Source organism: Nocardia yamanashiensis NBRC 100130 (genome assembly GCF_001613325.1).
Lineage (GTDB): Bacteria > Actinomycetota > Actinomycetes > Mycobacteriales > Mycobacteriaceae > Nocardia > Nocardia yamanashiensis.
In genome coordinates this window covers 460,142-573,215 of sequence record NZ_BDCD01000002.1, presented here as the reverse complement: position 1 = coordinate 573,215, position 113,074 = coordinate 460,142, and the positions used below count along the sequence as shown (strand labels likewise).

The window sequence follows — 113,074 nt, the reverse complement described above, 5'->3', positions numbered from 1 at the left end:
GTGGTCGCGGAGTGGAAGTCCGGGCGTGAGGCTGCGCGGGCAGTTCGGGTGGCGGCCGCGGAATCGCGCGCCGAGAGTCACGTCACGCCTTCAGGGCGGGACGGAACCAGTTGGTGGCGGAGGCTTTTCGGGCGCACCTCCTGAGATCCCGATGGACCTCCCCCTCGTCATTCCCACACCCCCGTCATCCCCGCACCTCCCCTCGTCATCCCGGCGTGCCCCTTCTCGTCATCCCGGCCGGCGATCAGGGAATCGCGCGGAGCCAGACGTCGGCTTCCCGCGCGGTGCGCAGGCGGATGACGGTGAGGTGGGGGTAGTCGGGGAGGCGGGATTCGGTGTCGGCGCGGCGGGTGGCGTGCTGGGACCAGGCCCAGCGCATGGGGTGGTCGGGTTCGAGCCAGTTGCGGGCGGATTCGCGGTTGCCGTTCCAGAGTTCGGCGCGGGTCAGGGTGCGGGTGACCGAGCGGCGGATGACTCGGGGCATGACGGTGGAACGGGGGAAGTCCAGCCAGACGAAGGTGTCGGCGCGGGACCAGAGGAGGCCGCCGAGGGTGCGGAAGTACTGGTCTTCGGTGACCCAGGCGTCGGTGCGGGAGAAAGCGTCTACTTCGGCTTCGAATTCGGGGCGTTTGACCCAGCCGGGGCCGTGGTGCAGGGCGTCGAGTTCGTAGCGTGGAAGGTGCAGGCGGGCGGAGAGTTTCGTGGCCAGGGTGGTTTTGCCGGCGCCGGAGATGCCGGAGACCAGGATGCGGCGCATGGGGGTCATCGCGGAGGCAGATGGTGAGCCAGGAGGATGGCGAGCTGGGGGCGGGCGTCGTCGAAGGGGCGGCTGGATTTCAGGGCCCGGCTCTGCACGATCACGCCTTCGATGACCGAGACCAGCAGGCCCGCCAAGGCGCGAGCCGAGTCTGTCGGGACCCCTGCGGCGATCAGGCCGTCGGCCAGCCGCGTGGTCCATTCGGCGAAGGCCTGACCGGCGGCGGACTGGACGGTGGGATCGAGTTCGTCGAGGGCGGCGGCCATCATGAACGATCCGGCCCGGTAGTCGCTGGCTTCCAGCTCGTTGCGCCAGAAGGCGAACAGGTCGGTCAGCCACTTGTCCGGATCGGGTGCGGCGGCCAGGGCGTCGGCCAAGCGGCTGAGGTGGTTGTACACCAACCGCGACACGATTTTCGCGGCCGTCTCGATCAACTCCCCCTTGCCCGCGGGGAAGTGCTGATACAGCGAATTACGGGAGGCATTGCTGCGTTTGAGCAGCTCACTCAGGCCGGCGGCATGCACGCCGTGTTCCTGCACCGCGGCAATGGTGCTCGAGATCAGCCGAGCGCGGGGTCCTGCGGTCAAAAATCCTCCAGCCCTTGTGTGAACCGATCGGTCCATGTTAGACGTTAACCCTGTGAACCGATCGGTTCACACACGAGAGGAAGCCATGCCCGCGACCATCGCCACCGCAGCCCCGGTCACGCACGCCGCCATCCTCGGCCTGGGCGCCTACCGCCCGCGCCGGGTGGTGCCCAATGCCGAGATCATCGACCGCATCGATTCCTCCGACGAGTGGATTCGCACCCGCTCCGGCATCGCCGCCCGCCGCTGGGCCGACGCCGACGAGACCATCGTGTCCATGAGCGTCGCCGCCTCCCGCGACGCGCTCACCGCGGCGGGCATCACCGCCGAACAGATCGACACCGTGGTGCTGGCCACCTCCTCGCAGATGGTGCTCGGGCCGTCCGCGGGCGCCGTGGTCGCCACCGAACTCGGCATGCACGACACCGCCGCCTTCGACGTGTCGGCCGGGTGCGCGGGCTTCTGCTACGCGCTCGGCGACGCGGCCGCGCTGGTGCGTTCCGGGCAGTCCCGGTACGTGCTGGTGATCGGCGTCGAGCGGCTCTCGGACCTGCTCGACACCTCGGACCGCACCTGCGCGTTCATCTTCGCCGACGGCGCGGGCGCGGTCGTGGTGGGACCGTCCGAGGAAGAGGGCATCGGGCCGGTGGCCTGGGGTTCGGACGGCAGCCAGACCGCGGCCATCAAGCAGGACAAGGACTTCCAGCAGTACTTCGCGGAGGTCGCCGAGGCCGAGCGCACCGGCGGCACCTCCGTGCGGCCCTACATCCGGATGAACGGCACCGCCGTATTCCGCTGGGCCGTCACGTTTTTGGAGAAGGCGTGCCGGGACGCGCTGGACAAGGCGGGTGTGAGCGTCGCCGACCTGGACGCCTTCGTGCCGCATCAGGCCAATATCCGCATCACCGAGGCGCTGGTGCGGGCACTGCACATGCCCGAGAACGTCGCTGTCGCAAAGGATATCGTCGAGACCGGCAATACCAGCGCCGCCTCCATCCCGATGGCCATGGAGGAGCTCATCCGCTCCGGCGGGGCCAAGCCGGGCGATACCGCGCTGCTGCTCGGTTTCGGCGCGGGCCTGGCCTACGCCGGACAGGTGGTGCGCCTGCCCGGCATCGCCTGAGAGTGATCGCTACTGGCGGTAAGTCGCCAGGAACCTGCCGATGCGCTCGATGATCGCTTCCAGATCATCGGCGTGCGGCAGGGTGACGATGCGGAAGTGGTCCGGGCGCGCCCAGTTGAACCCGGTGCCCTGCACGATGTGGATCTTCTCCTGCAACAGCAGGTCGAGCACGAACTTCTCGTCGTCGTGGATCGGGTAGACGTTCAGGTCGATGCGCGGGAAGGCGTACAGCGCGCCTTTGGGTTTCACGCACGAGATGCCGGGGATGGCATTGAGCGCCTCCCAGGTGCGGTCGCGCTGATCGAGCAGCCGGCCGCCGGGCGCGGTGAGATCGTAAATGCTCTGATGCCCGCCGAGCGCGGCCTGAATCGCCTGCTGCGCGGGCACATTCGCGCACAGGCGCAGGCCCGCGAGCATGGTGAGGCCCTCGAGATAGTTCTCGGCGTGCTCGGTCGGCCCGGACACCACCAGCCAGCCGCCGCGGAATCCCGCCGCGCGGTAGGACTTCGAGAGGCCGGAGAAGGTCAGGCAGATCAGGTCCGGGGCGAGGGCGGCCGTGGCGGTGTGAGTGAGGCCGTCGTAGAGGATCTTGTCGTAGATCTCGTCGGAGAAGACCACCAGATTGTGGCGGCGGGCCACCTCGAGGATGGCGCGCAGCACCTCGGGCGAATACACCGCGCCCGTCGGGTTGTTGGGGTTGATGATGACGATGGCCCGGGTCCGGTCGGTGATCTTGGACTCGATATCGGCCACGTCCGGGGCCCAGTCCGCGCCCTCGTCGCAGACGTAATGCACCGGGCGGCCGCCGTTCAGCGCGGTCGCGGCGGTCCAGAGCGGGAAGTCCGGCGAGGGCACCAGCACCTCGTCGCCGTTTTCCAGCAGCGCGGTCATGGCCATCATGATGAGTTCGGAGACGCCGTTGCCGAGGAACACCTCCTCCACGTCCACCTCGCCGACGCCGAGCGTCTGGTAGTACTGCACCACCGCGCGCCGCGCCGACAGCAGCCCCTTCGAGGAGGAGTAACCGCTCGACGCGGGCAGGTTGCGGACCATGTCCTGCAGGATCTCCGCGGGCGCCTCGAACCCGAACGGCAGCGGGTTGCCGGTGTTCAGCTTCACCACGTGATGCCCCTCGGCCTCCAGCCGTGCGGCATGCTCTGCGACCGGGCCACGAATCTCGTACGACACTCCCGCGAGCTTGCTCGACTGCTTGACCTGCATGGACATCCCCTTCCGGATACGTTGCCGCACACTCTACTTGGATTTCCCAAGAATGCACTTGGTTTTTCCAAGCAGAACGCTACAGTAGTCACATGCCGCGCCGCACCTACGACCACTACTGCGCCGTCAGCCGGGCCCTCGACGTCATCGGCGACCGCTGGAGCCTGCTGGTGGTCCGCGAATTGAGTTCCGGCCCACGCCGCTACAGCGACCTGTTCGCCGACCTCCCCGGCATCAGCACCGACATGCTCGCCACCCGCCTCAAGGAACTCGAACGCGACGGCATCCTCACCCGCCGCAAGGCCGGCCCGCGCGCCACCACCGCCGTCTACGAACTCACCGACACCGGTGCGGACCTGCGTCCCGTCCTGGACACCCTCTCCGCCTGGGGCACTCCCCTGCTCGGCGAACGCCGCAGCACCGACGCCGTGCGCGCCCACTGGTTCGCGCTCCCCCTCGGCCGCGCCCTCGCCGCATCCCACGGCCCCGGCGTCATCACCGTCCAGATCGGCGACACCGCCCTGCATTACGAGATCACCGACACCGGCATCACCCATCACGACGGCCCCGCCCCCACCCCCGACCACGAACTCCACCTCACCCTCGCCGAGGCCATCGAGATCGCCACCGGCGCCGGCCGGCTCGCCGACATCGCCGAACCCGCCTGATCCCGCCGCGCGGCTCCTCGTCTCCGGGACCCGCCGCGATGCCCCGACTTACCGGGGCATCCGCAGCGGCACAGCGTATTTCGCGGAATGCTGGTGAATACGCCGGATCGGCCGACGGGAGACGCCCATGCGCAAACACCTGCCCCTGCTGCAGGCGGCCGGGTTGCTCCTCGGCGCCGGGGTGCTCATCGCCATCAGCGTCCTGAGACTGCTCGCCCTGAACGAACCACTGGCCGGCGTCCTGTACCAGGCAGCCGACTTCGGCGGCCTGCACCCGTTCCTGACGACCACCCCCGCCGAAGGCGCGGCCCAAGTCGTCACGCCGACACCGGCATTGCCCGCGCACACCGCGGCGAAAACAGCCGGCGCAGTCCAGATCGCCGGAGACGAACCCGGCGTGTACGGCGCGTTCCGGGGCCAAGCGACCGGCAATGTGGACACCCTGGCCGCCTTCTACGCGGATCACCCGGCCGAACGCCAGGGCGTGGTGCACGCCTTCACCGGCGACGCGGGATTCCGATGGACCCGAAGCTGGGCACTCCGAGAGAAAGACCTGGCCGACTACCTCCACGAATTGACCCCCGCCCTCCTGCGATTCGACATCCGCGTCACCGACCACGAATTCCGCGACGGCAAGATCACCCCCTTCGAAACCGTCCTCCAGCGCGGCACAACAGTATTCATCGACGCTTACGGCGTCCCCCGGATCCGCGGCCGAAGCGGATCGCCACTGACGCTATCGACCTCGACCGCCCTACGCCCGGCCTACTCGGGCACCCCCTGGACCGATTTCGCCGCAGCCTCCGTCATCGCCATCACACCCACCCCCACCCGCCTCACCGCCCTCACCCTCATCGACCTCACCGGCGGTTCGCCTTTCGAACGTCCGCTGGGAACGAACGGCGAAAGCGACCGACCACCCTCGGTCACCGTCCGGCCGAGCGGACGCTGATCTCCCAAAGCGAGTAGCCGCCCTGGCGACCGAGCGTGCCGACATTCCCCGAAGCGGCCCGGCCGCATTTCGCGGCGTGCGAGAATTCGTGCCGGGTCGGTCGGAGGAGACGCTCATGGGCAAATACCTGCCCTGGCTGGGTTCGACAATTCTGGCGGTGGTCGCGCTGTCCATCGGCGTGACACCGTGGGTGCACGCGTGGCCGCGTTGGGCACTCATCGGTTTCGGTGCGCTGGTCCTGGCCGCCGTCCTGCTCACCTTCCCGTGGCCCACCGCCTCCGGACCGCGCCGGCTATTGGGCGGCAGCAAGCCTGTCACCATGAACCAGAAGGCGGGCAACAACTCTCGCATGGTGCAGGGCGGCGGAAACGTCCGGATCGAGGGCGGTATGGGAGATCAGAAATGACGACCGCTCGCCGTGGCCGATAAGAACCAGGAAGCGAGAGACAATTCGTTTCTCGTACAAGGCGACTCGGTTCATTTCCATCAACCGCAACCCTGGCGTTCGTCCTATACGTGGCTGATCGCCTTCGCCATACTCGTCGCGGCGGTGGTGCTCATCGTCATCGGCACGCGTGCACTCGGCGGATCCTCGGATGATGGCGATGTCCAAGTGGCTTATCAGGCAGCCGATTTCGGCGGCAAACATCCGTTCTTGCCGAACCCGCCAGCCGAGGCGGGTGCACAGCCGATCGCGTCCACACCGGCCTTCCCCGCGCCGACCGGGGGCAAATCAGCGGGTGGAATCCAGATCTCAGGTGGGGAACCCGGCGTCTACGGCGGGCTGCAGGACCAGACGACCGGTGGCACGGATGCCATCGTCGGCTTCTATGAAAACCATCCGCCCGAACGCCGCGCGCTCATCCGTACCCTCACAGCGGACCCGACCTTCGGATGGGCCGGGGGTGAGGCACTCTCGGAAGCCGACCTGCCGAACTATCTCCGCGGGCTGACCGCCGTGGTACTCCGTCTCGATATCCGGGTCACCGACCACGAATACCGAGATGGCAAGGTCACCGCGTTCGAAACCGTCTTGCAAAGGGGCACTTCGGTGCTCGTCGACACGCGGGGTGTGCCACGTCTGCGCAGCCTCAGCGGCTCGCCGCTGACCGTGTCGACTTCGATCGGAAGGGCACCCGAGTACACCGGGACCGCCTGGACCGGCTTTGATCCGGCTGCGATCATCATCATGGTTCGCGCACCCAACCCGTTGGCCGTCTTCACGCTCGTGGACATCGACGGCGGCAAGGCATTCGAGCGTCCGGCGGGCAGTTGCGGAACGAAAGACCGCGAAGCGAAGAGTGCCGTTCCCACTATGACCGGCAGCGCTTCGAGTCAGACGCCCTCCAGTACAGGTGCTCCGACGGTGCCAACCACTGCTGTAACACCGACCGCCCTCGATGTCTCCGGCACCTGGATTCTCGAATCGATGACGAATAACAGCGGCACCGGCACGGTAACCGTCGTCGACGGAGGCTTCCGCTTTCACAGCGACACCAGCGGTGGTGCAGCACCCTGGGAATGCCTGCTGCCCGGCCGCCCCGGACAGCAGACAACCATGACCTGCACCCTCGACACGACGGCGAACGGCAGCGCCATACACGCCGAATGGAAGGGCGAGGGCACCATTACCTCGATTCAGTGGGCGGGCCGAACCATGTTCCGATTCGACGGCATCACCGTTGCCGCCAACTCGCTGGCCGGAATGCCGATGACCCTGCGCCCGGCCTGACCCCGGGGAGAGAACGGAAAACGCTGATGAGTAGTGAAGTTCGTGAATTTCGCATCGATGTTCCGCAGTCCGAACTCGAGTATCTGCACGGGCGGCTCGATCGGGCGCGGTGGGCGGGGGCGCTGCCGGGGACGGGGTGGGAGCGGGGGGTGCCGGTGGATTATCTGCGGGAGCTGGCGGGGTATTGGCGGAGCGAATTCGATTGGCGGGGGCAGGAAGCGCGGTTGAACGGGTTTCCGCAGTATGTGACGGAGATCGATGGGCAGCATATTCATTTTCTGCATGTGCGGTCCACGCGGGCGGAGGCGCAGCCGCTGCTGATCACGCACGGGTATCCGAGTTCGGTGGCGGAGTTCTGGGAGTTGATTCCGCAGCTGATCGAGCCGCGGGAGGGGCCGGCGTTTCATGTGGTGGCGCCGTCGCTGCCGGGGTACGCGTTCTCGACACCGCTGGCGGGGTCGGGGTGGACGATGACGCGGACGGCGCGGGCCTGGGTGCAGTTGATGGCGCTGCTGGGGTACGAGCGGTACGGGGTGCACGGGGGCGATGTGGGGGCGGGGGTTTCGGGGGCCGTGGCGGGGCTGGACGGTGCGCATGTGACGGGGGTGCATGTGGTGACCGATCCGCTGACCGCGGCCAATACCGCCACCTTCCTGCCGGGGATGGCCGAGCGGCTCGATCCGGACGATCCGGTGGACAAGGTGATCCTCACGCGGATGGATCAGTTCCGGCGGGACGGTTCCGGCTATCTGGCGATTCAGAACACGCGGCCGCGGACCATCGGGTACGGGCTGGTGGATTCGCCGCTGCTGCAATTGGCATGGATCGCGGAGAAGTTCGAGGAATGGACGGATCTGCCGATCGACCGGGATCAGCTGCTGACCACGGTCAGCCTGTACTGGTTCACCGGGTCGGGGGCCAGCGCGGCGCACACGCTGTACGAGCAGGCGCATTCCGCCGATTGGGGTGCGGCGCCGGCCGTGCCGCAGGGGTTCGCGGTGTTCGGCGCGGACGAGACCGTGCGACGGGTGGTGCCCGCACCGCCCGACGCGCACTGGAGCGAGTTCGGGCAGGGGCTGCACTTTCCCGCCATGGAAGCGCCCGCCGAACTCGCCGGTGATCTGCGGGCCTTCTTCGGACCGCTGCGGTAGGCGACCCACCCCGCGGCCGAACCCGGAACCGGCCGGCATCCGTATTACTCTCGGGGGCGACAGCGTCTTCAGCTCTGCGCAACCCCGCTCCCGTACGGATTTCCGGAGGTCTGCCGATGAACCAGCTCGTCGCTCCACCGCTGCTCGCGGCCGATCCGGCACGGCAGCCGCTCGCGCCCGTGCCGTCCACCGGGCACATCTTCGACGTCACGCGCCGGCTCGGCACCGTCGACATGGACGAGAACCAGGGCCTGCGGATCGATGGCATCGCCCGGCACATCCAGGACGCCGGGGTCGATCACCTGGTGCACTGCGACGCACTGCAATCGCATCCGCACTGGATCGTGCGGCGCACGGTCATCGACGTGATCCGGCCGATCGCCTGGCCCGCCCAATTGCGTTTGCGCCGTTGGTGTTCGGGGATCTCCCCGCGCTGGTGCACCATGCGGGTGCGGATCGACGCCGACAACGGCGGGCTGGTCGAGACCGAAGGTTTCTGGATTCACATGAACAAGGAGACGATGAGCCCGTCGCGGGTGGCGGACGAGTTCTTCGAGCTCATGTGCACGACCACCGATGAGCGGCGGCTGCGCTGGAAGCAGTGGTTGAACGAACCCCTCCCGCTCGCCGCCGGTGTGCGATTCCCCTTGCGCCGCACCGATATCGACCACTTCGGTCATGTCACGAATACCGCCTACTGGCATGCCGTGCACGAGTTCACCGCCGACGCAACGGAGTTCACCGCGGGCCCGCACCGCTTCGTCCTCGAATACAACAAGCCCATCCGCTACGGGCAGCAGCTCGACATCCACACCGCCCGCACCTCCGATGCCGTGACGATGTGGTTCTCGGTCGAAGGTGACGTCCGCGCCGTAGCGCAGCTCCGCTCCACCGAATAGGGGATTCAGCGGCGCGGACACCCGACCAGGGCCACCGCATCACATTTCCCGGGCACCGGTGGCAGCGTCTCCGCGCGGCGGACCTGGGCATTCGCCCGGCGTCGGTAGCATCGGCCCGGACGTGCCGGGATCGATTCAGGAGGACTTGTGAGCAGCACCGACACCGCGGGCACCATTACGATGTCCGGTTCTGGGAGCGCCAGCGCCACGCCCGACCTCATGCGGGTGACGGTGTCGGTCGAGAGCCGCGCCGAGACGGTGGCCGCCGCTTATGCGCGGGCCGGGGAGCGTACGGAGGCGATCACCGCCGCGTTGCGCGCCGACGGGGTGCAGGGGCGCGATATCGGCACCAGCGGGCTGTCGGTGCGGACCGAGACGGTGTGGACGGATGGGAATCGCGAACGGGTGATCGGGTATCTGGCCAGTACGTCGCTGACGGTGACCTTGCGCGATATCGGGACCAGTGCGGCCAAATCCGACAGTGGGCCGGCGGCGATCATCGCGCATGCGGTGGACGCGGGCGGTGACGATGTGCGGCTGGGCGGGCTCACCCTCGCGGTCGCCGATGAGGCGGAACTGGTTGCCACCGCGCGGGATTCGGCGTGGGACGATGCCCTCGCCAAGGCCGAACGGTACGCCGCCCGCGCCGGCCGCTCCCTCGGCGCGGTGGTGGAGATCACCGAGAATGTGGGTGCGGCCCCGGTGAATCGGGAGATCGCGTTCGTCGCCAAATCGGCTCCCATGGGCGCGGCCCCGGTGCCGGTGGAGCTGGGCGAAAGTCAGCTCTCGGCGACGGTGCAGGTCACGTGGCGACTGAACTGAGACGGTTCGCGGCCCATCGGTCAGGCGGCCAGGTTTCGCAGCGCGGCTTCGGAATTCGAACCCGGTTCGGCCGCGTACATGTCCAGGCCGCAGCAGGCCGGGGCTTCCGGGAGCGAGACCAGTTCGGCGTGCAGGAGCAGTTCACCGGCATGCGGGTGGTGGAGGTGGGTGGTCCGCGAACGGGTGCGGGCCACCGGGTGTGACGACCACAGCCGCTCGAATTCGACACTGGAGGATCGCATTTCGGTGATGTGCGCGACGACCCTGGCATCGCCGCGATAGCGACCGAAGAGCACTCGCAGATGCGCGACATGGTCGTGGGCCGCCGATTCCCAGCCAGCACCGTACAACTCGCGGTACCGGTCGTCGGTGAACAGTAGGTGGGTGATGGTGCGCCGTTCCTCGGGCACGGCCGCGAAATCACCGAATACCGCTGCCGCCAGCGGATTCCACGCGATTACTTGGGTAAACCGCCCCAGCAGCACGGCCGGTGTCAGCACCATCGATTCCAGCAGATGCCGTACCCCCGCGCTCACCTCGGGCGTCGCCTCCGGATCGGGGCAATGCCGCGGGCGGCGAGCCAGCTGATGCAGATAGTCCAGCTCGTCGCCGTCCAACCGCAGCGCGGCACCGATCGCATCGAGCACCTCGTCCGAAACCTGTTCGCTCCGGCCCTGTTCCAGCCGCGTGTAATGGGCGATGCTCACCCCCGCGAGCCGCGCCAGCTCCTCGCGCCGCAGTCCCGCCACCCGCCGGGTCCGGCCGTAGTCCCGCAAGCCGACCTCGGCGGGCCGTAAGCGCGCCCGGCGTGAGGTGAGGAACCCGCTCAGCTCGGCCCGATCGTTCACACTCCGACCTTACGCCCGGCGCAAGGTGATCATGCCGTGCGTACCCAGCGCCCGGACCTGGCAGCCGGATCGCCGCCGCCGCAAGCTGATCTCGCCCATCCCCTCGACCAGGAGCGAAACCATGTCCCGGACCATCGGATTCATCGGCAGCGGAATGATCGGCGGCACCGTCGCCCGGCTGGCGGTGGCCGCCGGATACGACGTCGTGCTGAGCAATTCCCGCGATCCACGCACCCTCGACGACCTGGTCGCCGACCTTGGTCCCCGAGCCCGCGCCGCCACTGCGGCCGAAGCCGCGCGCACCGCCGATCTCGTCGTGGCGGCGATACCGCTGACCGCGTTCCGCACGCTGCCGGTGGCCGACCTCGCCGGGCGCATCGTGCTCGACACCGCCAACTACTACCCCGAACGCGACGGTCACCTGCCCGAACTCGACACCGCCGCACTGACTTCCAGCGCCCTGCTGCAACGCACGCTGCCCGGCTCGCGAGTGGTGAAGGCGTTCAACACCATCACCCCGCATCAGCTCGCCACCCTGGCCCGTCCCACGGACGCGCCCGACCGCAGCGCGCTTCCCCTCGCCGCCGACGATCCCGCCGCCCTGTTCGAGGTCACCGCCTTCCTCGACCGAATCGGTTACGACGCCGTCGAAGCCGGCCCGCTCGCCGACAGCTGGCGGATGGAACCCGGCACGCCCGCCTACGTCGAGCCCTACCTCGGGCCTATCCCCGCCGTCGATGTCGCCGAGTTCCTGACGTGGACCTACAACACCCCCGGCCTGGTCATCCCGCGGACCCGCCTACGCGATCTGCTCGACGGCGCGACCCGTCAGTGCCCGGCGGACACCCGCTTCCCGTCCGCGAACCAGCCGGTCGTCAAGCCTTGAAATAGACCATCTGATGTGTGGTGACCAGCAGCTCACCGTCGGCGCTCCACAGTTCACCCGCCTGATCGAAGTAGCCGCCGCCGAACCGCGTCGCCCGTGCACTCGCCAGCACCGGCCGATCCCCCTGTGCGGCAAGCAGTTCGGCATCGGCATGGAAGTAGACGGTCAGCGAAACGGTACTGGCGGGCACCATCCGGCCCAAGCGCACGAAGACGCGCGGGAAGAACGCATCGGACATGGCCGTCAGGCTCGCGAAGTCCAGCGCCCGCGCGGGCGCGTCACGAATCCACAGCGTGGTCTGTGACCCGGCGGCCTCCCCGGCCGCGATCGCATCCATCCCACCCTCGACGAACCGCATCTCGTAATTCCGCAACCAGGCGATGAACCCTTCCGGAACCTCCTGCACGGGGACCGACTCGGCGCACCCGACGTCCGGCGCCTCCCGCTCGGTAGCCGCCCAGCTGTCCCGCCGGGTACCGGTCACCACGGTGGCGGTCGCATTCGTCTCCGCCCCCTGCCGCAGCGTCAGCGTCCAATGCTGGGTGGCCCGATTGGTCCGCACCGGCTCGGCGAGGATCTCGAAATCACCCTCCGCGATCGGCCCCGCGAAGTTCACCGTCAGCGAGATCGGATCCCCCAGCCGCTCCGGATGATCCAGCACCGCCTGCAACAACGTCGCAGCCGTGATCCCCCCGAACGGCCCCACCATATTCCCGTAATCGGGCGTGGTCCGCCCCGCGAAAACACCGGGTGTCCCGGATTTCAGCGCGACAGCGGTATCGAAGGGATGCGTCGGAGCAGCGTCGGTCGCCATGACACACAAACTAGACACTGTTCAGACGACGCCCACGCCCACCCCCGCAACCAAAGCCCGACACCAGGTTCAGCACCCGCCCGCCGGCCCGCCGCCCAAGCTCGGACGGCTCCCGCCGGTACAGCAATTGCCGTCAGCGCTCGAGGAGAGCGATGCACTCCACGTGGTGGGTGGAGGGGAAGGCGTCGAATACGCGCAGCGTCGAGGGGGTGTAGCCGGCGGACTGGTAGAGGCCCAGGTCGCGGGCGAAAGAGGCCGGGTCGCAGCCGATGTGGACGATGCGGCGCGGGGCTCGTTCGGTCAGCGCGTTGATCACGTCTTTGCCCGCGCCCGCGCGCGGCGGGTCGAGGACGACGACATCCGGTGCGAGGGTGGGTTGTTCGGTGATCCAGCGTTCGACTCGCTCGGCGCGTAGTTCGACCTGTCGCATATCCCGGAGCGATGCCTTGCCGTCGGCTACGGCGGAGCGCGCGAATTCGACGCCGTGTACCTCACCGCCTGCGCCGACCTGGTCGCCCAAGCGGGCGGCGAAGACGCCGACGCCGCAGTAGAGGTCCCAGGCCAGGGCGCCGGGAGCCGCATCGGACCATTCCGCTACGACATCCGAATAGCGCTGCGCCGCACCGTAATGCGGCTGCCAGAAGCCGGTGGCGGACAGTTCCCAGCGGCGGCCGCCGACATACTGCACGGCACGGCCGTCACCTTCGACGATTCGTTCCGGGCGTTCGCTGTGCGCGGCCGCCCGGCGTGCGGCGGTGCTGCGTCGATCGCCACCGCGGCGGCCACCATTGCCGGCCCGGGCGTCAGCGTGGCCCGAACTGCCGCCGCGAGCCGAGCCACCATTGCGGCCTGTGCCGCCCGCGCGGCCGGAACCGCCGTACTGTCCGCGCCGATCACGGCCGCCACGACCACCCGCGAAATCCACTTCGGCGGGCGCGAGTTCGATCAGGTGCCGGGTGCCGTCGCCGTCGACGGCCACCACCAGTTCCGCGCCGGGCGTCCATTTCCGGTCGGCGATGCCGTCCATCGCGCCGGGCATGGGCTGTGGGCAGCGCAGGTCGGCGATCACGTCGGTGCTGCGGAAGGCGTGCACGCCCGCGCGGCCCTGGGCGTCGACGGCCAGGCGGACCCGGGAGCGCCAGCCGCCGAATTCGGCGGCGGGGCCGATCGATTCGACGGTGATCTCCGGCTCCCAGCCCGCGAGCCGCCGCAGTTGTTCGGCCACCACGGACGCCTTGAGCGCGCGCTGGGCCGCCGGGGTGGCGAAGGCGAAATCGCAGCAGCCCGCGCCGCCGGGTCCGGAGACCGGGCAGGTGGCGGGGATGCGGTCGGGCGACGCCTCCAGGACCTCGATGGCCTCGGCGCGGCAGAACGATCCGCCGCGATCCTCGGTCACCTGGGCGCGCACCAGTTCACCGGGCAGGCCGTGCCGCACGAACAGCACCCGGCCTTCGTGCCGGGCCACACAGAACCCGCCGTGCCCGGGCGCCCCGAGCCGGACCTCGAAAATCTCCCCGTACCAGTCGCTTCCGGACCGGCTCACCCTTCGTCTCCGAAACCACGCCGCACCGATCCGGGCGCGATCACCGAACGCGGCCGGGCGGCCCGGGCCGAGGAGCTCAGCTGCCACGGCACGCTGGTCACCATCACGCCGGGCTCGAACAGCAGCCGCCCCTTGAGCCGCAGCGCACTCTGGTTGTGCAGCAACTGCTCCCACCAGTGACCCACCACGTATTCGGGAATGAACACGGTGACGATGTCGCGCGGCGCGTCCTTGCGCAGCCGCTTCACATAATCCACCACCGGCTTGGTGATCTCGCGATACGGCGACTCGATCACCTTGAGCGGCACCGCGATATCGCTGCGCTCCCATTCCCGCACCAGCGCCCGGGTATCGGGCTCGTCCACGTTCACCGTGATGGCCTCGAGGGTGTCCGGCCGGGTGGCCCGCGCGTACGACAGCGCCCGCTTGGTCGGCAGATGCAGCTTCGAGACCAGCACGATGGAATGCGTCCGGCTGGGCAGCACACCGTCCCAATCGGTTTCGTCGAGCTCCCGCGCCACCGTGTCGTAATGCCGGTGGATCAGCTTCATCAGCACGAAGATCGCCAGCATGGTCACGATGGCGATCCACGCCCCGGCCAGGAACTTGGTGATCAGCACGATGACCAGCACGGTCGCCGTCATGGTCAGGCCGATGGCATTGATCACCCGGGACCGCTTCATCCGCGACCGCTGCGCCGGATCGGTCTCGGTGCGCAGCAGGCGCGTCCAATGCCGCAGCATGCCGGTCTGGCTCAGCACGAACGAGACGAACACGCCGACGATGTAGAGCTGGATGAGCTTGGTCACCTCGGCCCCGAACAGCACCACGAACGCGATGGCCGCCCCCGCCAGGAAGATGATGCCGTTGGAGAACGCCAGCCGGTCGCCGCGGGTGTGCAGCTGCCGCGGCAGGAACCGGTCCTGCGCCAGGATGGACCCGAGCACCGGGAACCCGTTGAAGGCGGTGTTGGCCGCCAGCACCAGGATCAGCGCGGTGACGATGGTGATGAAGTAGAACCCGAGCGGGAACCCGTCGAACACCGCGCCCGCGAGCTGCGCCACCAGCGTCTTCTGCTCGTAGCCGGCCGGCGCGCCGATCAGGTCGGCGGTGTTGTGGGCGTACACGATGCCCACCTTCTGGGTGAGCACGATCATGCCCATGAAAAGCGAGATGGCAATCGTGCCCAGCAGCAACAGCGTGGTGGCGGCATTGCGCGACTTCGGTTTCCGGAATGCGGGTACGCCATTGCTGATGGCTTCCACACCGGTCAGCGCGGCGCATCCGGAGGAGAACGCGCGAGCGATCAGGAATACGAAGGCGATACCGGCCAGATGCTCTTCCTCGGCCTTCAACCCGAATCCGTAGGACTCGGCGTGCACCTGCTCGCCCAGAATCCCGATACGGGTGAATCCCCACAGCAGCATGACGAACATGCCGATCATGAAGGCGTAGGTGGGAATCGCGAAGGCGGTGCCGGATTCGCGCACCCCGCGCAGATTGATTGCGGTGAGGATCACGATCGCCGCCACCGCGAACAAGACCTTGTGCGTCGAGACGAACGGCACGGCCGAGCCGATATTGGAGGCCGCCGAGGAAATCGACACCGCCACGGTCAGTACGTAATCCACCAGCAGCGCGCTGCCCACCGTGAGGCCCGCGGTGGGCCCGAGATTCTTGGTCGCCACCTCGTAGTCGCCGCCGCCGGAGGGGTAGGCGTGCACGTTCTGCCGGTAGCTGGCCACCACGACGGCCATGACCAGCGCCACCGCCACACCGACCCAGGGGGCATAGGCGTAAGCGGACAATCCGGACACCGAGAGCACCAGGAAGATTTCCTCGGGCGCGTACGCCACCGACGAGAGCGCGTCGGACGCGAAGACCGGGAGCGCGATTCGCTTCGGCAACAGGGTATGACCGAGCGAATCGCTACGGAATGGGCGGCCAACCAGCATGCGTTTGGCGGCCGTCGTCAACTTCGACACTCCTGCGAGCATAAGGCAGTGGTTGTCATGTCGCGTCCACGGCGCGGCGGGTTCGGTTTCCGGGTCGTAGGGTGGCCCGTGAGGGATGTGAGCTTTTTCCGATTGCGTTTGAAGCAAGACCGGAGGGGGAAAGTGCCTCGGGAAAAACTCGAGCGGTACGGTTGCCACCCGGACAAGAGCAACCAGACCGCACACCACGGTTTTCGGGAATGGGGTTCGCACGGTGTACGTAGTGATCATGGGGTGTGGTCGAGTGGGTTCCTCACTCGCGCGCGCCCTGGTCCGGATCGGCCACGAGGTCGCGGTGATCGACCAGAATTCGAGCGCCTTCTTGCGCCTGGGCCGAGATTTCCCGGGCCTGTGCATCACCGGCGTCGGATTCGACCGGGATGTGCTGACCCGCGCGGGCATCGAGAAGGCGGGGGCGTTCGCGGCGGTGTCCTCGGGCGACAACTCCAACATCATCTCGGCGCGGGTGGCGCGCGAGACCTTCGGCGTGGAACGCGTGGTGGCCCGCATCTACGACGCCAAGCGGGCCGCGGTGTACGAGCGGCTGGGCATCCCGACCATCGCGACAGTCCCCTGGACGACCGACCGATTCCTGCGCACGCTGGTGGCCGATCAGAGCACCACCACCTGGCGCGATCCCACCGGCACCGTGGCGGTCACCGAGCTGGTCCTGCACGAGGATTGGTACGGCCGCACCGTGCAGTCGCTGGAGAGCGCCATCGGTGCGCGCGTGGCCTTCCTGATCCGATTCGGGCAGGGCATGCTGCCGGGCGGCAAGACCATGCTGCAGGCCGACGACACCGTCTACATCGCAGCCACCTCCGGCAGCGTGGGCGAGGCCGTCGCCCTGGCCGGTAATCCGCCCGCGAGCGAGGACTGATCATGAAGGTAGCCATTGCGGGAGCCGGCGCGGTCGGCCGATCCATCGCCCAGGAGCTATTGCGCGGCGGGCATCAGGTGATGCTGCTCGAGCGCCGCCTCGACCACATCGACCCCACCATCGCCCCCACCGCGGTCTGGACCCACGCCGACGCCTGCGAGCTGGAAACCCTCGAAGAGGCCGGCCTGGAGACCTACGACGTGGTCATCGCCGCCACCGGCGACGACAAGGTGAACCTGGTCTTCAGCCTGCTCGCCAAGACCGAGTTCGGCGTCCAGCGGGTGGTGGCCCGCGTCAACGACCCCCGCAACGAATGGCTCTTCGATTCCTCGTGGGGCGTCGACGTGGCGGTCTCGACACCCCGTTTGCTCGCCTCCCTGGTCGAGGAAGCCGTCTCGGTCGGCGACCTGGTCCGCCTGATGACCCTGCGCCAGGGCCAGGCCAACCTGGTCGAGATCACCCTCCCCGGCGATACCCCCTTGGCGGGCAAGGCCGTTCGCACCCTCCGCCTCCCCCGCGACGCCGCCCTGGTCGCCATCCTCCGCGGCGGCCGAGTCATCGTCCCCCAGGGCGACGACCCCATCGAAGGCTCCGACGAACTCCTCTTCGTAGCCTCCGTCGAATCCGAAGACGACCTCCGTAAAGCCCTCGGCGTCAACGGCTTCGGCAGCACCATCCCCACCCCCGCCTGACCCGTCGAGTGGCACACCACCGCGGCGGAATCGGACAAATCCCCTCGCTGGTGTGCCACTCGACACGGACATACCGAAGGGCCGAGCGCACACCCCCGCGCTCGGCCCTTTTCGGGTGATTCGTTATGACGCCGCGCGCAATTCGGCCCGGAGGCGGTTGAGGGCGCGGTGCTGCATGACCCGGACCACGCCGGGGCTGGTGCCGATGGCTTCGGCGGTCTGGGCCGCGGTCCACCCCAGCACGATGCGCATGACCAGCACCTCGCGATGGGTCGGGGCGAGCACCTTCATGAGTTCCCGGGTCGCCTCACGGGTTTCGGTGGCCAGGGCCCGCTCTTCGGGGCCGGCCTCGGTGACCGGCGCGTCCGGGAATTCCGCGACCGGGTAGGCCGGGTGCAGCTGGGCCCGGCGGAACGCGTCGGCGACCTTGTTGGCCGAGATGCCGTACACGAACGCCAGGAACGACTTGCCCTGGTCCCGGTAGCGCGGGATGGCCTGGACGGTGGCCAGGCAGATCTCCTGGGCCACGTCGTCGGCGGTCACGTGCAGATGCCCGGCGCCGCTCATGCGGGCCGCGCAGTAGCGCCGCACGAGCGGGTAGACGATGCGCAGGATCTCCGAGACGGCGTCCCGGTCACCCCCCGCCGCCGGACCGATCAACTTCTCCAATTCCGCGGCCGCGCGCCGGGATTCCGACGTCGCCGCGGTCGTGCCTTTGGTTCCCCGCCCCGCCTGGTGTTGCCGGCGCGAGGCAATCGGTGCCACCGTCGCCCCGTGCCCCTCGCCACGGTCCTGCGACGTTGCCACTGCCTTGCCGTCGGTACCCACTCCGGATCCTTTCGCCGTTATCTGATGAAAAGATCGTCCGTCGAACCGGACCGGCGAAATAGGTACCCCAGGGGTGGGGTGAGACCCCCCTTCATCCCCCGGTGACCCCCGAAGGTGTTGCGCGAGGCGCGATTACCGCGATAAGTGGCTGGTCGCGGCTACTGCGCGGCGGATTCCCCGGCCTTGGCCGCACTCTTGGGCAGATGACCGGCTTTGCGCACGGCCCAAATCGTGATCAACAGCGCCACACCGGTGAGCGGCCAGCCCATGGCGATACGCGCCACGGCGAGCAGGCCGGTGCTGTCGGCCGCGTAGAGGTGGTTCTGCACCAGGTAGCGGGCTCCGAACACGACCGCCCACACCACGGTCGCCAGATCGTAGAGCCGCATGGCCCGGCGATCCGAACGCCATTCGGTGCCATGGCCGTTCAGCACGCCCCAGATGACGCCCGCCAGCGGCCAGCGCACCACCAGCGAGAGCAGGAAAGCGCCCGCGTAAACCAGGCTGGCGTAAATGCCGAAGAGGAAGAACCCCTTCGCCTCGCCCATCCGATAGGCGATGAGCGCGCACACGCCCACCCCGAGGAAGCCGGAGATGGCGGGTTGCACCGGGCCTTTGCGCACCAGTCGCCAGATCAGGATCGCGGTGGCGACGCCCAGCGCCGCCCATACGGCCGCGGTGAGCCCGCGCAGCGTATTGACCGGCACGAACACCAGCACCGGCAGCGAGGAGTAGATCAGGCCGCTGAATCCGCCCATCTGCTCGAGCAGGGTCTGCTCGATCTCCTCTTCGCGCTCCTCGTCGGCGGCCTCGCGATCCGCGTCCGGGTTCGCGGCGACCCGCTCCCAGGCGCCGAGTTCCTCGTTGAACGCGAGGACGGTCTCCTCGGCCGAGACCTGCTCGGCCCATGCCGTATCACTCGCCAGCTCGCCGGGGGCGCTCAGCTGATCATGGTCAGCGGGCCAGCGGCCCTCGTCGTTGCTGCTGGTGGGAATCGGCATGCCTCAGGAATTCTCACGAAGTTCGTAGTAGGGGTTGTAGATGACCTTGCCGCCGGCCCGCTGGCCGACGCGGCCGCGGACCAGGATACGACGTCCCGGCTCGATTCCCGGGATGCGACGCCGCCCGATCCAGACCAGCGCCACACTGTCGGTCCCGTCGAAGAACTCGGCCTCGACCTCCGCGCCCCCGGTCTTCGGGCACGCTTCCACGCTGCGCAATCTCCCCAGCATGGTGACTTCCTCACCGCGCCGGCATTCCGAGGCCCGGCAGGCGCCCGACGCCTCGGCGGTCTCGGCGAGCTCCTCGGCGTCCAGGCTGTCCAGGTCAGCGGTGAGCCGACGGCTCAGCCGCCGGAAATAACCTGAGGGGGTTGTGTCCTTCCCGCTGTGGGATGGCATCTCGCACGCTCTCCTGTAGAGCAGACGGCGTGGGTCTCACGTCGTTGGTTCCTTCCACACGCCTGGTGGGTGTTCCCACGCGACCGGCTGTGGCCGTACATCGCCACTGTAGATGGGACGGCCTGCCCTCGCCACGCGCGCCCGTCCCAGTACGCTCGGCGGGTGCCAGATCTTTCCCGTCCGGTGGTCGCCGTCGCCCTGCCCGGAACCGGTTCCGATGCTCATTTCGCCGGTAGAGCGTTCGGATCCGCTTGCGCCGCACTCGATCTCCCGCTCCACGCGGTCGACCCCGATCCGAGGCGCGTGATCGACAGCTATCGCACGGCACTCGATGTCGCCGCGCGCTCCGGGCCGATCCTGGTGGCGGGAATCTCACTCGGCGCGGCCGTCGCGGTCGAATGGGCCGCGCGCCGTCCGGAATCCGTTGTGGCCGTAGTGGCCGCCCTGCCCGCCTGGACCGGGGCCGACACCACCGGCTGCCCCGCCGCCCTGAGCGCCGCCGCCACGGCCTCCGCCCTGCGCGCCGAGGGTTTGGAAGCTGTCATCGACACCATGCGCGACTCCAGCCCCGCCTGGCTGGCCGAAGCCCTCACCCGCTCCTGGCGCTCGCAATGGCCGGACCTGCCCGCCGCCCTCGAAGAAGCCGCCGCCTACGCCTGGCCCGAGCCTGACCTGTTGTCCCAGGTCACCGCCCCGGTCTCGATCGTCGGCGCGACCGACGACCCCGTGCACCCGATCGCCGTGGCCGAGCAATGGACTTCGCTCATCCCCCACGCCGAACTCCACCGCATCACCCTCGACGAACTCGGCGCCGACCCCGCAGTCCTCGGCGACCGCGGCATCACTCCCCTGCTGCGAACCTCCCTGAGCCGCAACACCGCATCCTGAGAGCCACGACCAGGTTCGGCCGGGCAAACGACGAAGGGGCGCATCGCGGTGATCGCGATGCGCCCCTTCGTGTGGTGACTAGTTCTGACCCAGCTGCTGCATGGCCGAGCCCTCGGCGCCGCGGCGCGGCTGGTTGTCCTCCGGGTTGGGCAGCCCCTGGAACGGCTGCCCGCCCTGCATGGCGGCGAGCTGCTGCGCCATCGCCTGCTGCTGCGCGGCCAGCTGCTGCTGGTGCGCGGCGGCGAGCTGATCGGCCAGCTCCTGGGGTAGGACCACCGGCAGCGGTTCGCGCACGGGGAGAGGTTCGTCACCGCGGCGCACCACGGTCTCGCCCATGATGGCGCGCGCGGCGGCGACCAGCGGGCTGTTCTCACCGGCCGCGCCGGAGGGTCCGGCCGCGACCAGGCGGACCATCCAGCGATGGCCGTCCACGCCGATGAAGCGCAGGTCCGCGCCCTCGGTGACGGCGTGCAGCTCGCGACCCCACGGCCCGTTCGTCACCGACACCTGCGCGCCGTCCTTGCGCAGCGTCTCGGCGAGATCGGCTGCCACCGCCCGCCATTGGCCCGGCGATTTGGGAGCGGCGTAGGCGGCGACCGTGATTCGCCCGTGCTGGGTGGCCAGGTGCACCGCCTGCGGCGCGCCCTCGGGGGTCATCTCGACCTGCAGCTGCCCGCCCGGCGGCACCGGCACGATCACCGAGCCGAGGTCCAGCCGCTGATCCGCCACGGTCTCGAGCCGGTCGGCGACGTCCTCGTAGTCGTAGGGCCCGGTGCGGTCACCGGACGCGACCGGCGCCGGATCCCGGTCGTAGTCCGGCTTTTCGAACGAGTCGGTGTCGTACTCGTCCTCGTCCAGGTACTCCGCGTCGTCCTCGTACTCGTCGTACTCGGTGTACTCGTCGTCCCGGTGCGGCGCGTCGTCTCTGCCGCCCTTGTTCTTCTTGCGTCCGAACACCATCGTCATGCCTCCTTGCCGGTCACCTGACCCGCCGACGACCCCAGGCTGGCATGCCCGCCGCTGGAGCCGTAACCGCCCGCGCCCCGGGCGGTTTCGTCGAGCGTGTCGACCTCTGTGAAATCGACCAGTTCCACCTTCTGCACCAGCAATTGCGCGATGCGATCGCCGCGGCGCAGTTCGATGGGCGTACGGAGATCATGATTGATCAGGCACACCTTGATCTCACCGCGGTACCCGGCATCGACCGTGCCGGGGGTATTCACCACGGACAGACCGTGCTTGGCGGCCAGTCCGGAACGCGGATGGATCAATCCGACCGTGCCGAGCGGCAGGGCCACGGCGATGCCGGTGCCCACGAGCACGCGCTCGCCCGGTTCGATGATGACGTCCTCCGTCGTGCACAGGTCCACGCCCGCGTCGCCCTCGTGAGCGCGCGTCGGTACGGGGATGCCGGGATCGAGCCGCAGCAGGGGAATAGGTGGAATACCGGTCACGTACGCCGAGCCTACGCGTTCACCCCCGTATGCATTGACCTAGTCTGATGTCGTGTCCGACCAGCCCCCGCAGGTGACCATGGAACCTGATCAGCAGACCATCGCCCCCCTCTACACCGAGCGCCTCTGGGTGCCCCTGTGGTGGTGGCCGGTGGCCCTCGTCGTGACCGGTCTGCTGGCGGCCGAAATCCATATGGGCGCACCGGGAATCCGCGCCTGGCTGCCGTACGTGCTGCTGATCCCGATCCCCGTGTGGGTGCTGCTGTGGTTCTCGCGGCATCGGGTGGAAGTGGTGCGGGACGCCTCCGGCACCCCGGAATTGAAGGTGGACCGCGCGCATCTGCCGGCGACCTTCGTGTCGCGGGGGGCGGCGGTGCCGGCCAGTGCGAAGAGCGCGGCGCTGGGCCGCCAGCTCGATCCGGCCGCGTACGTCCAGCATCGTGCCTGGGTCGGGCCCCTGGTGCTGCTGGTGCTCGACGATCCGGATGATCCGACGCCGTACTGGCTGGTCAGTACGCGCCATCCGGAGAAGATCCTGTCCGCGCTCGGCAAATGACGCCGAGCGAGCGGTCTTGACCGCGCTCGGCGAACCGAGCGCGGGCTTGACCGTCTTTCCCGTTCCGGGCCGTGCAGCCTAGGCCGCGCAGTCCATGCAGATGAGCTGCCCGCCGGACTCGTCAGCGAGCCGGCTTCGGTGGTGCACCAGGAAACAGCTCGAGCAGGTGAACTCGTCGGCCTGCTTCGGGATGACCCGAACCGAGAGCACCTCCTCGGAAAGGTCCGCGCCGGGAAGCTCGAACGACTCCGCGGTATCGGATTCGTCGATATCCACGACGGCGGACGCGGCCTCGTTGCGACGAGCCTTCAGCTCCTCGAGCGAGTCCTCCGACACTTCGTCGGATTCACTGCGCCGCGGTGCGTCATAGTCGGTTGCCATGTCGTCTTCCCCTCGTCCTTACTCCGTATATCCCGGACCGGCGCTCCCGTGCCGACTCCCTCGGGAATCGGCCGGGGGTCGCCGCCCCGCCCGTGGTGTACGTCACGCGTACACCGGTCACCGATCGGGCGGATTTTCCTGATCCGCACCGGATCGCGCTCGGTCAACGCAGGACATGCCCTTGTTGTTCCCGAAATCGAACCCCCGATTCACCCGGGCTGTACGATCTGGGCCGCCAGACAATAGCGGACCCCAGCGCAAAAGTCGCAATCAAAACACACACGAGTCGAAACTGAGGGGCAATCGTCACACGTGAACGGGGCTATAGCGGCCCGGTTGTCCATAACGAGACCTGAGACGCCGCTCACTCACGATCCGGCAATGACCGGGCGCGCCGGTCCGCCGACCAGTGTCGATCTTGTCCGACGCACCGGCGCGGCCCGGACTCACCGGTGGCTTGCGCGCAGTGCCGCACCGGCTTTCGTAGAGTGTGCGTCGTGGTTTCACTGATCACCCAAGGCAACTCGTCCGATCCGAACGGCCGGCCGTTCCTCCGCCGCCGCTGGGAACCCTGGGCGGCGATGGTCGGCGTGGTCGCCCTGATCGGCGTTCTGGTGTGGTGGAAGGCGCTCACCACCACCGAGGGCGATCACGGTGCGATGGCCTGCAATTCGCCGAGCCCGGCCTCGAGCACCAGCAGCCCAGCCGCCGCGCCCGCCACCCTCGGCAACCGGTTCTCCCCCTCGCGGCTGCGGGATGTGGACCCGGCGGCGCTGTCACAGGCGCACGTGCGGGTGTTCAATGCCAACGGCCAGCGCGGTCAGGCCGCGCACGTGGCCTCGGAGCTGAGCGATCTCGGCTTCGCCAGCGCGCCGGACGTGCAGATCGGCAACGACCCGGTCTACGTCAACGGTGATCTGGAGTGCACGGGGCAGATCCGGTTCGGCGTGAGCGGACGGCCGGCCGCGGCCGCGGTGCAGCTGGTCGCGCCGTGCGCGGAGCTCATCGAGGACAAGCGCGAGGACAACACGGTGGATTTCGTGCTGGGGTCGCTGTTCCGCGATATCCGGCCGAGCACCGATGCCGAGGAGGTGCTGCGGGCGCTGAAGAATCCCGCGCCGGGCACCACGCCGGCCATCGATCCGAAGTTGCTGGAGGCGGCGCGGCACGCCAAGTGCTGACGCATCCGGCTTGAATCGGGGCGAAAATCGTTCCGGTACATATTGATACGACATCGCCGCGCCCCTTCCCGGGCGCGGCGATTCGTATACCCGGCTATCAGGGAATCGGGATAGGGGCGCTGACGCCCAGGCGGTCCAGCAGGCCGCTCAATTCGTCGGCGATGCCGGGGGCCGCGGCGACCACCAGTTCACCGTCCTGACCCGGGCTGGTCGGCGCGGGGAGGATGAGCCGCGCGCCCGCCTCGGCGGCGATCAGCGCACCGGCGGCCCAATCCCACAGGTTCAGGCCGTGCTCGTAGTGCGCGTCCACCCGGCCCTCGGCCACCATGCACAGATCCAGCGCCGCCGAACCCACCCGGCGGATATCGCGAATATGCGGCAGCAATTCCGCGACCAGCTGTCCCTGCCGGGTGCGGCGCGGGGTGGCGTAGGCGAAGCCGGTGGCCACCAGCGCCATGCTCACCGCGCCGACCTCGTTGCAGCGCAAGGCGATCGGCGCGCGGCCCGGTTCGCTGCGATGCGCGCCCTGGCCCAGTCCGGCGCTGTAGGTGACCCCGTGCGCGACATCGGCCACCGCGCCCGCCACCGAGCGCCCGCCGCGCACCGCGGCCACCGACACCGAGTACGCGGGGATGCCGTAGACGAAGTTGACCGTCCCGTCGATGGGGTCGACCACCCACTGCACGGCGTCGGGATCCTCCAGCAGGGTGCCGCCGTTCTCCTCCCCCACCACCTGCTCGTCCGGGCGCAATTCGGCGACCAGTTTGCGCACCAGCTGCTCGGTCTCGGTATCGACGATGGTGACCGGGTCGGTCGGGGTGCTCTTGGCTTGCACGGCGTCGATCTCCAGGGCGCCGGCCCCGAAGACCTCGGGCCGGCGGGCGCGCACGTGGGCGGCGGCGGTTTCCGCGAGATGCACCGCTACCCGCCGCAGTTCGGCGATATCGGTCTCCTCGGCGCTCGGCGTGGTGTTCGATGCGGTGAAAGTGAAATCGGATTCCGGCACGACATCCATCGCAGCACAGATCCGGCGTAGCGCGCATTAGGCTTGTCGTGCACGACACAGGTCAGGGTCGCAGAGAACCACCGGCAATACGGGAGAACGAGGAGTCGTCATGTCCGCTCGGGGGCACGCGTTCGGTATCGACATCGGTGGCAGCGGCGTCAAGGGCGCCGCGGTCGATCTGGCTACCGGCGAGTTGGTCCACGAGCGCATCAAGGTGCTCACCCCGCATCCGTCGACGCCGAACGCGGTGGCGGAAGCGGTGGCCAAGGTGGTGGCTCAAGCCGGATGGGACGGACCGGTCGGCATCACCATGCCGAGCGTCGTCATAGGCGGTTTGATCCGCACCGCCGCCAATATCGACAAGACCTGGATCGGAACCGACGCCCGCGCACTGTTCTCCACCGCGCTCGGCGGCCGCGAGGTCACCGTCCTCAATGACGCCGACGCCGCGGGACTCGCCGAGGACCGCTACGGCGCGGCAAAGGATCTCGATGGTTTGGTGGTGCTGCTCACCTTCGGCACCGGTATCGGATCGGCAGTGATGTACAACGGTGTGCTCATGCCCAACAGCGAACTCGGGCACATCGAGGTGGACGGCCGCGAGGCCGAGCACCGGGCCGCCGCGTCCGTCAAGGACCGGCTCGGCCTGACCTACCCGCAGTGGACCGAGGAGGTCTCCAAGGTGCTGGTCACCCTGGAAAACCTGTTCTGGCCGAACGTCTTCGTCGCCGGTGGCGGAATCAGCCGCGACTACCAGGAATGGATTCCGTTGCTCACCAACAGAACCCCCGTGGTGGCCGCCGATCTGAAGAACACCGCGGGCATCGTCGGAGCCGCCATGGCCGTGTCTGCCGGTATCGCGCCGTAAGCACACCGCTGCGATCGTTACAATGGAACAAGCCCGGCGGTAAGCCGGAAAACGACACCGGCACGAGAGCCGGTTTACCCCCCGACAGAAACCGCTCCGCCGGATGATCACTCTGGCGTGACGCCGCACGAGACCGTCACGAAAGGGCGTACGTGGTAGCCACGAATACCCGAGAGACCGCCGAATCGGCCGACGCCGCCGACTCAGCAGACACTACTGAAGCACGGCCGGTCAAGAAGGCTGCCGCCAAGAAAGCCCCGGCCAAGAAGGCCGCGGCGAAGAAGGTCGCGGCCAAGAAGGCCCCGGCCAAGAAGGCCGCCAAGGCCACCGCCGCCAAGAAGACGGCGGCGAAGAAGGCTGCGCCCAAGAAGGCCGGCGAGCCCGGCGTCGAGGGCGAAGTCGACGAGGTCATCGAGGACGACGAGTCGCTGGAACTCGACGACCTGGGTGATCTGGAAGTCGACGAGGACGACCTCGGCGAAGACGAGGAGATCGTCGACGAGGAGGACGACGCCGAAGAGGAGACCGCCGAGGCTCCCGCGGCGGGCGAGGAGGCCGAAGAGGCCGACGAGCCCTCCGAGAAGGACAAGGCCTCCGGCGATTTCGTCTGGGACGAAGAGGAATCCGAGGCGCTGCGCCAGGCCCGCAAGGACGCCGAGCTCACCGCTTCGGCCGACTCGGTCCGCGCCTACCTCAAGCAGATCGGCAAGGTCGCGCTGCTCAATGCCGAGGAGGAGGTCGAGCTCGCCAAGCGTATCGAGGCCGGCCTCTACGCCACGGAGAAGCTGCGCGAGTTCGCCGACAAGGGTGAGAAGCTGCCCGTGCAGGGCCGCCGCGACCTGCAGTGGATCATGCGCGACGGCAATCGCGCCAAGAACCATCTGCTGGAAGCCAACCTCCGCCTGGTGGTTTCGCTGGCCAAGCGCTACACCGGCCGCGGCATGGCGTTCCTGGACCTCATCCAGGAAGGCAATCTCGGTCTGATCCGCGCGGTCGAGAAGTTCGACTACACCAAGGGCTACAAGTTCTCGACCTACGCGACGTGGTGGATCCGTCAGGCCATCACCCGCGCCATGGCCGACCAGGCCCGCACCATCCGTATCCCGGTGCACATGGTCGAGGTCATCAACAAGCTCGGCCGCATCCAGCGCGAACTCCTCCAGGACCTGGGCCGTGAGCCCACCCCCGAAGAGCTCGCCAAGGAAATGGACATCACGCCCGAAAAGGTGCTGGAAATCCAGCAGTACGCGCGCGAGCCCATCTCCCTGGACCAGACCATCGGCGACGAAGGCGACTCCCAGCTCGGCGACTTCATCGAAGACTCCGAAGCGGTAGTCGCAGTAGACGCCGTCTCCTTCACCCTGCTCCAGGACCAACTCCAGTCCGTCCTGGAAACCCTCTCCGAACGCGAAGCCGGCGTAGTCCGCCTCCGCTTCGGCCTCACCGACGGCCAGCCCCGCACCCTGGACGAAATCGGCCAGGTCTACGGAGTAACCCGCGAACGCATCCGCCAGATCGAATCCAAGACCATGAGCAAACTGCGCCACCCCAGCCGCAGCCAGGTCTTGCGCGACTACCTCGACTAGGCAACCACGGGATTGGGCCACTGAGCTACAGCTCAGTGGCCCAATCCCGTGTCAGGCGCCGGTGCACAGCACTGTCAGTCCAAGATATCGGCGACAGCGTGCAGATCCCGCCATCGTCGCGGCACGATCAAGCCACAATCGCCGTGCCATCGAGACTACGGCCTGCCGAGTTCGATCCGCCGTTCCTCCAACAGGTCCATGCACTCATGAATACCGGGAGTCGGTTCCGACAAGTCCCCGCGCACAGCATGAATCGCCCATACCTTGCGTCCGTTGCGAATCTCATCGTTAGAAAGCGCACGCAATTCTGGTGACATACGTTGCCACAGGCGATGATTCAACTGTTCTCTCCTGTCGCCACGCTAGGCGCCCGCTGTTCCACGAGGGATTCCGTAAGGGCGGTGACGTGGTCCCACTCCGGCAGCGGAATCTGGGTGATCAACCCGCACCATCCGAAGCTGCATGGAAGGTAATCCGCCAGACGTCCGTCTGTGACGAGCTTTCTCAACGATTACGACATGGCGGTTCAACGACACGGTGGGCAGGGGCTGCAGGCTTCCGGGATTGGCTGATCGCTAATCATGTTCGCAGGGATCCCAGGGCGTCGTATCCGGCGGCGATTTGCAGTTCGGTGTAGTCCAGATGCGCCTTTGCGTTTTCGCGAGTCTTGATGTAGTTCCAGTCCGGAACATCGATCACGGTGTTGCCGCGCGCAGTGTACGGATCGATCAGCGCGGGCTCCGGTGCGAGGGCGGACTGTTCAATGTCGGGATCGGGGTGCTGGACCAGAGTGTCGGTCTGCGGGGTGGACTGCCGCTGGGGCGGTGGCCCCGTTGGCGGGCGGGAGGGGGATTCCCGTGCCGGGAATCAGACCGGTGTGCGGCGTCTGCCATCACCGGCGGCTTGCTCGGCGCGATGGCGGTTGCGGAACGAGTCTCGGTCCCCACTGCGGGCCTCGGCTGCGCGGTCGGGACAGTCATGGAACGGGGAGGCCGGCTGTCATTCGAACCAGGGAGTCAGAACTCTTCGGAATCAGCGTGCTCTGACGAGCACACCGGGTGTCGGCGTGGGAAGTCCGTGCGCAGCCTACAGTCGCTATCCGATCGCCTTGCGTGAATCGGACAGGTAGTCGAGATCCAGGCTTTCTGTAATCAGGTACCGCGATAGCGGAAAGTCATCGACCGCAGCGAGTTCGGCCGTGATCGAGCCGACGACGTGAGTAAGCTGCTTCGATGTTGCAGTCATTTCGCATTGGAGCGCCCAGGCTTCGGCGAGGTACTGCCATGCGAAATAGCGTTCGGTGGGACTTCGGCCTTCGTCTTCCAGATACTTTGCGTACCAGGCGATTTGGTCTCCGAGATCCGCAACCGTAGGTGGGACGAGGTCGTCTGGGCACGCCCCGATGTCCTCGGGGTCCGATGGCACGATGTCCGGTTCCAGGATGACGATCAGGGTCAATTCATAAGGAGACGCCGCCCAGTCTTCGCAGTGCACCCTGAACGAGTGAACCTTGATAAGTGCTCTCCCCATCGGCGACTGTTCTTTACGGGTCTTCGACCGTAGCGCATTTGTAAGAGGTTTCAGGCACTCGACAACGTCATCCGGATAGGCAAACCGACCAAATCGCCGGGCAACCGAGAATGCGAACTCGCGAATCTCCTGGTCAGTATTGACTCCCGCTGCACGTTCGTACGATACGAGCGCCGTCTTGGATACCGTGGTGATGCCGTCGAGATCGGCGAAGAAGTCGGGACCTAGTTGCGGAACACTGACGTACTGTGGCCGCTTCCCCGCCGCCGCCTCGCTCGCCTCACTGGAATTTTGCAAGCGTACTAACGGGGCAAGCTGGATGTGGGCGCGACCCGGCTGCGAAGCATCGCAGGTCTGGCTCACAACTACTGCACCGTACGTCGTCTCAATCTGTCGGGGTTCCCATGCCCAGTCGAAGACGAATGTCTTGGCGTCTCGGAAGACGTCGCCCTGGCGCCAATCACGGCACAGCTCACCAAGTACGGGGGCGAGGCCTTGTGGTGCGGGTTCCAAATCGCTTTCCTGTTCACGATGTCGAGCACGCATACTTTCGAAACCTCAAACGACTAGCGCTCGATCTCATTTTCCTGCGTATGCAGGGGTTCACGGATCGCATCCACTAGCCGCTCGGGGCCAAATGGGGCGCCCCAGGTCGGCCCCGCCGAACGTTCACGACGAAGACGATCGACAATGCTCAGGCCATTGGTCCCGACCTCAAGAAGGTGCGCACGAACCATCTCCGGTGTTGGCTGGGGCATTAAGGACTCGATATCGCGAACGATTGCCGAAAAAGAGCGGAGGCGTCGCGCGTTCGATTCATTCAGTCGACCGCCATTGGCCCACATGTGGACTGCACGTCTTGAAACACCGAACACCTTGCCCAACTGGTCCCACGTGAGTCCAGAGTGCGCCTTGATCCATGCGACCTCTTCCTGGTCACTCCTCGACTCGGTGTCCTTAACTGGTGGTGCGGCCGTTGGTTCGGCAATCGCTATAAGTTCACCGCGGTCAGTCGCCCCCACCATCACAAACGGCGTGACAAGGTCAAACTGGTCGCCGTTCGAAGTGGCACCCAATCCGCCGAGCATCAGGACGGCAGAAAGGAGAACGCCAGACCCTCGACCTGGTCGCCGGGGCGCGCCCGTGTCAATGAATACCGGGGGTTGAGTTAGGTGACTGAACTCGGTGTTGGTACCGAGCTCGCTAAGCCTGTGCTCAGTGACCACTTCATAGCCATTGAGAAGTCCTGGCGATGTTGTCATTTCGCCCCTCCAAAGGCCGTGAGGAACTCGTCAGTCACCGCCCAGCGGAAGAACTGATAACCCCTAAGTGCCAGAGCGCGAATGTCCTCAAATAAGGTACCGCCACTCTGCGAGCCGGGCGCGTACTCGCGGAAGGAGTCCATATCCAACAGCCACGTCGGGTAATCGTAGGCTGGACGGGCGACATCGACCCGGGCTCCAGCGGCAAGCAAACCCCACCTTGCAAGGAATGCCCCGCCGTCGGGGAATGCGTATTGAACCTCACTTAGTGCCGCGGAGAGCATGGCAACGCCAGGCTCCTGAGTAGTCGCGATACCCAGCACCTCGGGCCGAAGGAGTTCCGGCAGCCGCTTCAGGTGGTCGCGATCGGTCACCTGGTTGACGTAGCGGATTCCTAGCCGATCGATGTAGGGAACCTCGATCTGCCGGTTAAGTGCCAGCCACGCTTCATTGAGTCGCTGGGCGAAGTCGCTGCGGTTGTCGTAGCTCGTAGTGTCAATACTGAGGAAGGTCCCGGTGAAGCTGATCTGCCAGACGCGATCGCTGCTTGAAACACGCCAAATCCGCGTCGCGTTGGCGGTCTCGCTCACCCCTTCCGGAGTGATTACGACGGAGACGTCCCGACCGACCTCCATCACAGGGTATTGCTCGGCAAGTGCCGCAGCAACGCCGTGTGCCACCTCGTCCTCGTTGATCGTGAACCGCGTGAGGTGAGGGAAGCGGACCTGCGCGATTGTGCGCACAAGCGGCGCCGAAGACAGTGGAATGTTGCCGGGCTCTTGGGCGGCGAAGGGATGAGCATGTGTCGCCATGCTTCACACTCTAGTTCACGCGGCTGACAGAGGTGAAGAGAAGGGTGAAGTGATCATCCGTGTCATGCTCGCTTCTTGGGCATCCGGTCAATGACTGTGCACCAGGTAGGGGCGGGTGACCTACAGCCTGCAATGTGTCGACGGCCTCCCGACCTGCACATGCGTGATCAGCTGGTCCCGGTACGCGCTGCGTCAGCGCGCACAACCGGCTCGTCCCTGCTTTCGCCAGGAACGCCACGCCGTCAACGGCGTGCACCCCGTCCCGTCCGAATCAATTCCGGCGCGCGCATACCCGACATCATGCAGCCAAGCTGCCGCAACCAAGAGATCCGGATCGTCGACAACGCCAAGGCCACGCTCGGCCTGTCTCGCCACACCCTGAGCATGCTTCCAACGTCGAGGCAGTTCTTCGAGCCGCTCGCGGTATGCCAGACGCCCAGCTGCACAGGTCCGCGGTCATGGTGACGCCTCAAAACGCGTAGTAGCGAGCCGTCTGTTCGCTCGTCCGGATACCCCAGTCCAACATATCGGCGGGTGTCCCGCTCAGGTGTCACCTGGATTGACCAGGTAGCGGTACAGAGCACACCCCTCCCTAGTGCGCGACTATCTGGACTAAGCGTCAACCGAGATTGGGCCCCTGAGCAGCAGCTTCGGGGCCCAATTTCTGTTTTCTGGACGTGCACAACGCTCTCGCTAGTGACATGGGCGGACAAGCGATGACGCTTCGAGACGTGTGCCTGCTCCACAAGACACCTCACGCGGCTCGCCAGTTGCCCCACGCCGCACAGCTTGGCGCCGGGGGTTTGGCCGTGAACGACGAGCCCCTACACGAACAACGCAGGTGCCTGGATCCCCAACGCCCGCATCACTCGCTGTGCGGCCGCACGACCCGGTCCCCGTGTGGTGTTAATCTTGTCGCCCGTGATGATGTTGCCTTGCCAAATCTCGGCGTCTCGTTGCCAATCGATCTTAGTGGCCAAATCTATGTAACGAGCGCGGCGCCAATCCTCGTCCCGGTTCTTTTCGATCTCATAAGCGACATGCCCGATGACAACCAAACCCGTGGCCGTCATATTGACGTAGTGGCGTCGAAAATCGACTACCTGATTTGCTGGTCCGCCTGATTTTGGGAGCTCTACAATCGAGTTCCAGGGAGTCATCTGCGCTGTCAACAGCTCCATCATCGCCAAGGTACGTGCGACAAACGCATCCTGATCTTCAGTCGTGCCGATAACCTGTGCACTCCGACCCGGAATGCTGCTCTCCGCAAGAGCATAGTCATGAAAGAGCAACTCTTTGACCATGCCACGAACTTGATTCAGCAGAAACACAGAAGGGGAATTCTTCGACAGACTCTTCGAAGTCTCGTCAATCCTCCCCTGGAAGAGCTGCGCTCCGTCGACAATTTTTGTCAAGACACGGTTCAGAGGCTCCCGAGTATTGAAAGCCGCCAGCAGGCTCGCCGGAATCTGCTTGGTCTGTGCTGCGTCAGCAAAATCCTGATGAATCCGCGCGAGATCGGGCTCAACCACTATTACGACAGAAATACTGTCAGACAAGAAGTCCGAGCTGTCTGTCAAGGCATCTCGCCGCTTGGTGATCGCCATCAGACGGTGCTGTCCGTCAGTAATAGAAAACTGCGTGTCGTCACCGATTACCACGAATCCGACCGTAGTAGCGAAATTTCCGCGGGTGATATGAATAGCTGGAACCGATCGAACATTGAGAGTGACCGGTGGAAGTATGTAGTTCTCATCGTTGTCCGTCAGGTACTTAGTGATCACGCGAACGTGCCCGCTATCGACCGGACGATTGGTTGCCATTCGCGGATTGCCGCCCTTCTCCGCTGGCGCCGAAATCACATGCCTGATCAAGAACGCATAGGAGAACGCCGTAGTGAGCATCAGACGCCCACCCTGTCGGAAAACGACACATGTGAAGACACGACCACCCGACGCCGACGCAGCTTCGTTCGCTGCGGCCTGTGCCGCGGTCAACGAGTCATGCTGAGTAAGGCCCATCTCTGTCAAGAACATAAGATCTCTTCTCTAGCAGGTAATGAACGGGCACAGACTACGCCCCAACACGACTCCATACGTTCGCTTTAGCACGTAGCACGTTGTGAAAATATGGCCGACGTGGTTGGCGCCCATGATTTACGCTGCTCTAGCAGCCTTTGCACGATTGCGAGCCTTTGACGAATGTCATAGAAAGTACCAACTAGTCTCGATCAATTCACCCATCTGCGACAGGATTGACTACAAGGGAAGGTTCTCCAGCAAGGTCCGCGCAATGTCGGCGGCCCACCCACGTAAGTCGGCGCTCACACTTCCGTGCGCTAGCGTCGAGGCACCCGCTCCGCTGCCCCAAACGGCTGCAAGAAGGCTCAGTCAAAGATATCAGCGGGTGCCGCACTCGTCGGCTACCTCGTTCAGCGGGTACAACACAAAGCGCAGTCACCACTAGTGCGCGACCATCTGGATTAGTTCGACCCCGAGAATGGGCCGCAGAGCATCAGCTCCGCGGCCCATTCTCGTATCCGGCAAGGGATCGGCCGGTGAACGCTACCCGGCCCAGAAACCGATGAGATCCTTCTTCGCGGTAGTGGATTCACGGAACCACTCGACGATGGAATCGGCGTATCCGCCGTGGTCGTCGGTTCCGGCGGCGATGGTCTCCCACTCGGGCAGCTGTTCCGCGCAGCTCTCTTTGCTGATATGGCCCCACCCGTTGTCCTCGGTGGATGGGAATGGGTCCTTGCCACCCATATTGTCGGCCAGACTGAGGATTACGTCGGGAAGGCCGTCGTAACCGAACCAGAAACTCACCTCGCCTATGTCCGTGCTGATATCGCGGCAGATCAATTCCAATGCCGAAACGTAGGCATGGGCGTGATGCTCGTCGAAAGGACCGCCGGCGAAGATGGTCCGCAACGCTTGCGGATGCTGGGCGTCCTCGCAGTGGTAGCACTCCTCGCAGTCGGGTCCTTCGCAATCCGCAGGATCACACAGCTCGCAGCAGCCGTACTCCGGATCGTGATCGGGCAGGTCGGCCAGCAACCGGCTGAGGAATTCCTCGTTCTTGGAGCCGATGACGGCCTCGAGCTCGGCCAGATCGACAAGGTAGACGTTCAAGCAATGTGACGCGGCACGAATCGCAGCCAGCCACAACGACACTCAGGCTGACAGCGCCGCTCCGACCATCATGGTGCGAGATTCTCGATTGGCTGGTTCGGGCTGCGGGTGGGGTGGATTGTTGATTTGATTGGCAGCCAGCGTTATCGGTTCATGGGGAGGCGCGGGATGCGGGCGGTCGCGCGGGGTGTGGTCATGCTGTTGCTGGTGGGGGCGGTGCTGGCGTTTATCGGCGCGGGGATATCCGTCTTGATCGGGGTCGGGAAGGTGTTGCAGGACCCGGATGCGGAGCCGACCTGTGACAAGAAGACGATGCGGCCGGGGACCGAGTGCGTTCATTACAAGGCGAACAGCATGACGGAGGTCGGCAGTACCAGTTATGCGGAGGCGCTCGAGGAGCAGCGGGGCGTTCGGCGGGAAGGGGTCGAGTATTTGGAGGTCGCGGGCGCCATGGCCGGTGGGAGCGTGGTGGTGTTCGTGGGTGGCGCGTTCGTGCTGGGGGCGTTGGACGGGGAGCAGACCGGGGCGCGAGGGTTGAGGCGCGGGCGGCGGGTGTGGTCGGAGGCGAGCGGGTCGACGCGTTCTGGCGCAATGGGATTCGACGGTCGACGGGGGATGTCTCAGGAGCCGGAGGGTGGCGGGTCCTTCGTGGATATCGGCCGGACGTACGAGGCGCGGGGGGAGCTTTTCGCTGCGGAGGAGTGTTATCGACGGGGTGCGGTGTTGGGCGATACGGCTGCGATGGATCGGCTGGCGCGGCTACTGCACGATCGGGTCGCGGGGCAGAGTGCGTTTGTGCGGTGGCGGAATCGGGGGCGGAATCGGGTGGTGCTGGCCGAGGCCGAGATGTGGTTGCGGGAGGCGGCGGGGGCGGGGAATGCGCAGGCTATGGCCGCGTTGGGGGCGCTGCTCGAGGAGCAGGGGGCAGGTGTGGAGGCGGAGCGGTGGTATCGGCTGGCGATCAATGGCGGTGATGGCAGTGCCATGAACAATCTTGGGCTGCTGTTGTTTCGGCGTGGGGATCATGCCGGGGCCAGGCAGTGGTGGAATCGTGCGGCGGCGGCGGGAAGTGCTGCGGCGCTGCGGAATTTGAAGGCGCTGCCGGCGGGGACTCCCCTGCCCGCGCGGGCCGGTCCGGTTGTCGGGCCGACTCGGCCCGGCTCGATGCCGTCGGGTACCTATGCGGACCTGCTCAGGTTGGTGATGAACGATCGCGCCACTGCCGATCGCCTGATCGAGTACGAGAGACAGCTGACGCCGCAGGCCGGTCGGCCGGAGCTGATTCACCGAGCCATCGATCGACTACGGCACGACCGGAACCGGTAGCACCTTATCGGTCGGCTCGTGCGAGAGTTCGTGAGGGAGACTGGATTTCGCGGCCTGCGTGTTTGACGAATGCGTCGATCAAGCCCATCGATTCGTCGCCGCAGGCGTTCTTGGCTTGCGAGTCGCCGGCGCGGTGGATGGCGTGGGTGGCCTCCATGATCTTCTCGCCCAGCTCCTGAAGCCGGACGTCATTGGTCAGCAGGCGCACGCGGAGGAGAGCGCTGCGGGCTTCGGTGCGCTTCGCGTAGGACTCGACCCGGGTCGCCAGTTCGGCGTCGGGGTTGCCGTCCTGCATGCGGTGCCAGCGGTCGATCTCGGTGCGGCGGTACTCGACGGCGGCGTCGGCGAACGTGTTGTAGGCGTTCAGGCGGTCCTGGCGTAGCCGCTCGGCTACGGCGTGGTCCGCGGCTCGGTCCGCGGAGCTGCGTTGAAACAAGTAGGTGACTCCGGTGCCCAGTAACGTTCCGGCGATCGCGATCAATGCGGAAACATATGCGCTCACGAGGTACCACTGTATGGAAGAGTTTGCGGGACAGTCCATCTGAAGGTCCGGCCTGCTCATGCGCGTCGCGCGGGCGGGCAAAGGAGTTGCATTCTTCCGGCGTGATCGTCGAGGCTGTCGGGGTCGGGGTGGTATCGGGGAGGGGAATCATGGGTGATGCGGATGAGCAGGCATGGGAGGTGGCGAGTTCTGTTTGGGCTCGGCCGGTGCTGCTGAATACGTTGTCGACGGCGACTTTCATCGCGCTGGTGGTGGCGCAGTATTGGTGGTGGCACGATCATGGGCGGCCGTTCTCCTGGGTGTTGCTACTGGCCACGCCGGCGCTGGCGTTTCTGCCGTCGGGGCTCATCGTGAAATCGTTCCGCAAGCGGTGGACCGCGGAATGGGCTGCGGCGAACGGGTTCCGGTATCGCCGGGCGAGCGACTGGCCGGTGCCCGTGTGGGATTTCCCGCCGTTCAATATCGGGCGTGCCCGGCGTTTCCGGGTGCGGGATTGCATGGAAGGCAGAGCCGGTGGGTATCCGGCGAGCTTCTTCCATGTGACCTGGTTGCACAACAACCGGATCAATGTCAGTACGCACTATCGGAATGTCTTCGCCATCACACTGCCCGCGGCGCTACCCCGATTGACGATGGGGATCACCCTGGACAGCACCACCGGTGATCGCGTGGAATTCGAATCGGCGGACTTCAACGATCGATTCTCGGTGTATTGCTCGAAACCGGCTTTCGCACACGCGGTGCTGACGCCGCGCACGATTGACCAGCTCGTGCACCTCACCAAGTCGCACGGCAGCGCGGTGATGCTGACCAAGTTCGAGATCGTCGGGAACCTGCTGGTCGGGATTACGACGCTGGGGAATCGCCCGCATGAGATCGGCGGAGTTTTCGATGCGATGCGGGTGGTCGCGGACGGCATCCCGCGATTCGTCTGGACCGACTACGGAACCCTCACGCCGGACAGCACTCTCGCCTTCCAGCCGGAAAGGAATATCGCATGAGCACCACCGTCCTCGTCATAGCGGTCGTCGTCATCGCGCTGATCGCGGTGCTGTGGTATTTCGCCGCGTACAACGATTTCGTGCGGCTGCGGAATCTGATCACCGAATCCTGGAACCAGGTCGATGTCGAATTGCAGCGCCGCCACGAACTGGTGCCGAATCTGGTGGCCACGGTCGAGCGAGCCGCCGCATTCGAACGCGGAACTCTGGAAGCCGTGACGAATGCGCGCAATCACGCCCGTTCTCTCGCCACCTTGAACCGGGCCGACACCGAAATCACCGGCGTAGCAACGGCGGAGAACGCACTGACCGCAGCCTTGTCCCAACTGTCAGCTCTCGCGGAGCAATACCCGGCGCTGCGCACGGTGCAGAACTATGCCGCATTGCAGCAGGAACTGAGCGATATCGAGGATCGGATCGCCGCTTCCAGGCGGCTCTACAATGCGAACGTCCGAGCGTTGAACACGAAGATCCAGTCGATCCCCGCCGCCATAGTGGCTACGCTGCACCATGTCTCGCCCGAACAGTATTTCGAGATCAGCAGCCCCGAGGCTCGGTCGGCGGTGTCGGTCGATCAGCTGTTCAGAGCACATCCGGATCGGTAAGAACCAATACACCGGCAGCCCTGGGGATTTCGGATTCGGCTCGCCCGTAGCGAGCCGAATCCGCAGGCTTCACCAGCCCGAGCCGGACCCACCCGATCCGGTGTTGGCCAGGATGGTGCCGATGATCATCTGCGCGATACCGGCGACAGAGCCTACATATTCCACGGTGTTCCTCCGACATTCTCATCGCCGGTTGTCCGGCGTAGCGGGAATCTAACCCGGCAAACATGTGGAATGTGCACATTTCATCGAAGACGCTGGTCATCAGCTATCAGCCAGTCATCCATCTCGGTTGCCGGAACCGGCCCGGACGGCCGCACCGCCTGACTACCATCAAGGTCGATTTCGCTCGCGATGTCGGATGACCCAGGAGGTCAGGCAATGTTCGGTACGAGATATGCGCTGGTCGCGGTCGCGGCAGCCGCGATCGCGACCCTGTGTTCGAGCCCGGCGAGCGCCGCCCCCGAAGACGAGTTCATCACCCTGAACTCCGCGGTCACCTCCACGTCGGAGGGATTGCAGGCCACCGGCACCTACCGCTGCGAGGCCGGCATCGGCTACCTCGACGTCTCCGCCCAGATGGAAACCAGCGGCAGCGGCACCATCGCACTCACCAGCTACCCGCCCGGCGCGACCCTGCAATGCTCGGGCCGCATCGAAACCTGGACCGCCACACTCAAACCCAGCACCACCTACCCGATCCTCGTGCCCTACACCACCGGCACCGGCAAGGCCCAACTGAACCGCAAGTACTGGAAAACCGACTCCGGCGAGGTAGCCCTCCACCTCGCCTGACCCGAGATCCCGGTGCGGGGTAGCGTCGCACCGAGATGAAAGGGAGGGACCGGTGCAGGAGAGTGCGGTAGCACGGGCGGCACACGCGATCACACGACTGCGGGCGGTAGCCGAGCAGTCGAGCGGCGCGGTGCAACTGGGCCCGGGCGTTTCCGAGTCGATCATCGACAGCTGGCCTGTCCCGGTTCCAGACGAAATCCGGCTGCTGGCAAGCGAAATCGGCGAGATCCGGTTCGACGAGTACGACTCGATCACCTTCACGCATCCGGAGAACACCGAACCCAGGTATTGCCGCGCCGGGGCTCCGGGCGCCTGGTGGGTGCTGCATACCAATAGCGCGGCCGAAATCTATTACGCCGATATCGATCCCGAGCGCGGCACCTGGGGCCGGGTGTTCTTCCATTGGGAAGACAACTCGACCACCCTGGTCGCCCCCTCCGTGACGGACTGGTTCCTGCGCCTCGCCGCAGGATTCGAGTCCGCGCTGCGCGTGGCCGGCGGTGAACGCATCGAGGGCCTGTCCGAGTGGGTCGATGACGACGAACTCGAGGAACTCGACTTCGCATCGGCGTTCTCCGACTGGTTCTTCCGGAGCGGGGAGATATTCGAGGTGGAGGACACGCCGAAGGTGCGGGCGGTGCCGGTGCTCGATGCGCGCCACTCCCCCGACCCCGAGGTGGCGGCCGCTGCCGCCGGACTGCCCGAGGAGGCCGTGGTGGCCGATTTGCGCGGGGCCGCCTATCCGACGTTCGTGTCGTTCAGCGAATTCCACGGTGGGAGAGCGAGTTACCGGCGGTTGGCGGGTGGCTCGTTCTTGGCAGCGGTCGGCGACTGATCGACGGCCTAGGGGCTAGCGCCCGGGGTGGGGCTGGTCGAGTTCCTTGGCGCGCCGCCTGGTGCGGAGCCAGCGGGCGGCGCGGAATCCCAGCCAGCCCAGCACGATCAGCAGGATCAGTACCGCGATGAAGGCCACGACGGGTACCGCTAGGGCCAGGATGGTGAGGGCCAGGGAGGTGCCGTCTTCGGCGGTGGAGACTACGGGATTGCCTACGCCGGCGGTGGTTCCGGTGACGAAGGGGCGGGCTACGGTGCGGCCGGCGTGGACGCTGCCGGCGGTGACGGCGCCGAGGATGGCGGCCACGGCGGGTGGGAGGTGGGAGGAGATGCTGGTTTCGGCGGTGAAGAGGATGGCGCCGGACACCGGGGCGATGACGGTGCCGATGCTGTGCAGCACCGAATCCAGGGCGGGGATCTTGTCGCCGATCAGGTCGAGGACGAACAGGACCGCGATGCCGATCAGCGCCGGGGTCGAGGACAGCCAGCCGTAGGAGCTGCCCAGATCGATCCAGCCGAGGCGATCGGCGAAGCCCACCACCAGCAGGGGTAGCCAGGCGTTGAGGCCGGCGGCGCCCGAGAGTCCGAAGGCGCCGAGGATCGCGCCGACGGCCGATGTGATCTCCATAGGAACCAGTGTGAGGGCAGGAGCCGGTGGCGTGCGTAGCCGAAGCCCGTGGAGATTACGTGGCGGGCTCCGTGGTCGGCACGGATGTCGCTGGACCAGGGCGAATCTAGGGTTTTACCTATGACGAACTCCACCGCTCCCGCCCTCACCGTCAGCCTCGACGCCGCCGATCCGGCCGCCGTCACCGCCGCCTACGAAGCCGCTTTCGGCCTCGGCGGCACACTGAACTTCCGCCCCGCGCAGGCCCCGTCGGACGGGTTCCGCGGCTTCATGATGTCGCTGGTCGTCGATCAGCCGGGCACCGTCGAGAACCTCGTCGGCTCCGCCCTCCAGAACGGGTTCAGCGTGCTGAAGCCGGGCAAGAAGAACTTCTGGGGCTACGGCGCCGTCATTCAGGGCCCGGACGGCACCATCTGGAAGGTCACCACGTCGCAGAAGAAGGACAGCGGACCGTCCTCCCGGAACGTCGACAGTGTCGTGCTACTGCTCGGCGTCGACGATGTGAAGGCCAGCAAGCAGTTCTACGTCGACCAGGGCCTGACCGTGTCGAAGAGCTTCGGCGGCAAGTACGCCGAGTTCGAGCTGCCGGATTCGCCGATCAAGCTGGCCATGTATCCGCGCAAGGCCGCGGCCAAGGATGCCGGTGTGTCCCCGGAGGGCTCCGGTTCGCACGGCATCGTGGTCAACGGCAATACGGGATCGTTCGTGGATCCGGACGGGTACGTGTGGGAAGCGGATGCCTGAAACACCAAGTGCCGGGGCCGGATCGGTCCCGGCATCCTCCGATCGAAAACCGACCCGGGTCAGCCCGGCCACTGGTGTGAACGCGTCTGCGGAACCACCGGAGCCTCGGCGACCTGGGTCGGCTGGCGTTGCACGGTGAACTGCGGGGCCGCCTGCTCCACCGGCGGAGCCGCCGTGATCGCGGATTCGGTTTCAGCGGGCGGGGTTTCCGCGGGCGGGGGCGCGGGCGCCGGTTCACTGGTGCGCGGAACAGACGTGACGGTCGTAAGTTGTTGCGACACGGTCGCACTCACGGACGGCGGATTCGGCGTCGAAGCCGGCGAACCGGAATCCTCGCGTAACGCGAACGCCGCGACGACAACCACGCTCACACCCGCCAACACCAGTCCCGACACCGTCGCCAGACGCCGGCGGCGCACCGGCTTCACACCTTCCGACACCGCGATGACCTCGGCCGGAACCTTCCCCAAATCGACCCGCGAGGCCACCGGCACAACCGATTCCGCACGCTGCACCTCGGTAGTCGGCTCCGGCAGCACACCACTCGAATCCGCCACCGGCCGCGCGAATTCCGGCGTCCCGCCCGGCGAAACGACCACCGGCCGTTCCTGTTCCGCCGCGGCACTCCGCGAATTCACCACCAGCCGCCCCGGTTCCGCCATCACACCCCGCGAAACCACTACCGTCCGTTCGGGTTCCGGCGGCTCGGGAGCGACGACCGGCGGCAGCGCCGCAGCGGCAGCGGCGGCCAGGGCAGTGCACGTCGGGTAGCGATCGGCCGGTAACTTCGCCAGCGCTGTCGCTATCACGTCATCCAAGGCCGCGGGCAGTTCCGGCCGCACCGTCCGGGGCGCGGGCGGCGGCGCGGTCAGATGCGCGCCGATCACCGCCGCCTGATCCTTGCGCGGAAACGGCGGCTGCCCGGTCAGCAGCTGAAACAGCGTGCAGCCCAGCGAATAGATGTCCGCCCGATGGTCGGCGGGCGTATCGCTGAACCGTTCCGGCGCCGCGTACGCGAACGTCGCGGCGATCCCCGACAGCGTCACCGTATCGTCGAGCGTGCGCGCGATCCCGAAGTCGGTGAGCACCGCCCGCTCCCCCTCGCGGTGATCGTTGTCGATGAGCAGGTTCGCCGGTTTCACATCCCGGTGCAGCACCCCTTGCGCGTGCGCGTAGTCGAGCGCATGCGCCGCATCGGCCACCAATCGCACCGCCCGCGCCGGCTCCAGCCCCTGCTCGTGCTCGCGCAGCAGCGCCGCGGCATCACCCCCGTCGATGTACCGCATCGCCAGCCACAGCACGGCGTCGTCGACCGCGCTGCGGTCGTACACCGGAACGATATTGGGATGATCGAGCCCCGCGGCGAGGGTCGCCTCCCGATCGAACGCGGTGCGGATCTTGGTGTCGGTGACGAAGGTATCGCCGAGCACCTTCAGCGCCACCCGCCGCCGCAAGCGCGGATGCGCGGCCAGATACACCGTCCCCATCCCGCCCGCACCGAGCAGTCGCTCGATGGAGAATCCGGCGAACACCGTCCCCGGCTGCAATCCCACGATCGTCCTCCCCGGGCCGCGCATCCCGAATCGTGCGGCCGCCCTGGGGAAATCTAGCGCAGCCGACCGTCAGGAGGGCGGGGTCACGGCGGTCTTGCGCGACCAGTTCTCGAAAGACTTGGTGGTGAAGAAGGTTACGGGCACCACCAGGTGCCGGTCGTCGGCGAGCCGCACCACCACGTAGGTGAGCGCGATCTCCTCGATCACCCCGCGCTGTTCGTCGATCACCACCGTGTCGCCGATCCGCACCACATCGCCGAACGCGATCTGAATCCCCGCGAACAGACTCCCCAGCGTCCCCTGCGCCGCGATCCCGGCCACCAGGGTGAGCAGCCCGGCCGACGCGGACAGCGTGGTGGCGATGGCCCGGGTGGCGGGGAACAGCAGCATGACCACGATGCCCGCGATCAGCCACACCACCGCGGTGGCGACGGTCCGGAACACGCTGAGCTGGGTGCGGATTCGCCGCAGCCGCTGCGGATCGCCGGTGCGGCGGGCCAGCCGCTCGCCGAGCGCCCGCATGGCCGCGCCGACGAGCACGGTCGCGAGCCAGCCGAAGGCGAGCACGCAGGCGACATCGAGCAGCGCCGCGACGAGCTGCCCGCCGGGTACCGCGTCGGCCCGCACGCTCACATATGCGCGAGCCAGCAGCAGAGCGATGATCGTCACGGCGGGCAACACACGGGCGAGCATCCACGGACCTCCGGCGTCGGCAGCTGATTCCCCATTGTCTGTACAAACCGTTCTGTTCTATTGACGCCGTGCCGAGCGCCCGCACATATTCCGCATTAGCCTGATGCGAAAACCCTTCGGAGACATGACGACCGGGCGATCTCCAACTAGTAGGACGTCCAATAAAACCAGCCGGAAGAAATATACCGGAAACCTTCCCTTTCAATTTCCCATCCGGTCAACCGCCCGGTAGTGTGCGCTCGTCGCTTCCGCGTATTGCGTTTCGCGGCATGCGAATTGCGAAACCCCCGTTCTGGCAATGGAGTTCGAGTGCTGGAAATTCACCACTTCAGCTATGGCTGGGTCACCCCGGTCGTGGCCTACATCATGTCGGTGACCGGATCGTTGCTCGGTCTGCGTTGCACCGCACGCGCCCGCTCGGGGGACGGGCGCAAGGGCTGGCTCATCGCGGCGGCCGTCGCCATCGGCGGCACCGGTATCTGGGTCATGCATTTCATTGCCATGCTGGGCTTCTCGATCCACGGCGCGGCCATCCGCTACAACGTGCCGATCACCCTGCTCAGCGCGGCGATCGCGATGGTGGTGGTCTGGGTGGGCCTGTCCATCGTGACGCGCGGGCACTGGGGCGTCTGGTCGCTGCCGGTCGGCGGCACGATCACCGGGCTCGGCGTGGGCGCCATGCACTACTCGGGCATGTACGCCATGAAATCCGACGCCATGATCAGTTACGACTTCTGGCTGGTGACGCTGTCGATGGTGATCGCCGTGGTGGCCTCGACCGTGGCGCTGTGGTTCACCTTGCACATCAATGGGATATTCGCCACCATCGGCGCCGCATTGATCATGGGTGTGGCGGTGTGCGGCATGCATTACACCGGCATGGCCTCGATGAGCGCCCACCATTCCAGCCACAGCGGCACGGTGCCCGCCGGCGCCGGGGCGATGGAACTGCTGGCGCCGCTGATGATCTCGGTCAGCATGGTGACCATGGTGCTGCTCATTCACGTCGGCCTGACCGAGGTGGACGAGGCCAGCATGGTGGCCGAACCGACCCGTCCCGAGCCCGCGCAGCGCGAGGCCTGGGCTTTCCAGGCGGATCAGGCTGCGGCCCAGGCGAATCGGATGGGGCAGCCGGGCGCGGTGGTGCCGGGCGGCTACGGCGGTCCGGCCCAGAACAACCTGGGAGCGGCTGAGAACCGGCCCGGGTACGGGCAGCCGCATCAGGGTTTCGCGGGACCCGAGACGGGTCCGGGTTCCTACCGGTCGGCCGCTGATTTCCGCCCTCGCAGGTCCGACCGGTCGGCATCCTGAGAGAACCCGGGCCCGGCTGAGAACCCGGCCCGGGTATTCGACTTTCCGGCATATCGGCAGTTAACTGGCTGCGTGCACCACCAGCTGGAGCTCATCTTCCTGGTCCTGTTCGCGACCATTCTGGCGCAGCCGCTCGGCAAGCGGCTGGGCCAGGCGCCCGCCGTGCTCATGACGGCGTTCGGCGTGGTGCTGGCGCTCATCCCCTCGGTGCCCGAGATCCACATCGATCCCGATCTGATCCTGCCGCTGGTGCTGCCGCCGCTGCTGTACGCGGCGGCGCGGCGCACCTCGTGGCGGCAGTTCGCGGAGAACTGGGGCGCCATCAGCATGCGTGCGGTGGTGCTGGTGGTGGTGACCGCCGCCGCGGTGGCCTGGGCCTTCCACTGGTGGTATCCGGCGATTCCGATCGCGGCGGCCATCGCCCTGGGCGCGCTGGTCGCGCCGCCCGACCCGGTGGCGGTATCGGCGCTGGCGGGCAAGCTCGGGCTGCCGCGCCGGCTGGTCTCGGTGCTCGAGGGCGAGGGCCTGTTCAACGACGTCACCGCCATCGTCATCTATTCGGCGGCGGTGCGGGCCGTGGTCACCGGATCCTTCTCCAGCTGGGGCGCGGTGCGCGAATTCGCCCTCTCGGCGGTGGTGGGCGCGGTGGTGGGGCTCGTACTGGGCTGGGCGGGAAGCAAACTCATGCGGCAGCTGGACGAGGCGCCGTGGCAGGTCGCGCTCGGTCTGCTGCTGCCGTTCGCGGCCTACGGGATCTCCGATGCGCGCGGCGGGTCGGCGGTGCTGGCGGTGCTGGTGTGCTCGCTGTATCTCACCGATGCCGCAACCGATTTCAGCGACAGCGACTATCGGCTGGTCGGTGATTCGTTCTGGGAGATCACCGAGATGCTGGTCACCGGTTTCGCGTTCGGGCTGATCGGCTTGGAGCTCAGTACCGTGCTGCGCGAGGCCGGGCCGGACTGGCCGAAATTCCTGGGCGGGGCGGCCGTGGTGATCGGTGTGGTGGTGGGGCTGCGGCTGATCTGGCTGCTGTTCACCACCGCGCTGTTCCAGGGCTGGTGGCGGCATCGCGACGCGGACGAGCCGTACACCTGGCGGGAGACCGTCGTCACCTGGTGGGCGGGGATGCGCGGGGTGGCGACCGTCGCACTGGCGCTGGCCATTCCGTTCACCACCGACGGCGGGGAGCCGTTCCCCGGGCGCGACGAGATCCTGTTCACCGCGTTCGCCGTCGTGCTGTTCACCCTGCTGTTGCAGGGGCCGACGCTGCCGCTGGTGGTGCGCGCCACCGGGGTGCACGCCGACACCGGGATGGAACGGGAGATGGAACGCCGGCTCTGGAAACGGGTGCTGGAAGCCGAACTGGCCCAGCTGAAGGAGATCGCGAAGACCGAGCAGCTGCCCGACGAGGTCTACGAACGCCTGCGCGACGGTTTCGAACGCCGCCTCGCGCAAGCGGATCCGGAGGCCGCCGAGAACAACGCGCGCCTGGCCACCGACCGCACCCTGGCGCTGACCAAGCATATGCGCGCCATTACCAACGAGGTCCTGGAAGCGGGCCGCACCGAAGCACTCGCCGCCCGCCGCGAGCCGGGCATCCCGCCGGACGTGGTGGATCGGGTGATGCGCCGTCTCGATCTGCGCCGCTGATCAGTTCCCCGGATCGCCGCCGATCGGGAGATACGAGATGATCAGCAGCGCGCCGATGAGGGCGGTCAGCACGCCTCCGATGATCAGATTCACCTTGCGATGGGTGACCAGCACCGCCACGAATTCGCGCAGGAAGGCCGCGGGCACGAAGTAGCGGGCCGTGCGCGCGCCGGTCACCTGCGCCCGCAGGCCCTGGCGGCGGGTGAGCCCGGCGGTGCGCAGCACGTGGAAGTCGCTGGTCACCACCGTCATTCGCGCCTCCGCCGGATCGATGCCGCGGGCGGTGAGTTCGCGTTCGGTGAAGCGCAGGTTCTCCTCGGTATTGCGGGACCGGTTCTCGCGCACGATGCGATCGGCCGGAATTCCCCTCGCCGCCAGGTAATCCGCCATCGCGTCGGCTTCGGCGACGGTCTCCCCCGGTCCCTTGCCGCCGGAGGCGACCAGCAGCGGATCCCCGCCCTCGGCGCATTCCTCGCGATACACCTCTGCCGCCCGGTCCAATCGCGAGGCCAGCAGCGGAGTCACCGCGTCCCCGCGCAGGCCGCAGCCGAGCACCACCACGACATCCGCGCCCGGCGGCTGCGGCAAACGGGCGTACAGCACCGCGTACGCCGTGAACGCGACCAGCTGCACCAGCACCAGCAGGCCGAGGAGCACCACCAGCAGGAGCAAGGCCGACGCCCAGGCGGAGTGCGCCGTGGCCGGGGAGAGCCACAGCACCGCGAGAAACGGCAGCGCGATCAGCCCGATCCCCGCCACCGGCGCGACCGCCGTGGCCACCCGCAAGCCCTCCTTGCGGGTCAGCACCACCCCGTTGGCCAGCAATCCGATTCCCGCCGCCAGCAACGACAACGGCGGCAGCAACAGGAACAACACCACCCCGAGCGCGGCCGCCACCGACGGATCGACCGTATGCAGCGAGCTCACCACCCATAGCGTCAAGAACACCGCGGCCGCGACCAGAATCAGCCCCGTCGAAATCCGCCGCGGCTCCCGCACCACCCGAACCGACCCCCAGACGGCAAGCCCCGCCCCGATCGCGAACAGCACATGAATCGCACTCATCGCCCCACCTCCCCACCGTCGATCGAGCTGCGGCCGAACACTTTCCGGCCCCCGCCCGATCCAGGCGGCGCGGCATCCAGGTGCCGGCACGGAGCGAACATCAGGCGACCCACCACCCGACCCTAACCAGCCCATACCCCGAAACCGGGCAACCACACCGCCACCATCGGCGAACGCCGCCGATACCGGATCGGCAGCTACTCCTATGCGGGCTCGGCCAGTTCGATCAGTCCGGCGGGCAGCGCGGGGTCGGCCGAGGTGTCCTTGAGGTCGACGCCGGAGCGGCCGAGGCGGCGGGCGCCGGTGAGCAGGCCGGCTACGACCTGGGCGGCGCGGCGGTAGGTGAGGCCTTCGGGTGGGTGGATGTTGGAGACGCAGTTGCGTTCGGAGTCGGCGCGGCCGGGGCGCGGGTGGTGGGTGAGGTAGATGCCGAGGCTGTCGGCCACCGACAGGCCGGGGCGTTCGCCGATCAGGACCAGGACGGTGTCGACGCCCAGGGCGGCGCCGATGTGGTCGCCGAGGGCCACGCGGGCCTGGGTGGCGATCACGGGTGGGGCGAAAGTGTAGCTGTCGCCGAGTAATTCGAGGAGGGCGGCGAGCATGGGGACGCCGTGGTCGGTGAGTGCGCGCGGGGAGAGGCCGTCGGCCAGGACCACGCCGATGTCGGCGCGGCCGGCGGGGACGGCGGCCAGGGTGGCGTCGCCGGGGACCGCGAGGACCGGGGCGCCCACTCCGCCGATGCGCTCCGAGCTGCCCGGCAGTCGTCCGAGGTCGGGGCGGCGCAGGTACTCCGATCGAGCTCCCGCCCGGCTGCGCACGTGCACCGGATCGCCCAGGCCGACCGACGCCACCTCCGTCGCGAAGGCGGCCACGTCCAACGGCTGGTGCACGGCGTCGCGGGCCGCGGCGTGCGCTGCCCGGAATTCGAGCACGTCACGGGTGAGCAGCGCATCTCCGGTACGTCCCAATCCGATTCGCGCCTGGGTCGTGCTTCGCAACGCGGCCCAGAAATCGGCACCGGATTCGCTTGCGGGCGTGGGCGTCTCGATCGCCGGGTCCGGGACGGGCGGTGGGGCCGAGGTCATGTGAGAGGTCCTTCCTCTGCATCGGGTACGGCGTGCGGTCCGCAGCGGCGGTCCAGCAGGTGCACGGTGCGCAGGTTGCGGCGCGAAGCGGTTCTGGTGGATGCGCGCCTGGCCGTCGGGAGGCCGGAAAGCGCTGGGCAGGTGTGCGGTTCGGGGTTCACGGCGCTCCCGTGAGAGCGCGAAGGGGCGAGGCGAGGGGTTCGACGGGAAGGATGCGGCCGTCGGGGGCGAGCATCCCGAGATTGTCGAGCCAGGCCGCGAATTCGGGCGCGGGGCGCAGGTCCAGGACTTGGCGGGCGTAGAGGGCGTCGTGATAGGCGAGGCTCTGGTAGCCGAGCATGACGTCGTCGGCGCCGGGGACGGCGATGACGAAGGCACAGCCGGCCGCGCCGAGCAGGGTCAGGAGCGTGTCCATATCGTCCTGGTCGGCTTCGGCGTGGTTGGTGTAGCAGACGTCCACGCCCATGGGCAGGCCGAGGAGTTTGCCGCAGAAGTGGTCCTCCAGGCCGGCTCGGATGATTTGCTTTCCGTCGTAGAGGTATTCGGGGCCGATGAAGCCGACGACGGTATTGACCAGGAGCGGATCGAGATCGCGGGCGACGGCGTAGGCGCGGGTCTCGAGGGTCTGCTGGTCGACCGGTTTGCCGCCGGTGCCCAGGTGCGCGCCGGCGGAAAGCGCCGAGCCCTGGCCGGTTTCGAGGTACATGACATTGTCGCCGACGGTGCCGCGCCGCAGCGAACGACCGGCTTCATTGGCTTCGCGCAGCAGTGAAATGTTCACGCCGAAGCCGGAATTCGCGCCCTCGGTGCCCGCGATGGACTGGAAGACCAGATCCACCGGCGCTCCGGCTTCGATCAACCCCATGGTGGTGGTGACGTGGGAGAGCACGCACGATTGGGTGGGGATGTCGAAGCGCTGCCGCACCTCGTCGAGCAGATGCAGCAGATCGGCGGTGGCGGAAGGGGAATCGGTGGCGGGGTTGATGCCGATCACCGCGTCACCGCAGCCCAGCAGCAGCCCGTCGAGCACCGCCGCCGCGATACCGCGCGGATCGTCGGTGGGATGGTTGGGTTGCAGCCGGGTGGCGAGTGTCCCGGGCAGTCCGACGGTGGTGCGGAACGCGGCCCGCACCCGGATGGCGCGCGCGACCGCGATCAGATCCTGATTCCGCATGAGTTTGCTGACCGCCGCGACCATTTCGGGCGTGAGCCCGGGCGCGACGGCGGTCAGTGACCGTGCGTCACCGGCCGCCGCGGCCGCCAGCAGCCAGTCCCGCAGCCCGCCCACGGTGAGATGCGAAACCGCTTGGAACGCAACCCGATCGTGGGTATCGATGATCAACCGCGTGACCTCGTCGGTCTCGTACGGCACCACCGGATCGTTCAGGAACACGGTGAGCGGCACCTCGGCCAGCGCCCACTGCGCCGCCGCCCGCTCGGCATCGGAATCCGCCGCACATCCGGCCAATTCGTCACCGCTGCGCAACGGCGTGGCCTTGGCGAGCAGCTCCACCAACCCGTCGAAGGTATAGCCGCTGCCGCCGATTCGCTGGTTATACAAGGTCATTCGAGTTCCTCCTCGGCACGAGCCAGCACCGCGAACTCCTCGTCCGGCGAATGCGCGACCAGCCGATGCCGGCTGTACAGACCGAAATAGAGCATGAAGGCGCAGAACGCGGCGAGCGTCCACGCGGCGGCGACCGGATCGACCAGGAAGGTCGCCGCCACCGCCACACACGCGACGACGAGGGCGAATCCGGTGGTCGCGATGCCGCCGGGCGTGCGGTACGGCCGCTTCATCCCGGGCTCGCGCACCCGCAGCACGATATGGCTGACCATCATCAGCACATAGCTCACGGCCGCACCGAACACGGCCATGTTCAACAGCATCGCACCCTTACCGGTGAGCGAGAGCCCGAACCCGATCACGCCCGGCACGATCAACGCCAGCACCGGCGCCTTGCGCGCATTGGTCACCGACAGGCTGGTCGGCAGATACCCCGCCCGCGACAGCGCGAAGGTCTGCCGCGAGTACGCGTACACGATCGAGAAGAAGCTGGCGACCAGTCCGGCCAGCCCGATGTAGTTCACCACGGTGGCCGCCGCGCTGCTGCCGAGCGCCTCCACCAGCGGATTTCCCGACTTCGACAGCGCGTCCGCGCCGAGCGCTCCGGTGGACAGCACCAGCACCGTGCCCGCCGTCACCAGCAGCACCAGCATGGCCGCGATAATCCCCTTGGGCACGTTCTTCTCCGGCTCGCGCGCCTCCTCGGCGGCCAGCGGCACGCCTTCCACCGCGAGGAAGAACCAGATGGCGAACGGCACCGCCGCCCAGATCCCGAACGCCCCGAACGGCAGGAACGACGAGCTGCCCGCCGCGGTCGGGTCGGGGGCGATATCGGTGAGGTTGGCGAGATCGAACTTGCCCCACGCCGCGACCGCGAACACCCCGAGCCCGAGCAGCGCCACCACGGTGATGGCGCACATGACCTTCAGCGCCTCCCCCGCGCCGGTCAGATGGACGGCGATGAACAGCGTGTACACCGCCAGGTACACCCACCAGCCGTCGGTGATCCCGAACAGGTGCAGCGACTCCACATAACCGCCGATGAAGGTCGCGATGGCCGCCGGCGCGATGGCGTACTCGATGAGAATGGCCGTGCCCGTGGCGAATCCGCCCCACGGCCCGAGCGCCCGCCGCGCGAAGGTATAGCCGCCGCCGGCCGCGGGCAGCGCCGAGGACATTTCGGCCATGCCGAGCACCATGGCCAGGTACATGCCCGCGATGAGCACGGTGGCGATGAACAGGCCGCCGAATCCGCCTTGGGCCAGACCGAAATTCCAGCCCGAGTAGTCGCCGGAGATCACATAGCTGACGCCGAGCCCGGCGAGCAGTAACCAGCCGGCCGATCCGGTGCGCAGCGTGCGTTTGGCGAGATAGTCGTCGGGGGCCGGGGCCGTGCGGGTCGCGGTCGTCATGGGGTGGGTGGCACTCCTCGCTCTCGACCTGAGCAAGCGCCCAGGAAAGGATTACCTCCCCGATCCTCCGGACTCATGTTGCTGCGATGTAACCGAGGTTTTCCGCCGGGATTAAGGCGCGTTACGTCCGGCGGACCGATCCCGCTTGCGGAGCGCGCTTTTGACCTCGGGATACCATCGGCGCATGGCATTGGCCGGCTATCAGCCACCCTGGCTGCGCACCGTCGATCCGGGCGTGGAATTGCGTGCGCTGGGCGATTGGTGGCGGCATCCGCAGCGCCTGCGGCGGGCGGTGGCGGCCTATCGCGATCTGCTCGCGGTCGCGCCCGCTTCCATCGCCTACGCCTTCACCCTGTTCGTCACCTGGTGGACGCTGCGCGGGGCCAGCGATATCGTCGGACGGCGGCTGATCCTGTCGGCGTCCACGAATCTGCGCAATATGCAGCGGGATCCGATCCAGGTGCTCCTCGCCTCCGCCTTCTGGACCGACGGCGGCTTCCCGTGGGGCGACATACTCATCCTGCTCACCCTGATGGCGCTGGCCGAGCGCTGGCTGGGGTCGCTGCGCTGGATCCTGGTGGTGGCGGTCGGGCATATCGGCGCGACATTGCTGACCGTGCTGGGCATTTCGCGCGGGCTGGACCGGGAGGTGATTCCGGTCCGGGTGGCCTTCGCCTCCGATGTCGGCCCCAGCTACGGCATTTCGGCCATGCTGGCGGTGCTGGCCTTCCGGGTGCGCGGCCCGGCGCGATGGCTCTGGGCGTGCGGGTTGCTGGTCTATTACGCGTACGGGGTGTGGAGCGGGCGGACGTTCACCGACTACGGCCATTTCTTCGCGCTCATCATCGGTTTCGTGACGGGCGCGATCGCGGTCAGGGTGTCGCGGCGGATAGCGGCCACGGTGCGGCGGCGGTGTGCGGAGAGCGACCGGACACCGGCGCCCCTGGCCGAGACGCCACCGGCCGATCCGGGCTCAGAGTCCGACCGGATCCGGGCTGGGCGGGGTGCGCTGGATGAACCGGACAGTCGGCTCGACAAGCCGGGCGGCGATCGGCCCGATGATGGCCATCAATAGCACGTAGGCCGAGGCCAGCGCGGCCAGCCGATCGTCGACGCCGCGCGAAACCGCCAGCGCCGCAATCACGATGGAGAACTCGCCGCGCGCCACCAGGGCCGCGCCGGCGCGGGCGCGGCCCATCCGCCGGATTCCCTGCCGCTGCGCCGCCCACCAGCCGGTGCCGATCTTGGTGAGCGAGGTGATCAGGGCCAGCGCCACCGCCCAGGCCAGCACGGGCGGAATCGCCTTGGGGTCGGTATTGAGCCCGAAGGCCACGAAGAAGATGGCGGCGAACAGATCGCGCAGCGGCTCCAGGAGTTTGGCCGCTTCGTGCGCGGTCGAGCCGGAGATGGCGATGCCGAGCAGGAACGCGCCCACGCCCGCGGACACATTGAGCACCGAGGCCACGCCGGACACCAGCAGCGCCGCGCCGAGCAGCTTGAGCAGGAACACTTCCGGATCGTTGCTGTCCACCAGGGCCGAGACGTAGCGGCCGTAGCGCAGCGCCACGATGAGCACCACGGTGATGGCGAGCAGCGCGATGCCGAGCGATTTCATCCCGGCCAGGAAGCCGACGCCGGCCAGCACCATGGTGAGAATGGGCAGGTAGACCGCCATGGCCAGATCCTCGAACACCAGGATGGAGAGGATGACCGGGGTTTCGCGGTTGCCGAGCCGGCCGAGGTCGTTGAGCACCTTGGCGACGATGCCGGAGGAGGAGATGTAGGTGACGCCGGCCATGGTGACCGCACCGACCGGCCCCCAGCCCAGTAGGAGCGCGACCAGCGCGCCGGGCGTGGCATTGGCGACGATATCCAGCAGACCCGCCAGCCAGGAGCGGCGCAGCCCGGTCACCAATTCCGCTGCGGTGTACTCCAATCCGAGCAGCAGGAGCAGCAGCACCACGCCGATCTCACCGGCCAGGTGGCCGAAGTCGGCGGCGGCGCGCATCTCGACCACGCCGCCGGTGCCGAAGAACAGGCCGCCCAGTAGATAGAGCGGAATCGGGGACATGCCGAAGCGACCCGCGATCCGCCCCATCATGCCCAGCACGAACAAGATCGCGCCGAGTTCGATCAGAGCTAGACCGGCCGAATCCACCGTGTTCAGCCGTCGGCCAGGAGCCGCGCGGCCGCGTCCAGGCCGTGGGGCGTACCGACGACGACCAGCAGATCCCCGGAGTCGAGCACGAAATCCGGTCCGGGCGAGGGATGCAGCTGCCCTGCCCGCATGACCGCGACGATCGAGGCCTTGGTGCGGGTGCGCATTCCGGTCTCGCCGAGCATGCGCCCGCGGTAGGGGGAATCACCACCGATGGGCAGCTGCCGGGTGGTGATGCCGGGTAGGTCGGAGTGCTCGTCCTTCAACCGCTCCACCAATTGCGGAGCGCCGAGCAGATTGGCCAGGACCGCGGCCTCGTCGGTGGTCAGCGGCACCTGCGCCAGACAGGCGTCCGGATCGTCGCGCTGGGAAATGATCAGATCGATCGCCCCGTCCCGGTGTGCCACCACACCGATCCGGCGGCCCGACCGCACCTCGAAATCCTTCCGGACACCGATCCCTGGCAACGCTGTCACATCGACGTTCACACTGTCTATATTGCCCTGCGCTTCGCTCCGGGCGGGTTCGCGGCCCCTGATGTCTCGTTCTTCCCTCCCTCCGCTCCCCCAAGGCGCAGGTCTATGGAGCCGTTCGCTCCTCCGCTCCGCTCAGTCCAGAACGAGACGGGCCGCGAACTGGGGGGTCAGGCGTTAGGAAGGGGGAGAAAACGGCCGTCGGACTCGGGTCGGAAGTCGGCCACCTCGACCACCGCCGCGACCGGCAGCGGGCCGTAGAGGTGCGGGAACAGCATCGACTGCGGGTCGGTGGGCACGCCGGGCTCCCATTTCACCGGCGCGCCGAGGGCGGTCGGATCCAGCCAGAGGAGCACCAGGTCCGGTCGGCCGGTGAAGAGGCGGTTGGCGGGGAGGTGGGCCTGGTAGGGGGCGGACAGGTGGATGAAGCCGGCCTCGTCCAGGGAGGGCGCGCGGTATTCGCCGGTGGGACGCGCGGCCTCCCATTCGGCGCGAGTGCAGATGTGTACCAGCGCATTCGGGGTGTCGGCCGAGGTCTCCATCCGACCAACATTAGGCCGCCGACCGCGCGGTCTCGCGCCGAACCTCGAACTCAGTGCAGGCTGGGGCGCGCCACATGCACCGAGACGTCGTTGACGCCGACCCGCGCCGGGGCGAAGCGCGCCACCGCGCGGGCGCCGGCGGTGACATCGGTGGTCCAGATGCTCACCGAGGGTCCGGTGGGCGCGCGCAGCGCGAGTTCGAACGCCTCCCCCGCATCGGCGACCCGCACCACGGGCAGTACCGGCCCCAGGGTCTGGTGGGTCAGCACCGTCATGGTGGCGTCGACGTCGCCGAGCACGGTGGGCTCGAAGTAATTACCGCCTCCGGTGCCGCCGCACCGCAGCGTCGCACCCTTGAGCAGGGCGTCGCGGACTTGATCGCGGATGAGGTCGACCTGGGCGGCGGAGGTCATCACCCCGGTTCCGTGCTCGTCGTCGGCGATCGGCCCGAAGGCGGCGGCCTCGGCTGCCAGTTTGCCGAGGAACCTGTCGTAGACCGCGGTCTCGACATACACCCGTTCGATGCAATTGGAGCTTTGCCCGTTGTTCGCCAGCCCGCCGAGGGCGATACAGGCCGCCGCCTGATCGAGATCGGCGTCGGCGAGCACCACGGCACTGGACTTTCCGCCCAGATCCAGGCAGCACGGGATGAGCCGGGCGGCCGCACGCAGCGCCACCACCTTGCCGGTCTCCATGCTGCCGGTGAAGCGCACGTAGTCCACGCTATCCAGTACGGCGGGCCCGGCGTCGTGCCCGGCCACGGTCTCGAAAACCGCCGGGGCCCCGAGACTCGCCCAGCCGGCGGCGACCGCGCGCAGGGTGAGCGGGGTGGCCGAGGACGGCTTCACCACCACCGCCGCACCGGCCATGAGCGCGGGCATCGCATCGAACAGGGCCAGGGCCAAGGGGTAGGTCCACGGTCCGATCACCCCCACCACCGCGCACGCGTGATTGGCGATGGCCAGCTGCACGGACGCGCCCGGCCGCGGCGATTCGGGGAGCTGCCGCCCGCCCAGGAATTCGGCCGCGTGCGTGCGGAAGTGGTCGACGGCCTCGAGGGCGAGCAGGAATTCCGCCTCGGTCTCCGATTCCGCCTTGCCGGTTTCCCGCCCGAGCAGGTCGATGATCGAATCCCGATTGTCCAGCAACCAGTTTCGGAAGGCGCCGATCCAATGCACCCGCCCGACCACGCCTAACGAACGCCACAGCGCCCCGTTGTCGCGCAGCCGTTCCACCGTACGGTGTACTTGGGCAGGCGAATCCGTGGCAATGGTGTCGAGCACCCGGCCGTCGGCGGGTGCGATCACGGTGAGCATCGGTGGATGGACCTTTCCGGAATCCGAGTCCCGGGTCTGTGAGAGTTGCGCGCTGCGCATGAATCTCACCGTATGGCTGAGGGTTTCGAGCGAACAGTCCGCAATAGGCCATGAATCGCCGAATATGGGCCGGGCCAGGCAACCTACCGGCCGGTAATGGCCATGCGGACGCCGAAAGTTTGCGAGACTGCCTGAGTGACGGAAGAGTTGGCGCAACTGCGTTCCATCACCAGCACGGCCCTCCTCGCCGACTTCGCCCTCGGCCGCGGGCTGGCGATGCGAACCGTCCTGCAGGACAGCGGAATCCGGGAGACCGACCTGCGCGACCCGTCCTCCGAGATCACCTGGGCGCAGGAATGCCTGGTCATGCGCAATGTGGTGGACGGCATTCACGACGAACCCGGGCTGGGGCTGCTGGCCGGGCTGCTGTGCCATCCGCCGTCGCTGGGCGTGCTCGGCTTCGCCCTGATGAGCAGCTCGAACCTGCGGCACGCCATGGATATCGCGCTGCGCTACGCCGACCTGTCGTTCACCGCGGCGCATCACCACGTCGAGGAGCAGGGCCCGGTGGTGTGGGTGGTGCGCGACGACTCCGCGCTGCCGCCCGAGATCCGGCGTTTCGCCCTGGAGCGGGATCTGGCCGCCATCGCGACCATCCAGCAGGACCTCATTCCCACCCGTATCCCCGCGGTCCGGGTGGAGCTGTACGTGGAGGCGCATCCCATCTACGAGATGTTCGGCGCGGTCTTCGGCGTGGAGGAGGTCATCTTCTCGCAGCCGGTGTCGCGGATCGCCTTCCAGGCCAGCACGCTGGAAACCCCGCTCCCGCAATCGAATATGTCGACCGCCCGGTTCTATGAGCAGCAGTGCAACGACCTGATGGAATCCCGCCGCAGCCGCAGCGGCCTGAGCGGGCGCGTACGCCAGCTGCTCATCCGGCACGGCGGCTCCGCCGACCAGGCCCGCATCGCCGCCGACCTGGACGTCAGCGTGCGCACCCTGCGCCGCCGGCTCTCCGAGGAGGGCACCACCTTCCGCGAGCTCAGCACCGAGACGGTCGGCATGCTGGCCGAGGAACTGCTCATCGCCGGGCTCACCGTGGAGCAGGCCGCCGGTCGCCTGGGCTACTCCAGCCCGTCCGCCTTCGCCTCGGCCTTCCGCACCTGGAAGGGCCAGTCGCCCGGACATTTCGGACGTCTGCACCGAGGGCGGGCCCCCGCGCGTTCCTGAACACCGGTTCCATCGCCCCGCACGGATCTGGTAGACCGGCTGGTACGACCAGCCGCACCCGACCGTTCGAGGAACCATGAACCCCTCCGTGATCATGTCCGCCCGCGATATCGAGTTCCTGCTCTACGACTGGCTGGACGTGACGGCGCTGACCGCGCGGGAACGGTTCGCCGATCATTCGCGGGAGACCTTCGACCAGGTGCTGCGGCTGTGCCAGGACCTGGCCACCACCTATTTCGCGCCGCACAATCGCGAGAACGATCTGCACGAGCCCACCTTCGACGGGGAGAACGTGCACATCATTCCGGCGGTCGGCAAGGCGCTGCGGGCCTTCGGCGACGCCGGCATGATCGGTGCGGCCATGGACTACGAGATCGGCGGGCAGCAGCTGCCGCACTCGGTCTACACCGCGTGCATGTCCTGGTTCCACGCCGCCAATGTCGGCACCGCGTCCTATCCGCTGCTCACCACCGGCAATGCGAATCTGCTTGCCGCGCACGGCAGTCCCGCGCAGATCGAGGAATTCGTGCGGCCCATGCTGGAGGGGCGCTGGTTCGGCACCATGGCGCTGTCGGAGCCGCAAGCCGGATCCAGCCTGGCCGACATCACCACCCGGGCGGTCCCGCAGGCGGACGGCAGTTACCGGCTGTTCGGGCACAAGATGTGGATCTCCGGTGCGGATCACGACCTTTCGGAGAACATCGTGCACCTGGTGCTGGCCCGGATTCCGGGGGCGCCGGAGGGCACGCGCGGCATCTCGCTGTTCGTCGTGCCCAAGCTGCTTCCGGACGAACAGGGCGCGGTGACTGTCCGGAATGATGTGGTGCTGGCCGGAATCAATCACAAAATGGGCTGGCGCGGAACCGTCAATACCGCACCGGTTTTCGGTGACGGGCGTTTCACCCCGGGTGGGCAGCCGGGCGCGGTGGGGTATCTGGTGGGCGAGCCGAATCACGGTCTGGCCCAGATGTTCACCATGATGAACGAGGCGCGCATCGGCGTCGGGCTGGCGGCCACCGCGCTCGGGTACACCGGATATCTCAAGTCCCTCGACTACGCCCGCAATCGCCCGCAGGGCCGGCCGATCGGGGCGCGCGGCGGGGCGCAGGTGCCGCTGGTCGAGCATCCCGATGTGCGGCGCATGCTGCTGGCGCAGAAGTCCTATGCCGAAGGGGCGCTGGCGCTGCAGTTGTACTGCGGCAAGCTGGTCGACGAACAGCGCACCGCCCCGGGCGAATCCGAGCGGCGGCGGGCCGGGACGCTGCTGCGGGTGCTGACGCCGATCGCGAAATCGTGGCCGAGTCAGTGGTGCCTGGCGGCCAACGATCTGGCGATTCAGGTGCACGGCGGGGCGGGGTACACGCGGGATTACGACGTGGAGCAGCACTATCGCGACAATCGGCTCAATCCGATTCACGAAGGGACGCACGGTATTCAGAGCATGGATCTGCTGGGACGGCAGGTGATTCTGGACAATGGCGCGGCGCTGGCGCTGCTGGTGGAGACCATCGCCGCCACCGTCGCCGCGGGGCGGGCGTCCGGCGATCAGGAGCTCTCCGGCTTCGCCGATGCTCTCGAAGCCGCAGTGAACCGACTGGTCGCCACCACCGCTGGTCTGTGGCGCGACGGCGATCCGCAAGCCGCCCTTGCCAATTCCGCCGCCTACCTCGAAGCGTTCGGCCACACGGTGCTGGCCTGGATCTGGCTCGCCCAGGCCGTCACCGCCGATGCCCTGCCCGCCGACCGCGATCCGGCCTTCCGTCAGGGTAAGCGCGCCGCCGCCCGCTACTTCTTCGCCTGGGAGCTGCCCAAGACCGGGCCCATGCTCGACCTCCTCGATTCCGGCGACCGCACCACCCTGGACTTGGATCCGTCCTGGCTGTGATCAGCGGGGGGCTCGATCACGGACGGCTCCGCGACTCGCCACGCCGGCCCGGAATTCGCTTGCCCCGGGCCCGCGTGCTCGGCACCATCCCCGCATGGATGTCGAACAAGTGCCTGCGCTCCCGCCGGGTGTGACGCCGCCGGAGCGAATCGACCTGGGCGACCTGGTGATCCGGCGCTGGCAGCCGGAGGATTTGATGGCGCGCTTCGAGGCCGTCACCACCTCCTTCGAGCACATCCATCCCTGGATGGATTGGCTCCCCGTCCCGCCGACCCTGGAGCAGCAGCGCGAGGTCGGCGAGCGCACCCTCGCCGGCTGGCCGACCCGCGACGGCGGATTCCTCTACGGCATCTTCGATACCGACGGCGTCCTGCTCGGCGCGATCGGCCTGCACGACCGGATCGCCCCCGCCACCCTCGAAATCGGTTATTGGTGCCACGTCGCGCACACCGGCCGCGGCGTGATCACCCGCAGCGCGGAAGCCCTCACCCGAATCGCCCTGGCGCTCCCCGGAATCGACCAGGTCGAAATCCACTGCGACGCCGCCAACGAACGCAGCGCCGCCGTCGCCCGCCGCCTCGGCTACCACCTCGACCGCATCGCACCCCGCCCGATCACCGCCCCCGCCGAATCCGGCCGCGGCATGTGGTGGATCAAGCGGCGATAATCAGCGGGCGGACAACTGATTTCGGAACGCCTCCGCACGCCGCTCCAACGCCGCCAGTTGCTGACGCGCACGGCGCGCGGTCTCCCGGGTGGCGCGTTCGGAGGCGGAGGTGAACCGGCGGCGGTCCTCGGTGTGCGCGAGTTCGGCGCGCATGGCGGCCAGGCGCGAATCCAGTTCGGCCAGTTCGGTCACCGCGTCCTCATGGGCGGATTCCGCCGAAGTCAGTTCGCCGCGAGCGGATTCGATCTCGGCGAGCGTCGCCTCGAGATCGCGCCGCAGTTCTGCCTGCGGATCAGCCGCCGGTTTCTTGGACACCGGCTTCTTACGCGAGCCCGCTGGATGAGCTGTTTTGCTTGCGCCGGAGCTGGATTCGCCCGCTCCGTCTTCGTCCGCCGCCAGGCTCGCGCGGTCGCCGCGGCCCGCAACCCTGCCGGTACCGGCGTCCGGGACCGCGACCAGGATCGCGGGGCCGAAGCCGTCGTAGCTCGCCGCCGTGGTGAGGGTGCCGGTGCGGAGCTGGTCGCCGACCTCCGAATCGGCCAGGGCCGCTTGCAGGGTCGCGCCGATGTCCCGGAGGGTGGATTCGGTCAGGCGCTGGCCGTGGCGCTCGGCAGCGGCGGCGGCGGCCTCGCGGGTCAGGGCGCTGATCACCTGCTGGCGTCGGGTGGTGAGGGCGCGCAGTTGGTCGCCGGACAAACGCTGCTGGGCGGCGCGCAGGGCGGTGCCCAGTTCGAGCAGGGCGTGGATCTCGGCGGGGGCGGTGCGGACCAGGAGGTTCACCGCCCAGGCCGCCACGGTCGGCCGCCGCAGCTTGCCGATGGCGGCGGCGAGGGCCTTGTCCCCCGCGTCCCGGGCCTGGCGGGCGCGTTCGGTGCGTACCGCCACGAACTCGGCGGGCGGCAACCCGTAGAGCTCGTTCGCGATCTCGTCGACCGTCATAGCGTCCAAGCCTACGAGCGCGACCGCCCAATCCAGACCAGGCGGTCAGCATTTCGGCGGGGAAGCTCCCGAAACACCCGAAACGGCCCGGGAGCCAGTGACTCTCGGGCCGTGTCCGTGTTCGCGCTGCGCGAAATCAGACCGCTCAGGCGGTGACCGTATAGCCCGCCGCGACGACCGCGTCGGCCACGGCGGAGCGGTCCGCGGCCCCGTGCGCGGTCACCACACCGCTGTCCACATCGATATCGATCTCGGTCACGCCGGCGATCTTCCCGACCTCCGTGCGCACCTTGTTCGCACAGCAACCGCAGGTCATGCCCGTGACGGTGACAGTAGTGCTCATCGCGACTCCCTTTCCGCGGCGCCCCTCGGCCCGCGCCTCAAACCCTACCCCCCTACCGTATTTAGCAGCGCGGCGGAACGCAAGCGATCGCGGCGCGGAAGCGGGCGATCGATCCAGCGCCCTTGATTACGGTTTGCTGGCGCCACGGTCACACTCCCGAATCGGAGTGTGAGTGTCGGGGGTCACGGGTAGTCTCCCGGTAGACAACTCGATCAGCGTGCCGGTGCGGGAGCCCGAAGGGGCTTCGTGGGGTAATTGCCCGGGCCTGTTCGCTTTCAGCGAAATACCAGGTCGTGTTACTGAAAACACACGGGAAACTCCACGGGAACAAAGACCGCGCGCCGAACGTCTGACAGAGTAGTCATCAACCACTGCTGGGAAGTAGCGGTAGCGAGGTTCGCGAAGTGGATCGCGAACCCCCACACCAGGCGAATGGTGTGCGAGCACCAGGAGCCAGGACGGAGGAGTCATGCCAGGAACCCTGACAAGCACCCCACTGACCGCGGTCGATCGTTGCGACCGCTGCGGGGCGGCTGCGCGCGTGCGCGCAACCCTTCCCGCGGGTGGCGAGTTGCTCTTCTGCCAGCATCACGCCAATGAGCACATGGATCGTCTCCGTGAGCTCGAAGCCGTGATCGACACGGAGTCGGCACCGGCGCTTTAACAGCTCCTCCAAGCTCGAGGAGACCGTTCATCGGTAGTCAGGACCTCGAGTGCCCGCTCGAACAATTTCATCTTCCCAACAGAAAACCCGGCAGCGGGCGACCGAATAGGTCGCCCGCTGTTGCGTTTCCGGACACAATCGGCACACGGCACGAACTCGGTCATAGCCGAATCGAATGACGCGGACGACACTCCGGCTGTGACACGGGCCACAGGCTATGTGCGCGAATCGCTTCCGTTTGGATACAAAGGGTGCGTGCCGACCACCCTGCAAGCCACCTACCTGCCCGATCGTCATATGTTCGCGCTGTGGACCTGGACCGGTCACGGGCCAGGAAAGCCGCCAGGAGGTCTCGGTGAGCGGGACTCGATCGCCCTGGCGATCCCGGCCGCGGACGGGATCGCGGTCAGCGAGGTCGAATGCGCACTCGTGGAAGCGGATCGGTTCCCGGCGCTCACCCTGCCCGAGGCGGGGGAATCGGTTCGCCTGTGGCGAAACGCCTTCGACGGGGAGATCGATCCGGCGGACCTGCCGCCCGCCGCGCACGCGGTGCCCAATGCCGCCGGGACCGCAATCGTGTCGGCCGCGCGGGCGGTACGAGCCCTGCGGGACACCCTGGCCGTCAGCGCGGAACTGCGCACCGGGCTGAAGGCCGAGCTGCGGCCGTATCAGGCGCGCGGCATCACCTGGCTGCGCGAGACCGTGGCCGTGCACGGCGGAGCGGTGCTGGCCGACGAGATGGGTCTGGGCAAGACCGTGCAGGCGATCGGGTATCTGCTCGGGCGGGCCGGCGACGGTGCCCAGCTGGTGGTGTGCCCGACCTCGCTGGTCGGCAACTGGGTGCACGAGATCCAGCGCTTCGCACCGGGACTGCGCGCCGTGGCCTGGCGGGGCGGGGAACTGCCCGCGGCCGCGGCGGGGACGGTGGTGGTGACCGGGTATCCGACCTTGCGCGGGCACGGGCAGGGATTGGCGGGGCAGCACTGGACGAGTGTGGTTTTCGACGAGGCGCAGGTATTGAAGAATCCGCGCACCCAGGTCTCGAAGGCGGCGCGGGCCATCACCGCCGACGCGCGGGTCGCGCTGACCGGCACTCCGGTGGAGAACCATCTCGACGAACTGTGGGCGCTGCTGAATCTGGTCGTGCCGCAGGCGTTCACGCACAAGGCGCAGTTCCGGCGGCGGTTCGTGAAACCCATTCACGAAGGATCGGCCGCGGCGGTGACCCGGCTGCGCGACGCCCTGGAACCGATCCTGCTGGCCCGGCGCAAAGCCCAGGTCGCGGCCGCGCTGCCGCCCAAGATCCACACCGACCTGGTGTGCGACCTCACCGGCGAGCAGGAGAAACTCTACGATCAGCTGCTCGATCGCGCCGAAGCCGAAGGGTTCGGCAGTGGGGCGCAACGGCATACGCGGGTGCTGGCGGTGCTGACCGAGCTCAAGCAGGTGTGCAATCACCCGGGGCTGATCACCGGTGAGCTGGACGAATTGACCGGGCGCTCGGGCAAATTCGATGTGTGCGCCGACATCCTGGCCAACAATCTGGAGGCGGACGCGCCCACGCTGGTGTTCACGCAGTACCGGCGCACCGGGGAACTGCTGGTCCGGTATTGCGCCGAGGAGCTCGGGGTGGCGGCACCGTTCTTCCACGGCGGGCTGAATCAGGCCGAGCGGACCGATATCGTCACCCGGTTCCAATCCCCCGGCGGCCCACCGATTCTGATCCTCAGCCTGCGCGCGGCGGGCACCGGTCTCACCCTCACCCGGGCCGCCGACGTCATCCACTTCGATCGCTGGTGGAATCCCGCCGTCGAGGCGCAGGCGTCGGATCGCGCGCACCGCATCGGGCAGACCCGCACGGTCACCGTGACCACGCTGACCTCGGGCACCACCATCGAGGAACATATCGCGGGCATGCACGATCGCAAATCGGCGCTCACCGACCTGTCCGATACCGCCGGCATCGCCGAACTGGCCCGGCTCGACGACGAACGACTCCTCGAACTGCTACGCCGGAAGCGAGGCAACTGAGATGCCCGACAACGACTTCGGTTACACCCGCTGGGGCATGGACTGGGTCCGGCTGGCCGAACCGCTGAAACTCAGCAAACCGGAACCGCTGCTCCCCCGCGCCCGCAGCGTCGCCCGGAATGTCGCACCGCAGCTGGAGATCAGCGGAACCACGGTGCGCGCGCACCTGCATCGCGGCTCGGAAGCCTCGGTCATCCACCTCGAATTCGCGCCGCTGGGCCGCGCGACCGTCGAGGCACTGAACGAGCTCATCCCGCCCGGCACCCTCACCCTGAGCGATGAGCTCCGCACCGCCGTCTCCGACGCGGGGATCACGGTGACCCCGCGCCTCGTCGCCTCCGACTGCTCGTGCCGCGCCCGCAACGACCGCTGCCTGCACGTGATCGTCCTGCTGTACACGCTCGCCCAGCGCGTGGACGAAAACCCTTGGCTGGCACTGGATCTCCAGGGCTACCGCAGCGGCGGAACACCCGACGCCGAGACGGAGGCTACGGTCACACCCCCGCGCTGGACCCCGATCGACGTCCTGGACCCGGCAGCGTTCTTCGGCGGATGATCCGCCCGCGTGGGCCTCAAGGACGGCGGGCGCGGAAGCGGAACATGGTTGGGGCGGTGTCGATCTCGATATCGGTGAAGCCGATGCGGGTCAGGCGGGCGGTGAGGGTGGCGGGCGGGACCGGGACGCAGGTGTCGCCCAGGTGGATGAGGCGGAAGCCGAGGCTGTCCAGGCCGTCGCTGCCCGCGAAGACGCCGTCGGGGCGCAGTACGCGGAAGGCTTCGGCGAACAGGTCGTCCTGCTGTGCGGGCGAGGGCACGTGGTGCAGCATGGTGAAGCAGACGACCGAGCTGAATTCCTTGTCCGGCAAGGGCATTGCGGTGCCGTCGCCGTCGATCACGCGCACCTGGCCGCTCCGGCGCTTACGCAGCCGAGCAGCCAAGGCCGGATCGATCTCGAGACCGGACAGCACCGGGACCCGTTCGCGCAGGGTCGCGATATTCGCGCCGTAGCCCGGCCCGACTTCCAGGGCGTTATCGCCCAGATCCAGGTCGCGCAGCGCCCACGGCACGATGCGGGTGGCGCTGGTCTTCTCCCAGGCACTGGAGCGGCAGAGCAGTTGGTGAAAGATGTTCATCCCCATGCCCGCAACGCTAGGCAGCACGACGCGCGACCGCGAGAGACTACACTGACAGATCATGTCGCTGAACGGTCAACCACGGGTGCTGGATGTGCCCGGCGGCCCCACCGCCATGGTGTTCGGGGCGGGCGCGCTGCCCGCGGGCCACTGGTTCGACGTGCACGAACATCCGCAACACCAGATCGCCTGGGCCGCACGGGGTGTCCTATTGGTCGAGGCCGGCGGCGGGCAGTGGGTGCTGCCGCCCACCCGCGCGCTCTGGATCCCGGGCGGCATCCGGCACCGCACCGGCACCACCGTGGGCGCGATCATGCGCGGCATCTTCCTGGATCCGGCCCGCACCCCGATCCGTTTCGCCGCGCCGACCATGCTCCGCGTCAGCGCCCTGCTGCACGAACTGTTCGATCACCTCACCGCCGACACCACCGGCCCCGATCAGCGTGCCCGCGCCGAAGCCGTCGTCTTCGACCTGCTCGACCCGGTCGACGTCATCCCCATCGGCGCACCCATGCCCATCGACCCGCGCGCCCGCCACGTCGCCGAAGCTCTCCTCACCAACCCCGCCGACCCCCGCTCCCTCGAAGGCTTCGCCCCCTCCGCCGCCGCCAGCCCCCGCACCCTGGCCCGATCCTTTCTCGCCGACACCGGAATCACCTTCGGCCAGTGGCGAACCCAGATCCGGCTGGCCGCCTCCCTGCCCCTGCTGGCCGAGGGCCTGCCCATCGCCCGCATCGCCGAACGAGTCGGCTACGCCACCCCCAGCGCCTACGTAGCCGCCTTCCGCCGCGATGTCGGCGTCACCCCGGGCCGCTACTTCGCCCGCTGACCGTGGCCTGCAACTCTTTACGCGCCGACCGACATTCCGTGCCAACCTCGGGCTATCGGCAGAACTCCCGGTGCCCGAGGGTTTCGCGCGTGGCAGAGTGACCGCCGCGACCGATGCGGGAGTCGGGGGACGATCCACCCGCATCCATTCCAGGTCGCGCCCATTCGATCTTGGGGAAACGGTATGACAGTTCGGCAGTCGACGCTCCGGCAGCGTCTCGCACTCGGCACCTTGGCGATCGGCGGCGTCGCACTACTAACGGCGTGCGGCGGCTCCACCAGCGGCAGCCCGGCCGCGACCAGCACGCCGCGCACGACTGTCGCGAACCCCATCACCGCACCGATCACCACCGCGAAAACCACCACCACCGTGGCGATTCCGTCCACCGTGGCCGCGCCGCCCGAAGCTCCCGCGACCGAGCAGGCCGCGCCCGCCCCCGCCACACAAGCGCCCGCCGCGACGGCCCCGGTTGTCGTACCGACCGCTCCGGCCGTCGCACCCGCCCCGCAGACGACCGCACGTCAGGGTTCGGTCAGCTACAAATCGTGCGCCGACGCCAAGGCAGCCGGCGCCGCACCCCTGCGCCGCGGCGACCCCGGCTACAGCTCCAACCTGGACCGCGACGGCGACGGCATCGCCTGCGAGAAGTAGGCGGACCGCCCGCGACCGGGTGAACCTGTCGGACCGTCTCGCTACCGTCGCCCCTATGGCGACTGCGCGATACTCCTTCTCGGCTGAGATCTGGGAGCACGACGGGCCCGCGTCGTGGCATTTCCTGAGCTTGCCGGAGGCTATCGCGGACGAGATCGAGGAGCGCTACGGCACGCAGGCCGGTGGGTTCGGGTCGGTCCGGGTGCGGGTGGTGATCGGCGAGAGCCGCTGGGCCACTTCGCTGTTCCCGGATCGTAAGCGGGCGACCTATGTGCTGCCGGTCAAGAAGCCGGTGCGCATCGCCGAAGGGCTCGCGGCGGGCGACCGGGTCGCGGTCGACCTATCCGTCGTCCTCTGACCGAGCCTTCCGCTCGTAGTTCCGGCGCGCCTCTTCCCCGTGGTCAGAGGCGGCGCAGGGCGGCGATGCGTTCGGTGAGCTGGTCTGCCGTGGCGAGAGCGGTTGGGGGGCCGCCGCATTCGCGGCGTAGGTCGCCGTGGATGACGCCGTGGGGTTTGCCGGTGCGGTGGTGGTGCATGGCGACCAGGGAGTTGAGTTCGCGGCGGAGTTCGCCGAGGCGGTCGGAGGTGGCGGCGCGTTCGGCGGCGGCCGCCACCTGGGGGCCGGATTCGACGGGGCGGGCGCTGCGGTCCTGGATCTGACGGGCCTGGCGCTCGTTGAGCAGGGCGCGCATCTGGCTGGCGTCCAGCAGGCCGGGGATGCCGAGGTAGTCGGCTTCCTCGTCACTGCCGGAGAAGGTGGTGGTGCCGAAGGAGTCGCCGTCGTAGATGACCTGGTCCAGTTCGGCGTCGGCGGCGAGGGCGACGAACTTCTTCTCCTCCTCGCCCGGTTCGTCCTTCTGCTTGTTGGCGTCGGTGAGCAGCTCGTCCTCGAGCGAGCTCGCCTCCCGATGCGGTTTGCCGATGACATGGTCGCGCTGCACTTCCAGCTGAGCGGCCAGATCGAGCAGCACCGGAACGGACGGCAGGAAGACGCTGGCCGTCTCACCCGATTTGCGCGCACGCACGAATCGGCCGATGGCCTGGGCGAAATAGAGCGGGGTGGAAGCGCTGGTGGCGTACACGCCGACCGCCAGGCGCGGCACGTCGACGCCCTCGGACACCATGCGGACGGCCACCATCCACGGATCGGTGTTCTTGCTGAACTCCTCGATGCGATCCGAGGAACCCGGATCGTCGGAGAGCACCACGGTCGGTTTGCTGCCCGAGATGTGTTCCAGCAGTTCGGCGTAATCACGCGCCTTGTCCTGGTCGGTGGCGATGACCAGCCCGCCCGCATCGGGCATACCGGTGGCGCGCAACTGACGCAGCCGGGTGTCGGCGGCGGTCAGCACCTTCGACATCCAGTCGCCGGCCGGATCGAGCGCGGTGCGCCAGGCGCGCGCGGTCTGCGCGGCATCCAGGGGCTCACCGAGCCGGGCCGAGTACTCCTCGCCCGCACTGTCCCGCCAATGCGCCTCACCCGAGTAGGCGAGGAACACCACCGGCCGCACCACGCCGTCGGCCAGCGCCTCGGAATACCCGTAGGTGTGGTCGGCGCGCGACTTCTCGAAACCGGACTCGTCGGGTTCGTAGACGATGAACGGGATCTTGGAATCGTCGGACCGGAACGGCGTACCGGTCAGCGACAGCCGCCGGGTGGCATCGCCGAACGCTTCCTCGACCGCCTCGCCCCAGCTCTTGGCGTCACCGGCGTGATGGACCTCGTCCATGATCACCAGCGTGCGCCGGTTCTCGGTGCGCACCCGGTGCTTGAACGGATGCGAGGCGATCTGCGCATAGGTGACGACCACGCCGTGATAGTCCGAGGACGTCGACCCGGTCGAGTTGGAGAAGTTCGAGTCCAGCTGAATCCCGTTGCGCGCGGCCGAGGCCGCCCACTGGTGTTTGAGGTGCTCGGTCGGCGCCACCACCGTCACCTGATCGACCGTGCGGTCCGCCAGCAATTCGGCGGCCACGCGCAGCGCGAACGTCGTCTTACCGGCACCTGGCGTAGCGACGGCGAGGAAATCGCGAGGCTTGGTCGTCAGATACTTGGTAAGTGCCCTGCGCTGCCATGCACGTAACGAACCGCCACCACCCGAAGTCACTCGGTAGAGATTAGCGACCGGGACCGACTGCTTTCCAATCCGACACAGCCTCTTGTAGTGCGCCACGACACACACGGCACAAGTGCGCCACAACACAGCGCGGGTCCACACCCATTCGAAACCCTGGTACGCGATGCTGTAGCCACCATGAACGAGCAGGATCACCCCCCGCGACACCCCGACGCGCCCGCGCCGGACGCGCCCGCCGTGCGCATAGTCACACGTTTGCGCCACGCCGGGCAGCGCACCTGGGAGCTGATCGTGCACGTCGCGGTGAAGGCTTGGGACGATTCGATATTCGCCAAATCCGCCGCCGCGGCCTTCTGGCAGACGCTGTCGCTGGCCCCGCTGCTGCTCGGCCTGCTCGGCAGCCTCGGCTACGTCGGGCACTGGTTCGGGCCGAACACGGTGAACATCGTGGAAACCAAGATCATCGCCTTTGCCCGGAAGCTGTTCAGTCCCAGCGTGGTCGACGATCTGGTCGGGCCGACCGTTGTCGACGTGCTGCAACGCGGGCACGGCGGCGTGGTGTCGGTGGGTTTCGTGCTCTCGCTGTGGGCCGGCTCCTCGGCGATGGCCACCTTCGTCGACGCCATCACCGCGGCGCACGGGCAGGCGACCGCCCGCCATCCCGTCTGGCAGCGCATCTTCGCCCTGCTGCTGTATGTCGGCTTCCTGATCGCGGCGGTGCTGATCCTGCCGCTGGTGGCGCTGGGGCCCAGTCTGGTCGGGCGCGTATTGCCTTCGGGCTGGCGCGAACCCGGGCTGCGATTGATCGACGCCTTCTATTACCCCGGCACCGGATTCCTGCTGATCATCGGCTTGACCACGCTGTACAAGCTGGCGCTGCACCGCACCCTGCCCTGGCATCGGCTCTTCGGCGGGGCGCTGGTGGCGGGTGTGTTCTTCATGACCGCCAGCGAGGGCCTGCGCCGATACCTGGCCTGGGTGACCAAGACCGGCATCAGCTACGGCGCGCTGGCCACCCCCATCGCCTTCCTGCTGTTCACCTTCTTTCTGGGTTTCGCCGTGATTCTCGGGGCCGAATTCAATGCCAGCGTGCAGGAGTTCTGGCCCGCCCGCGCCACCCGGCTGTCCCAGTTCCGGATCTGGCTGGCGCGCCGCGGCGAGCGGTCCGACGATCCGCCGCCGCCTCCCCCGGCGGGCCAGTCGCCGGTCTCGACTAGTTTCATCGCGTAGTCGGGAGCGTTTCTGGAGGTAGCGGGAGTGGACGAGGCATATCTGGCGATTGCGGGATTCCTGCGGGAACGCCGGATGGCGGCGCGTCTGACCCGGGCCGAACTCGCCCGCAAGGCAGGGGTTTCCGAGGCGCTGATCCAGAAGCTCGAACAGGGCACCCGCCCGCCGACCTCGACGGCGCTGCACGCGCTCTTCCAGGCGCTGGACGTGCCGGCGGTGTATCGCGAATACGCGGCCATCGTGTTGCAGCCCGAGCTGACGGCGATCTCCAATGGCATCGAACCGACCGAGGCCGAGCTGGATCTGCTCGACTGCCTGCCGCATCCGGCCTGCTATCAGCACGCGCCCGGGATGGATCTGATCGCGGCCAACGCGGCCTATCTGCGCGCGTTTCCGGGTCTGGCGCCCGGCCGCAACATCATCGAATGGTTCCTGAACGACCCGCGTTCACGGCTCGTGGTCGAGAACTGGGATCGCGAGGTGCACGTGCTGGTGCAGGCGTTCCGGCATATGGCGCCCGGCATCACGCCCCCGGAGCGCATCGAGGAGATCATCCGGATGTGCGAGCCGTCGCCGCACTGGCAGCGCCTGTGGTCGACCGATCTGCCCGGCGAGATGATGCAATTCCGGCCGGTCCGGATCCGTCCGCCGGAGGGCGGCGAGTGGACGGCCATGCACGTGCACATCCTGCGCTGCGAGATCCCGCGCCGGGAGTGGTGCTTGTACACCATGATCCCGGTGCGATCCGATGCCATTCCACATACCGAGCGGTCTCCGAAAATCGGCTAGCTTTCTCCGGTAGTGGTTTCAGCAGTATCTGGAGGTCGTACGTGGACGAGTCGCATCTGGCTATCGCGGGATACCTCCGGGAACGCCGGAACACGCTGCGCCTGACCCGTGCCGAACTCGCTCGCAAGGCCGGCGTCTCGGAGGGCCTGATCCAGAAGCTGGAGCAGGGTCGCCGGCCGCCCACCACCACGGCGCTGGCGGCGCTCTTCCAAGCGCTCGACGTGCCGCTCATGTATCGCGAATACGCCGCCATGGTGCTGCAACCCGAGCTCACCACCCTTACCGGCGGCATTCCGGAACCGACGCGGGCGGAGCTGAACTTCCTGGAGAGCTTCCCGCATCCGGCTTGCTTCCAGACCGCGCCGGGCTTCGACCTGGTCGCCACCAATGCCGCCTATCGGCGCGCGTTCCCGGGCCTGCGGCGCGGGGCCAATATCCTCGAATGGTTCCTGCTGAGCCCGCACGCGCGGTCGGTCTTCGCGAGCTGGGAGCGCGAGACGCATCGGATGGTGCAGGCGTTCCGGCACATGGGGCCCGGGCAGATCGCGCCGGAACGCATCGAGGAGATCATCGCGGCCTGTGCGCCCGCCCCGGACTGGCAGCGGTTCTGGGCGACCGATATCGATCCCGCCGAGATGGATTGGCGGCCGCTGCGGATCCGGCCCGCCGACGGGGACGGCGCATGGATCGATATGCAGCCGCACCTGCTGCGCTGCGAGATGCCGCGCCGCGAGTGGTACATGTACTCGATGGTGCCGTGCACCGGCGATCCGGAGCTATTCGGCGCGTAACAGCGGCTGGGTGGAGCAGCGGAATGCGCCGCCGAAGATCCGCGATACCGAGAAGTCGATGTATTCGACTGTGACGCCGCGTTTTTCGAGTTCCTTGCCGACGCGCTCGAACTCCGGGTCGGTGATGTAGGTGTGCGCGTCGATGGGCAGGCCGTTGGTGGCCATGGCGGCGGCCTCGTCCTCGCTGACCTCGATGCGCTCCCAGTCGCGCAGGGGTGCGGGGAGGCCGTCGGGGAGCCGGTCGGGGCAGGCGATGAGCAGGCCGTCGCGGACCAGTCCGAGGGCGCAGTCCAGGTGCAGGACGTGGGCGGGCAGGCGGACGGTGGTGACGGTGAATCCGAAGGGCCGCAAGTACTTCGAGAGCCAGGCGATGCCGAGTTCGTCGGTGGCCATGCCGGAGCGGCCGACGAAGATCTGCTTGCCCAGCACCAGGACGTCACCGCCTTCGAGGAACGGTCCGGGACCGGCCTGACCGAGGGGCGCCGGCTCGGGTCGCAGCAGCGAAACATAGTGTGCCGCAGACGACATCACGCGATCGAGCAGCAACTGGCGGCTGGGGAGCACCTCCATGCGGCGGTGCGGGAATTGCAGGACGCCTTCGATCACGTGATCGCCGACCGTGAACCAGGGGTCGCGGACGAAGAAGTTGGCGTAGCCGGTCGGGCCGGCGGCGGCCTTCTCCACGTCGGTAAACAGGCGCGGGCGCAGCACCTCGACGCCGTGCCGGGTCAGCACGGCGGCCAGTTCGTCGCGTTCGGCTTCCCATTTCCGCTGCTTGTCGGGGTAGACCGCGCCGAAGTCCTTGCCCCACACCGCTTCCAGAATGCCGACCGCGCCGGGTTCCACGGGCATCGAATGACCGAAGACGGCGGCGTCGGCCGGGGCGCGGAATTCGCTCTGGGAGACGACCACGGTGCGCAGCGGGGCGAACTCACTCTCCACATGAACCTGCAAAGAATCAGCAACCATGTAGACGAGGGTAGTACTCCCCGATAGTGGTGGCCCGGAGCGTGCGTGAGGACACATCGTTATGGTTGTTGGCATGGCGACCGGCAAACGGGTGAATCTGGCGCTGGGCAGTGGTGGGGCGCGCGGCTATGCGCACATCGGCGTGATCGCGGAGCTGGAGGCGCGCGGCTACGAGATCGCGGGGGTGGCGGGCTCGTCCATGGGAGCGCTGGTCGGCGGGCTGTACGCGGCCGGGCGGCTCGGCGAATTCACCTCCTGGGCAACGACTCTCGGGCAGTTCGAGGTGGTGCGGCTGCTCGATCCGGCGCTCACCGAACCCGGGGTGATCCGGGCGGCGAAGATTCTCGACCGGATCCGGGAGCTGCTCGGGGAGCTGCGGATCGAGGACCTGCCGATGCCGTACCTGGCGGTCGCGACGGACCTGAGCGCGGGGCGGTCGATCTGGTATCAGCGCGGGGACCTGGACAGCGCCATCCGGGCGTCGATCTCCATACCCGGATTCATCACGCCGGTGCTGGTCGACGGGCACGTACTGGTGGACGGCGGGGTGCTCGATCCGCTGCCGGTGGTGGCGACGCTGGCGCTCGGGCCCGCCGATCTCACCATCGCCGTGGATCTGTCCGGACCGCCGGATCCGGTGTACGACCGGGAGCAGCCGCGCACCAACTGGTTCCGGCAGTGGTGGCGGCCCACCGCACAACCGCAGGCGCTCACCAGCATTCGCGCCACCGATGTGGCCCAGCGCGCCATCGATCTGATGCTGGCGGCGCTGACCCGGCAGCATCTGGCCGCGCATCCGGCGGATCTGGTGATCGAGATCCCGCAGAACGTGTGCGGCACCATGGATTTCCATCGCGCCGAACCGATCATCGCCCAGGGCCGGGCCTTGGCGGCCGCGGCCCTGGACACCCTGGCCTAGTCCTTGCCGCGACCGGCGCGGATCTCGAAGGCCCAGTTGTAGCGGCGGGCGATCTCGGAGATGCCCGCGCCGGGACGCCCGGCGGGCGGGCGGATGAAGGTGCATTCGCGGCGCACCACCATCTCGCCGTTGATGTTCTCGATGGTGGCCAGCACCGCGTCGCGCGAATCGTCGACGCAGCCGCCCAGCGTCAATTCGATGGGCAGGCTGTTGACCGGATACATGGTGGCCGTGGCCTCCACGCCGCGGAAGTCCCGGGCGCCCTCGTAGATCGAGGTGAAGATGAGAATGCGCTTGAAGAACTTGGTGTAATCCAGGTTGATGTCGATGTTCTCGCCGCTCGCACTGGAGCCGGTGCGGTCGTCGTGGTCGAGCTGGATGAACGGCGGATTGTGCAGGTCGCCGAAGCGGCGGTCCAGGGCGCGCACGGAACCGATGGCGCCGTTGACCAATTCGTAGAAGCAGCACAGATCCAGATCGATGCCGCCGTTGCCCGCCTTGCGGCCGCCGAACAGGCCGCGCTTGTTGCTGGTCCAGTTCAGGTTGAACCGCATGGTGCCGCCGGTCGCGCCGGATTTGGTGAGCGAGACGGTGGGGGCTTCCTTGGTCAGGGAGATCTTGGTGAGGCTGACCGGGGGTGTGGGGGGTTGGGGTGCGGGCGGGGTGAAGGGCTGGGGTGCCGGAGTGGACGGCTGCGGCGGGGGCGGTGCCTGCTGCGGCGGGGTGAAGGGCTGCGGCGGCTGCGTATATGGCTGCGGCGGCTGCGGATACGTCGGCTGGGGCGGTTGGGTATACGGCTGAGGCGGCTGCGAGTACGCCGGTTGCGGCGGCTGCGTGTAATTGGGCTGCTGCGGCGGATATGCCGGCTGCGGGGGCTGCGCGTAATTGGGCTGCGGCGGAGTATGTGTCGGCTGCGGTGGCTGGGTGTACGGCTGCGGCGGGGCGGGCGGCGGCGTGAACGGCTGCTGCGGCGGGGCGGCGGGCGCGTCGTCGACGGAGATGCCGAAATCGGTTGCCAGCCCGGCCAGCCCGGTGTTGTACCCCTGACCGACCGCCCGGAACTTCCACGCCCCCTGCCGGCGATACAACTCACCCAGCACGAACGCGGTCTCCACCCCCGCGGTGGGCTCGAACCGCGCCACCTCGACGCCGCCCATCGCATCCACCACCCGCACATACAACCCGCGGAACTGCGCGAACGTCCCGCCATCCGCGGACGCCGCGATCACGATGGTCTCGATCTGCGGCTCCACCCGCCCCAGATCCACGGCGAGCGCATCGACCACCCACGGCCCCTGCTGCTTGCCCTCGTGCCGCACCGCCCCTGAACTGTGCACCGGCTGGTTGTAGAACACGAAGTCGCCATCGGACCGGACCTTCCCCCCGACGAGCAACAACGCGGACCCATCCGCATCGGGCACCCCTGGCCCCGACTGCCACCCCAGTTCGACGCGAACAGCACTCATCGGCACCGGAACATTGGCGCCCTTCATCATCGACACGCTTGCCAACCTATACGACGCGCCGCGGCCGGGGCCGAGTTCCCGCGGCCGGATCAGAGCACCGCGGGAGCCGCAGCGGTGAGCAGGCGGCGCAGCCAGCGCTCGGCCCGGGCGGCATCCGCGGCGAGGTGGTCGGCCAGGTCGGCTTCGGCCGGATGCATCGAGGGCGACCAGCTCGGGATCGCCAGCACGCGCATGCTCGCGGCGTGCGCCGAGCGGATACCGGCGGCCGAATCCTCCACCGCCACACAGGATGACGGCTCCACGCCGAGCCGGGCGGCCGCGTGCAGCCACGGCGCGGGATGGGGTTTGGTTTCGGGCTGGTCCTCCCGGGTGATCACGACGCGCAACGCCGGACGCAATCCGAAATGGTCGAGCGCGGCGTGCACGAATCGGCGCGGAGAGGCCGAAACCACCCCTGTCACAGTGCTGTTCATCGCGGTGGCCAGCAGCGCTTCCACGCCGGGCAGCAGCTCGATCTGCCCGGCGTGGATCCGCGTGACCATCGCATCCACGCAATCGGCGACCACGCGGTCGGCCGCGACGCCGCAGACCGCCGCGAGATGGTCGGCCCAGTCACCGTGTCCGTGCGTGCGGTGCCGGTCGGCGTCGGTCCAGGTGTGGCCGTGCCGGGCCGCGTAATCCGACCAGCAGCGATCCCACGGATCCATGGTCGCGGCGAGTGTGCCGTCCAGGTCGAACAGGACGGCTGCGACGACCCCGGTCATGCCGTGCCGGAGCCCCGCGCGATGAGCTGATCGATCGAAATCAGTTTCAGGCCATGGGTATCGGCGAAGACGCGCAATTCCGGCAGCCGCATCACCGACCCGTCGTCGTGGCACACCTCGCTGATCACCGCCACCTGCGCCAGCCCCGCCAGCCGCAGCAACTCCACGCTCGCCTCGGTGTGCCCCTGCCGGGCCGCCAGCCCCCGCGGATGCGCACGCAACGGGAACACATGCCCCGGCCTTTGCAGATCGCCCGCCACGGTGCCCGGATGCGCCAGCGCCCGGAAGGTCGCGGCCCGATCGGCGGCGCTGATCCCCGACACCACGCCGGCCACCGCGTCGACGGTCACGGTGAACGCGGTCTGCTTCTCGTCCTCGTTCCCGTCGGTCATCAACGGCAGCCCCAGCCGGTCCGCGCGCTCGGCGGCCATCGGCGCGCACACCACGCCGCCGGTGTAGCGGATGAAGAACCCCAGCAGTTCCGGGGTGGCCAGCTCGGCGGCCATGATCAGATCGCCTTCGTTCTCACGCTGTTCGTCATCGACCACGATCACCGCACGGCCCGCGGCGATTTCCCGCACGGCGTCGTCGAGATCGTCGAAGAGGTTCGCTTGGTTCCGGGTGCTGGTAGCAACGGCCATCGTCAGTGGTCTCCGTCCCGATCGTGGAGGGAATCACGCACACAACGGAGCCGAGACTAGACGAAACAAGATCAATTGCCAGTCCGCGGCGCGCGCCGCGCCCAGCGGCATTCAGTTCGCATCGCGAAAACCCTCACCGCCGCGCTGATGAACTCCTGACGGTCAACGGCGGAGGGAGCGGCGGTAGCCGGCGGGGGTGGTGGCGGTGGCGGCTCGGAGGTGGGTGCGGAGGGCGGTGACGCTGCCGAAGCCGGATTGGGTGGCTACGACTTCTATTGGGAGGTCGGTGGTTTCGAGGAGTTCGCGGGCGCGGGCGGTGCGCTGGGCTTCGAGCCAGCGGCGGGGGGTGGTGCCTACTTCCTGTTTGAAGCGGCGGATGAAGGTGCGGTCGCTCATCAGGGCGTGGCGGGCGAGGGCGGAGATGGAGGTGGCCTCGGTGGGGTTGGCGGCGGCCCAGGCGAGGGTGGCGGCGAGGCCGCCGGTGGTGGAGGTGGGGAGGGCGTCCGGGATGTATTGGGCCTGACCGCCTTCGCGGTGTGGGGCGGCGACGTTCCAGCGGGCCAGTTCGGCGGCGGCGCTCGCGCCGAGTTCGCGGCGGACTATGTGCAGGCAGAGGTCCAGGCCGGCGGAGAGGCCGGCCGAGGTGAGGATGTCGCCGTCGTCGATGTAGAGGGCGTGGGGGTCGAGTTTCACGGCCGGGAACATGGCGGCGAAGTCGTCGCAGTAGGCCCAGTGGGTGGTGGCGGGGCGATGGTCGAGCAGGCCGGCCTGGCCGAGGACGAAGGCACCGACGCAGATACTCACGATGGTGGCGCCGCGTTCGGCGGCGGCGCGCAGGGCGTCCAGGGCGGCGTCCGGTACGGGAAATGTCGGCAACCCGGTGCCCGGCACCACGACGATGTCCGCGTCTTCCAGAGCTTCCAGCCCCTCCTCGACGCGCAGATCGAAACCGTTGGGCGTCCATACCGGCCCCGGCCGTACCCCGCAGGTCCGCATCTCGAACCCGCTCGGTTCCCCGAACTTTCCCGGCCCGTGCCGGAAAGCCTGCACGGCACAGGCCAGATCGAACGTCATGACGCCGTCCAATGCCAGCGCGGTCACCTGCCTCACCGCCCCAGTTTGGCACGAATCCGAGCATCACTGGCATTCGTGCCACTCGCCCGGCGCGCGCCCGGCCGATTGACTGGACAGCGACATCGCCCGCAGATCCAAGGAGTTCACCGTGGCCGCATCGACCGCACTCGACTGGGACTGGGCCACCAGCACCGGAGGCGCCCTCACCGCCGCCCAGCGCCGCCATCTCACCGCCGCTTTCGTCAAGGCCGCCCCCACGGTGCTCCCCGGCCGGTTGAAGATCGCCCTGGGCCGCCGCGGCCGTGGCCGGCTGGACTTCGCCGGCCTGCGCCTACCCGATTCCGCCCTGGCCAAAGCCGCCGAAACCGAAGCCCGCGAAACCCTTTCGGACGCCATCCTCGAACACTCGTTCCGCACCTACTATTTCGGCCGCGTCCTGGCCGCCCTCGACGGCGCCCCCTACGACGACGAACTCGTCTACGTCTCCAGCCTCCTGCACGACATCAGCCTCGAATCCCCCACCCCCGGCCGATGTTTCGCAGTCCGAGGCGGCGAACACGCCGTCGACTTCGCTACCCGCCACGGCGCCACCCCCGACCGCGCCCAAGCAATCGGATCGGCCATCGCCGCCCACCTCACCCCCGGCGTAGCCGCAAACCTCTCCGACCCAGGCGGTTTCGTCTCCGCCGGCGCCTCCGCCGACGTAATCGGAGCCCGCCTATCCGACCTGTCCCCCACCTGGGTAACCGAACTCCTCCACCACCACCCCCGCCACAATTTCAAACACCACATCACCACCGCCTTCCGAGCCGAAGCCGCAGCCGTCCCCCACGGCCGCACCAAATGGCTCCTCAACTCCGGCTTCGACCCCCTCATCCGCCTGTCCCCCTTCCCCGAATAGCCCAACCTCATCGTCGAGGCTCGGCAATATCGACGAACCCGGTCGCCCAGCGGGCATAGGTGCACTCCGGACTGATGGTGATCACGTCCATCCGCTGCACGAGGTCAGCCGGGACCTGCTCGCCGTCGAAGTGCCCCACACCCGGCACGATGACCGCTTCGGCGGCGAGAGCCGTCGCACGCCGTTTCAACCGTTGCAATGGGCTGCTCGCCGATGATCGAAGGATGATGATCTCCGCGAGGTCGTAGCCCAGCCGTTCGGCCAGGCGGCGAATCGCGGCTTCATCCCACGCCTGCTGAATCCCCGACACATCGGATCGCAGATATCCGAGTGCAGTAGGCCGGAATCGCATGTCGTCCTTCCTTCGCGTGTCGTTTCGAATTGGGTCGTGCACAGCCAGATTCGCTGGGCAACCGGGGACCTCGCGACCACCGGACAGGACTTCACCGGACGTCTGAACACGTTTACACTCGTCCCGAAACGTCCCCTCGGCGATGGGCAGACCATGGCTAACGAGCGACTCCGGACTGCGTTACTTCACAACGGACTCACGCCCCAGGCAGTGGCCGCATCGCTGCAAGTCGATGCGAAGACGGTCGAGCGATGGATCACCAAAGCCCGTGTGCCCTACCCGAAGCACCGCTACGCGCTCGCCGCGTTACTCCGCGAGCCGGAAGATGCCCTGTGGCCGGAAGTTTCGCCGCGTCGGCAGTACGCGGACGTGGAAGCGATATTCACGACCCGCGCCGAGTTCACGCAGGCAATGCCGCCACGGATGCTGTTCGACGGCGCCGCACACATCGATATCGCCGGGCTTTCACTGAATCTGCTGTGCCAGCAGTATTCCGACGGTGACCTGCTCCATCTGGTCACCTCCGGCACGATCCTTCGATGCCTGTTTCTCGAGCCCGGCGGCAGGCACATTCTCGCCCGGGAGGAGGAAGAGGGACACAATCCCGGGGTTCTGACCAGTCTGACGGAGCTGAACATTCGGTCGCTCGCGCGGCTGCGGAACAGAATTCCGGAAGAGGGTGGCGGGGCAATTCTGATGCGGACCTATGATGCGCCGGTGAGGTTCAACATCACGATCGTCGATCGGCGCATCTGTGTTGTGCAGCCGTATCTGCCGAATGCAAGAGGGGTGGAATCTCCGACTTTCGTGACGCGGCGCAGCGACCGGGCCGGGATGTTCGATACGTTCAGCCAAGTCTTCGAAGCTGTTTGGGCCAGCGGGAAGGAGATTGCCGCGCGATGACATGCAATATGGCGGCCATGATGGAGATTGCTCGGCAGGCTGCGGGCTTCGGGGCCGACCTTCTCATGGATGCAGAGCCCGGCGATATTCGGCGAAAGAGTGATCGGGACTTCGTTACCGACCTCGATGTGCGAATTCAGGGGGTGATTCGGCAGTTTCTCGAGGAGAGGACACCTGGGATCGGGTTTCTCGGCGAGGAAGGGCAAGGGTCGCTCGTCGAGTCCGTGGGCAGTGGCGCGGTGTGGGTGCTGGACCCCATCGATGGGACCTCGAATTTCATTCATGGGCTGCCGCTTTCGGCTGTGTCGCTCGCGCTCGTCGAGCGGGGAGTGCCTGCGGTCGGGGTGATCGCCGCGCCGTTCCTCGGGCTCGAGTACCGGGCGGTGCGGGGGTGCGGTGCGTTTTCGGGGGATCGGCGGATGGCGTGTAGTAGTCGCGGTGCGCTCGGTGAATCCATTGTCTCGCTGGGGGATTATGCCGTCGGTGTCGATGCCGATCGGAAGAACCGGCGGCGGGTTGCGTTGGCGGCGGCGCTGGCCGCTGCTGCCGAGCGGGTGCGGATGTTCGGGTCGGCCGCATTGGATTTGGCGTGGGTGGCGGAGGGGCGGACGGAGGGGTGCGTTATTCATTCCAACAAGCCGTGGGATACCGCTGCGGGGGTTTTGATCGCACGGGAGAGTGGCGCCTTGGTGACGGATTCGTCTGGGCGAGCCCATGATTTCGGGTCGGCCGACACTGTTGCGGCGGCGCCGGGGGTTCAGGGGGAGCTGCTCGAGCTGATCAGAGTTTCCGGGTTGTAAAGCGGCAGCTTCCGGGCTATATAGCGAATATCTCTCGTGGTGATGGTGCGCACTCGAGGGGGGTGATCGGGGGTGGGTTTATTAGGGTTCCGGGAACTGCGTTTTCGACGAAGGGGATATTTCTGATGAGCACCGCGGGACGGCATCGGCGGGTATCGCAGCGGTCGGTTGCGCTTCGGACCGTGGTGGTGAGTGTGCCGTCGGCTGTTGCGGTGGTGAGTGCGGCGGGGACCGCGAGTGCGGATCCGGCGGCGGTGGTGAGTGTTCGGGCCGAGGGGGTGCAACCGGGGGTGCAGGCGGTTGGTTCGGGTGCGCAGCCTGCGCCGGCGGTGCAGTCGATCGCTTATTTCCTGCCGGAAAGTGTCGTGCCGATGGCAGAGAGCTCGGCTCCGGCGGCTGTGGTCGCCGATGCTGCGGCGCGGCCGGTGGCGCTCTATACGCCGCAGGACAATGGGGCGGTGATCGGCGGCGGGATCGGGACGGCGACGGGTGCGGTGCTCGGTGGGGTCGGTGGCGGGCTGGCCGGGATCGCCATCGGCGCTATTGCGGGTGGGCTGATCGGGTCGGTGCCGGGGGCCGCTATCGGCGCGGTGATCGGTGGCGTGATCGGGGCGGGGCTCGGCGGGACGGCGGGCGCCGGCACCGGCGGGGTGGCCGGTGCGGCTACGGGCGCCGGAATCGCGACCAATGACCTTGCCGCGTTCCCTTATATCCTCTGAAGCTTTTCCTCGATTCGATCGGTATTCAGTCCTTTTCGGACGGATCGAGCCTGCGGCGCGCCAGCTGGGTGACACCGTTGTATCCGTAGCTCTCGCCGTCGAGTTCATACAGGGCGACGTACGCGGCGGCGGGCAGCGGACCGAGCCGGTCCGACAGCAGCGCGTAGGCGTGCTCGATGAAGGCCGCTTTCTCCGCGGCGGTATTGGTGCCCGCGGTAATACTGACTTCCAGGTGCGCCCCGGTCGCCTGTTCGGGCTCGGCCGCGACGAACCAGGTATTACCCGGGACCAGGTTCACGTGGACCACCGTCACTTCGGGCTCCTTGTGCAGATCCTTTTCCAGGAGAGCGGTGATATCGGCGGCCAGACCGGCCCGGACGTCGGTGGGGATCTCGGTATTCGCGATGGTCAAGCGAGCGAAAGGCATTGTCGCCAACTCCTAGTCGTTTCCGTGGGTGCTGTGCTCAGCGGCCGCGCTTCACAACGCTATGACCGGATAGAGCACCGGCATGGGGACAGAACACGCCACGGTGCGGACCGGACGAGACAGAGCGACCGGATGGAACTATCGAATGCCGTTCACAGCGCAGTGGTTCGGGGTGGGGCGGTGACGGTCAGGTCCGGGAGCGGGCCGGTGTGGCGTTCGATTTCGACCAGGGACAGCTGGCCGGTGCAGCCTTGGCTCAGGCGGGAAGCGCCGCGGTCGTTGGTGACGGCGTTGGGGTTGCCGTGGCGGCAGTGGGTCGGGTCGGCGGGGTCGGGGTCGTACCAAGCGCCCGTGGACAATTGGGCGATGCCGGGGCGGACCGCGTCGTCGATGGTGAGGCCGGCGAGGCAGCTTCCGCGGTCGTTGTGGATGCGGACGATGTCGCCGGCGGCGAGACCGCGGGCGGCGGCGTCTTCGGGATGCAGGCGAACCGGTTCGCGGCCGCGGATTTTGGTGGATTGGCTGTGGTCGCCGATATCGAGCTGGCTGTGGAGTTTGGTGCGGGGCTGGTTGGCTACCAGTTGCAGGGGGAAGCGGGCGGCGAGTGGGCTGCCCAGCCACTCGTCGGGTTCGCGCCAGACGGGATGACCGGGGCAGTCGTCGTAGCCGAAGCTCGCGATGGTGTCGGAGAAGATCTCGATGCGGCCGCTCGGGGTGTGCAAAGGATGGGACACGGGGTCGGCCCGGAAATCGGCGAAGGCGATGTGTTCTTCGGCTTCCAATGGCAGTTCGATGGCATCGCCGGACCAGAAGGCGTCGAAGTCGGGGAGCGTGTGCCCTTTGGCGAGCAGACGGGTACGCCATTCCTCGTAGAGGTAACGCAACCATTCGCCGGTGGTGCGACCGCCCGTGAATTCCTTTCCGGCACCGAGCCTTTCGGCCAGCTCGGCGAACATCCAGTAGTCGTCGCGAGCCTGCCCGTGCGGAGTGGTGAGCGCCGGCATCGGGAAGAAGAAACGGTCGCCTTCACCGGCCCCGTAGTCGTCGCGTTCGATCGTCATCGTCGCGGGCAGCACGATATCGGCGTGCCGGGCGGTGGCCGACCAGAACGGATCGTGCACCACCACGGTGTCGGGCCGGGCGAAGGCGGTGCGCAGGCGAGCCAGGTTCTGATGGTGATGGAACGGATTGCCGCCCGCCCAATACACCAGTTTGATGTCCGGGTACGTGCGGTGTTCGCCGTTGTATTCGTATGCGCCGCCGGGGTTCAGGAGCATATCGGCGATCCGGGCGACCGGAATGAAATCGTCGACGGGATTCGCGCCCTGCGGCAGCCGCGGCGGTGAGGTGAGCCGCACGGCCAGCCCGACATTGGCGGCCGAGCCGTAACCGTGGCCGAAACCCCCACCGGGCAAACCGATCTGGCCCAGCATGGCGGCCAGGACCACACCGAGCCAGAGCGGCTGTTCACCGTACTGCGCGCGCTGCAACGACCAGCTGACGGTAATGAAGGTCCGGGTGCCCGCCATATCCCGGGCCAGCCGCCGAATCCGTTCGGCCGGAACGCCGGTAATGGATTCGGCCCATTCCGGATCCTTCACCTGCCCGTCCACGCCCCCGCGCAGATACTCGGCGAACCGCGCGTACCCGACGGTGTAGGTATCGAGAAACTCGTTGTCCGCCAACCCTTCCGAGTCTAGCACCTGCGCCAGCGCGAGCATGAACGCAGCATCGCTGCCCGGTCGCGGCGCGATCCATTCGGCCTGCGCCTCGCCCGGAATGTCATCGCGCAAGGGGCTGACGGTGACAAACCGGCACCCATTGGCCCGCGCGGTCTCGATCCACCCCCGCGTATCGTGCCGCGACACCCCACCGGGTGAGACGGCCGAGTTCTTCGGCGACAACCCCCCGAACGCCACCACCAGCTTCGAATGCCCGGCCAGCACCGATTTGGTGGTGGCCCGCGCCATGATGGTCCCCATATCGGCGAGGATGTGCGGCAACAGCACCGTCGACGCCCCCAGGCTGTAGCTGTTGCGGTGCGAGACGTACCCGCCCAGGCAGTTCAGGAACCGATGCACCTGACTCTGTGCGTGATGGAACCGCCCCGCGCTGGCCCACCCGTAGGACCCGCCGTACACCGCCTCTCCCCCGTATTCGCGATACACCCGCGCCAGTTCCCCGGCCAGCAGGTCCAGCGCCGTCTCCCACGTCACCGGCACGAACTCGTCCGCACCCCGCGCGCCGGGCCCCGGTCCGTGCTCGAGCCACCCCCGCCGCACATACGGCTGATCCACCCGCGTCGGATGATGCTGCGCCGAAGCCACATTGGATATCAGCGGGGTCGGCTCCGGATCGCCCCGCCACGGCCGCACCTCGGTCAACCGGGCGCCGTCACTGCTCGCCTCGAATGCTCCCCAATGCGTCAGATGCGTGGCCATCAACTCAACATACGCCTGCCCGCCGACGGGCACGCCCGCATGATTTCCCCCGGTCGAATGATGATTACCGATCCCGGATGGACCACTTCGCTCCGGTGCGCGGGTGCACCCCGTAGGGTGCAGGGAGACGGAGTTGGCCCGCGTCATTCGGATACGAGCAACCCGGCGCAGCCCGGAAAGTGGCCTCAATGACCTCCTCCGCACGTCAGACCACCCTCGTTCACGAGCAGAGCGAATTCACCGCCGCCCGCGCCGCCGAGAAGGCGGCCTGCGCGAAGCAGAACGCGCTGGCGACGCATACGGTCGCCGGTCACGCCCTCGACGCGGCCGATTGCAAGTACCTGCTCGAAATGCTCGGCCTGGATGCGGCGAGCCAGGCGGCCGCGCAGGAGTAGTTCCCGCTATTTCAGCGGCAGCGCCCCGTCCATCCCGCCGACGTCGGTGATCTTCCAGTCCGCGCCGCTGTCCACGGTCACGTTGTAGGTGACCGTGGTCTGCGCCCCGTTCGGGTTCTGGGCGTTGGTGGAGGACACATTGAGGAAGACGTTGACCTTGTAGACCCCGTTGGTCTCCGAGGCCACCCGTGCGGCGATGAGCTGCGCGGTGGAGGTCCACTTCAACGGCGTCAGCAGCTCCTGCAGCTTCGGCGCGGTGGCGTCGAACTTGTTGGACAGCGCGGGCGCCGTATTGGCTTTCAACCGGTTCACCCAGGCGGTGAAGTCGGCGAAGTTCACGGTGGCCGCGCCGACCGTGTAGTCCTTGGCGACCTGTTCGGCGCGCGTCGCGCCAGCCGCCACGGTATCGCGGTCGGACAGCTCGCCGCGCGCCGAGAGCAGGAATCCGCCCAGCACCAGCGCGGCCAGGGTGGCCACCGCCAGGCCCGCCGACAGCAGCAGCGTCGAGAACGGCACCGCGACGGTACGCCGGGCGGGCGTAGTCGTTTTCGCTTCCGCCGCAACGGTTTCGGTGGCCGTGTCGGCGGGCTTGTCGAGTTCGATGGTCATCGTTTTCTCCCGGGATTACTTGACGGCGAGCTGCAGGCGCAGCGTGCCGTCGGGGCTGGTGGCGTGCAGCGCCTGGCTGATCAGCGCGCCCAGGTCCAGGCGGCTGATGATCGGGACGGCCAGCGCGTACAGGGGCGCGAGCAGCGGCGCGTACGGGGCGAGCGAGGGCCCCATCTCGTCGAGTTTCGCCGTGAGCTTCTCCAGGAACGGCGAGAGCCCGAGCGCACCTTCCTTGTCCTCCAGGAACGAATCGGGCGCATTGCCGGTGCGAATGACCCGGGCGATGGAATCGGCGACCTCGCCGACCCGGGGCCCGAAGTCGGCCCACGGCCCGGCCGCGTCCAGCAGCGCCGGTTCCGCCCAATCCATATCGCCGGCATTGGCCTGCATGGCGATGAGCATCCGGCGGATCAGATCGGTGCGGCTGAGCAGCGTCTCGGCCAGCAGGCCGGTGGAGCGCGACAGTTCCGGCACCAGCGCTTCGGTCCCGGCCATCGCCTGCCCGAAGGTGTCCACGATCGAGGCCAGCGCCGTCGGATCCAGCTGCCGCAACAGTTCGGTGGTGGTGCGCGCGATATCCGGAATCGATACCGGCGCACCGACTTTGTCCCCGCGCAGCGTCTGCCCGTCGGCCAGGTACGGCCCGGCCCCCGAGGACGGCTGGAATTCCAGATACGCCTCCCCCAGCCCGGACAGGCTCTCGATGCGCGCCGCACTGGCCACCGGAATCGGATAGTCGGTGCCGACCTCGAATCGCACCCGCACCCCGTCCGGCACGTGCGTCACCTCGGTGATCTTGCCGACCTCGACCCCCGACAGCAGCACCTTCGAACGCGGCAGCAGCCCACCGGATTGCGGAATGGTCATGGTGGCGGTGATCCGGTCCTCCAGCCAGCTCACCCGCACCACGCCGACCGCCAGGTACACGCTGCCCACCGCCAGGATGGTCAGGATGCTGAGCAGGGACAGAACGGAACTCATTCTCATCGGACGACTCCGAGCATTCGCAGGGTGCGCACGATCGATTCGATCTGCTCGTCGGCGGCCACCGGGGTCGCCGACCCCGCCACGGTCACGCCGGTGATGTTCACCTTGGGCCCGCGCTCGACGAACGGAATGATCTTGTCGCGCAGCAGGGCATACAGCCGGTTCAGATTGGACGGCGCGGTCAGGTCCAGGGGATTGTTCGCCAGCAGCAAGGGCACGAACGCCTTGGCCGCCGCGTCGGCCGCGCTCAGCAACGGGGCGAGCGGCTCCACCGCGTGCCCGATGACGCCGAGCGAGCCGACGATGCCGAGGGTATTGACCAGCGATTGCGCATCGGCCGGAATCTCCACCGCGCCGCGTTCGCTGAGCAGCGCGTCCAGCTCGCGCGGATTGTCCAGCACCGCTTGCAGATCCCGCTCGAACGCCGCCAGCGACCGGTCCAGGATGTCCTGGTGCGCCGCCAGATCCTCGATATTGGTGCCGAGCCGGTCGGCGATGCGCGCGGTGTCGGCTTTGTCGGCCGGCAGCACCGCATTGGTCTGGTTGATGATCTCCTGGATCTGGTGCGGCGCACCGCCGCCCACGAAGGTGGACAGCCCCACCAGCAGATCCTCCACCTGCAGGGCGGGTTTGGTGCGCTCCAGCGGAATGGTCCCGCCGGGTGCGATCGTCGGCCCGGAATCCCCTGCGGGCGTGGTCAATCCGATGAAGATGTCGCCCAGGATGGTGTTCTGGCGCAGCTGCACGGTGGTGCTGGCGGGCAGCCGTACCGCGCTGGAGATCTCCACCACCGCGTCGATGCGCCCCGGCTGTGCGGCCGAGGGATCGATCACCCGCACCGAGCGCAGGCTGCCGATCTTCGCGCCATTGGCCATCACTTTGGCCTGTGCGGGCAGGTTCAGGGCATTGGCGAGCTCGATGTGCACCTCGTAGGTCGGCCCCGATACCGCCGCGCCCGGCACCGGCACCGCCGACGGATCGAAGGCGCAGGCGCTCGGCAGCACCGCCGCCATCCCCAGCGCGGAGATCGCCAGAAATCGTTGTGAAGCAACCCGTTTCATCGCACCCCCGCCAATCCGAGCACGAGCGGCACCAGGTCCACGCTCGCCAGCCCGTCGTCCGCGCCCCGGCATTTCCCGGGTTCGAGCGCGTTGACGGCCGCGCACACCTGCTCGGCGTTCTCCTTCGCCAGCGACACCCGCGGCGCGGCATAGGTGATGCGCGCCTGCCCGGTCTGCGGATCGAGGAACTGCTGGAAGGCGCTCACCACCGCCGGGATCATCTCGATGAGCTGCCGCAGGCTGCCCACCTGCGCCGCCAGCAATTGCAGTTTCGGCACCGCCGCGTCCAGCCCGTTCAGGATGGACTGCCCGTACTTGTGCGCGATGGTGTTGAACCACGGCAGGATCACTAGCAGCGAGTCCACGATCTGCACGGTGCGCCCCCACACGGCATTGATGAAGGTGAGCCCCTCATTGCCCTGTGTCAGAGCGACTTTGATGTCGCCCCAGTTGAGCGCGACGCTCTCCACGGTGGAGGCGAACGCGTCCAGCAGCCCGCCCAGATGCCCGATGGCCGCGTCGGGCCGGTCGAGCATGGTGCTCAGATCCTTGATCAGCTGATTGAGCTTCTGCCCGGTCCCGGAGGTGGCCCGGTCGAAGGACCGCACGCTGTCGCGCAAACGCGCCTGTTCGGCGGGATCACCGTGCCCGGTGAGCTCTTCGGCCAGGTTGGAGAACGCCTCCAGGGTCTGGGTCAGGCTCTTGGGCGTGAACGTCTTGGTGACGCAGCTCTTCTCGTCCCATCGGGTGCGGGATTTGCTGTCGCTCACCACTTCCAGGCTCCGATCGGCCACGATGGTGTCCGAGACCGTGGTGGCGCTGACCTCCCCGTACAGCGGATGTTCGGCGTCGATGTCGAAAGTGACGCGTACCGAACCGTTCTCGGGCCGCACCCCGGTGACGCTGCCGACCGGGATGCCGAGCATGGTGACGCTGTTGCCTTCGTAGAGCCCGATGGAGTCCGGCATGATCGCGCAGTAGGCGAGGGTCTTGCGCAGCGGGTCGAACGCGAGCAGGTACCCGGCGACCACGACCAGCAGCACCCCGGCCACGCCGACCGCGGTGACGAAACCCTGTGATCCGAGAAAGCGTTTCATCTCAGCAGGTCCTCCCCGGCAGCGGCACACAGAATTCCGGGGCCGCGAGGGTGATGGCGGACTGGTCGATCACGACCCCCTCCCCCGGAGAGACGGTGGCGGCCAGCCGCGCCTTGATATCGCCGAGGTTGGTCAGCGCCTGGTCGAAGCGCCGCCCCAGATCCTCCAGCGCCGGAACGGCTTCCTCGAGCTTGTCGGCGAAGGGCTCGAGCTGACTGCGCCAGGCCGGTTCGATGGCGGCGATCCGGGACAGCAGTTCGCCGGTGATCCGCAGCGATTCGGCGATCTCGGCCTTCTTGGCCAGCCCGTCGGTCTCCAGCGCGCCGATCTTGCGCACGAAGGTGCCCAGCAGCGATTTGTTGGCGTCCACGGTGGTCAGGTATTCGTCCATCACAGTGAGCGCCCGCGACACGTCGGTGTTCTGCCGGTTGATCAAGCCGACCAGCGATTCGACGGCGGATCCCATGCGCCGCAGCGCATCCGGGCTCTCCGACAGCGCGTCCTGCAGCGAGGCGAAGTTCTTGCGCAGGGTGTCGCCGTCCACCTGTGCGGTGGGCACGGCAGCGTCCTGGATGGTGCGAATCAGGCTGTAGGGCAGGCGCACCCGGTCCGCGGGGATCACCTTGGTCCCGAGCGCCTTGTCCCCGGCCGGGAAGGCGGCGATGTAGTGCCCGCCGACCACGGTGAGCATGCGCACCTCGAGCGAGGTGCCGTCACCGAGGAAGACATTGTCGTTGACGGTGAACGTCATCCGCACCCGATCCGGCAGCAGCTCCAGCGATTTCACCGATCCGACATGGATGCCCGCGATCCGGATCTCGTCCCCGGCCCGCACCGACCGCGCCTCGGACAGCTCGGCGGTATAGGTGGCCTTGCCGAGCGGCAGTACGTAGATGACGCCGGTGGCGACCAGCACCACCGCGAGCACGATCGCGCCCAGCAGCCCGTACCCGAGTTCGCGCCCGGCGGTGGCCGCCTCGTACGGGTCGCGCTGCCCGCTCAATGCGGTCAACCGGGCCCGGAATCCCTTGCGGGCAGCCGGTTTCGGTGTGTTCAGCTCTTGCATATCGACACCCGCTGCCCGCTGATCAGCACCGCGAACGGTGCGGGCGCCTGCGCGGTCCCCTTGGAACAGGTCAGGTCGAGCTGCCCGGAGGTGCCGGCGGGCGGCAGCAGATTGGCCAGCGACTGCAGCAGTCCGGGCAATCGCCCGAGCGTGTCGAGCGCCTGATTCGGATCGGGGAACAACAGCGCCAGGTCCTTTTCCAGGTTCGGATTCGAGTTCTCGGTGAACCCGAGCGTGTTCAGCAGGCTGTTGAGCGGGCCCAGCGCCGACGGCGCGACGGCCGCGAAGTCCAGCAGCCCGTCGAGCTCCTTGCGGAAAGCCACGAACACGTCGGCGATACCGCGCAGCAGCGTCACCAGATGCGGTGACTTGCCGCCGATCTGACTGGAGATGGCCTGCAGATTCGACAGCAGCAGCGACAGCACCGCCTGCCGATCGGAGACGTACCGGCTGAGCTGCTCGAACGCGTCCAGGGCCGGACCGATGCCCGCCCCGTTGCCCTCGATCACGGCCAGCACGTTCTCGGTGAACTGATTCAGCGCGCCCGGCGAGAACTCCGCCAGCACCGGTTGCAGGCCGTTGAACAATTGGGTGATGTCGAACGACGGCACCGTCTTGTCCGCCCCGATGGTGGCCCCGCCCGCCAGCCGATCGCCCGGTGAATCCGGTTGCCGCACATCGACATACCGCTGCCCGGTGAGCGTCTGATACCGGATGGCCAGCCCGCTGCCGGTGTACATGGGCCGATCCCGCTGCACGGTGAAGGTGACGACCCCGCGGCTGCCGACCAGCTCGATATCGCTCACCTTTCCCACCTGCACGCCGAACATGCGCACGTCGTCACCGGTCTTGAGCCCGCTCACATCGGTGAATTCGCCACGGTAGGAAGCGGTGTCGCCGCTCACCGGCCGTACGATGGCGCTGATCACCACCAGCAGCAGCGCGACCATGGCCGCCGCGAACACCCCGATGCGCCACAGCACGGCGCGAATCCCGCGTTGTTTCACCGCGTTCCCCCCGTCAGCCCCAGCTGGCCCAGCAGCGGAGTGGCCACCGCGGGGACACCGCTCAACGCCACCTGCACGTTCACTGTCGGCCCGTCGGGGGTGTCGGCGAAGATGCGGTGCAGCCGGTCCACCAGTTCGGTCATCTCCGCCTGGGAGACAGCGGGATTCGGCAGGGTCCCCGCGATGGCCTCCACCACGGGCACCAGCGGATCGGTGAACGCGCCGAAGTTCGCGTACACCGATTTCAGGGTGTCGGCGAACTGTTCGAGCACGTTCTTGCGCAGCATGGTCACCGAGGCGTCGAAGCGCGGCCGATCGGTCACGAAGATCTCGATATCCATGATCGCCTTGGCCAGTTTGAAGGTGGCCGAGGTGTACGCGCCGAAACCGTTGAAGAAGCCCGCGTACTTGTCCAGCAGATACGACGACGGATACTGCTGGGTGTCGGCGACCAGCCGGCTCAGCGTGATCACCGCCTCGACCATCGGGGTGAAGGCCCGCAGATCGCCGTTGAGCTGGGTGACGAGTTCGGTGAGTTTCGGGGTCAGCACCTCGGTTCCGGTCTGGGTGAGCGAGCGCAGCAGCGCGCCCATGGTCACGTCGGAGACCTTGCCCGCCAGATCGATCTGCTGCCCGTCCCGTAGTGGCGTCCCGCCCGATGCGCGGCGCAGCGTGAGCGCGCTGATGCCGAACAGGTTCTCCGGCGCGTAGTCCACGGTGAGCGCGTCGGTGAGCCCCGCGGCCTGCGCCTTGTCGAGTTCGAGGGTGACCAGCTGCCGCCCCTGTCCGATCGGCTCGATGCCGGTGATGGCCCCGACCGCGACCCCGTCGTAGCGCACCGACGCCCCGCTGACGATGCCCTCGCCGATTTGCTCGGTGCGCAATTGAATCCGCAGATGCTCACCGGTGTCGCGGCCGTTGTAGGCGTTCCAGCCCATCCCGGCGGTGACCGCGAGCACGACGGCGACCGCCCCGAGTCCGCGCGCCCGGCCGCGGCCGATGCTCACCCCTGGGATTCCGTAATTCGGCATGCCCCTACCCCGGGAATTCGATCGAGGAGTTGACGCCCCACAGCAGCAGCGTCAGCACCATGTCCAGACCGACGATGGCGACGAAGCTGGCCCGCACCGCGCGCCCGGAGGCGATACCGACGCCTTCCGGCCCGCCGGAGGCGAAAAACCCGTAGTAGCAATGGATCAGGATGACCGCGACCCCGAACACCAGGATCTTCACCACCGCGGCGAGCACGTCGTAGCCGCTGGTGAACTGGAAGAAGTAGTGGTCGTACACGCCGCCCGCCTGCCCGTGCAGCAGCACCACCACGGTGGAGCAGGCCAGGTAGGACAGCATGAGCGCGATCAGGAAGGTGGGCACCACGGCCACCGCGCCGGCGATGACGCGGGTGGTCACCACGAACGGAATCGACCGCAGGCCGAGGGATTCCAGGGCGTCGATCTCCTCGGAGATGCGCATGGATCCGATCTCGGCGGTCATCCGGCACCCGGCCTGCGCCGCGAATCCGACGGCGGCGGCGATGGGCGCGAGCTCGCGGGTATTGGCGAACGCCGACACCACGCCGGTGACCGGACCGAGCCCGAGCATGTCCAGGGTGGTGAAGGTTTGGATCCCCACCCCCGCGCCGATGGCCAGCCCCAGCACCACCAGCATCGGCACCGTGCCGCCGCCGACGATCAAAGAGCCACGGCCCCAGGTCATATCGGTGATGGCCCGCAGCGTCTCGGCGCGATACCGCCGCAGCGTCAACGGAATCCCCGCCAGCGCCTGCACGACGAACCCGAGCATGAACCCGGCGTTCTCCAGCGGCGTGAAAGCCCGATCGCGCCGCTGATACAGGCGCACAACCCAATTCAGCCCGCGCGGGGCATACGGTGCGGCCGTCATCACGCCACCCGCACCGGCACGAACATGGCGACCACCTGCGTGATCACCAGGTTCACCACGATCACCGACGCCACCGACAGCACCACCGCCGCGTTCACCCCGTCGGCCACCCCGCGCGGCCCGCCCCGGGCCTCCAGCCCGCGCTGGCAGGCCACGATCACCACCAGGAACCCGAACAGCACCGCCTTGGCCAGCGAGATCCACACATCCGTCAGCACGGTGAACGCGCCGAAGGTGGCCCAGTAGCTGCCCGGCGTCACGTTCTGCGCGCCGATGGCTACGAAGTAGCCGGCCACGATGCCGACGAAGATGATCAGGATATTGAGCAGCGGGGCCACCAGCACCATGGCCGCCACCCGCGGAATCACCAGCCGGTGCACCGGATTGATGCCCATGGTGCGCAGCGCGTCGATCTCCTCGCGCACGGTGCGCGCCCCCAGATCCGAGGCGATGGCCGAGGCCCCCGCCCCGCCGAGCAGCAGCCCGGTCGCGATCGGCGCGCCCTGCTGGATCACCCCGAGCCCGCCGGCCGCGCCGATCAGCGAATCCGCCCCCAGCTGATGGATCAGATTGCCGACCTGCACCGACACCACGACCCCGAACGGCACCGCCATCAGCACCGCGGGCAGCGCGGTGACCGTGATCAGATACCAAGCCTGATACAGCATTTCGCGCCACTGGAACTTCCGCGCGAGCACATCGGACACCGTGCCGCGCAGCGCTTCGACGCCGAGGTCGACGGTCCGGCCGAAGGTGCGCAGGCTCGCGATGGCGACGTCGGAGAAGTTCTTGCGGACGATCTGCAGGGCCGTGGTCGTATCGCCCCGCATCCGGGCCGGCGACTCGGTCTGCATGTGATGCTTCCTCCCTGATGTCCCCCCGGGGCCGAGCCGGAAAGCGCCCGGCCGAAGGTCTTTCGTGCACGGTATGCAGTGGTCGCGATGCTGCCCATGGCACTGGCAGCCACGCGGTTGACACTTTCCGACTGTGCGCCGCGTCACTCAGGAGGCGAGCGGCAGCACCGGCCGATGGGCGCGCACGAACTCCGCCAGGGCGGCCGCGATGGGTTCAGGCGAACCGTCGGCGCGCGGATCGGCGCCCGCGGCCACATCGCAGTGCAGGTAGCCGGGGAACCAGTGCGTGTTCTCCGGGTACACGCCCAAGTCGGTCAGCGCCCAGGTGAAGCTGGACTCCCCCATCAGGTTGACGTACGGCAGCCGCGCCGCGCCCGCCTCGTGCCGGACGGGCGCCAGCGAACCGGTCCGGCAGCCGGCGAAAACAGCGGTGGCATCGAGGCTTTGACGGTTCGGGAAGTAGTCCTCGAACACATTGAGCCGCCCGCCCGCGAGCATGGGGGCCAGTTCCGCCAGGCTCACCACTTCGCTGGCGGGGGTGGCGACGGGAATGCCCGTGCGGGTGGCTTGCCGCGGCGCGTCCGGGCCGCCGCAGCGGTCGTAGTCGCGCCAGCGGTACAGCTCGTCGAAAGAGGTCGGGCTGTAGCGGGGGCCGGTACCGCAGAGCGCCCGGTACAGCGGGCGGATGCCGGGACGCTGGCCCATCTCGTAGGAGACCGGGAAGCTGCGCGGGGCGACGGCCTCGCTGTCGAGGACGCCGCAGCTCATGGACAGCACCCCCATATTGATCGAGGTGTGCGCGCCGCCCACCAGCCCCAGCAGGGCCTGATTGGTCAGCCGCAGCTTGCGGTAATCCGGTGCGCCGGTGACGAATTCACGCCAGGTCCGGGCGGTGGAGCCGCGCAGCACCAGGCCCGGGGTGCCGGTGGCGGGCAGCAGTCGCAGGATGTCGGTCTCCTCCTCCGGCGCCTGCACGGCCGCCACCGCCACCGCCGCGATCAGGGCGAAGGCTTCGGGATTGCCCCAGCCGCCGCGCAATACGGCGGTGCTGCGCGGCAGCAGCCCGCGCCGCATGGCCGCCGGGATCCGTTCGACACCGCGCGCCAGCGGCCGCAGTGACCGGGCCAGCCACGGCCGGGCGGCCAGCCGCAACGGGTCCAGATGCGTCACGGTGTCCAAGGCGATCAAACCGGCGATCTGCTCGTGCCCGGGGCGGCCGTCGAAATCCCAGGCCGCGTAGGTTCCGGCCTGGATGCCGCCCAGCGAATGCCCGCCCAGGAAGACCTTCTCCGCGCGGACGTCCGGGTCGGGAATCTCGCGGCACAGCACCGCGTGCACGTCCTCGACCGTGCGGGCCATCCCGAATTCGGCGAGGAATCCCAGCTCACGATCGGGCCGGAAGCCCGCGAACCGCCGGCCGCCGACCGTGCGGCCGCCGTAGTAGTAGTCGAACGCGAGGTGGTAATCCCCCTCGGCCATGGCCACCTCGATGGCGGAATGATCCTCCACGCCATTGGCGCGGCGGTCGATCACCCACACCTCGGCGATCAACCCGGCCTCGCCCAGCATGCGAATCGTATTGCGCCCCAGCGGTTGCAGTGACCGCGCCCCCGCGATGGCCCCGGGCAGCAGCACGATCACCGCGTCGGCGCGCGCGGGATCGTCCGGGGCGTCCGCCCACTTGATCCGCAGGTGCCGCAGTTCGTCGCATTCGTCCGGATGACTCGGGAAGCCATCCGATAGCGGGAGCGTCTGGGTCACCATGCTCAGCTGGATTCCATCGGTGCTCGAAAGCCGCTCTTCGGTGCGCATCGCCCCATATCTCCCTTGATCGCGGTACCGGTCCACAGTCGGGACAGCGTAGGAGAATTGCCCGGAAAACGGCCGCTACCGGGGGAAATGAGGCGACTTCGGCACATGGTGTGGCGACTGAAGTCAAGTTCTATCGACTGAACGCTACCGTCTGATACACATAGTTCTGTAAGTTGGACCACACCGCACCGTGTGGAGTTGTACATTTCGCCACATCACGTGCCGGAGTAGTTGTTGGTAGGACGTCGATGAGGACACCGCGCACATGTTCGACTGGGATTTGCTGAGGAACACCTCCAGCGTTCATATCTTGACGCGTCTCGCGGAGGAGCGCGGCATACCGGCCGCGGTCTGCCTGGCCGGAACCGGGATGGAGCCGGCCGCCGTGCTCGACCCGAATTCCGAGATCACCGCCCGCCAGGAACTCACCGTCGTCCGCAATCTGCTCACCCACTGCGGGGATGTGGCGGGCCTGGGCATCGAGGCGGGCGGGCGCTATCACATCTCCATGTACGGTCCGTGGGGTCTGGCGCTGCTGAGCAGCCGCACCCTGCGCGACGCGGTGGACGTGGCGCTGAAGTACGTGGAACTCGCCTTCGCCTTCGGCCAGGTGGAATTCGAGGAGCGGGACGGGCGGGCGCATCTGCGCTTCGACGATCACGAGGTGCCCGCCGATGTGCGGCCCTTCCTCACCGAGCGGGTACTGACCGGCATCCACACCCTGGGCCGCGAATTGTATTCGGTCGGAATCCCGTTCGACCGGGTGGCCTTCCGGCACGACGCGCCCAGCGACACCAGCCGGCACGTGGCCGCGTTCGGGGTGGAACCCGAGTTCGGCGCGGACTGCAACGAAGCGGTTTTCGATGCCATGTTCCTGGATCTGCCACTGCCGCAAGCCAATGAGTGGGCGCGCGGCACCTTCGAGCAGTTGTGCCGGGACCTGTTGACGCGCCGGCAGGCCCGCACCGGGATCGCGGGGTCGGTGCGGGACCTGCTGGTGCGGGATCCGGGCGAGATCCCGGATCAGGCGGCGGTGGCGGCCGAGCTGTACATGAGCCCGCGCACGCTCTCGCGCCGGCTCAACGAGGAGGGCACCTCGTTCCGGGCGCTGCTGGACGAGATCCGGCAGATGCTCTCCGAAGAACTCCTCGACCGCACCGATATGACCACCGACCAGGTGGCGGCCCGGCTCGGATACGCCGAGGCCGCCTCGTTCATCCGGGCCTTCCGGCGCTGGAAGGGCTGCCCGCCGCAGGAGTACCGGGCCCGTGGGGCGCGACCGGCGCCGGGGCGGGTGCCCGAACCGGTGTAGCGGAAACCGCTGCGTTATCGACTGTTTCGGACAGCGGGTTGACCCGGTGCGCCAAGGTGGGACCAGCGCGTGCTTCGGCTTGAACTGTCAATCGCACGTCCGCCTGTGCTCTGGCCGATCGCTTCGCGCCCCCGCTACCGTCCCCCGGGATATCGGTAGCGTGGAGGTCACGACGTGGATGGTTCCCAGTGCGGGCACGAGAATTTCGACTTCGACTGGATCGTGGTCGGCAGCGGCTTCGGAGCCAGCGTGGCGGCGCTGCGCCTGTCCGAGAAAGGATATCGGGTCGGCGTGCTCGAACAGGGGCGCCGGTTCGAGGACGGTGACTTCGCCGAACGCGCCACCCAATTGCGCCGCTACGTGTGGCTGCCCGCGCTCGGTTTGCGAGGCATTCTGCGGATCGCGCCCTACCGGCACGCCATGGTGCTGGCCGGGGTGGGCGTCGGCGGCGGCAGCCTGGTGTACGCCAACACCATGTATCAACCCGACGGCGACGACTTCTACCGGCATCCGCAATGGGGTGAATTAGCCGACTGGCGTGCGGAATTGGCGCCGCACTTCGCGACCGCGAAGCGGATGTTCGGGGTGGAGCCGTATCAGGGCGCGCGGCCGGTGGACGATCTCATGCGGGAACTGTCGGTGGAACTCGGTGTGCCGCACGGGTATCGGCGCACTCCTATCGCGGTGTACTTCGGGGAAGCCGGAAAGACCGTTCCCGACCCGTATTTCGACGGCGTGGGACCGGCGCGCACCGGCTGCGTACGCTGCGGGCAGTGCATGCTGGGCTGCCGGTACGGGGCGAAGAACAGTCTGCCCAAGAACTATCTGTGGCTGGCGGAGCGGGCCGGGGCCGTCGTGGTGCCCGATTCCAAGGTCGTCGATATCGCGCCGCTGGGCGACGGGACCGGCGCGGACGGCTATCGCTTGACGGTGCGTAGGCCCGGCGTATTCCGGCGGGGCCGAAGGGAATTCACGGCGCGCGGGGTGGTGGTCGCGGCGGGCGCGCTCGGCACCAATGAGCTGCTGGCCGCGTGCAAGCGGAGCGGTTCCCTGCCCGCGCTCTCCGATCGGCTCGGCGAGGTGGTGCGCACCAATGACGAATCGATTCCGGCCGCCTCCACCGTGGCCGCCGACGCCGACTATCGCAGCGACGCGGCCATCACCTCCAGCATCTTCCTGGACGAGCACACGCATTTCACCAACAACACCTACGGGGACGGCGGCGCGCTGCTGTCGCTGGTGTACGGCCCGGCCACCACCGCGGAGTCAGCGCTCGGGCGCTGGGCGCAGTTCCTGGCCGGATATCCGGGCTATCTCTGGGAATTGGCGCGGCGACGGCACTGGTCGCGGCGCACGGTGATCTTCACGGTCATGCGCGGCACCGATGTGGCGCTGCGGCTGCGGCGCGGCTTCGGGCCCGGGCGATTGCAGACCGAGGCGGCCGGCGCGGCCCCGAGCGGAGAGACGGCCGTGCAGCTCGCCCGGCGGGTGGCGGCGCTGGCGGCGCGGCGCATGAACGGACGACCCCTCGCTTCGGTGGGCGAGACGCTGGGTTCCGCACCGATGACCGCGCACTTCCTCGGCGGCGCGGTCATCGGCAAGGACCGGGAGCACGGCGTGATCGACCATCGGCATCGGGTGTTCGGGTACACCAACCTGCTGGTTTGCGACGGGTCGGCGGTGCCGGCGAATGTCGGGGTGAATCCGAGCCTGACCATCTGCGCGATGGCCGAGGCCGCGATGGCGCACGTACCGAATACCGTTGCGGCGCAATGACAGCGCGGCGGGCCGGACGAGCGATCGCCTCCGGCCCGCCGGCCGGATTCAGTCCACCAGGTCCGCGACCAGTACCTGCACCAGTCGGGTGTAGCGCCGGACCGCGGCGGGCAGTTCCGTCGCACCGGCGGCGTCGACGATGCGCGGGTTGACGAACTTGCGCGTGGTGCGCCGGTAGGTGGCCGAGCCGCCGCCCGCCGCCCGGATATTGCGCAGCCAGTCGGCCTTGCTGCCGTACGGGAGCGGGACGATCAGCAGGCCGTCGGCATAGTTGGCGACCACCGGATTGACGTACGGCTTACCGGATTTGCGGCCCTCGTGGTGAATCAGGCTGTACGGCGGGATCTTTCCGGCGTACAGCCGCGTGAACGGGTTGACCACATAGCGATTGAAGGCGGGCAGCCAGCCGGGCGCGATACCGTCGCCGGTGCCCTGATCACGCACCCATTTCAGCGGACCGCGCTGCCACATACCGGGTTCGGGTTCGATACCGTGCGTCTTGAGCAGCATGGCGAGCATCTCGTAATGCCCGACCAGCATGCACAGGTCGGCGATCTGCGCGGGCGACAGGTGCTCGGCCAGCCCTTCGAAGGTGGCATCGGAGATCATGCGGTCGGCGTGCAGTTCGTCCACCGCACGCAGCAGCAGGCGTTGCCGCCCGGTCCATTCCGGGGCGTCGGGGCCGGCACCGACGCGTTCCACGGTGGCGGTGGACAATCCGCTGAACCGGGCCGCGTACACGTGGTGGTGCCATTCGTAGCGGGCCGCCGTGTTCCAGGCGGTGCGCAAAGTGGCCAGCTCACAGTCCACGCGAGTCAGCTTGCTGCGGAACACGAGCCGGATGCCCAATGGCGCGTAGGCCAGCGCCAGACCCCCGCTGCGGCCCATCGCCTCCAGAACCTTGATCCGGCCGCCGCCGCCGATCCGCCCGCCCAGGCGCCCGATCAGCCAGGGGAAGGTGTCCGTCTGCCCGAACCTGCCGAGCTCGGGCATACGCTCGGTCGCCGCCGCCCGCCAATGCGGTGCGGCATCGCTCGGCGCGGCGACATCTGTCTTCCACTGCACGGCTGTGTCCTTCCCTCGAGATCCGCGGGCGGCGCGCCCGGGCCTGGCGAGCCTAAGAAGCCGCCGCGACGCCCGGCCAGTACGCGAATCGCCACCTGATTGACGATCGATGCCAAGCGAATTCGACGTGCTCACAGCGAGCGGGCCCGGGCCATGGTGTTCGCGATCATCTCGTGCGTGCGATAGTGCCCGACGAGCACGCACATTTCGAGGATCTGCCGAATATCGAAGTACCGCAGCAGTTCCCGCCAGGCTTCGTCGGACAGGAAGAACTCGCGGTCCAGCTCGGTCACGGCAGTCCTGAGGAACCCGGGCGTATCCGGATCCGCCGGGAAGTTCAACGCCGCGATGACAGCGGCGGCATCCAGGCTGCTCAGCCTGGCCATGGTGCGCCCGTACCAGTCGAGGAGGGCACGTAGGGGCGGATGGGCGGCCAGGGCGGCGTTCCCGGGCGTCCACGGCCGGGCGCCATTCAGTCCGGGTGCCCGGTCGCGTGTTCCGGTGCGCCGCCGGCGCGGCTGAGCGCCGCGGCCGGACCGCGGCCGCCCCAGCAGCGGTTCCGGCGGCATGCCCGCACTCTCCTCCAGCATGCCGAGCAGCTGGTAATGCGCTGTGATGAAACAGATTTCGACGAGCTCCCGATCGCCGAGCCCGAGCAGCCGCAGGCGGGCGATGGTCGGCGCGGCGATGACCAGGTCGGTGTGCAGTTCGTCGACCGCGCGCAGCAGCGCCGCCTGGCGCTCGTTCCAGCGCGAATCGGCCGGCCCGGCGTGCACCGCGTCGAGAAAGCCCGCGCGCTCCCGGATCCGCGCCCACAGCGCGTGCACCGAATAGTGGTAGACGTGCCCGGCATTCCAGCTCGCCCGCAACACCACGAGTTCGATATCGCGATGCCGCAGCGAGGCAACCAGCGCCTGCCCGAACTCCGCCGGACCCTCGAGCAGGAACAGCACCGCGAGCAGGCGTGGATGCAGCGACCCCATCCAGCAGATCTGCGTGGAACCCGGCAGCGGATAGCGCAACCAGCCCCAGCGTGGCCGGGCGCGCACGATGCCCGGCTCCGGCCAGCCCAATGCAGTCATGATCGTGTCCCCGTCGTCAGTTGTGCAGGTAGTACGACAGCCACGGGCCGATCATGGGCGCGGCGACCAGGTCGAGTTTGCCGTCGCCGTCGAGATCGACCGGTTCCACCGATTCGACGGTGGCGGGCGCGGAATGCCATTCGGCGCGTACGAAACCCCCGGCCCCGTCACCGCGCCACAGGGTGACGCACATGGTGATCGAGTCGGCCGTCACCAGGTCCGCGCGGCCGTCACCGTCGAAATCGGCCAGCGCCAGTCCCGCGTTGCCGGGCGTGCCGATCATCCAGTTCGACTGCCGTGGGCCGTCTTCGCCGCCCATCCATACGTTGATGCCGCCCAGGCTGGTCACCCCGACGATATCCGCGCGGCCGTCGCCGTCGAGATCGGCGACTCGGATGGCCTCCTGCACCAGCTCCGGCGCGAGCAGTGTGCGACCACGGCCGAAGGTGCCGTTCCCGTTGCCGTACAACACGTTCAGGACCACCGGGAAGCCGCCTGCCACCACGATGTCGGGATTGCCGTCGCCGTCGAAATCCGCGGTCTCGAGGCCGACGCTGGCGAAACCGGTCAGCAGCGACGTCGCGGTGAAGGTCCGGTCGCCGTTGTTCCGGAACACGGTGGCGGGTGTCGCGGCCACCGCGAAGTCCGGGCGGCCGTCGCGGTCGAAATCCGCGATCCGGATCGCGCCCGGGGCGATACCGAACGCGAAATACCTTGCCTGGTGGTCGAATCCGCCGCTGCCGTCCCCGTACAGCACCACCACGTCACCGATGGCGTTCGCGACGATCAGGTCCGTCCGGCCGTCGGAATCCAGATCCCCGGCCGTGATCCCGTCCGGCAGCACGCCCGTCGCGAGGTACCGTCCCGGTTCGAAGGACCCGTCCCCGCGCCCGGCCAGCACCCGGACCCCGAAACCGCACAGATCCGTCATGGCGACGTCCGCCCGTCCGTCGCCGGTGAAGTCGCCGGTCGCGATCGCTTCGGCCGTCGGCGAATTCCCGCACACCGTGACCGCGGTACTGCGCTCGGCCCCGAACACCGGCGGCCATCCCTGCGCGGGGGCCGTTGCCGCGATCGCCACCTGCACGACCGCGGCAACCGCGCCGAGCGCCACCGCGCCGCTCCTTCGGCCCATGAACATTCGGCCCTCCCAAGGCTGCGGTGGCGTCCTGCGACGGTATCGGGACGGCGCGGGGTGGGCCTTGACGATGGCGGCCACGTGGCTGACCGAACCGGCCAGCGCATGCCGGCGCGAGAGCCGCGCTCGGCGAGCACGCGGCTCTCGCGTCGAGCCTCGATCAGCTCGGACCGGTGAGCGCCGCGAGGGTCTTTCGGGCGCTGTCGGCGTGCAAGGGTGAGAAGTAGGGGTTGATGCGGAGGGCTTCGGACAGGACGGCGGCCGCTTCCTCGGTGCGGCCGAGTGCGGCCAGGATCATGCCGCGGTGGTAGGTGAAGGTGGCGCTGTGGTAGCCGAGGGCGGTGGTGCGGTCGGCGTAGGTCAGCGCCTCGGTGTCGCGGCCCGCGCGGTGCAGGGCCCAGGCCAGGGCATCGGTGGAGATGAGGTTCTGGCGGCGGGCGTATTCCAGCTGGGCCAGGCGGACGGCTTCGGCGGGGTCGCCGTGGTCGGCGGCGAGCAGGGCGGAATCGATATTGTCGATGGCTCCTTCGGCGGCCATGGCCGCGAATCTCGTTGAAACATCGGCGAATCGGAGCGCGGCGGCGTCGGGGCGACCGGCGGCCTCGAGGAGTTCGCCGTATTCGATCAGGTATTCCGGTAGCGGGCTGGCGGAGGTGAGCTGTGCATATTCGTCGATGGCGCGGTCGAGCTGACCGCGAGCGGCGAAGACCTTGGCCTGACCCTGATGCAGTGCGGCACTACTCGGATCAGCCAATAGTCCTGCGCGGTACTGTGTTTCGGCCTCGTCGAGACGTCCGCTATTGAAGGCGAGCTCACCGAGGTGGTATCGGCAGTAGGCGATCTGATCGCCGCTGTAGGCCGCCGCGAGCGCCATTTCCAGGGCCGTACGGGCGTCGTCGACGCGGCCGTGGAGTTCGAGGTCGTAGGCGGCGCGGGTGAAGGACGCCACGCCGGGACGCAGATCCAGCATGCGCTGCACCGCGGCGGTCGCGGCGTCGGTGTCGCCGAGCTGGGTGTAGGCGTCGACCAAAACGCCGTAGACATCGGTGCTGTCCGGGCGCAGTGCGAGGGCCTGCTGACCGTAGTCGCGGGCCGCGCCGAAATTGTGCAGCGCGTTGGCGAGTACGCCGAGACCGATCAGGGCATCGGCGTTGCCGTCCGGACGCAGTTCGAGGGAGCGGTCCAGGGCGCGTTGTGCCGCACCGTAATTGGCGGGGTCGCCGGTGATCCGCGCCAGTTCGACATACGACGAGCCGAGCTTCGCCCAACCGGCCGGGTTGGCGGGGACGCGGTCCAGGTCGCGGCGCAATCGGTCGATCTGCGCCGCCAGTTGCTCGCTCGGCACCGAGGCGACGGCCACGGGGTGCGGGGACCGGCTGGTCACCGCGAACGTCGTACCGACGACCGCGGCGACCAGACCGGCCAGAACGCACAGCGCCACAAGCGATTTGCGGAGTGCGATGGTCATGACGAACTCACTGACGACGCCGGCGCAGTAACAGCCAGCCGCCGGTGGCGAGCACGGCCGCGACCGCGGTGCCGCCCGCTGCCACCGGAATCAGCGAACCGCCATCCGCAGAACTCGCGGATTGCGCTGCGGCCGGGGTGATTCCGCCCGCCACCGACGACGCGCCCGCCAGACCCTTCGACGGCAGCGCCACATACGGGAAGGTGTCGGAGAACTTCACGTCATTGGCGTTCACCTTGTCCCCCGCGGCCAAGGCCTCGACCAGCTTGCCGGACTGCGCCGCGCCCTCCACCGCCTGGACCGCGATATCGACCACGTCGTCGGTCAGCCGCCGCCCGTTGGGGAAGCCCTGCAGGTCACCGGCGAGCACGCCGAGCCGTTCGGGCTGCTTCGCCACCGGCACGGACATGTTGAGCCGCAGCATCTCCGACGGCTGGAAGGACTTGGCATCGGCATCGGCGTTGAGGACCTGCGAGTTCAGATCCGCCTGGATGGGCGGCGCGCTGCCGTCCAAGGTCGGGGCCTGCTTGGCGATACCGGTCAGGAAGATCTCGACCAGGTCGTTGCGCGGACCCTTCGGCGCGGGCACCTTGTAGATCGACTCGATCAGCTTGGCCAATTCCGGATCCGTCACGCGCGCAACGACTTCCGGAATGGTGGCGTCCTTGCTCGGCGACAGGCTGTTGAACGCGTCCTTCAGCGCGGATGGGACGATGACCTCGTTCACCAGCGGATTGCCCAGGCGCGAGACCTGCACCGCCTCGCCGACCGGTTTGGCCTCGCCCGGGCTCAGCTGCAATGTGCGCCGTTCGGTATCGCTCCACACCCCGATGACCGGGTTGCGGGTGGCGTTGCCCTTCAGTGCCAGATCCTTCATAGGCACCTGCAGCACAACGGTATTCACGTTGTACCCGGCGAGAGTGTCCGTCCCGACCTCGGACAGATTGCCGCCGTACAGCAGGTCGAACACCCGCAGGTCCAGGAAGAACGGATCCTCCGCGGCCCCCACGTACACCGATCCGCCGCCCGGCAGGCTCTGGGTCGCCTGGCTGCGCAGCGGAGCGTAATCCGGGATCGACGCGGGACCGGTGTAGGAAGGCGCGGCGGTGCCTTCCACCACCGGCCGCCAGTCGTCGACACCGTGGCTGACCGACAGCTTGTAATTCTGCCGGAACAGCAGATTCTCGTCGTTCAGGCTGGTGACGGGACCGTTGTTGTACAGGAACGTGGAGCCGCCGCGCCGGTCGTCATTGCTGAACGTGACCCGATAGCTCACATCGGGTTTCCCGTTCCCGTCATTGTCGATATTGATGTCGTAGTTGGCCTCCGTGGCCCACGGATAGAAGTTGGGCCCGCCATTGGGCTCCTGTAGACCGAACCAGTTCGCGACGATGGTCACTGTATCCGGCTTGTCCGGGCTCACGAACGCGTACACATCGGTGTTGTCCACCGCCGGATCCGCGGCGATCAGCGGCGCTTCCCGATGGCTGGACGCGGCGGCCGTGGGCAGCACCAGCCCGCCCACCGACCCGCTGAGGACGATAACGCCGGACGCCGCCAGGGCGCCCGCCGCACGACGCCGGGCGCTCCGGCGAGATTTTCGAGACATGAGATCTGCTTCCATTGGGTGACAGCGGCTTCCGAGCCGCTAACCCATGCTCGATCCCACACCCCCGGCGCCACATCGGTCGATCGACCTATCCCGTCTCTCCGGATCGCGGGGGTCAGTGCGCGGGGGCAGAATGCGGGCCGAATTCGTCGGCGACCACGGTGACCAGGTCGGCGGGGAAGCCGCCGCGGCGGGCGTGCTCGCGGATGGCTTCCGGGTCGTCGGCCTCGTGCAGGCAGTAGATCTTGTCGCCGGCCACGTAGCTGGTGATCCAGCGGTAGGGGACGCCCAGGGAAGTCATTGCGGCATTGGACTTCTCGGCGATGGCGGCGAGATCGGCGGGGGTGAGGTCGGACGCGCCGGGGATCTCCCGCTCGATGAGGAAGCGCTTCATGATTCGTTCTCCTGTCGGTGGGCCGGCCGGGGTGACCGGTGACTTCTACGGTCGGGCATCGGGGAACGGATCTCATGGGGGGTGGTTCCCTATCTTGCCGATCGCGGGCCCGCACCGATCCCGGCAAAGGCGCTGTTGGGGCGCCCGGTGCGCCGGTAAAATCCCGGATGTGATGCTCACCGAGCGCGAGAACGAGCTCGGAGAGCTCATCACCCGGGCGGACCAGGCGCGCGCGGGGCGGGGCGGGGCGGTCCTGGTGTGCGGGGAATCCGGGGCGGGGAAGACCGCTTTCGTGGAGACGTTCCTGGAGCAATGGGGTGGCGGCGAGCGGGTGCTGTGGGGTGCGTGCGATCCGCTGTCCACGCCGCGGCCGCTGGGTCCGCTGCACGATCTGGCCGGGCATTTCGACGCCGGCACGCGGGAATTGCTGAGCGGCGGGGATCAGTCGTACGACATTTTCGCGGCGGTGTTCGAAGCGCTGCGGGGGACGCCGACGGTGCTGGTCGTGGATGATCTGCAGTGGGCCGATCAGGGCACCATCGATCTGTTCCGGTTTCTGCTGCGGCGGATTCGGCAGACGTCGCTGCTGCTGGTCGGGATCGCTCGCGATGACGAAGTGGGGGTGAGCCATCCGCTGCGCGGGCTGCTCGGTGATATCGCGCGCTCCGCGCAGGCGCACACGCTCACCGTGCCGCCATTGAGCTTGGCCGCGGTGACCGCACTGGCCGGGGACCGGGCCGTCGATCCCGCGTGGCTGCACCGGGTGTCGGGCGGCAACGCGTTCTTCGTGACCGAGATGCTCGACCATCGAGGCGGCGACCTGCCCACCACCGTGCGCGACGCCATCCTGGCTCGCACCGCCGGATTATCCACCGCCGCTTGGGATCTGCTGCACCTGCTCACCTGCGCGCCGGGCGCCATCGCCGACCATCTGCTCACCGATCTCGGCGTCACGCTGCCCGCGCTGCGCACCCTCGACGAGGCCAAACTCATCAAACGCAATGACCGCGGCGTGGCGTTCCGGCACGACCTGTGCCGGCTCGCCGTCACCAGCGTCATCCCGCCCGGCGCGGAACCGAGCCTGCATCGGCGCTTCATCGCCGCCCACTACGCCTCCGGCAATCCGGACCCCGCCGTCATCACCCACCACGCGCTCGGCGCCGGTGACCGCGAGCTGATCACCAGCGCCGCCGCCGAAGCCGGCCGGGTCTCCGCCCGCTCCGGGGCGCACACCCAGGCCACCGAGTTCTTCCGCCTCGCGCTCGAACAGCACAATCTCCCTGCGGCCACCGAAGCCGACCTCCTCGAACTGCTGGCCGCCGAGTACTACCTCACCGATCGCCTGGACGACGCGATCACGTCCTGCCGCAATGCCATTCGGCTGCGCGAAGCCATGAACACCGCACCGGCGGTCAGTGCCGACCACCACTCCCTCGCTGTCTACGAGTGGTACAACTCCAATCGCGCCACCGCCGACGACCACGTCGCCGCCGCGATCGCGGTCCTCGAAAGCGACAGCGCGCCAGCCACTCCCGCACAGGCCGGGCATGCCATCGCCATGCAGGCGTTCCTGGCCGCCCAATCCACCCGGCTCGACGACGCCGCAGATCTGCTCGCCCGCGCCCGCGAAATAGCCGACGCCGCAGGCGATCCCCTGCTCCACGTCCGCATCGATATCATTTCCGGCTGGTGCGCGGTGCTGGCCGGTAAACCCACCGCCCGCACCGACCTGCTGACTCTGCTCGCCGCCGGTCCCCGCCACATCGACGAAATCTATTCCAGCGGCTACACCCATCTCACCTTCTTCGACGTGGAACAACGCCGCCTCACCGCCGCCGGCGAACTCCTCGACACCTGCCTCCCCCTCATGGTCGACAACGACCTCCCCGTCTGCCGCGTAGTCCAACTCGGCTCCCGCAGCCGCTTGAAACTCCTCACCGGCGACTGGCAGGGCGCCCTCACCGACGCCGATACCGTCCTCGACGGCCCCAGCGCCCCTTTGGCCCGCGGCTGGCCCCTCCTCATCCGCGCCCTCATCGCCCTGCGCCGGGACGGCGACGACCACGGCGCGATAGACGAAGCCTGGACCCTGGCCCGCCGCTACGACGAACCCATCCGAACCCTCCCCGTAGCCGCCGCCATAGTCGAAAAGTGCTGGCTCACCGGCACCCCCGACCCCCGCCTCGACCACTGCCGCGCCCTCTACGACTCTGTCCCCGCCCTCGGCCTGGAATGGGCGCGCGGCGAATTGGCCAGCTGGCTCACCCGAATCGGCGACCACCCCGACACCACCACCGTCGCCACCCCCTACCACCTCCTGGCCACCGGCCACCACCAAGCCGCCGCCACCGCCTTCGATGCCCTCTCCACCCCCTACGACGCCGCCCTGGCCCTAGCCGACTCCGCCGAAACCCCCTCCCTCCGCAAAGCCCTCGACACCCTGGACCGCCTAGGCGCCACCGCCGTAGCCGCCAAACTCCGCCGCACCCTCCGAGCCACCGGCGCCCGAGACATCCCCTCCCCCCGCCGCCCCACCACCCGCTCCAACCCCCTAGGCCTGACCACCCGCCAACTAGAAGTCCTCCGCCTCCTCGAACAAGGCCTGACCAACGCCGAACTAGCCGCCCACCTCTACCTCTCGATAAAAACAGTCGACCACCACGTCTCCGCCATCCTCACCAAACTCCAAGTGTCCAAACGCCGAGACGCAGTCCGCCGAGCCAGAGAAGCCGGCATCCTCCCCGAACCCCACTGACCCCTTCAGTTCTGAAACCGATGATTCGAATGCGGGCTACCGGGTGGAGTTTGGGTTCCTGGGTGTTATTCGCGAGTTCGGGGCCGTTGGCCAAGGGGGTGATGGACGCGGGGTGGTCTGCGGGGGCGGTGGCGGCGGTGCGGATCGGGGTGGCGGCGGTGTTGTTGATGGGTGTGGTTGCGGTGGTGCGGCCGGGGGCTTTGCGGTTTCGGTGGGGGGATTTGTGGGTGGTGGGTGGGTATGGGGTGTTGGGGGTGGCGGGGGTGCAGGGATTGTTTTTTGTTGCGGTGGAGCGGGTTCCGGTGGGGGTGGCGATGGTGTTGGTGGGGTTGGCGCCGGTGCTGGTGGCGTTGTGGGTGCGGGTGGTGCGTGGGGTTCGGGTGGCGGGGGTGGTGTGGGCGGGGGTTGGGGCGGGGGTGGTGGGGTTGGGGATGGTGGCGGAGGTTTGGCGGGGCGGCGGGTTGGATTTGGGCGGCATGGCGGCCGGGGTGGGGGCGGCGGTGTGTTCAGCGGGGTACTTTCTGCTGGGGGAGCATGGGGCGCGGAGGTTCGATGCGCTGGGGTTGACCGCTGCGGGATTGTCGGTCGGGGCGGTGGTGTCGGTCGCGGTTGCCGCGCCTTGGGGGGTGAGTGGCCGGTTGCTCAGTGCGCCTGCGACTTTCGGGGATCGGCAGGTGGCGGTGTGGGTGGTGTTGTCGGTGCTGGCTGTGGGTGGGACGGTGGTGCCCTATTTGGCTGGGCTGTATGCGATGCGGGAGTTGCCGGTGGCGGTGGCGGGGGTGTTGTCGGTGGTGGAGCCGTTGGTGGCGGCGGGGCTGACGTGGTTGCTGCTCGGGCAGGGGCTGGGGGTGGTGCAGATGGTGGGGGCGGTGATCATGATTGTGGGGGCCGCCGCGGTACAGATCGCTGTGCCGCAGGATGTTCCGGCGGCGGGGCAGGAGGTCAGTTCAGGCCGAGGATGTGGGTGAGCCAGGGGTTGAGGAAGACGCCTTCGGGGTCTTGGGTGGCTCGGATGCGTTCGAAGACTTGGAAGTCCGGGTATAGCGGGGCCAGGTCGGTGTGGGTGAGGGCGAAGACTTTGCCCCAGTGGGGGCGGACTGGGGTGGCGGCGGAGTGGATGGCCTCGGTGGCGGCGGTGAAGTAGGGGTGGGGGTCGAGGGCGTGGTGTTGCATTACGTCGATGGTGAGGCTTTCGCGGCGGAAGTTGTTGCTGAGGGGGAGGTTTCCGTCGCTGCCTACGAAACGGAGGGAGATTACGAAGCCGGCCAGGAAGGAGGCGGGGCGGGGGCCGATGGCGGTGTGGAGGGCGGTGATCGCGGATTGCCAGGCTCGGACGGGGACGGACCATTCCATTTCGAGGTGGCGTGGGGGTAGGTCTGGGAGGCTCAGGCAGCGCCACGACGCGTCGGCGGGGCCGGTTCCCGGCTTGCGGCCGCGGGCTACGAAGCCCAGGGCGGCGGGGGTGGTGCGTCTGGGTAGTAGGTGGGCGGTGGTGGTGAAGAGGGCTTCGCCCAGGTGGCGGTCGATCAACGTTCCGTGGATCCAGCGGCTCGCGCGGTACGAGAAGTCTTGGGGCGCAGGCGGATCGTCGGTGGGGATGTCGGTGACGCATTCGACGATGTCGGTGTAGGGGAAGTAGTAGAAGCGGGCGTAGGGGTGGGTGCGGGCGATGGTTTCGCCTTCGGTGAGGAACTGCTCGACCGAGAGGATGCGGCGGACGGGAACCAGGGTGAAGGCGCGGACCACTTCCAGCTCCACCTCCAGCAGGATGCCCAGGGCGCCCAAACCGACACAGGCACAACGGAACAGGTCAGCCTGGTCCGGGTCGTCGCGGGTGACGGTGGTGACGGTGCCGTCGGCGTTCAGCAGCTTCAGCGACACCACGAGCGAGCTGAGGGAGCCGACGTGGATGCTGGCGCCGTGCGTGCCGGTGCTGATGGCACCCGCAATTGTCTGGGCGCGAATCGCGCCGACGTTCACCAGCGTGCGGCCCCGGGCCTCGAGCGCGTGCAGCAGCGCGTCGATGGTGATACCGGCTTCGACGGTGACGGTGCCGACGGCCGCGGGCATGGCCGGATGTGGGCGTTCGACATCGTAATTCCGCACCGCGAGCACACGATCGAGGCGATCGAGCAGCACCAGTGCGGCGTCCTCGGCGGGCACAGCGATGTCGTTGAAGCTGTGCCCGGACCCCGCAGCCCGCAACCGGCGATACCGCCCGGAGCGGACGGCATCGATCAACTCCTCCTGGGTGGCGGGCCGCAGGACGGTGACGCCGGGCCGCGCGAGACTCGTACGCGGACCCCAGGTGCGTAGGCCGGTCATCTAGGCGCGCCGCCAGTCCACCACAACGCGATTGCCGGGAAAGCTCGCGATCAACCGCAGGTTCTTGTCGTCGATCTCGTACTGCCGCTCGATATCGGTCCCGTCCCAGTCCGGCAGCCCGGCCAGCTCCGCGTGATGGATCACGGTGTCGCCCACCACTTCCCAGGTCCCCGCGTACACCACCGTCCGCAACGCCGACACCCCGAGCCGCAGCAACCCGGGCAGCTTCGGCAGCGTGAACAGCACCCGCGCCAGCCCGTCACGCGCCGCGAACTCGTCCGGCTGCGCCCCCAGTTTCGGCCGCTCTTCCGGCCCGATCATGCAGTGCACGAACCCGGATTCGGTGTAGGTGATGAACCCGATCGGCTGACTGCCCAACGGCTCCGCGACCGACCCGTCGGCACGTTCCTGACGCAGCGACAGCAGTTTCCAGGTGCCGACGAAATCCGGCGGGCGATGAGCGTTCACGGCCGCCAGTGAAACGGCGCGCCGGGAGCCGCCGCCAGTGCCGCCGCCGAGTCTGGCCGACCGGATCAACATCCTGACGCCATCGGCCAATCCGGGAACTCGATCGCACTGCGACGCTGGGGACCGTAGAGAGGGAATGGGGTTTTGACGCATTTGGATTACGACTGGATCGTGGTGGGTTCCGGGTTCGGCGGCAGTGTGAGCGCGCTGCGCCTGGCCGAGAAGGGCCATCGGGTGGCCGTGCTGGAAGCCGGTTACCGTTTCGCCGCGCAGGATTACGCCGCGAGCGCCGCCGAGCTGCGCCGCTACTATTTCGCGCCCCGCCTGGGCCTGCGCGGCATCGTCCGGACCACCCTGTTCAAGGATGTGCTGATCGCGACCGGCGCGGGCGTCGGCGGCGGTTCCCTGGTCTACGGCAATGCCCTCTATCGCGCCCAGCCCGGTTTCCTGCGGCACCCGCAGTGGGCGCACCTGGCCGACTGGGAGCGCGAACTCGACCCGCATTACCGCACCGCCGAGCAGATGCTGGGCGTGACTCCGTACGACGCCGACACCCCGGCCGGTGACCTGCTGCGCGCGTACGCGCACGCGCACGGCTTGGCGGACAAGCACACTCGCAGCAATGTCGCGGTGTTCCTGGGCGAGCCCGGCAAAACGGTCCCGGACCCCTATTTCGCCGGCGACGGCCCGGACCGCACCGGCTGCACCCGCTGCGGTTCCTGCCTGATCGGCTGCCGCTACGACGCCAAGAACACCCTCGACAAGAACTACCTGTGGTTCGCCGAACAGCGCGGTGCGGTGGTGCGGCCCGAGCGCACGGTCACCGATATCCGCCCGCTCGGCGACGACCCCACCGGCGGCGCCGGTTACGCGGTGACGACGGTCCGCACCGGCCGCTGGTTCCGGCGCGAAACGCAGACCGTCACCGCGCGCGGCGTCGTCCTGGCGGCGGGCGCGCTCGGCACGGTGCGGCTCCTGTTGCGCTGCAAGGGAAACGGCGCACTCCCCCGGCTCTCGGATCGAGTGGGCGAGCTGGTGCGCACCAACAGCGAGACGGTGCTGGTGGTCCGCACTCCGGACGAGACCCGCGATTTCACGCACGGCGTCGCCGTCATGTCGGACTATGCCCCGGACGCCGACACACACATCCAGCCCGCCACCTACGGCCGCAACAGCGATGTCATGTCCCTCATGACAACGCCCGCCGTCACCCGAGGCGGCCGCGCCACCCGCCCGCTGCACTTCCTGCTCGACACCCTGCGCGACCCGGTGCGTTTCGCCCGCGCCAACCGCATCCGCGGTTCGGCCGCGCAGTCGATCGTGCTGACCACCATGCAGGCCCACGAGAACGCGATGGCGCTGCGCGTGCGCTTCCGGCTGCCCGGCGGCCGCCCGGTCCTGACCACCGAACAGGACCCCGCCAACCCGATCCCCACCTATGTCGAGGCCGGCTACCGGGCCGCGAACTGGATCGCCGAACGCACCGGCGGCGTGGTGAAAGCCGCTGTGCCCGAAGCGATCTTCTCGATACCGAGCACCGTGCACATTCTCGGCGGCGCACCCATCGGCGCCGATCCCGAGACCGGCGTGATCGATGCCCGCCACCGGGTCTTCGGCTACCGCAACCTCCTGGTCGCCGACGGTGCGGCCCTGCCCGCCAATGTCGGCGTCAACCCGAGCCTGACCATCGCCGCCCTGGCCGAGCGCGCCATGAGTTTCGTCGATCCCGCCCCGAATGCCACAGCCGCACCGCCCATCCGCTTCGGCCCGGCGCCGTCCTGAACGGCGCGGCGGATTCGGCATATCCGATGGCGCGATCTGCCATGCCGCGAGCAGGCCGAAAATCCTACCTTCGAAGATGCGGGGCGAGTGCCGTTTTGCATCAATGACGATGGAGGGAATCCATATGGGTAGGCCGCAGCACGAGGTGGTGATCGTCGGCGCGGGGTTCGGCGGGATGGGAGCCGCGATCCAGTTGCGGCGGCAGGGCATCGACGACATCGTGATCCTGGACCGGGAGCAGGATCTGGGCGGCACCTGGCATGTGAACCGGTATCCGGGCATCGCGGTGGATATCGCGTCGGTGACGTATTCCTTTTCGTTCGAACCGAATCCGAACTGGTCGCGCATTTTCGCGCCCGGTTCGGAACTGAAGAGCTACGCCGATCATGTGGCCGGCAAATACGATCTGCGCCGCCTCATGCGGTTCGGGGTGTCGGTCGAGGGCGCGCGCTGGGACGCCGAACAGCGGCATTGGGTGATCACCACCGCGGCGGGCGAGCAACTCACCGCGCGCTATCTGGTCACCGCGACCGGGTACCTGTCGCAGCCGCGCGATCCGGAGATCGAGGGCCTGGACTCCTTCGCGGGCAAGGTGATTCACACCGCGAACTGGGACGGCTCCTACAACCCGGCGGGCCGCCGCATCGCGGTGATCGGTACCGGCGCGACCTCGGTGCAGCTGGCCCCGGAACTGGCGCGCACGGCCGCCGAATTGACCGTCTACCAGCGCACCCCGATCTGGGTGGTGCCCAAGATCGATGCCCCGATCCCGCCGGCCCTGCGCGCGGTGTTCGCGAAAGCGCCCGCCACCCAGCGCCTCATGCGCACCGCGAACACCGGTCTGCTGCAAGCGCTGATCGCCGCGCAGCTGCACTATCGCCGGTTCAAGTTCCTGAACAAGACCGCCGCCGCCATCGGCCGCGCTCACCTGCGCATGCAGGTCTCGGATCCGGCGATCCGCGAAAAGCTCACGCCGCATTACGAATTCGGCTGCAAGCGCCCCACTTTCTCCAATCAGTACTACGCCATGTTCGACCGCCCGAACGTGCGTCTGGAGACCACCTCGATCGCGCGCATCGAACCCGACGGCATCGTCACCACCGACGGCAACAAGATCGTCATCGATACGTTGGTGCTGGCCACCGGGTTCAGCCTGTGGGAGACCAACTTCCCGGCGTTCGAGATCATCGGTCGGGACGGCCGCAATCTCGGAAAATGGTGGCGGGAGAACCGTTTTCAAGCCTACGAGGGCGTCACGGTGCCGCATTTCCCGAATTTCATCGGGCTGGCCAATCCGTATTCCTTCAATATCCTGTCGTACTTCTACACCATCGAAGAACAGATGGGCCATCTGAAGCGCCTGTTCGAGCAGCTGGCCAAGCGCGGCGCACAGGTTTTCGAGGTCACCGAGCAAGCCAACGACCGGTATCTGGAGCGCATGACGGAGCTGACCGGCGAGAGCATCCTGATCAACCCCACCTGCTTGACGTCGAACACCTATTACCTGGACCCGAACGGGGATCCGTCGCTGGTGCGGTTCGGCGCGAACGCCGCGGTACTGAAGAAGGGCCGCTTCCCGATCGACGATTACAGCTACGCCTGACCACACACGAAAACGGCCTGCGCAGCCGAGCGCAGGCCGTTTCTCGTTCCGGGTGAATTCAGCGCCGGGTGTTCATCAGCACCGAGATACCGCCGTGCACCAGCACGGTGTCGTCGACGGCGACGCTCGGCACATTGCCCGTGGCCAGGTCCGGTT

General features: G+C 68.0%; 112 protein-coding genes (2 of these 112 cut by a window edge). 50 read left to right on the top strand and 62 right to left on the bottom strand.

Annotation, left to right across the window (positions count from 1 at the left end):
* On the top strand, positions 1-144 hold the end of the coding sequence (locus tag NY1_RS02745; RefSeq protein WP_067707941.1) for a DnaJ family domain-containing protein. The gene continues 366 nt to the left of window position 1, outside the view; the window shows 144 of its 510 coding nt (coding positions 367-510); its start codon lies beyond the left edge, outside the window; it ends in the stop codon at positions 142-144.
* A 100-nt stretch (positions 145-244) separates the two neighbouring features.
* Here the strand turns inward: NY1_RS02745 and NY1_RS02740 are convergent, their stop codons facing one another.
* On the bottom strand, positions 245-766 hold the full coding sequence (locus tag NY1_RS02740) for a P-loop NTPase family protein (RefSeq protein WP_218028283.1): 522 nt from the start codon (positions 764-766) through the stop codon (positions 245-247).
* Positions 763-1,344, bottom strand: coding sequence for a TetR/AcrR family transcriptional regulator (locus NY1_RS02735; protein WP_084534569.1), 582 nt, complete (start codon positions 1,342-1,344; stop codon positions 763-765). The genes NY1_RS02740 and NY1_RS02735 overlap by 4 nt, the downstream gene beginning before the upstream one ends.
* 85 nt (positions 1,345-1,429) lie before the next feature.
* Here NY1_RS02735 and NY1_RS02730 point away from each other — a divergent pair, with 85 nt between their 5' ends.
* Complete coding sequence (locus NY1_RS02730; protein WP_067707517.1) at positions 1,430-2,467, top strand: beta-ketoacyl-ACP synthase III; 1,038 nt, start codon at positions 1,430-1,432, stop codon at positions 2,465-2,467.
* Positions 2,468-2,476: 9 nt separating this feature from the next.
* Here the strand turns inward: NY1_RS02730 and NY1_RS02725 are convergent, their stop codons facing one another.
* Positions 2,477-3,688: a pyridoxal phosphate-dependent aminotransferase gene (locus NY1_RS02725; protein ID WP_067707938.1), complete on the bottom strand. Its 1,212-nt coding sequence runs from the start codon at positions 3,686-3,688 to the stop codon at positions 2,477-2,479.
* A 92-nt stretch (positions 3,689-3,780) separates the two neighbouring features.
* Between NY1_RS02725 and NY1_RS02720 the strand changes: the two genes are divergently transcribed.
* The 7 genes from NY1_RS02720 (at position 3,781) to NY1_RS02690 (ending at position 9,912) form a co-directional block, all read left to right on the top strand.
* Positions 3,781-4,356: a winged helix-turn-helix transcriptional regulator gene (locus NY1_RS02720; protein WP_067707514.1), complete on the top strand. Its 576-nt coding sequence runs from the start codon at positions 3,781-3,783 to the stop codon at positions 4,354-4,356.
* Positions 4,357-4,483: 127 nt separating this feature from the next.
* Entirely contained in the window at positions 4,484-5,308 is an 825-nt protein-coding gene (locus NY1_RS02715) for a DUF6777 domain-containing protein (protein ID WP_067707511.1), read from the top strand.
* A gap of 115 nt (positions 5,309-5,423) precedes the next feature.
* A complete protein-coding gene (locus NY1_RS02710) occupies positions 5,424-5,714 on the top strand; it encodes a hypothetical protein (protein ID WP_067707508.1) in 291 nt (96 codons plus the stop codon).
* A 12-nt stretch (positions 5,715-5,726) separates the two neighbouring features.
* Positions 5,727-7,040: a DUF6777 domain-containing protein gene (locus NY1_RS02705; RefSeq protein WP_067707505.1), complete on the top strand. Its 1,314-nt coding sequence runs from the start codon at positions 5,727-5,729 to the stop codon at positions 7,038-7,040.
* 26 nt (positions 7,041-7,066) lie between these two features.
* Positions 7,067-8,191 carry an epoxide hydrolase family protein gene (locus tag NY1_RS02700; protein WP_067707503.1) on the top strand — a complete coding sequence of 375 codons (1,125 nt, stop codon included), beginning with the start codon at positions 7,067-7,069 and terminating at the stop codon, positions 8,189-8,191.
* A gap of 116 nt (positions 8,192-8,307) precedes the next feature.
* Positions 8,308-9,090, top strand: a complete 783-nt coding sequence (locus tag NY1_RS02695) for an acyl-[acyl-carrier-protein] thioesterase (protein WP_067707500.1) — start codon at positions 8,308-8,310, stop codon at positions 9,088-9,090.
* A 147-nt stretch (positions 9,091-9,237) separates the two neighbouring features.
* A complete protein-coding gene (locus NY1_RS02690; RefSeq protein WP_067707497.1) occupies positions 9,238-9,912 on the top strand; it encodes an SIMPL domain-containing protein in 675 nt (224 codons plus the stop codon).
* Positions 9,913-9,932: 20 nt separating this feature from the next.
* Here NY1_RS02690 and NY1_RS02685 read toward each other — a convergent pair whose 3' ends face one another.
* Complete coding sequence (locus tag NY1_RS02685) at positions 9,933-10,760, bottom strand: helix-turn-helix domain-containing protein (protein WP_067707494.1); 828 nt, start codon at positions 10,758-10,760, stop codon at positions 9,933-9,935.
* Between the two features lie 121 nt (positions 10,761-10,881).
* Between NY1_RS02685 and NY1_RS02680 the strand changes: the two genes are divergently transcribed.
* A complete protein-coding gene (locus NY1_RS02680) occupies positions 10,882-11,646 on the top strand; it encodes an NADPH-dependent F420 reductase (protein ID WP_067707492.1) in 765 nt (254 codons plus the stop codon).
* On the opposite strand, the gene NY1_RS02675 is transcribed toward NY1_RS02680, so the two are convergent.
* The 3 genes from NY1_RS02675 to NY1_RS02665 all read right to left on the bottom strand — a co-directional run bounded on the left by NY1_RS02675 (position 11,636) and on the right by NY1_RS02665 (position 15,988).
* Complete coding sequence (locus NY1_RS02675) at positions 11,636-12,460, bottom strand: acyl-CoA thioesterase (RefSeq protein ID WP_067707490.1); 825 nt, start codon at positions 12,458-12,460, stop codon at positions 11,636-11,638. The genes NY1_RS02680 and NY1_RS02675 overlap by 11 nt on opposite strands.
* Before the next feature lie 133 nt (positions 12,461-12,593).
* Positions 12,594-14,003 (bottom strand): class I SAM-dependent RNA methyltransferase, encoded by a 1,410-nt coding sequence (locus NY1_RS44390; protein WP_067707487.1) that lies wholly within the window; start codon positions 14,001-14,003, stop codon positions 12,594-12,596.
* Positions 14,000-15,988, bottom strand: coding sequence for an APC family permease (locus NY1_RS02665; protein ID WP_067707484.1), 1,989 nt, complete (start codon positions 15,986-15,988; stop codon positions 14,000-14,002). The genes NY1_RS44390 and NY1_RS02665 overlap by 4 nt, the downstream gene beginning before the upstream one ends.
* Before the next feature lie 223 nt (positions 15,989-16,211).
* Between NY1_RS02665 and NY1_RS02660 the strand changes: the two genes are divergently transcribed.
* Positions 16,212-16,877 (top strand): potassium channel family protein, encoded by a 666-nt coding sequence (locus NY1_RS02660; protein WP_067707482.1) that lies wholly within the window; start codon positions 16,212-16,214, stop codon positions 16,875-16,877.
* A 2-nt stretch (positions 16,878-16,879) separates the two neighbouring features.
* Positions 16,880-17,569 carry a potassium channel family protein gene (locus tag NY1_RS02655; protein ID WP_067707479.1) on the top strand — a complete coding sequence of 230 codons (690 nt, stop codon included), beginning with the start codon at positions 16,880-16,882 and terminating at the stop codon, positions 17,567-17,569.
* A 123-nt stretch (positions 17,570-17,692) separates the two neighbouring features.
* Here NY1_RS02655 and NY1_RS02650 read toward each other — a convergent pair whose 3' ends face one another.
* The 3 genes from NY1_RS02650 to NY1_RS02640 all read right to left on the bottom strand — a co-directional run bounded on the left by NY1_RS02650 (position 17,693) and on the right by NY1_RS02640 (position 19,797).
* Complete coding sequence (locus NY1_RS02650; RefSeq protein ID WP_084534602.1) at positions 17,693-18,325, bottom strand: sigma-70 family RNA polymerase sigma factor; 633 nt, start codon at positions 18,323-18,325, stop codon at positions 17,693-17,695.
* Positions 18,326-18,555: 230 nt separating this feature from the next.
* Positions 18,556-19,398 (bottom strand): DUF3159 domain-containing protein, encoded by an 843-nt coding sequence (locus NY1_RS02645; protein WP_439955986.1) that lies wholly within the window; start codon positions 19,396-19,398, stop codon positions 18,556-18,558.
* Positions 19,399-19,401: 3 nt separating this feature from the next.
* The gene (locus NY1_RS02640; protein ID WP_067707477.1) at positions 19,402-19,797 is read right to left on the bottom strand and encodes an OB-fold nucleic acid binding domain-containing protein; all 396 of its coding nucleotides are present in this window, start codon (positions 19,795-19,797) and stop codon (positions 19,402-19,404) included.
* Between the two features lie 162 nt (positions 19,798-19,959).
* Here NY1_RS02640 and NY1_RS02635 point away from each other — a divergent pair, with 162 nt between their 5' ends.
* Positions 19,960-20,685, top strand: a complete 726-nt coding sequence (locus NY1_RS02635; RefSeq protein ID WP_067707474.1) for an alpha/beta fold hydrolase — start codon at positions 19,960-19,962, stop codon at positions 20,683-20,685.
* A 78-nt stretch (positions 20,686-20,763) separates the two neighbouring features.
* Here NY1_RS02635 and NY1_RS02630 read toward each other — a convergent pair whose 3' ends face one another.
* Both NY1_RS02630 and dut read right to left on the bottom strand, forming a co-directional pair.
* Positions 20,764-21,642 (bottom strand): DUF3710 domain-containing protein, encoded by an 879-nt coding sequence (locus tag NY1_RS02630; RefSeq protein ID WP_067707930.1) that lies wholly within the window; start codon positions 21,640-21,642, stop codon positions 20,764-20,766.
* Between the two features lie 5 nt (positions 21,643-21,647).
* Positions 21,648-22,139: a dUTP diphosphatase gene (gene dut, locus NY1_RS02625; protein ID WP_067707471.1), complete on the bottom strand. Its 492-nt coding sequence runs from the start codon at positions 22,137-22,139 to the stop codon at positions 21,648-21,650.
* 79 nt (positions 22,140-22,218) lie between these two features.
* Here dut and NY1_RS02620 point away from each other — a divergent pair, with 79 nt between their 5' ends.
* Complete coding sequence (locus NY1_RS02620; protein WP_067707927.1) at positions 22,219-22,695, top strand: DUF3093 domain-containing protein; 477 nt, start codon at positions 22,219-22,221, stop codon at positions 22,693-22,695.
* Positions 22,696-22,773: 78 nt separating this feature from the next.
* Here NY1_RS02620 and NY1_RS02615 read toward each other — a convergent pair whose 3' ends face one another.
* Positions 22,774-23,076, bottom strand: coding sequence for a DUF4193 domain-containing protein (locus NY1_RS02615; RefSeq protein ID WP_067707469.1), 303 nt, complete (start codon positions 23,074-23,076; stop codon positions 22,774-22,776).
* Between the two features lie 497 nt (positions 23,077-23,573).
* Here NY1_RS02615 and cei point away from each other — a divergent pair, with 497 nt between their 5' ends.
* A complete protein-coding gene (cei, locus tag NY1_RS02610; RefSeq protein WP_067707924.1) occupies positions 23,574-24,257 on the top strand; it encodes an envelope integrity protein Cei in 684 nt (227 codons plus the stop codon).
* Between the two features lie 97 nt (positions 24,258-24,354).
* On the opposite strand, the gene NY1_RS02605 is transcribed toward cei, so the two are convergent.
* Positions 24,355-25,263 (bottom strand): inositol monophosphatase family protein, encoded by a 909-nt coding sequence (locus tag NY1_RS02605; protein WP_067707922.1) that lies wholly within the window; start codon positions 25,261-25,263, stop codon positions 24,355-24,357.
* Between the two features lie 109 nt (positions 25,264-25,372).
* Between NY1_RS02605 and ppgK the strand changes: the two genes are divergently transcribed.
* Together ppgK and NY1_RS02595 are read left to right on the top strand one after the other, a co-directional pair.
* A complete protein-coding gene (ppgK, locus tag NY1_RS02600; RefSeq protein WP_067707466.1) occupies positions 25,373-26,131 on the top strand; it encodes a polyphosphate--glucose phosphotransferase in 759 nt (252 codons plus the stop codon).
* A gap of 152 nt (positions 26,132-26,283) precedes the next feature.
* The gene (locus NY1_RS02595; protein WP_067707463.1) at positions 26,284-27,717 is read left to right on the top strand and encodes an RNA polymerase sigma factor; all 1,434 of its coding nucleotides are present in this window, start codon (positions 26,284-26,286) and stop codon (positions 27,715-27,717) included.
* 1,095 nt (positions 27,718-28,812) lie between these two features.
* Here the strand turns inward: NY1_RS02595 and NY1_RS42585 are convergent.
* The 5 genes from NY1_RS42585 to NY1_RS02575 form a co-directional block, all read right to left on the bottom strand.
* Positions 28,813-29,793, bottom strand: coding sequence for a hypothetical protein (locus NY1_RS42585; RefSeq protein WP_157575209.1), 981 nt, complete (start codon positions 29,791-29,793; stop codon positions 28,813-28,815).
* A 20-nt stretch (positions 29,794-29,813) separates the two neighbouring features.
* The gene (locus NY1_RS42580) at positions 29,814-30,509 is read right to left on the bottom strand and encodes a hypothetical protein (RefSeq protein ID WP_157575207.1); all 696 of its coding nucleotides are present in this window, start codon (positions 30,507-30,509) and stop codon (positions 29,814-29,816) included.
* The gene (locus NY1_RS02585) at positions 30,506-31,321 is read right to left on the bottom strand and encodes a TIGR04255 family protein (RefSeq protein ID WP_084534566.1); all 816 of its coding nucleotides are present in this window, start codon (positions 31,319-31,321) and stop codon (positions 30,506-30,508) included. Before NY1_RS02585 ends, NY1_RS42580 begins: the two co-directional genes overlap by 4 nt.
* Before the next feature lie 824 nt (positions 31,322-32,145).
* The gene (locus NY1_RS02580; protein ID WP_218028282.1) at positions 32,146-33,318 is read right to left on the bottom strand and encodes a DNA sulfur modification protein DndB; all 1,173 of its coding nucleotides are present in this window, start codon (positions 33,316-33,318) and stop codon (positions 32,146-32,148) included.
* 567 nt (positions 33,319-33,885) lie between these two features.
* A complete protein-coding gene (locus NY1_RS02575) occupies positions 33,886-34,455 on the bottom strand; it encodes a DUF7691 family protein (protein WP_067707450.1) in 570 nt (189 codons plus the stop codon).
* Between the two features lie 108 nt (positions 34,456-34,563).
* Between NY1_RS02575 and NY1_RS02570 the strand changes: the two genes are divergently transcribed.
* Positions 34,564-35,781: a tetratricopeptide repeat protein gene (locus tag NY1_RS02570; protein WP_067707448.1), complete on the top strand. Its 1,218-nt coding sequence runs from the start codon at positions 34,564-34,566 to the stop codon at positions 35,779-35,781.
* A 4-nt stretch (positions 35,782-35,785) separates the two neighbouring features.
* On the opposite strand, the gene kilB is transcribed toward NY1_RS02570, so the two are convergent.
* A complete protein-coding gene (gene kilB / locus NY1_RS02565; RefSeq protein ID WP_067707445.1) occupies positions 35,786-36,283 on the bottom strand; it encodes a plasmid transfer protein KilB in 498 nt (165 codons plus the stop codon).
* A 149-nt stretch (positions 36,284-36,432) separates the two neighbouring features.
* On the opposite strand from kilB, the gene NY1_RS02560 reads away from it, so the two are divergent.
* From NY1_RS02560 to NY1_RS02545, 4 genes are all read left to right on the top strand, one after another.
* Positions 36,433-37,284 carry a DUF3137 domain-containing protein gene (locus tag NY1_RS02560; protein WP_067707442.1) on the top strand — a complete coding sequence of 284 codons (852 nt, stop codon included), beginning with the start codon at positions 36,433-36,435 and terminating at the stop codon, positions 37,282-37,284.
* Positions 37,281-37,889, top strand: coding sequence for a LemA family protein (locus NY1_RS02555; protein ID WP_067707439.1), 609 nt, complete (start codon positions 37,281-37,283; stop codon positions 37,887-37,889). The genes NY1_RS02560 and NY1_RS02555 overlap by 4 nt, the downstream gene beginning before the upstream one ends.
* Positions 37,890-38,270: 381 nt before the next feature.
* On the top strand, positions 38,271-38,684 hold the full coding sequence (locus NY1_RS02550) for a hypothetical protein (RefSeq protein ID WP_067707436.1): 414 nt from the start codon (positions 38,271-38,273) through the stop codon (positions 38,682-38,684).
* Positions 38,685-38,736: 52 nt separating this feature from the next.
* Positions 38,737-39,519, top strand: coding sequence for a hypothetical protein (locus NY1_RS02545; protein WP_067707433.1), 783 nt, complete (start codon positions 38,737-38,739; stop codon positions 39,517-39,519).
* 15 nt (positions 39,520-39,534) lie between these two features.
* Here NY1_RS02545 and NY1_RS02540 read toward each other — a convergent pair whose 3' ends face one another.
* A complete protein-coding gene (locus tag NY1_RS02540; RefSeq protein WP_067707430.1) occupies positions 39,535-40,146 on the bottom strand; it encodes a DUF4126 domain-containing protein in 612 nt (203 codons plus the stop codon).
* Between the two features lie 120 nt (positions 40,147-40,266).
* Between NY1_RS02540 and NY1_RS02535 the strand changes: the two genes are divergently transcribed.
* Positions 40,267-40,890: a VOC family protein gene (locus tag NY1_RS02535; RefSeq protein WP_067707428.1), complete on the top strand. Its 624-nt coding sequence runs from the start codon at positions 40,267-40,269 to the stop codon at positions 40,888-40,890.
* 59 nt (positions 40,891-40,949) lie between these two features.
* On the opposite strand, the gene NY1_RS02530 is transcribed toward NY1_RS02535, so the two are convergent.
* Together NY1_RS02530 and NY1_RS02525 are read right to left on the bottom strand one after the other, a co-directional pair.
* Positions 40,950-42,443 (bottom strand): serine/threonine-protein kinase, encoded by a 1,494-nt coding sequence (locus tag NY1_RS02530; protein ID WP_067707425.1) that lies wholly within the window; start codon positions 42,441-42,443, stop codon positions 40,950-40,952.
* 69 nt (positions 42,444-42,512) lie between these two features.
* Positions 42,513-43,136, bottom strand: coding sequence for a mechanosensitive ion channel family protein (locus NY1_RS02525; RefSeq protein WP_067707422.1), 624 nt, complete (start codon positions 43,134-43,136; stop codon positions 42,513-42,515).
* Positions 43,137-43,445: 309 nt separating this feature from the next.
* On the opposite strand from NY1_RS02525, the gene NY1_RS02520 reads away from it, so the two are divergent.
* Positions 43,446-44,447, top strand: coding sequence for an MHYT domain-containing protein (locus tag NY1_RS02520; RefSeq protein WP_067707420.1), 1,002 nt, complete (start codon positions 43,446-43,448; stop codon positions 44,445-44,447).
* 72 nt (positions 44,448-44,519) lie between these two features.
* Positions 44,520-46,097, top strand: coding sequence for a Na+/H+ antiporter (locus tag NY1_RS02515; protein WP_067707417.1), 1,578 nt, complete (start codon positions 44,520-44,522; stop codon positions 46,095-46,097).
* On the opposite strand, the gene NY1_RS02510 is transcribed toward NY1_RS02515, so the two are convergent.
* The 4 genes from NY1_RS02510 to eat form a co-directional block, all read right to left on the bottom strand.
* The gene (locus NY1_RS02510; protein WP_084534563.1) at positions 46,098-47,162 is read right to left on the bottom strand and encodes a YdcF family protein; all 1,065 of its coding nucleotides are present in this window, start codon (positions 47,160-47,162) and stop codon (positions 46,098-46,100) included. It abuts the gene before it with no gap.
* A 203-nt stretch (positions 47,163-47,365) separates the two neighbouring features.
* Entirely contained in the window at positions 47,366-48,247 is an 882-nt protein-coding gene (gene eutC / locus NY1_RS02505; RefSeq protein ID WP_084534562.1) for an ethanolamine ammonia-lyase subunit EutC, read from the bottom strand.
* 157 nt (positions 48,248-48,404) lie between these two features.
* On the bottom strand, positions 48,405-49,814 hold the full coding sequence (locus NY1_RS02500) for an ethanolamine ammonia-lyase subunit EutB (protein ID WP_067707414.1): 1,410 nt from the start codon (positions 49,812-49,814) through the stop codon (positions 48,405-48,407).
* Positions 49,811-51,226 carry an ethanolamine permease gene (gene eat, locus NY1_RS02495; RefSeq protein ID WP_067707411.1) on the bottom strand — a complete coding sequence of 472 codons (1,416 nt, stop codon included), beginning with the start codon at positions 51,224-51,226 and terminating at the stop codon, positions 49,811-49,813. Before eat ends, NY1_RS02500 begins: the two co-directional genes overlap by 4 nt.
* A gap of 184 nt (positions 51,227-51,410) precedes the next feature.
* Here eat and NY1_RS02490 point away from each other — a divergent pair, with 184 nt between their 5' ends.
* Positions 51,411-52,301 carry a rhomboid-like protein gene (locus NY1_RS02490; protein ID WP_067707409.1) on the top strand — a complete coding sequence of 297 codons (891 nt, stop codon included), beginning with the start codon at positions 51,411-51,413 and terminating at the stop codon, positions 52,299-52,301.
* Here NY1_RS02490 and NY1_RS02485 read toward each other — a convergent pair.
* The 4 genes from NY1_RS02485 to NY1_RS02470 form a co-directional block, all read right to left on the bottom strand.
* A complete protein-coding gene (locus NY1_RS02485) occupies positions 52,200-53,327 on the bottom strand; it encodes a cation:proton antiporter (RefSeq protein WP_439955989.1) in 1,128 nt (375 codons plus the stop codon). The genes NY1_RS02490 and NY1_RS02485 overlap by 102 nt on opposite strands.
* Positions 53,328-53,389: 62 nt before the next feature.
* Entirely contained in the window at positions 53,390-53,872 is a 483-nt protein-coding gene (locus NY1_RS02480) for a cation:proton antiporter regulatory subunit (RefSeq protein ID WP_067707403.1), read from the bottom strand.
* A 155-nt stretch (positions 53,873-54,027) separates the two neighbouring features.
* On the bottom strand, positions 54,028-54,399 hold the full coding sequence (locus NY1_RS02475) for a DUF952 domain-containing protein (protein ID WP_067707400.1): 372 nt from the start codon (positions 54,397-54,399) through the stop codon (positions 54,028-54,030).
* Between the two features lie 50 nt (positions 54,400-54,449).
* Positions 54,450-55,775, bottom strand: coding sequence for an aldehyde dehydrogenase family protein (locus NY1_RS02470; protein WP_067707397.1), 1,326 nt, complete (start codon positions 55,773-55,775; stop codon positions 54,450-54,452).
* Between the two features lie 135 nt (positions 55,776-55,910).
* Between NY1_RS02470 and NY1_RS02465 the strand changes: the two genes are divergently transcribed.
* From NY1_RS02465 to NY1_RS02455, 3 genes are all read left to right on the top strand, one after another.
* Positions 55,911-56,945, top strand: coding sequence for an AraC family transcriptional regulator (locus tag NY1_RS02465; protein WP_067707394.1), 1,035 nt, complete (start codon positions 55,911-55,913; stop codon positions 56,943-56,945).
* A 76-nt stretch (positions 56,946-57,021) separates the two neighbouring features.
* On the top strand, positions 57,022-58,830 hold the full coding sequence (locus tag NY1_RS02460; protein ID WP_067707392.1) for an acyl-CoA dehydrogenase: 1,809 nt from the start codon (positions 57,022-57,024) through the stop codon (positions 58,828-58,830).
* 94 nt (positions 58,831-58,924) lie between these two features.
* A complete protein-coding gene (locus NY1_RS02455) occupies positions 58,925-59,497 on the top strand; it encodes a GNAT family N-acetyltransferase (RefSeq protein ID WP_067707389.1) in 573 nt (190 codons plus the stop codon).
* Here NY1_RS02455 and NY1_RS02450 read toward each other — a convergent pair whose 3' ends face one another.
* Positions 59,498-60,436 (bottom strand): coiled-coil domain-containing protein, encoded by a 939-nt coding sequence (locus NY1_RS02450; RefSeq protein WP_067707385.1) that lies wholly within the window; start codon positions 60,434-60,436, stop codon positions 59,498-59,500.
* Positions 60,437-60,581: 145 nt separating this feature from the next.
* Positions 60,582-60,779: a heavy-metal-associated domain-containing protein gene (locus NY1_RS02445; RefSeq protein WP_067707382.1), complete on the bottom strand. Its 198-nt coding sequence runs from the start codon at positions 60,777-60,779 to the stop codon at positions 60,582-60,584.
* A 469-nt stretch (positions 60,780-61,248) separates the two neighbouring features.
* Between NY1_RS02445 and NY1_RS44385 the strand changes: the two genes are divergently transcribed.
* From NY1_RS44385 to NY1_RS02430, 3 genes are all read left to right on the top strand, one after another.
* Positions 61,249-61,443: a DUF7455 domain-containing protein gene (locus NY1_RS44385; RefSeq protein ID WP_033087939.1), complete on the top strand. Its 195-nt coding sequence runs from the start codon at positions 61,249-61,251 to the stop codon at positions 61,441-61,443.
* A 297-nt stretch (positions 61,444-61,740) separates the two neighbouring features.
* A complete protein-coding gene (locus NY1_RS02435; RefSeq protein WP_067707913.1) occupies positions 61,741-63,474 on the top strand; it encodes a DEAD/DEAH box helicase in 1,734 nt (577 codons plus the stop codon).
* A gap of 1 nt (position 63,475) precedes the next feature.
* Complete coding sequence (locus tag NY1_RS02430) at positions 63,476-64,030, top strand: SWIM zinc finger family protein (RefSeq protein WP_067707379.1); 555 nt, start codon at positions 63,476-63,478, stop codon at positions 64,028-64,030.
* A gap of 16 nt (positions 64,031-64,046) precedes the next feature.
* Here the strand turns inward: NY1_RS02430 and NY1_RS02425 are convergent, their stop codons facing one another.
* Complete coding sequence (locus NY1_RS02425; protein ID WP_084534561.1) at positions 64,047-64,613, bottom strand: class I SAM-dependent methyltransferase; 567 nt, start codon at positions 64,611-64,613, stop codon at positions 64,047-64,049.
* Between the two features lie 55 nt (positions 64,614-64,668).
* Here NY1_RS02425 and NY1_RS02420 point away from each other — a divergent pair, with 55 nt between their 5' ends.
* The 3 genes from NY1_RS02420 to NY1_RS02410 all read left to right on the top strand — a co-directional run bounded on the left by NY1_RS02420 (position 64,669) and on the right by NY1_RS02410 (position 66,445).
* The gene (locus NY1_RS02420) at positions 64,669-65,436 is read left to right on the top strand and encodes an AraC family transcriptional regulator (protein WP_157575203.1); all 768 of its coding nucleotides are present in this window, start codon (positions 64,669-64,671) and stop codon (positions 65,434-65,436) included.
* 183 nt (positions 65,437-65,619) lie between these two features.
* Positions 65,620-66,087, top strand: coding sequence for an excalibur calcium-binding domain-containing protein (locus NY1_RS02415; protein WP_084534560.1), 468 nt, complete (start codon positions 65,620-65,622; stop codon positions 66,085-66,087).
* A 55-nt stretch (positions 66,088-66,142) separates the two neighbouring features.
* The gene (locus NY1_RS02410) at positions 66,143-66,445 is read left to right on the top strand and encodes a DUF1905 domain-containing protein (protein WP_067707376.1); all 303 of its coding nucleotides are present in this window, start codon (positions 66,143-66,145) and stop codon (positions 66,443-66,445) included.
* Between the two features lie 43 nt (positions 66,446-66,488).
* On the opposite strand, the gene NY1_RS02405 is transcribed toward NY1_RS02410, so the two are convergent.
* A complete protein-coding gene (locus NY1_RS02405; protein WP_067707374.1) occupies positions 66,489-68,195 on the bottom strand; it encodes a DEAD/DEAH box helicase in 1,707 nt (568 codons plus the stop codon).
* Positions 68,196-68,342: 147 nt separating this feature from the next.
* Between NY1_RS02405 and NY1_RS02400 the strand changes: the two genes are divergently transcribed.
* From NY1_RS02400 to NY1_RS43575, 3 genes are read left to right on the top strand one after another with little or no spacing between them, the layout of a single operon-like run.
* Positions 68,343-69,395, top strand: coding sequence for a YihY/virulence factor BrkB family protein (locus NY1_RS02400; protein ID WP_084534559.1), 1,053 nt, complete (start codon positions 68,343-68,345; stop codon positions 69,393-69,395).
* 27 nt (positions 69,396-69,422) lie between these two features.
* Positions 69,423-70,184: a helix-turn-helix domain-containing protein gene (locus tag NY1_RS02395; RefSeq protein ID WP_067707371.1), complete on the top strand. Its 762-nt coding sequence runs from the start codon at positions 69,423-69,425 to the stop codon at positions 70,182-70,184.
* A 41-nt stretch (positions 70,185-70,225) separates the two neighbouring features.
* Positions 70,226-70,975: a helix-turn-helix domain-containing protein gene (locus tag NY1_RS43575; RefSeq protein ID WP_067707368.1), complete on the top strand. Its 750-nt coding sequence runs from the start codon at positions 70,226-70,228 to the stop codon at positions 70,973-70,975.
* On the opposite strand, the gene NY1_RS02385 is transcribed toward NY1_RS43575, so the two are convergent.
* Positions 70,961-71,944 carry a dimethylarginine dimethylaminohydrolase family protein gene (locus NY1_RS02385; protein ID WP_067707366.1) on the bottom strand — a complete coding sequence of 328 codons (984 nt, stop codon included), beginning with the start codon at positions 71,942-71,944 and terminating at the stop codon, positions 70,961-70,963. The two genes, NY1_RS43575 and NY1_RS02385, sit on opposite strands and share 15 nt — an antisense overlap.
* A 73-nt stretch (positions 71,945-72,017) precedes the next feature.
* Here NY1_RS02385 and NY1_RS02380 point away from each other — a divergent pair, with 73 nt between their 5' ends.
* Entirely contained in the window at positions 72,018-72,863 is an 846-nt protein-coding gene (locus NY1_RS02380) for a patatin-like phospholipase family protein (protein WP_157575201.1), read from the top strand.
* Here the strand turns inward: NY1_RS02380 and NY1_RS02375 are convergent.
* The 4 genes from NY1_RS02375 to NY1_RS02360 all read right to left on the bottom strand — a co-directional run bounded on the left by NY1_RS02375 (position 72,860) and on the right by NY1_RS02360 (position 76,844).
* Positions 72,860-74,359 (bottom strand): TerD family protein, encoded by a 1,500-nt coding sequence (locus NY1_RS02375; RefSeq protein ID WP_218028295.1) that lies wholly within the window; start codon positions 74,357-74,359, stop codon positions 72,860-72,862. The genes NY1_RS02380 and NY1_RS02375 overlap by 4 nt on opposite strands.
* Positions 74,360-74,418: 59 nt before the next feature.
* Positions 74,419-75,093, bottom strand: coding sequence for an HAD family hydrolase (locus tag NY1_RS02370; RefSeq protein WP_067707360.1), 675 nt, complete (start codon positions 75,091-75,093; stop codon positions 74,419-74,421).
* A complete protein-coding gene (gene ribB / locus NY1_RS02365) occupies positions 75,090-75,734 on the bottom strand; it encodes a 3,4-dihydroxy-2-butanone-4-phosphate synthase (RefSeq protein WP_067707359.1) in 645 nt (214 codons plus the stop codon). Before ribB ends, NY1_RS02370 begins: the two co-directional genes overlap by 4 nt.
* A gap of 162 nt (positions 75,735-75,896) precedes the next feature.
* Positions 75,897-76,844 carry a GlxA family transcriptional regulator gene (locus NY1_RS02360; protein ID WP_084534557.1) on the bottom strand — a complete coding sequence of 316 codons (948 nt, stop codon included), beginning with the start codon at positions 76,842-76,844 and terminating at the stop codon, positions 75,897-75,899.
* A gap of 112 nt (positions 76,845-76,956) precedes the next feature.
* Between NY1_RS02360 and NY1_RS02355 the strand changes: the two genes are divergently transcribed.
* Positions 76,957-77,709, top strand: coding sequence for an HD domain-containing protein (locus NY1_RS02355; RefSeq protein WP_157575199.1), 753 nt, complete (start codon positions 76,957-76,959; stop codon positions 77,707-77,709).
* A gap of 7 nt (positions 77,710-77,716) precedes the next feature.
* Here the strand turns inward: NY1_RS02355 and NY1_RS02350 are convergent, their stop codons facing one another.
* On the bottom strand, positions 77,717-78,061 hold the full coding sequence (locus NY1_RS02350; protein WP_067707354.1) for a hypothetical protein: 345 nt from the start codon (positions 78,059-78,061) through the stop codon (positions 77,717-77,719).
* 36 nt (positions 78,062-78,097) lie between these two features.
* Here NY1_RS02350 and NY1_RS02345 point away from each other — a divergent pair, with 36 nt between their 5' ends.
* The 3 genes from NY1_RS02345 (at position 78,098) to NY1_RS41715 (ending at position 80,483) form a co-directional block, all read left to right on the top strand.
* Positions 78,098-78,964 (top strand): DUF5919 domain-containing protein, encoded by an 867-nt coding sequence (locus tag NY1_RS02345; RefSeq protein WP_157575197.1) that lies wholly within the window; start codon positions 78,098-78,100, stop codon positions 78,962-78,964.
* Between the two features lie 8 nt (positions 78,965-78,972).
* The gene (locus NY1_RS02340; RefSeq protein WP_218028294.1) at positions 78,973-79,764 is read left to right on the top strand and encodes an inositol monophosphatase family protein; all 792 of its coding nucleotides are present in this window, start codon (positions 78,973-78,975) and stop codon (positions 79,762-79,764) included.
* A 125-nt stretch (positions 79,765-79,889) separates the two neighbouring features.
* Complete coding sequence (locus NY1_RS41715) at positions 79,890-80,483, top strand: hypothetical protein (protein WP_157575195.1); 594 nt, start codon at positions 79,890-79,892, stop codon at positions 80,481-80,483.
* Between the two features lie 25 nt (positions 80,484-80,508).
* Here NY1_RS41715 and NY1_RS02330 read toward each other — a convergent pair whose 3' ends face one another.
* Positions 80,509-80,910 carry a tautomerase family protein gene (locus NY1_RS02330; protein ID WP_067707348.1) on the bottom strand — a complete coding sequence of 134 codons (402 nt, stop codon included), beginning with the start codon at positions 80,908-80,910 and terminating at the stop codon, positions 80,509-80,511.
* Between the two features lie 152 nt (positions 80,911-81,062).
* Entirely contained in the window at positions 81,063-83,351 is a 2,289-nt protein-coding gene (locus NY1_RS02325; protein ID WP_067707889.1) for a molybdopterin guanine dinucleotide-containing S/N-oxide reductase, read from the bottom strand.
* A 188-nt stretch (positions 83,352-83,539) separates the two neighbouring features.
* Between NY1_RS02325 and NY1_RS02320 the strand changes: the two genes are divergently transcribed.
* A complete protein-coding gene (locus tag NY1_RS02320) occupies positions 83,540-83,746 on the top strand; it encodes a hypothetical protein (protein ID WP_067707345.1) in 207 nt (68 codons plus the stop codon).
* A gap of 6 nt (positions 83,747-83,752) precedes the next feature.
* Here the strand turns inward: NY1_RS02320 and NY1_RS02315 are convergent, their stop codons facing one another.
* The 10 genes from NY1_RS02315 to NY1_RS02270 all read right to left on the bottom strand — a co-directional run bounded on the left by NY1_RS02315 (position 83,753) and on the right by NY1_RS02270 (position 94,141).
* Complete coding sequence (locus NY1_RS02315; protein WP_084534554.1) at positions 83,753-84,355, bottom strand: hypothetical protein; 603 nt, start codon at positions 84,353-84,355, stop codon at positions 83,753-83,755.
* Between the two features lie 15 nt (positions 84,356-84,370).
* Positions 84,371-85,336: an MlaD family protein gene (locus NY1_RS02310; RefSeq protein ID WP_169815299.1), complete on the bottom strand. Its 966-nt coding sequence runs from the start codon at positions 85,334-85,336 to the stop codon at positions 84,371-84,373.
* A 2-nt stretch (positions 85,337-85,338) separates the two neighbouring features.
* The gene (locus NY1_RS02305; protein ID WP_233434168.1) at positions 85,339-86,403 is read right to left on the bottom strand and encodes an MlaD family protein; all 1,065 of its coding nucleotides are present in this window, start codon (positions 86,401-86,403) and stop codon (positions 85,339-85,341) included.
* Positions 86,400-87,500 (bottom strand): MlaD family protein, encoded by a 1,101-nt coding sequence (locus tag NY1_RS02300; protein WP_067707337.1) that lies wholly within the window; start codon positions 87,498-87,500, stop codon positions 86,400-86,402. The genes NY1_RS02305 and NY1_RS02300 overlap by 4 nt, the downstream gene beginning before the upstream one ends.
* A gap of 1 nt (position 87,501) precedes the next feature.
* The gene (locus NY1_RS02295) at positions 87,502-88,566 is read right to left on the bottom strand and encodes an MlaD family protein (protein WP_084534553.1); all 1,065 of its coding nucleotides are present in this window, start codon (positions 88,564-88,566) and stop codon (positions 87,502-87,504) included.
* Positions 88,554-89,573, bottom strand: a complete 1,020-nt coding sequence (locus NY1_RS02290; RefSeq protein WP_233434167.1) for an MlaD family protein — start codon at positions 89,571-89,573, stop codon at positions 88,554-88,556. The genes NY1_RS02295 and NY1_RS02290 overlap by 13 nt, the downstream gene beginning before the upstream one ends.
* The gene (locus NY1_RS02285) at positions 89,570-90,604 is read right to left on the bottom strand and encodes an MlaD family protein (protein WP_067707334.1); all 1,035 of its coding nucleotides are present in this window, start codon (positions 90,602-90,604) and stop codon (positions 89,570-89,572) included. Before NY1_RS02285 ends, NY1_RS02290 begins: the two co-directional genes overlap by 4 nt.
* A gap of 4 nt (positions 90,605-90,608) precedes the next feature.
* Complete coding sequence (locus NY1_RS02280; protein WP_067707331.1) at positions 90,609-91,475, bottom strand: ABC transporter permease; 867 nt, start codon at positions 91,473-91,475, stop codon at positions 90,609-90,611.
* Positions 91,475-92,329, bottom strand: coding sequence for an MlaE family ABC transporter permease (locus NY1_RS02275; protein ID WP_084534551.1), 855 nt, complete (start codon positions 92,327-92,329; stop codon positions 91,475-91,477). Before NY1_RS02275 ends, NY1_RS02280 begins: the two co-directional genes overlap by 1 nt.
* Positions 92,330-92,476: 147 nt before the next feature.
* On the bottom strand, positions 92,477-94,141 hold the full coding sequence (locus NY1_RS02270) for an alpha/beta fold hydrolase (RefSeq protein ID WP_067707328.1): 1,665 nt from the start codon (positions 94,139-94,141) through the stop codon (positions 92,477-92,479).
* Between the two features lie 310 nt (positions 94,142-94,451).
* On the opposite strand from NY1_RS02270, the gene NY1_RS02265 reads away from it, so the two are divergent.
* Both NY1_RS02265 and NY1_RS02260 read left to right on the top strand, forming a co-directional pair.
* Entirely contained in the window at positions 94,452-95,453 is a 1,002-nt protein-coding gene (locus NY1_RS02265; protein ID WP_169815298.1) for an AraC family transcriptional regulator, read from the top strand.
* Positions 95,454-95,627: 174 nt separating this feature from the next.
* Entirely contained in the window at positions 95,628-97,229 is a 1,602-nt protein-coding gene (locus tag NY1_RS02260) for a GMC oxidoreductase (RefSeq protein ID WP_067707321.1), read from the top strand.
* Positions 97,230-97,277: 48 nt separating this feature from the next.
* Here NY1_RS02260 and NY1_RS02255 read toward each other — a convergent pair whose 3' ends face one another.
* The 6 genes from NY1_RS02255 to NY1_RS02230 form a co-directional block, all read right to left on the bottom strand.
* Positions 97,278-98,294 (bottom strand): nitroreductase family deazaflavin-dependent oxidoreductase, encoded by a 1,017-nt coding sequence (locus NY1_RS02255; protein ID WP_067707318.1) that lies wholly within the window; start codon positions 98,292-98,294, stop codon positions 97,278-97,280.
* 131 nt (positions 98,295-98,425) lie between these two features.
* Positions 98,426-99,376 carry a carboxymuconolactone decarboxylase family protein gene (locus tag NY1_RS02250; RefSeq protein ID WP_157575193.1) on the bottom strand — a complete coding sequence of 317 codons (951 nt, stop codon included), beginning with the start codon at positions 99,374-99,376 and terminating at the stop codon, positions 98,426-98,428.
* A 16-nt stretch (positions 99,377-99,392) separates the two neighbouring features.
* Positions 99,393-100,511, bottom strand: a complete 1,119-nt coding sequence (locus NY1_RS02245) for an FG-GAP repeat domain-containing protein (protein ID WP_169815297.1) — start codon at positions 100,509-100,511, stop codon at positions 99,393-99,395.
* Positions 100,512-100,674: 163 nt separating this feature from the next.
* Positions 100,675-101,982 (bottom strand): tetratricopeptide repeat protein, encoded by a 1,308-nt coding sequence (locus tag NY1_RS02240; RefSeq protein WP_067707310.1) that lies wholly within the window; start codon positions 101,980-101,982, stop codon positions 100,675-100,677.
* A 7-nt stretch (positions 101,983-101,989) separates the two neighbouring features.
* On the bottom strand, positions 101,990-103,591 hold the full coding sequence (locus NY1_RS02235; protein WP_067707875.1) for a DUF4331 domain-containing protein: 1,602 nt from the start codon (positions 103,589-103,591) through the stop codon (positions 101,990-101,992).
* Between the two features lie 115 nt (positions 103,592-103,706).
* Positions 103,707-103,985 (bottom strand): DUF4242 domain-containing protein, encoded by a 279-nt coding sequence (locus NY1_RS02230; RefSeq protein WP_067707308.1) that lies wholly within the window; start codon positions 103,983-103,985, stop codon positions 103,707-103,709.
* 172 nt (positions 103,986-104,157) lie between these two features.
* On the opposite strand from NY1_RS02230, the gene NY1_RS45050 reads away from it, so the two are divergent.
* Together NY1_RS45050 and NY1_RS02220 are read left to right on the top strand one after the other, a co-directional pair.
* Positions 104,158-106,740, top strand: coding sequence for an ATP-binding protein (locus NY1_RS45050; protein WP_267888390.1), 2,583 nt, complete (start codon positions 104,158-104,160; stop codon positions 106,738-106,740).
* Between the two features lie 20 nt (positions 106,741-106,760).
* Complete coding sequence (locus tag NY1_RS02220) at positions 106,761-107,708, top strand: EamA family transporter (RefSeq protein WP_067707302.1); 948 nt, start codon at positions 106,761-106,763, stop codon at positions 107,706-107,708.
* Here NY1_RS02220 and NY1_RS02215 read toward each other — a convergent pair.
* Both NY1_RS02215 and NY1_RS02210 read right to left on the bottom strand, forming a co-directional pair.
* On the bottom strand, positions 107,683-109,065 hold the full coding sequence (locus NY1_RS02215; RefSeq protein ID WP_067707299.1) for a D-arabinono-1,4-lactone oxidase: 1,383 nt from the start codon (positions 109,063-109,065) through the stop codon (positions 107,683-107,685). The genes NY1_RS02220 and NY1_RS02215 overlap by 26 nt on opposite strands.
* Positions 109,066-109,533, bottom strand: coding sequence for a lipocalin-like domain-containing protein (locus NY1_RS02210; RefSeq protein ID WP_169815296.1), 468 nt, complete (start codon positions 109,531-109,533; stop codon positions 109,066-109,068).
* Positions 109,534-109,677: 144 nt separating this feature from the next.
* Between NY1_RS02210 and NY1_RS02205 the strand changes: the two genes are divergently transcribed.
* Both NY1_RS02205 and NY1_RS02200 read left to right on the top strand, forming a co-directional pair.
* Positions 109,678-111,315 carry an FAD-dependent oxidoreductase gene (locus NY1_RS02205; protein WP_067707294.1) on the top strand — a complete coding sequence of 546 codons (1,638 nt, stop codon included), beginning with the start codon at positions 109,678-109,680 and terminating at the stop codon, positions 111,313-111,315.
* Between the two features lie 124 nt (positions 111,316-111,439).
* The gene (locus NY1_RS02200) at positions 111,440-112,918 is read left to right on the top strand and encodes a flavin-containing monooxygenase (RefSeq protein ID WP_067707872.1); all 1,479 of its coding nucleotides are present in this window, start codon (positions 111,440-111,442) and stop codon (positions 112,916-112,918) included.
* 58 nt (positions 112,919-112,976) lie between these two features.
* On the opposite strand, the gene NY1_RS02195 is transcribed toward NY1_RS02200, so the two are convergent.
* Positions 112,977-113,074, bottom strand: partial view of an FG-GAP repeat domain-containing protein gene (locus tag NY1_RS02195; RefSeq protein ID WP_084534547.1) — the 3' portion only. Its footprint extends 1,249 nt past the window's final position; 98 of the gene's 1,347 nt are visible here — the last part of the coding sequence; the start codon falls outside the window, past its right edge; its stop codon occupies positions 112,977-112,979.

Excerpts from the sequence above, each read along its gene's own strand:
- NY1_RS02490 (WP_067707409.1), top strand. The coding sequence starts at position 51,411 with ATGGCATTGGCCGGCTATCAGCCACCCTGGCTGCGCACCGTCGATCCG.
- eutC (WP_084534562.1), bottom strand. The coding sequence starts at position 48,247 with ATGACCTCGGCCCCACCGCCCGTCCCGGACCCGGCGATCGAGACGCCC.
- NY1_RS02245 (WP_169815297.1), bottom strand. The coding sequence starts at position 100,511 with ATGGGCCGAAGGAGCGGCGCGGTGGCGCTCGGCGCGGTTGCCGCGGTC.
- NY1_RS02720 (WP_067707514.1), top strand. The coding sequence starts at position 3,781 with ATGCCGCGCCGCACCTACGACCACTACTGCGCCGTCAGCCGGGCCCTC.
- NY1_RS02430 (WP_067707379.1), top strand. The coding sequence starts at position 63,476 with ATGCCCGACAACGACTTCGGTTACACCCGCTGGGGCATGGACTGGGTC.
- NY1_RS02270 (WP_067707328.1), bottom strand. The coding sequence starts at position 94,141 with ATGCGCACCGAAGAGCGGCTTTCGAGCACCGATGGAATCCAGCTGAGC.
- NY1_RS02560 (WP_067707442.1), top strand. The coding sequence starts at position 36,433 with ATGGGTGATGCGGATGAGCAGGCATGGGAGGTGGCGAGTTCTGTTTGG.
- NY1_RS02230 (WP_067707308.1), bottom strand. The coding sequence starts at position 103,985 with ATGAAGCGCTTCCTCATCGAGCGGGAGATCCCCGGCGCGTCCGACCTC.
- NY1_RS02535 (WP_067707428.1), top strand. The coding sequence starts at position 40,267 with ATGACGAACTCCACCGCTCCCGCCCTCACCGTCAGCCTCGACGCCGCC.
- NY1_RS02450 (WP_067707385.1), bottom strand. The coding sequence starts at position 60,436 with ATGACGGTCGACGAGATCGCGAACGAGCTCTACGGGTTGCCGCCCGCC.
- NY1_RS02375 (WP_218028295.1), bottom strand. The coding sequence starts at position 74,359 with ATGATGAAGGGCGCCAATGTTCCGGTGCCGATGAGTGCTGTTCGCGTC.
- NY1_RS02445 (WP_067707382.1), bottom strand. The coding sequence starts at position 60,779 with ATGAGCACTACTGTCACCGTCACGGGCATGACCTGCGGTTGCTGTGCG.
- NY1_RS02695 (WP_067707500.1), top strand. The coding sequence starts at position 8,308 with ATGAACCAGCTCGTCGCTCCACCGCTGCTCGCGGCCGATCCGGCACGG.
- NY1_RS02460 (WP_067707392.1), top strand. The coding sequence starts at position 57,022 with ATGAACCCCTCCGTGATCATGTCCGCCCGCGATATCGAGTTCCTGCTC.
- NY1_RS02550 (WP_067707436.1), top strand. The coding sequence starts at position 38,271 with ATGTTCGGTACGAGATATGCGCTGGTCGCGGTCGCGGCAGCCGCGATC.
- NY1_RS02645 (WP_439955986.1), bottom strand. The coding sequence starts at position 19,398 with ATGCCGATTCCCACCAGCAGCAACGACGAGGGCCGCTGGCCCGCTGAC.
- NY1_RS02240 (WP_067707310.1), bottom strand. The coding sequence starts at position 101,982 with ATGACCATCGCACTCCGCAAATCGCTTGTGGCGCTGTGCGTTCTGGCC.
- NY1_RS42585 (WP_157575209.1), bottom strand. The coding sequence starts at position 29,793 with ATGCGTGCTCGACATCGTGAACAGGAAAGCGATTTGGAACCCGCACCA.
- NY1_RS02400 (WP_084534559.1), top strand. The coding sequence starts at position 68,343 with ATGAACGAGCAGGATCACCCCCCGCGACACCCCGACGCGCCCGCGCCG.
- NY1_RS02350 (WP_067707354.1), bottom strand. The coding sequence starts at position 78,061 with ATGCGATTCCGGCCTACTGCACTCGGATATCTGCGATCCGATGTGTCG.
- NY1_RS02280 (WP_067707331.1), bottom strand. The coding sequence starts at position 91,475 with ATGACGGCCGCACCGTATGCCCCGCGCGGGCTGAATTGGGTTGTGCGC.
- NY1_RS02415 (WP_084534560.1), top strand. The coding sequence starts at position 65,620 with ATGACAGTTCGGCAGTCGACGCTCCGGCAGCGTCTCGCACTCGGCACC.
- NY1_RS02675 (WP_067707490.1), bottom strand. The coding sequence starts at position 12,460 with ATGGCGACCGACGCTGCTCCGACGCATCCCTTCGATACCGCTGTCGCG.
- NY1_RS42580 (WP_157575207.1), bottom strand. The coding sequence starts at position 30,509 with ATGACAACATCGCCAGGACTTCTCAATGGCTATGAAGTGGTCACTGAG.
- NY1_RS41715 (WP_157575195.1), top strand. The coding sequence starts at position 79,890 with ATGAGCACCGCGGGACGGCATCGGCGGGTATCGCAGCGGTCGGTTGCG.
- NY1_RS02725 (WP_067707938.1), bottom strand. The coding sequence starts at position 3,688 with ATGCAGGTCAAGCAGTCGAGCAAGCTCGCGGGAGTGTCGTACGAGATT.
- NY1_RS02700 (WP_067707503.1), top strand. The coding sequence starts at position 7,067 with ATGAGTAGTGAAGTTCGTGAATTTCGCATCGATGTTCCGCAGTCCGAA.
- NY1_RS02585 (WP_084534566.1), bottom strand. The coding sequence starts at position 31,321 with ATGGCGACACATGCTCATCCCTTCGCCGCCCAAGAGCCCGGCAACATT.
- NY1_RS02525 (WP_067707422.1), bottom strand. The coding sequence starts at position 43,136 with ATGCTCGCCCGTGTGTTGCCCGCCGTGACGATCATCGCTCTGCTGCTG.
- NY1_RS02500 (WP_067707414.1), bottom strand. The coding sequence starts at position 49,814 with ATGACCTTGTATAACCAGCGAATCGGCGGCAGCGGCTATACCTTCGAC.
- NY1_RS44385 (WP_033087939.1), top strand. The coding sequence starts at position 61,249 with ATGCCAGGAACCCTGACAAGCACCCCACTGACCGCGGTCGATCGTTGC.
- NY1_RS02250 (WP_157575193.1), bottom strand. The coding sequence starts at position 99,376 with ATGACTGCATTGGGCTGGCCGGAGCCGGGCATCGTGCGCGCCCGGCCA.
- NY1_RS02315 (WP_084534554.1), bottom strand. The coding sequence starts at position 84,355 with ATGACCATCGAACTCGACAAGCCCGCCGACACGGCCACCGAAACCGTT.
- NY1_RS02320 (WP_067707345.1), top strand. The coding sequence starts at position 83,540 with ATGACCTCCTCCGCACGTCAGACCACCCTCGTTCACGAGCAGAGCGAA.
- NY1_RS02385 (WP_067707366.1), bottom strand. The coding sequence starts at position 71,944 with ATGGTTGCTGATTCTTTGCAGGTTCATGTGGAGAGTGAGTTCGCCCCG.
- NY1_RS02640 (WP_067707477.1), bottom strand. The coding sequence starts at position 19,797 with ATGCCATCCCACAGCGGGAAGGACACAACCCCCTCAGGTTATTTCCGG.
- NY1_RS02420 (WP_157575203.1), top strand. The coding sequence starts at position 64,669 with ATGTCGCTGAACGGTCAACCACGGGTGCTGGATGTGCCCGGCGGCCCC.
- NY1_RS02715 (WP_067707511.1), top strand. The coding sequence starts at position 4,484 with ATGCGCAAACACCTGCCCCTGCTGCAGGCGGCCGGGTTGCTCCTCGGC.
- ribB (WP_067707359.1), bottom strand. The coding sequence starts at position 75,734 with ATGGCCGTTGCTACCAGCACCCGGAACCAAGCGAACCTCTTCGACGAT.
- NY1_RS02485 (WP_439955989.1), bottom strand. The coding sequence starts at position 53,327 with ATGATGGGGCGGATCGCGGGTCGCTTCGGCATGTCCCCGATTCCGCTC.
- NY1_RS02620 (WP_067707927.1), top strand. The coding sequence starts at position 22,219 with ATGGAACCTGATCAGCAGACCATCGCCCCCCTCTACACCGAGCGCCTC.
- NY1_RS02730 (WP_067707517.1), top strand. The coding sequence starts at position 1,430 with ATGCCCGCGACCATCGCCACCGCAGCCCCGGTCACGCACGCCGCCATC.
- NY1_RS02555 (WP_067707439.1), top strand. The coding sequence starts at position 37,281 with ATGAGCACCACCGTCCTCGTCATAGCGGTCGTCGTCATCGCGCTGATC.
- NY1_RS02380 (WP_157575201.1), top strand. The coding sequence starts at position 72,018 with ATGGCGACCGGCAAACGGGTGAATCTGGCGCTGGGCAGTGGTGGGGCG.
- NY1_RS02325 (WP_067707889.1), bottom strand. The coding sequence starts at position 83,351 with ATGGCCACGCATCTGACGCATTGGGGAGCATTCGAGGCGAGCAGTGAC.
- NY1_RS02435 (WP_067707913.1), top strand. The coding sequence starts at position 61,741 with ATGTTCGCGCTGTGGACCTGGACCGGTCACGGGCCAGGAAAGCCGCCA.
- NY1_RS02410 (WP_067707376.1), top strand. The coding sequence starts at position 66,143 with ATGGCGACTGCGCGATACTCCTTCTCGGCTGAGATCTGGGAGCACGAC.
- NY1_RS02615 (WP_067707469.1), bottom strand. The coding sequence starts at position 23,076 with ATGGCAACCGACTATGACGCACCGCGGCGCAGTGAATCCGACGAAGTG.
- NY1_RS02310 (WP_169815299.1), bottom strand. The coding sequence starts at position 85,336 with ATGAGTTCCGTTCTGTCCCTGCTCAGCATCCTGACCATCCTGGCGGTG.
- ppgK (WP_067707466.1), top strand. The coding sequence starts at position 25,373 with ATGTCCGCTCGGGGGCACGCGTTCGGTATCGACATCGGTGGCAGCGGC.
- NY1_RS02470 (WP_067707397.1), bottom strand. The coding sequence starts at position 55,775 with ATGCGCAGCGCGCAACTCTCACAGACCCGGGACTCGGATTCCGGAAAG.
- NY1_RS02295 (WP_084534553.1), bottom strand. The coding sequence starts at position 88,566 with ATGCAAGAGCTGAACACACCGAAACCGGCTGCCCGCAAGGGATTCCGG.
- NY1_RS45050 (WP_267888390.1), top strand. The coding sequence starts at position 104,158 with ATGCTCACCGAGCGCGAGAACGAGCTCGGAGAGCTCATCACCCGGGCG.
- NY1_RS02510 (WP_084534563.1), bottom strand. The coding sequence starts at position 47,162 with ATGAGTGCGATTCATGTGCTGTTCGCGATCGGGGCGGGGCTTGCCGTC.
- NY1_RS02285 (WP_067707334.1), bottom strand. The coding sequence starts at position 90,604 with ATGCCGAATTACGGAATCCCAGGGGTGAGCATCGGCCGCGGCCGGGCG.
- NY1_RS02305 (WP_233434168.1), bottom strand. The coding sequence starts at position 86,403 with ATGAAACGGGTTGCTTCACAACGATTTCTGGCGATCTCCGCGCTGGGG.
- NY1_RS02340 (WP_218028294.1), top strand. The coding sequence starts at position 78,973 with ATGGCGGCCATGATGGAGATTGCTCGGCAGGCTGCGGGCTTCGGGGCC.
- NY1_RS02540 (WP_067707430.1), bottom strand. The coding sequence starts at position 40,146 with ATGGAGATCACATCGGCCGTCGGCGCGATCCTCGGCGCCTTCGGACTC.
- NY1_RS02330 (WP_067707348.1), bottom strand. The coding sequence starts at position 80,910 with ATGCCTTTCGCTCGCTTGACCATCGCGAATACCGAGATCCCCACCGAC.
- NY1_RS02220 (WP_067707302.1), top strand. The coding sequence starts at position 106,761 with ATGATTCGAATGCGGGCTACCGGGTGGAGTTTGGGTTCCTGGGTGTTA.
- eat (WP_067707411.1), bottom strand. The coding sequence starts at position 51,226 with ATGACGACCGCGACCCGCACGGCCCCGGCCCCCGACGACTATCTCGCC.
- NY1_RS02740 (WP_218028283.1), bottom strand. The coding sequence starts at position 766 with ATGACCCCCATGCGCCGCATCCTGGTCTCCGGCATCTCCGGCGCCGGC.
- NY1_RS02370 (WP_067707360.1), bottom strand. The coding sequence starts at position 75,093 with ATGACCGGGGTCGTCGCAGCCGTCCTGTTCGACCTGGACGGCACACTC.
- NY1_RS02215 (WP_067707299.1), bottom strand. The coding sequence starts at position 109,065 with ATGACCGGCCTACGCACCTGGGGTCCGCGTACGAGTCTCGCGCGGCCC.
- NY1_RS02235 (WP_067707875.1), bottom strand. The coding sequence starts at position 103,591 with ATGTCTCGAAAATCTCGCCGGAGCGCCCGGCGTCGTGCGGCGGGCGCC.
- NY1_RS02455 (WP_067707389.1), top strand. The coding sequence starts at position 58,925 with ATGGATGTCGAACAAGTGCCTGCGCTCCCGCCGGGTGTGACGCCGCCG.
- NY1_RS02680 (WP_067707492.1), top strand. The coding sequence starts at position 10,882 with ATGTCCCGGACCATCGGATTCATCGGCAGCGGAATGATCGGCGGCACC.
- NY1_RS02300 (WP_067707337.1), bottom strand. The coding sequence starts at position 87,500 with ATGAAACGCTTTCTCGGATCACAGGGTTTCGTCACCGCGGTCGGCGTG.
- NY1_RS02425 (WP_084534561.1), bottom strand. The coding sequence starts at position 64,613 with ATGGGGATGAACATCTTTCACCAACTGCTCTGCCGCTCCAGTGCCTGG.
- NY1_RS02710 (WP_067707508.1), top strand. The coding sequence starts at position 5,424 with ATGGGCAAATACCTGCCCTGGCTGGGTTCGACAATTCTGGCGGTGGTC.
- NY1_RS02475 (WP_067707400.1), bottom strand. The coding sequence starts at position 54,399 with ATGGAGACCTCGGCCGACACCCCGAATGCGCTGGTACACATCTGCACT.
- NY1_RS02655 (WP_067707479.1), top strand. The coding sequence starts at position 16,880 with ATGAAGGTAGCCATTGCGGGAGCCGGCGCGGTCGGCCGATCCATCGCC.
- NY1_RS02200 (WP_067707872.1), top strand. The coding sequence starts at position 111,440 with ATGGGTAGGCCGCAGCACGAGGTGGTGATCGTCGGCGCGGGGTTCGGC.
- NY1_RS02275 (WP_084534551.1), bottom strand. The coding sequence starts at position 92,329 with ATGCAGACCGAGTCGCCGGCCCGGATGCGGGGCGATACGACCACGGCC.